The organism is Luteimonas sp. AC640a (genome assembly GCF_979256585.1).
In genome coordinates this window covers 543914-659256 of sequence record NZ_CEEDOV010000007.1, presented here as the reverse complement: position 1 = coordinate 659256, position 115343 = coordinate 543914, and the positions used below count along the sequence as shown (strand labels likewise).

At 67.4% G+C, this 115343-nt stretch carries 106 protein-coding genes, 2 tRNA genes and 2 pseudogenes (2 of these 110 running past the window's edge); 88 read left to right on the top strand and 22 right to left on the bottom strand.

The window, feature by feature from the left end:
- The 3 genes in view from ACZ9YD_RS07260 to ACZ9YD_RS07250 are tightly spaced (at most 3 nt apart) and all read right to left on the bottom strand, a layout consistent with a single transcriptional unit that may run on beyond the window.
- Positions 1–577, bottom strand: partial view of a dihydrolipoamide acetyltransferase family protein gene (locus ACZ9YD_RS07260; protein WP_465074448.1) — the 5' end (the start) only. Its footprint begins 770 nt before the window's first position; 577 of the gene's 1347 nt are visible here — the first part of the coding sequence; the start codon lies at positions 575–577; its stop codon lies off the left edge, out of view.
- A 3-nt stretch (positions 578–580) separates the two neighbouring features.
- The gene (locus ACZ9YD_RS07255; RefSeq protein WP_465074447.1) at positions 581–1618 is read right to left on the bottom strand and encodes an alpha-ketoacid dehydrogenase subunit beta; all 1038 of its coding nucleotides are present in this window, start codon (positions 1616–1618) and stop codon (positions 581–583) included.
- Positions 1619–1620: 2 nt separating this feature from the next.
- The gene (locus ACZ9YD_RS07250) at positions 1621–2871 is read right to left on the bottom strand and encodes a thiamine pyrophosphate-dependent enzyme (protein WP_465074446.1); all 1251 of its coding nucleotides are present in this window, start codon (positions 2869–2871) and stop codon (positions 1621–1623) included.
- Positions 2872–3219: 348 nt separating this feature from the next.
- Between ACZ9YD_RS07250 and ACZ9YD_RS07245 the strand changes: the two genes are divergently transcribed.
- The 5 genes from ACZ9YD_RS07245 (at position 3220) to tadA (ending at position 7135) form a co-directional block, all read left to right on the top strand.
- Positions 3220–4131 (top strand): LysR family transcriptional regulator, encoded by a 912-nt coding sequence (locus tag ACZ9YD_RS07245; RefSeq protein ID WP_232135165.1) that lies wholly within the window; start codon positions 3220–3222, stop codon positions 4129–4131.
- Positions 4132–4255: 124 nt separating this feature from the next.
- Complete coding sequence (locus ACZ9YD_RS07240; RefSeq protein ID WP_465074445.1) at positions 4256–4450, top strand: DUF2256 domain-containing protein; 195 nt, start codon at positions 4256–4258, stop codon at positions 4448–4450.
- Positions 4443–5990: a cryptochrome/photolyase family protein gene (locus ACZ9YD_RS07235; protein WP_465074444.1), complete on the top strand. Its 1548-nt coding sequence runs from the start codon at positions 4443–4445 to the stop codon at positions 5988–5990. The genes ACZ9YD_RS07240 and ACZ9YD_RS07235 overlap by 8 nt, the downstream gene beginning before the upstream one ends.
- Positions 5991–6072: 82 nt before the next feature.
- On the top strand, positions 6073–6630 hold the full coding sequence (locus ACZ9YD_RS07230) for an NADPH-dependent FMN reductase (protein WP_465074443.1): 558 nt from the start codon (positions 6073–6075) through the stop codon (positions 6628–6630).
- 7 nt (positions 6631–6637) lie between these two features.
- Complete coding sequence (gene tadA / locus ACZ9YD_RS07225; protein WP_465074442.1) at positions 6638–7135, top strand: tRNA adenosine(34) deaminase TadA; 498 nt, start codon at positions 6638–6640, stop codon at positions 7133–7135.
- Positions 7136–7344: 209 nt separating this feature from the next.
- Here tadA and ACZ9YD_RS07220 read toward each other — a convergent pair whose 3' ends face one another.
- The gene (locus ACZ9YD_RS07220; RefSeq protein ID WP_465074441.1) at positions 7345–7845 is read right to left on the bottom strand and encodes a DUF2721 domain-containing protein; all 501 of its coding nucleotides are present in this window, start codon (positions 7843–7845) and stop codon (positions 7345–7347) included.
- Between the two features lie 65 nt (positions 7846–7910).
- Here ACZ9YD_RS07220 and orn point away from each other — a divergent pair, with 65 nt between their 5' ends.
- Positions 7911–8474 carry an oligoribonuclease gene (gene orn, locus ACZ9YD_RS07215; protein ID WP_465074439.1) on the top strand — a complete coding sequence of 188 codons (564 nt, stop codon included), beginning with the start codon at positions 7911–7913 and terminating at the stop codon, positions 8472–8474.
- Between the two features lie 178 nt (positions 8475–8652).
- On the opposite strand, the gene ACZ9YD_RS07210 is transcribed toward orn, so the two are convergent.
- Both ACZ9YD_RS07210 and ppsA read right to left on the bottom strand, forming a co-directional pair.
- Positions 8653–9549, bottom strand: a complete 897-nt coding sequence (locus tag ACZ9YD_RS07210; RefSeq protein ID WP_465074437.1) for a mechanosensitive ion channel family protein — start codon at positions 9547–9549, stop codon at positions 8653–8655.
- A 98-nt stretch (positions 9550–9647) separates the two neighbouring features.
- Positions 9648–12020 carry a phosphoenolpyruvate synthase gene (gene ppsA, locus ACZ9YD_RS07205; protein ID WP_465074436.1) on the bottom strand — a complete coding sequence of 791 codons (2373 nt, stop codon included), beginning with the start codon at positions 12018–12020 and terminating at the stop codon, positions 9648–9650.
- Between the two features lie 113 nt (positions 12021–12133).
- Between ppsA and ppsR the strand changes: the two genes are divergently transcribed.
- The 9 genes from ppsR to ACZ9YD_RS07160 all read left to right on the top strand — a co-directional run bounded on the left by ppsR (position 12134) and on the right by ACZ9YD_RS07160 (position 20227).
- Positions 12134–12955 carry a posphoenolpyruvate synthetase regulatory kinase/phosphorylase PpsR gene (gene ppsR, locus ACZ9YD_RS07200; protein WP_159681783.1) on the top strand — a complete coding sequence of 274 codons (822 nt, stop codon included), beginning with the start codon at positions 12134–12136 and terminating at the stop codon, positions 12953–12955.
- Positions 12956–13055: 100 nt separating this feature from the next.
- Positions 13056–13565 (top strand): DUF1249 domain-containing protein, encoded by a 510-nt coding sequence (locus ACZ9YD_RS07195; RefSeq protein WP_465074435.1) that lies wholly within the window; start codon positions 13056–13058, stop codon positions 13563–13565.
- A 95-nt stretch (positions 13566–13660) separates the two neighbouring features.
- Positions 13661–13736: transfer RNA gene (locus tag ACZ9YD_RS07190), tRNA-Ala, on the top strand.
- 51 nt (positions 13737–13787) lie between these two features.
- A tRNA-Glu gene (locus tag ACZ9YD_RS07185) sits at positions 13788–13863 on the top strand.
- A gap of 108 nt (positions 13864–13971) precedes the next feature.
- A complete protein-coding gene (locus tag ACZ9YD_RS07180; RefSeq protein ID WP_465074434.1) occupies positions 13972–14355 on the top strand; it encodes a CopL family metal-binding regulatory protein in 384 nt (127 codons plus the stop codon).
- Between the two features lie 69 nt (positions 14356–14424).
- Positions 14425–16278, top strand: a complete 1854-nt coding sequence (locus tag ACZ9YD_RS07175) for a copper resistance system multicopper oxidase (RefSeq protein ID WP_465074432.1) — start codon at positions 14425–14427, stop codon at positions 16276–16278.
- A 305-nt stretch (positions 16279–16583) separates the two neighbouring features.
- The gene (locus tag ACZ9YD_RS07170) at positions 16584–17504 is read left to right on the top strand and encodes a copper resistance protein B (protein WP_465074431.1); all 921 of its coding nucleotides are present in this window, start codon (positions 16584–16586) and stop codon (positions 17502–17504) included.
- A 498-nt stretch (positions 17505–18002) separates the two neighbouring features.
- Positions 18003–18815: a DMT family transporter gene (locus ACZ9YD_RS07165; protein ID WP_465074429.1), complete on the top strand. Its 813-nt coding sequence runs from the start codon at positions 18003–18005 to the stop codon at positions 18813–18815.
- Between the two features lie 167 nt (positions 18816–18982).
- Positions 18983–20227 carry an MFS transporter gene (locus ACZ9YD_RS07160; protein ID WP_465074428.1) on the top strand — a complete coding sequence of 415 codons (1245 nt, stop codon included), beginning with the start codon at positions 18983–18985 and terminating at the stop codon, positions 20225–20227.
- Between the two features lie 48 nt (positions 20228–20275).
- Here the strand turns inward: ACZ9YD_RS07160 and ACZ9YD_RS07155 are convergent, their stop codons facing one another.
- From ACZ9YD_RS07155 to lexA, 4 genes are read right to left on the bottom strand one after another with little or no spacing between them, the layout of a single operon-like run.
- Positions 20276–23524 (bottom strand): error-prone DNA polymerase, encoded by a 3249-nt coding sequence (locus tag ACZ9YD_RS07155; protein WP_465074427.1) that lies wholly within the window; start codon positions 23522–23524, stop codon positions 20276–20278.
- Entirely contained in the window at positions 23521–24942 is a 1422-nt protein-coding gene (locus ACZ9YD_RS07150; RefSeq protein WP_465074426.1) for a Y-family DNA polymerase, read from the bottom strand. Before ACZ9YD_RS07150 ends, ACZ9YD_RS07155 begins: the two co-directional genes overlap by 4 nt.
- Positions 24943–24953: 11 nt before the next feature.
- Positions 24954–25571, bottom strand: a complete 618-nt coding sequence (imuA, locus tag ACZ9YD_RS07145; protein WP_332077258.1) for a translesion DNA synthesis-associated protein ImuA — start codon at positions 25569–25571, stop codon at positions 24954–24956.
- Position 25572: 1 nt separating this feature from the next.
- Positions 25573–26172, bottom strand: a complete 600-nt coding sequence (gene lexA / locus ACZ9YD_RS07140; protein WP_465074425.1) for a transcriptional repressor LexA — start codon at positions 26170–26172, stop codon at positions 25573–25575.
- A 249-nt stretch (positions 26173–26421) separates the two neighbouring features.
- Between lexA and ACZ9YD_RS07135 the strand changes: the two genes are divergently transcribed.
- Positions 26422–26775 carry a hypothetical protein gene (locus ACZ9YD_RS07135; RefSeq protein WP_465074424.1) on the top strand — a complete coding sequence of 118 codons (354 nt, stop codon included), beginning with the start codon at positions 26422–26424 and terminating at the stop codon, positions 26773–26775.
- Positions 26776–26787: 12 nt separating this feature from the next.
- Here the strand turns inward: ACZ9YD_RS07135 and ACZ9YD_RS07130 are convergent, their stop codons facing one another.
- Positions 26788–27198 carry a DUF4124 domain-containing protein gene (locus ACZ9YD_RS07130; RefSeq protein ID WP_465074422.1) on the bottom strand — a complete coding sequence of 137 codons (411 nt, stop codon included), beginning with the start codon at positions 27196–27198 and terminating at the stop codon, positions 26788–26790.
- Between the two features lie 124 nt (positions 27199–27322).
- Positions 27323–28630 carry a replication-associated recombination protein A gene (locus ACZ9YD_RS07125; protein ID WP_465074704.1) on the bottom strand — a complete coding sequence of 436 codons (1308 nt, stop codon included), beginning with the start codon at positions 28628–28630 and terminating at the stop codon, positions 27323–27325.
- Between the two features lie 280 nt (positions 28631–28910).
- On the opposite strand from ACZ9YD_RS07125, the gene ACZ9YD_RS07120 reads away from it, so the two are divergent.
- Positions 28911–29594 (top strand): hypothetical protein, encoded by a 684-nt coding sequence (locus ACZ9YD_RS07120; RefSeq protein ID WP_465074420.1) that lies wholly within the window; start codon positions 28911–28913, stop codon positions 29592–29594.
- Between the two features lie 101 nt (positions 29595–29695).
- Here the strand turns inward: ACZ9YD_RS07120 and lolA are convergent, their stop codons facing one another.
- The 3 genes from lolA to ACZ9YD_RS07105 form a co-directional block, all read right to left on the bottom strand.
- Entirely contained in the window at positions 29696–30337 is a 642-nt protein-coding gene (lolA, locus tag ACZ9YD_RS07115; protein WP_465074419.1) for an outer membrane lipoprotein periplasmic chaperone LolA, read from the bottom strand.
- Between the two features lie 135 nt (positions 30338–30472).
- Positions 30473–32752 carry a DNA translocase FtsK gene (locus ACZ9YD_RS07110; RefSeq protein WP_465074703.1) on the bottom strand — a complete coding sequence of 760 codons (2280 nt, stop codon included), beginning with the start codon at positions 32750–32752 and terminating at the stop codon, positions 30473–30475.
- A 151-nt stretch (positions 32753–32903) separates the two neighbouring features.
- Positions 32904–33971, bottom strand: coding sequence for an alanine dehydrogenase (locus ACZ9YD_RS07105; RefSeq protein WP_465074417.1), 1068 nt, complete (start codon positions 33969–33971; stop codon positions 32904–32906).
- A gap of 154 nt (positions 33972–34125) precedes the next feature.
- Here ACZ9YD_RS07105 and trxB point away from each other — a divergent pair, with 154 nt between their 5' ends.
- The 6 genes from trxB (at position 34126) to ACZ9YD_RS07075 (ending at position 40637) form a co-directional block, all read left to right on the top strand.
- Positions 34126–35091 (top strand): thioredoxin-disulfide reductase, encoded by a 966-nt coding sequence (gene trxB, locus ACZ9YD_RS07100; protein WP_465074416.1) that lies wholly within the window; start codon positions 34126–34128, stop codon positions 35089–35091.
- Between the two features lie 49 nt (positions 35092–35140).
- Positions 35141–36418 carry a DUF2254 domain-containing protein gene (locus ACZ9YD_RS07095; RefSeq protein WP_465074415.1) on the top strand — a complete coding sequence of 426 codons (1278 nt, stop codon included), beginning with the start codon at positions 35141–35143 and terminating at the stop codon, positions 36416–36418.
- Entirely contained in the window at positions 36415–37542 is a 1128-nt protein-coding gene (locus ACZ9YD_RS07090) for a GNAT family N-acetyltransferase (RefSeq protein WP_465074414.1), read from the top strand. Before ACZ9YD_RS07095 ends, ACZ9YD_RS07090 begins: the two co-directional genes overlap by 4 nt.
- Positions 37539–38282 (top strand): leucyl/phenylalanyl-tRNA--protein transferase, encoded by a 744-nt coding sequence (gene aat / locus ACZ9YD_RS07085; protein ID WP_465074413.1) that lies wholly within the window; start codon positions 37539–37541, stop codon positions 38280–38282. Before ACZ9YD_RS07090 ends, aat begins: the two co-directional genes overlap by 4 nt.
- A gap of 122 nt (positions 38283–38404) precedes the next feature.
- Complete coding sequence (gene infA / locus ACZ9YD_RS07080; RefSeq protein WP_055248081.1) at positions 38405–38623, top strand: translation initiation factor IF-1; 219 nt, start codon at positions 38405–38407, stop codon at positions 38621–38623.
- A 148-nt stretch (positions 38624–38771) separates the two neighbouring features.
- Positions 38772–40637 (top strand): DUF885 domain-containing protein, encoded by a 1866-nt coding sequence (locus ACZ9YD_RS07075; protein ID WP_465074412.1) that lies wholly within the window; start codon positions 38772–38774, stop codon positions 40635–40637.
- Positions 40638–40710: 73 nt separating this feature from the next.
- On the opposite strand, the gene clpA is transcribed toward ACZ9YD_RS07075, so the two are convergent.
- Both clpA and clpS read right to left on the bottom strand, forming a co-directional pair.
- Positions 40711–42996 (bottom strand): ATP-dependent Clp protease ATP-binding subunit ClpA, encoded by a 2286-nt coding sequence (gene clpA, locus ACZ9YD_RS07070; protein ID WP_465074411.1) that lies wholly within the window; start codon positions 42994–42996, stop codon positions 40711–40713.
- 78 nt (positions 42997–43074) lie between these two features.
- A complete protein-coding gene (clpS, locus tag ACZ9YD_RS07065) occupies positions 43075–43395 on the bottom strand; it encodes an ATP-dependent Clp protease adapter ClpS (RefSeq protein WP_232135322.1) in 321 nt (106 codons plus the stop codon).
- Between the two features lie 85 nt (positions 43396–43480).
- Here clpS and ACZ9YD_RS07060 point away from each other — a divergent pair, with 85 nt between their 5' ends.
- From ACZ9YD_RS07060 to ACZ9YD_RS07035, 6 genes are all read left to right on the top strand, one after another.
- The gene (locus ACZ9YD_RS07060; RefSeq protein WP_465074410.1) at positions 43481–44020 is read left to right on the top strand and encodes a hypothetical protein; all 540 of its coding nucleotides are present in this window, start codon (positions 43481–43483) and stop codon (positions 44018–44020) included.
- Positions 44020–44502 carry an NUDIX hydrolase gene (locus tag ACZ9YD_RS07055; protein ID WP_465074409.1) on the top strand — a complete coding sequence of 161 codons (483 nt, stop codon included), beginning with the start codon at positions 44020–44022 and terminating at the stop codon, positions 44500–44502. The genes ACZ9YD_RS07060 and ACZ9YD_RS07055 overlap by 1 nt, the downstream gene beginning before the upstream one ends.
- Positions 44499–45620, top strand: coding sequence for a tRNA 2-thiouridine(34) synthase MnmA (gene mnmA / locus ACZ9YD_RS07050; protein ID WP_465074408.1), 1122 nt, complete (start codon positions 44499–44501; stop codon positions 45618–45620). Before ACZ9YD_RS07055 ends, mnmA begins: the two co-directional genes overlap by 4 nt.
- Complete coding sequence (gene hflD / locus ACZ9YD_RS07045) at positions 45617–46204, top strand: high frequency lysogenization protein HflD (RefSeq protein ID WP_465074407.1); 588 nt, start codon at positions 45617–45619, stop codon at positions 46202–46204. Before mnmA ends, hflD begins: the two co-directional genes overlap by 4 nt.
- Positions 46205–46501: 297 nt before the next feature.
- Positions 46502–47695, top strand: a complete 1194-nt coding sequence (locus tag ACZ9YD_RS07040) for a methyl-accepting chemotaxis protein (protein ID WP_465074406.1) — start codon at positions 46502–46504, stop codon at positions 47693–47695.
- Between the two features lie 75 nt (positions 47696–47770).
- Positions 47771–47959, top strand: coding sequence for a hypothetical protein (locus ACZ9YD_RS07035; RefSeq protein ID WP_465074405.1), 189 nt, complete (start codon positions 47771–47773; stop codon positions 47957–47959).
- A gap of 379 nt (positions 47960–48338) precedes the next feature.
- On the opposite strand, the gene ACZ9YD_RS07030 is transcribed toward ACZ9YD_RS07035, so the two are convergent.
- A complete protein-coding gene (locus tag ACZ9YD_RS07030) occupies positions 48339–51095 on the bottom strand; it encodes an EAL domain-containing protein (RefSeq protein ID WP_465074404.1) in 2757 nt (918 codons plus the stop codon).
- Positions 51096–51112: 17 nt separating this feature from the next.
- Here ACZ9YD_RS07030 and ACZ9YD_RS07025 point away from each other — a divergent pair, with 17 nt between their 5' ends.
- Both ACZ9YD_RS07025 and ACZ9YD_RS07020 read left to right on the top strand, forming a co-directional pair.
- Positions 51113–52591: a sensor histidine kinase gene (locus ACZ9YD_RS07025; protein WP_465074403.1), complete on the top strand. Its 1479-nt coding sequence runs from the start codon at positions 51113–51115 to the stop codon at positions 52589–52591.
- A 15-nt stretch (positions 52592–52606) separates the two neighbouring features.
- Positions 52607–54325: an EAL domain-containing protein gene (locus ACZ9YD_RS07020; protein WP_465074402.1), complete on the top strand. Its 1719-nt coding sequence runs from the start codon at positions 52607–52609 to the stop codon at positions 54323–54325.
- Between the two features lies 1 nt (position 54326).
- Here ACZ9YD_RS07020 and ACZ9YD_RS07015 read toward each other — a convergent pair whose 3' ends face one another.
- From ACZ9YD_RS07015 to flgA, 4 genes are all read right to left on the bottom strand, one after another.
- Positions 54327–55544: an ATP-binding protein gene (locus ACZ9YD_RS07015; protein ID WP_465074401.1), complete on the bottom strand. Its 1218-nt coding sequence runs from the start codon at positions 55542–55544 to the stop codon at positions 54327–54329.
- Between the two features lie 60 nt (positions 55545–55604).
- Complete coding sequence (locus ACZ9YD_RS07010; RefSeq protein ID WP_465074400.1) at positions 55605–55940, bottom strand: flagellar protein FlgN; 336 nt, start codon at positions 55938–55940, stop codon at positions 55605–55607.
- A complete protein-coding gene (flgM, locus tag ACZ9YD_RS07005; RefSeq protein WP_465074399.1) occupies positions 55940–56251 on the bottom strand; it encodes a flagellar biosynthesis anti-sigma factor FlgM in 312 nt (103 codons plus the stop codon). The genes ACZ9YD_RS07010 and flgM overlap by 1 nt, the downstream gene beginning before the upstream one ends.
- A gap of 90 nt (positions 56252–56341) precedes the next feature.
- Positions 56342–56938: a flagellar basal body P-ring formation chaperone FlgA gene (flgA, locus tag ACZ9YD_RS07000; RefSeq protein ID WP_465074398.1), complete on the bottom strand. Its 597-nt coding sequence runs from the start codon at positions 56936–56938 to the stop codon at positions 56342–56344.
- Positions 56939–57159: 221 nt separating this feature from the next.
- Here flgA and ACZ9YD_RS06995 point away from each other — a divergent pair, with 221 nt between their 5' ends.
- The 57 genes and pseudogenes from ACZ9YD_RS06995 to ACZ9YD_RS06715 form a co-directional block, all read left to right on the top strand.
- Positions 57160–58116: a chemotaxis protein gene (locus ACZ9YD_RS06995; protein WP_465074702.1), complete on the top strand. Its 957-nt coding sequence runs from the start codon at positions 57160–57162 to the stop codon at positions 58114–58116.
- Between the two features lie 499 nt (positions 58117–58615).
- Complete coding sequence (flgB, locus tag ACZ9YD_RS06990) at positions 58616–59023, top strand: flagellar basal body rod protein FlgB (RefSeq protein WP_465074397.1); 408 nt, start codon at positions 58616–58618, stop codon at positions 59021–59023.
- Positions 59024–59027: 4 nt separating this feature from the next.
- On the top strand, positions 59028–59435 hold the full coding sequence (flgC, locus tag ACZ9YD_RS06985) for a flagellar basal body rod protein FlgC (RefSeq protein ID WP_465074396.1): 408 nt from the start codon (positions 59028–59030) through the stop codon (positions 59433–59435).
- A 209-nt stretch (positions 59436–59644) separates the two neighbouring features.
- On the top strand, positions 59645–60316 hold the full coding sequence (locus ACZ9YD_RS06980; RefSeq protein WP_465074395.1) for a flagellar hook capping FlgD N-terminal domain-containing protein: 672 nt from the start codon (positions 59645–59647) through the stop codon (positions 60314–60316).
- A gap of 49 nt (positions 60317–60365) precedes the next feature.
- A complete protein-coding gene (flgE, locus tag ACZ9YD_RS06975) occupies positions 60366–61589 on the top strand; it encodes a flagellar hook protein FlgE (RefSeq protein ID WP_465074394.1) in 1224 nt (407 codons plus the stop codon).
- Between the two features lie 161 nt (positions 61590–61750).
- On the top strand, positions 61751–62500 hold the full coding sequence (locus tag ACZ9YD_RS06970; protein WP_465074393.1) for a flagellar basal body rod protein FlgF: 750 nt from the start codon (positions 61751–61753) through the stop codon (positions 62498–62500).
- Between the two features lie 310 nt (positions 62501–62810).
- Entirely contained in the window at positions 62811–63596 is a 786-nt protein-coding gene (gene flgG, locus ACZ9YD_RS06965) for a flagellar basal-body rod protein FlgG (protein WP_465074392.1), read from the top strand.
- 8 nt (positions 63597–63604) lie between these two features.
- Entirely contained in the window at positions 63605–64300 is a 696-nt protein-coding gene (gene flgH / locus ACZ9YD_RS06960) for a flagellar basal body L-ring protein FlgH (protein WP_465074391.1), read from the top strand.
- A gap of 47 nt (positions 64301–64347) precedes the next feature.
- Positions 64348–65442, top strand: coding sequence for a flagellar basal body P-ring protein FlgI (locus ACZ9YD_RS06955; RefSeq protein WP_465074700.1), 1095 nt, complete (start codon positions 64348–64350; stop codon positions 65440–65442).
- Position 65443: 1 nt separating this feature from the next.
- Positions 65444–66634, top strand: a complete 1191-nt coding sequence (flgJ, locus tag ACZ9YD_RS06950) for a flagellar assembly peptidoglycan hydrolase FlgJ (protein WP_465074390.1) — start codon at positions 65444–65446, stop codon at positions 66632–66634.
- 8 nt (positions 66635–66642) lie between these two features.
- A complete protein-coding gene (gene flgK, locus ACZ9YD_RS06945; protein ID WP_465074389.1) occupies positions 66643–68520 on the top strand; it encodes a flagellar hook-associated protein FlgK in 1878 nt (625 codons plus the stop codon).
- Positions 68517–69716: a flagellar hook-associated protein FlgL gene (gene flgL / locus ACZ9YD_RS06940; protein WP_465074388.1), complete on the top strand. Its 1200-nt coding sequence runs from the start codon at positions 68517–68519 to the stop codon at positions 69714–69716. Before flgK ends, flgL begins: the two co-directional genes overlap by 4 nt.
- A gap of 666 nt (positions 69717–70382) precedes the next feature.
- Positions 70383–71549 carry a flagellin gene (locus ACZ9YD_RS06935; RefSeq protein WP_465074699.1) on the top strand — a complete coding sequence of 389 codons (1167 nt, stop codon included), beginning with the start codon at positions 70383–70385 and terminating at the stop codon, positions 71547–71549.
- 373 nt (positions 71550–71922) lie between these two features.
- Positions 71923–73323 carry a flagellar filament capping protein FliD gene (gene fliD / locus ACZ9YD_RS06930; protein ID WP_465074387.1) on the top strand — a complete coding sequence of 467 codons (1401 nt, stop codon included), beginning with the start codon at positions 71923–71925 and terminating at the stop codon, positions 73321–73323.
- Between the two features lie 18 nt (positions 73324–73341).
- Positions 73342–73758, top strand: a complete 417-nt coding sequence (fliS, locus tag ACZ9YD_RS06925) for a flagellar export chaperone FliS (RefSeq protein WP_465074386.1) — start codon at positions 73342–73344, stop codon at positions 73756–73758.
- Positions 73755–74057, top strand: coding sequence for a hypothetical protein (locus ACZ9YD_RS06920; RefSeq protein WP_465074385.1), 303 nt, complete (start codon positions 73755–73757; stop codon positions 74055–74057). Before fliS ends, ACZ9YD_RS06920 begins: the two co-directional genes overlap by 4 nt.
- Positions 74054–74623: a PilZ domain-containing protein gene (locus tag ACZ9YD_RS06915; RefSeq protein ID WP_465074384.1), complete on the top strand. Its 570-nt coding sequence runs from the start codon at positions 74054–74056 to the stop codon at positions 74621–74623. The genes ACZ9YD_RS06920 and ACZ9YD_RS06915 overlap by 4 nt, the downstream gene beginning before the upstream one ends.
- A 65-nt stretch (positions 74624–74688) precedes the next feature.
- Positions 74689–75321: a response regulator gene (locus tag ACZ9YD_RS06910; protein WP_465074383.1), complete on the top strand. Its 633-nt coding sequence runs from the start codon at positions 74689–74691 to the stop codon at positions 75319–75321.
- Between the two features lie 194 nt (positions 75322–75515).
- Positions 75516–76922 (top strand): RNA polymerase factor sigma-54, encoded by a 1407-nt coding sequence (gene rpoN / locus ACZ9YD_RS06905; protein ID WP_465074381.1) that lies wholly within the window; start codon positions 75516–75518, stop codon positions 76920–76922.
- Between the two features lie 10 nt (positions 76923–76932).
- Entirely contained in the window at positions 76933–77328 is a 396-nt protein-coding gene (locus ACZ9YD_RS06900; protein WP_465074380.1) for a response regulator, read from the top strand.
- Entirely contained in the window at positions 77325–78788 is a 1464-nt protein-coding gene (locus tag ACZ9YD_RS06895; RefSeq protein ID WP_465074378.1) for a sigma-54 dependent transcriptional regulator, read from the top strand. Before ACZ9YD_RS06900 ends, ACZ9YD_RS06895 begins: the two co-directional genes overlap by 4 nt.
- A gap of 323 nt (positions 78789–79111) precedes the next feature.
- Positions 79112–79501 (top strand): flagellar hook-basal body complex protein FliE, encoded by a 390-nt coding sequence (fliE, locus tag ACZ9YD_RS06890; protein WP_465074376.1) that lies wholly within the window; start codon positions 79112–79114, stop codon positions 79499–79501.
- Between the two features lie 29 nt (positions 79502–79530).
- Positions 79531–81222, top strand: coding sequence for a flagellar basal-body MS-ring/collar protein FliF (fliF, locus tag ACZ9YD_RS06885; RefSeq protein WP_465074375.1), 1692 nt, complete (start codon positions 79531–79533; stop codon positions 81220–81222).
- On the top strand, positions 81206–82222 hold the full coding sequence (gene fliG, locus ACZ9YD_RS06880) for a flagellar motor switch protein FliG (protein ID WP_465074373.1): 1017 nt from the start codon (positions 81206–81208) through the stop codon (positions 82220–82222). The genes fliF and fliG overlap by 17 nt, the downstream gene beginning before the upstream one ends.
- Entirely contained in the window at positions 82219–82833 is a 615-nt protein-coding gene (locus ACZ9YD_RS06875) for a FliH/SctL family protein (RefSeq protein ID WP_465074372.1), read from the top strand. Before fliG ends, ACZ9YD_RS06875 begins: the two co-directional genes overlap by 4 nt.
- Positions 82830–84221, top strand: coding sequence for a FliI/YscN family ATPase (locus tag ACZ9YD_RS06870; RefSeq protein ID WP_465074371.1), 1392 nt, complete (start codon positions 82830–82832; stop codon positions 84219–84221). The genes ACZ9YD_RS06875 and ACZ9YD_RS06870 overlap by 4 nt, the downstream gene beginning before the upstream one ends.
- Positions 84218–84670: a flagellar export protein FliJ gene (fliJ, locus tag ACZ9YD_RS06865; RefSeq protein ID WP_465074370.1), complete on the top strand. Its 453-nt coding sequence runs from the start codon at positions 84218–84220 to the stop codon at positions 84668–84670. Before ACZ9YD_RS06870 ends, fliJ begins: the two co-directional genes overlap by 4 nt.
- The gene (locus tag ACZ9YD_RS06860; protein ID WP_465074369.1) at positions 84667–85728 is read left to right on the top strand and encodes a flagellar hook-length control protein FliK; all 1062 of its coding nucleotides are present in this window, start codon (positions 84667–84669) and stop codon (positions 85726–85728) included. Before fliJ ends, ACZ9YD_RS06860 begins: the two co-directional genes overlap by 4 nt.
- 367 nt (positions 85729–86095) lie before the next feature.
- Positions 86096–86515 carry a flagellar basal body-associated FliL family protein gene (locus ACZ9YD_RS06855; protein ID WP_465074368.1) on the top strand — a complete coding sequence of 140 codons (420 nt, stop codon included), beginning with the start codon at positions 86096–86098 and terminating at the stop codon, positions 86513–86515.
- A 10-nt stretch (positions 86516–86525) separates the two neighbouring features.
- Entirely contained in the window at positions 86526–87536 is a 1011-nt protein-coding gene (fliM, locus tag ACZ9YD_RS06850; RefSeq protein ID WP_465074367.1) for a flagellar motor switch protein FliM, read from the top strand.
- Entirely contained in the window at positions 87533–87880 is a 348-nt protein-coding gene (gene fliN / locus ACZ9YD_RS06845; protein WP_465074366.1) for a flagellar motor switch protein FliN, read from the top strand. Before fliM ends, fliN begins: the two co-directional genes overlap by 4 nt.
- Positions 87881–88134: 254 nt before the next feature.
- Positions 88135–88518, top strand: coding sequence for a flagellar biosynthetic protein FliO (gene fliO, locus ACZ9YD_RS06840; protein ID WP_465074698.1), 384 nt, complete (start codon positions 88135–88137; stop codon positions 88516–88518).
- A gap of 62 nt (positions 88519–88580) precedes the next feature.
- On the top strand, positions 88581–89300 hold the full coding sequence (gene fliP / locus ACZ9YD_RS06835) for a flagellar type III secretion system pore protein FliP (RefSeq protein ID WP_465074697.1): 720 nt from the start codon (positions 88581–88583) through the stop codon (positions 89298–89300).
- A gap of 269 nt (positions 89301–89569) precedes the next feature.
- On the top strand, positions 89570–89839 hold the full coding sequence (locus tag ACZ9YD_RS06830; RefSeq protein WP_465074365.1) for a flagellar biosynthetic protein FliQ: 270 nt from the start codon (positions 89570–89572) through the stop codon (positions 89837–89839).
- 28 nt (positions 89840–89867) lie between these two features.
- Entirely contained in the window at positions 89868–90665 is a 798-nt protein-coding gene (fliR, locus tag ACZ9YD_RS06825; protein ID WP_465074364.1) for a flagellar biosynthetic protein FliR, read from the top strand.
- A gap of 230 nt (positions 90666–90895) precedes the next feature.
- A complete protein-coding gene (flhB, locus tag ACZ9YD_RS06820) occupies positions 90896–92032 on the top strand; it encodes a flagellar biosynthesis protein FlhB (RefSeq protein ID WP_465074362.1) in 1137 nt (378 codons plus the stop codon).
- An 8-nt stretch (positions 92033–92040) separates the two neighbouring features.
- Complete coding sequence (flhA, locus tag ACZ9YD_RS06815; RefSeq protein ID WP_465074696.1) at positions 92041–94113, top strand: flagellar biosynthesis protein FlhA; 2073 nt, start codon at positions 92041–92043, stop codon at positions 94111–94113.
- A 166-nt stretch (positions 94114–94279) separates the two neighbouring features.
- On the top strand, positions 94280–95770 hold the full coding sequence (gene flhF / locus ACZ9YD_RS06810; protein WP_465074361.1) for a flagellar biosynthesis protein FlhF: 1491 nt from the start codon (positions 94280–94282) through the stop codon (positions 95768–95770).
- A complete protein-coding gene (locus tag ACZ9YD_RS06805; RefSeq protein WP_465074360.1) occupies positions 95757–96614 on the top strand; it encodes a P-loop NTPase in 858 nt (285 codons plus the stop codon). The genes flhF and ACZ9YD_RS06805 overlap by 14 nt, the downstream gene beginning before the upstream one ends.
- Positions 96611–97366, top strand: coding sequence for an RNA polymerase sigma factor FliA (locus ACZ9YD_RS06800; protein ID WP_465074359.1), 756 nt, complete (start codon positions 96611–96613; stop codon positions 97364–97366). Before ACZ9YD_RS06805 ends, ACZ9YD_RS06800 begins: the two co-directional genes overlap by 4 nt.
- A 63-nt stretch (positions 97367–97429) precedes the next feature.
- Entirely contained in the window at positions 97430–97822 is a 393-nt protein-coding gene (locus ACZ9YD_RS06795; protein WP_465074358.1) for a chemotaxis response regulator CheY, read from the top strand.
- Entirely contained in the window at positions 97819–98421 is a 603-nt protein-coding gene (locus tag ACZ9YD_RS06790) for a protein phosphatase CheZ (protein ID WP_465074357.1), read from the top strand. The genes ACZ9YD_RS06795 and ACZ9YD_RS06790 overlap by 4 nt, the downstream gene beginning before the upstream one ends.
- A gap of 214 nt (positions 98422–98635) precedes the next feature.
- Positions 98636–100576 (top strand): chemotaxis protein CheA, encoded by a 1941-nt coding sequence (locus tag ACZ9YD_RS06785; RefSeq protein WP_465074356.1) that lies wholly within the window; start codon positions 98636–98638, stop codon positions 100574–100576.
- A gap of 85 nt (positions 100577–100661) precedes the next feature.
- Positions 100662–101402 (top strand): flagellar motor protein, encoded by a 741-nt coding sequence (locus ACZ9YD_RS06780; protein WP_465074354.1) that lies wholly within the window; start codon positions 100662–100664, stop codon positions 101400–101402.
- A 7-nt stretch (positions 101403–101409) separates the two neighbouring features.
- Positions 101410–102387 (top strand): flagellar motor protein MotD, encoded by a 978-nt coding sequence (gene motD / locus ACZ9YD_RS06775; protein ID WP_465074353.1) that lies wholly within the window; start codon positions 101410–101412, stop codon positions 102385–102387.
- Entirely contained in the window at positions 102387–103166 is a 780-nt protein-coding gene (locus tag ACZ9YD_RS06770; RefSeq protein ID WP_465074352.1) for a ParA family protein, read from the top strand. The genes motD and ACZ9YD_RS06770 overlap by 1 nt, the downstream gene beginning before the upstream one ends.
- Positions 103163–103954, top strand: a complete 792-nt coding sequence (locus tag ACZ9YD_RS06765) for a chemotaxis protein CheW (protein ID WP_465074351.1) — start codon at positions 103163–103165, stop codon at positions 103952–103954. The genes ACZ9YD_RS06770 and ACZ9YD_RS06765 overlap by 4 nt, the downstream gene beginning before the upstream one ends.
- A gap of 79 nt (positions 103955–104033) precedes the next feature.
- The gene (locus tag ACZ9YD_RS06760; protein ID WP_465074350.1) at positions 104034–104360 is read left to right on the top strand and encodes an STAS domain-containing protein; all 327 of its coding nucleotides are present in this window, start codon (positions 104034–104036) and stop codon (positions 104358–104360) included.
- Positions 104357–104722 (top strand): response regulator, encoded by a 366-nt coding sequence (locus ACZ9YD_RS06755; protein ID WP_465074348.1) that lies wholly within the window; start codon positions 104357–104359, stop codon positions 104720–104722. The genes ACZ9YD_RS06760 and ACZ9YD_RS06755 overlap by 4 nt, the downstream gene beginning before the upstream one ends.
- Positions 104723–104765: 43 nt before the next feature.
- Positions 104766–105468: pseudogene (locus ACZ9YD_RS06750) on the top strand (Hpt domain-containing protein); the annotation flags it as partial.
- 65 nt (positions 105469–105533) lie between these two features.
- Positions 105534–106742, top strand: a pseudogene (locus tag ACZ9YD_RS06745) (chemotaxis protein CheA); the annotation flags it as partial.
- A gap of 293 nt (positions 106743–107035) precedes the next feature.
- Entirely contained in the window at positions 107036–109198 is a 2163-nt protein-coding gene (locus ACZ9YD_RS06740) for a methyl-accepting chemotaxis protein (protein ID WP_465074347.1), read from the top strand.
- Positions 109199–109475: 277 nt separating this feature from the next.
- Complete coding sequence (locus tag ACZ9YD_RS06735) at positions 109476–111635, top strand: methyl-accepting chemotaxis protein (RefSeq protein ID WP_465074346.1); 2160 nt, start codon at positions 109476–109478, stop codon at positions 111633–111635.
- 79 nt (positions 111636–111714) lie between these two features.
- Entirely contained in the window at positions 111715–112485 is a 771-nt protein-coding gene (locus ACZ9YD_RS06730; protein WP_465074344.1) for a flagellar brake protein, read from the top strand.
- Between the two features lie 87 nt (positions 112486–112572).
- Entirely contained in the window at positions 112573–113052 is a 480-nt protein-coding gene (locus tag ACZ9YD_RS06725) for a chemotaxis protein CheW (RefSeq protein ID WP_465074343.1), read from the top strand.
- 102 nt (positions 113053–113154) lie between these two features.
- Positions 113155–113538, top strand: a complete 384-nt coding sequence (locus tag ACZ9YD_RS06720) for a hypothetical protein (RefSeq protein ID WP_465074342.1) — start codon at positions 113155–113157, stop codon at positions 113536–113538.
- Positions 113539–113604: 66 nt separating this feature from the next.
- Positions 113605–115343: the 5' portion of a methyl-accepting chemotaxis protein gene (locus ACZ9YD_RS06715; RefSeq protein WP_465074341.1), read on the top strand. It continues 619 nt past the right edge of the window; the window shows 1739 of its 2358 coding nt (coding positions 1–1739); the start codon lies at positions 113605–113607; its stop codon lies off the right edge, out of view.

The following is a 115343-nucleotide window of genomic DNA, read 5'->3' as shown; positions in this document are numbered from 1 at the left end:
CGTCGAGATCGGCGTGCAGGATGCGGCCACCCGGACCGGTCGCCGGCACGTAGCGCAGCTCGATGCCCAGATCCCAGGCGCGGCGACGCACGGCAGGCGAGGCCAGCGGCTGTTCGCCGGCCGCGAGCACGCTGTTGGTGACCGCGCTGCGCGCGTCCGACTTTGCAGCCGGTGCAGGTGCCGCGGCCTTTGCAGGCGCCGCAGCAGGCTTGGCTTCCGCGGCCGGTTCGGGCTTGGCGTCCGCAGCCGGCTTCGGCGCTTCGGCCTTGGGCGCGGCAGCGGCGTCTGCGGGCTTCGCCGCGGCGGGCGCACCGGCGGACGCGGCATTGCCGGCGCCCTCGACTTCGAGGCGGATCAGCTCGCTGCCGACGGCCATCATCTCGCCGGGCTTGCCGCCCAGCGAGACCACGGTACCCGCGACGGGCGAGGGGATCTCGACCATGGCCTTGTCGGTCATGACCTCGGCCACGATCTCGTCCTCGGCGACCTGGCCGCCGACTTCGACCTTCCAGGCGATCACTTCGACTTCGGCGATGCCTTCGCCGATGTCCGGCATCTTGATGACGTGATGTCCCATGGCTCAGTCCTCCAGCACGCGCTGCAACGCTTCGATGACCCGGGCCGGGCCCGGGAAGTAGTCCCATTCCTGCGCATGCGGGTAGGGGGTGTCCCAGCCTGTGACGCGTTCGACCGGTGCCTGCAGGTGATAGAAGCAGTGCTCCTGCACCAGCGCGACCAGCTCGGCGCCGAAGCCGCAGGTACGCGTGGCCTCGTGCAGCACGATGCAGCGGCCGGTCTTCTTGACCGACTCGGTGATCGCATCGAGATCCAGCGGCCACAGGCTGCGCAGGTCGATGACCTCGGCGTCGACGCCGGCGTCTTCGGCCGCGGCCTGCGCCACCCACACGGTGGTCCCGTAGGTCAGGATCGTGACCGCCTTGCCTTCGCGGACGATGGCGGCCTTGTCCAGCGGCACGCTGTAGTAGCCCTCGGGCACGAGGTTGTCGGCGTGCTTGGACCAGGCGACGACCGGGCGGTCGTGGTGGCCGTCGAACGGGCCGTTGTAGAGGCGCTTGGGCTCCAGGAAGATCACCGGATCGTCGTTCTCGATCGAGGCGATCAGCAGGCCCTTGGCGTCATACGGGTTGGACGGCATCACCGTACGCAGGCCGGCCACGTGGGCGAAAATCGCCTCCGGGCTCTGGCTGTGGGTCTGGCCACCGTAGATGCCGCCGCCGCAGGGCGTGCGGAACACCAGTGGCGAGGTGAACATGCCGTTTGATCGATAGCGCAGGCGCGCGGCCTCGGACACGATCTGGTCGTAGGCCGGATAGATGTAGTCGGCGAACTGGATCTCGGCGACCGGACGCAGGCCGTAGGCGGCCATGCCGATCGCCGCACCGGCGATGCCGCTCTCGGAAATCGGTGCGTCGAAGACGCGCTGCTTGCCGTACTTGGCCTGCAGGCCGTCGGTGCAGCGGAACACGCCGCCGAAGTAGCCGACGTCCTCGCCGAACACGACGACGTTGTCGTCGCGCTCGAGCATCACGTCCATCGCCGAACGCAGCGCCTGGATCATCGTCATCGGCGAGCCGCCGGTGGTCTGGGTCTCACTCATCTTCAAACTCCCAACTGCTGGCGCTGGCGACGAAGGTGTTCGGGCAGCTCTTTGTAGACGTCGTTGAACATGTCGGCGGCACCGGGACGGTTGTCGCTGCCGAGCAGGCCGTGGGTTTCTGCTTCCTTCAACGCACGCGAGACTTCCGCGTCGAGTTCGGCGCGCACTGTCTCGTGCTGCTCGTCGCTCCACAGGCCGCGCTTGACGAGGTGCTGCTTCAGACGATCGATCGGATCGCCGAGCGGGAAGTGCTGGGCGTCGTCGGCCGGGCGGTACTTGGACGGATCGTCCGAGGTCGAGTGCGGACCGGCGCGGTAGGTCACCCACTCGATCATCGTCGAGCCGAGATTGCTGCGCGCACGCTCGGCAGCCCAGCGCGAGGCGGCGTAGACGGCGAGCAGATCGTTGCCGTCCACACGCAGCGACGGAATGCCGTAGGCGGCGCCGCGCGCGGCGAAGGTGGTGTTCTCGCCGCCGGCGATCGCCTGGAAGGTCGAGATCGCCCACTGGTTGTTGACCACGTTGAGGATCACCGGCGCGCGGTAGACATGCGCGAACACGAGCGCGGCATGGAAATCGCCTTCGGCCGTCGCGCCGTCGCCGACCCATGCGGTTGCGATCTTGGTGTCACCCTTGATCGCCGAGGCCATTGCCCAGCCCACGGCCTGGATGTACTGGGTGGTCAGGTTGCCGGAGATCGAGAAGAAGCCGGCGTCCTTGTACGAGTACATGATCGGCAGCTGGCGGCCCTTCAGCGGGTCGGCGGCGTTCGACAGGATCTGGCACATCATGCTGACCAGCGGTACTTCCCTGGTGATCAGGATGCCCTGCTGGCGATAGGTCGGGAACTGCATGTCGCCGTCGCGCAGCGCCAGTGTCTGGCCGACTGCGATGGCTTCCTCGCCCGTGCATTGGATGTAGAACGAGGTCTTCTTCTGGCGCTGCGCGATCAGCATGCGAGCGTCGAACGCGCGGGTCTTGAGCATCGCGTGCATCGCGCGCAGCAGCACCGCGTCGTCGATGTCGGCGGCCCACGGGCCGACGGCGTCGCCGTTGTCGTCGAGCACGCGGATCAGCTGGCTGGTCAGCGGCGCGGTCTGGCTCGCCGGCACATCCAGCGCAGGCTTGGCGACGCTGCCGGCCGGGCTGAGCTGCAGATAGGAGAAGTCGGTGGCCTGGCCCGGGCGGGCACTCGGCTCGGGCACGTGCAACCGCAAGGGTTCGGTCGCGGCCGGATTCTGGGATGTGGGCATGTCAGGGGCCTCGCTGGGCATGGGTCATGGAGCTGCAGGCATGCCGGCGGCGGGGGGCGGCGGCAATGAAGAGGGCGGTACGGTCGCTGGACGCGCGGTCGGGCGGCGGCAGAGCTGGTGACGCGGCGGCACACGCTGCATGCGCGTGCGGGGGCGGACTGGACGGGGCACGGTGCAAGAACGCTTCTCCCGGTCGGACGGGCGTCGGCCCGCGGCTTTCAAGGCGGCGTGGAGCGTGACGCAGTCCGCCAGACGTGAAGTCTAAAGGCGAGAGTGAATATCGTAAATTTGTTTAATTGACTATGAGGTATCGTTTATTCAGATACCATCGCCCCGTTGGAGCGTTGCATGCAGATCCCCGCCAACATGTCGCTGCGGCAACTGCGCTATTTCGCCGAGGCCGCCGAGCTGGGCCAGTTCTCGCAGGCCGCGCGCAAGCTGCATGTCTCGCAATCGGTGATCACCACGGCGGTCGCCCAGTTGGAAACCCTGCTTGGGCTGCGCCTGTTCGACCGGATGCCGCACGGCGTCGCGCTGACCGCCGAAGGGCATCGCTTCCACCAGCATGTACGGCACATCCTCGACACCCTGCAGGACGCGCTCAGCGAACCGATGTTCCTGGCCAACACCCTGGCGGGGACGGTGCGGGTGGGCGCGTCGTACACGGTGCTCGGCTATTTCCTGCCCAGCCTACTGGCGCGGTTCAAGCGCTCGTATCCGCTGGTCGAGATCGACCTGATCGACATGGACCGGGTCGAGATCGAACGCGGCGTGGCCGAGGGCGCGCTCGACTTCGGGCTTTGCATCATCTCCAACATGGTCGAGCCCTACACGCTGAAGCGGCAGCTGCTGATCCGTTCGCGCCGGCAACTGTGGCTGGCCGAGTCGCATCCGCTGGCACAGCAACCGGTGATCGGGCTGGCCGACGTGGCCGCGTATCCCTACATCATGTTGAAGGTGGACGAGGGCGAAGCCTCGGCGCTGCGCTACTGGCAGTCGGTGCAGCGCGAGCCCAACGTCGCCTTCCGCACGTCATCACTGGAAGCGTTGCGGGGACTGGTGGCCTACGGATTCGGGGTGAGCATCCTGTCCGACATGGTGTACCGGCCGTGGTCGCTGGAAGGCCGGCGGATCGACGTGCGCACGCTCGACGATGCGGTGCCGCCGATGGAAGTCGGCCTGGTCTGGCGGCCCGATGAAGCACTGTCGGCACCCGCGAATGCGCTGCACCAGTTTCTCGTATTCGCGTGCAGCGCTTGAGCGTTCGCAGCCCGGCCACTCGCGGCGGCGTCGCGGAGATCGGGCGTTTGCTACCAGACCGATCGCATGCCCTGCGACGCACATCCGGATCATCGCGGCGTTGCACGGACAGGACAGAGTAGCGATGCCACGCAAGCGCGACGGCGAGTTTGCCGGCAACAAGTCCTATCTGCCCAGCAAACCCTGCGCGGTCTGCGGACGCACGATGACCTGGTGCCGTGCATGGGCGAAGACCTGGGACGAGGTGCGCTATTGCTCGGAGCGCTGTCGTCGCAACAAGCGCGCTGCGGCCGCGCCCGATACGTCACGTGATGAATGATCCGATCCGCCATCTCATTATCGTGCTGGGCGACCAGCTCGATCCGACCGCGGCGGTCTTCGATGGCTGCGATCCGACGCATGATGTCGTGTGGATGGCGGAAGTCGCCGAAGAGTCCACGCACGTGTGGTCCACGAAGATGCGGACCGCGCTGTTCCTGAGCGCGATGCGGCACTTCGCGCAGGACCGATGTCACGAAGGCTGGACGGTCGACTACCGGCTGCTCGATGACCCGGACAATCGCGGCACGCTTGGTGCCGAACTGGCGTCAGCTGTCGAACGCCTGCGCCCGCAGTCCGTCAGGATGACCGCCCCGGGCGACTGGCGCGTGCTGCAGGCAATCCGCGATGCGACCTCGGCCGCAGGTGTCGAACTGGTGATCGAGCCGGACCCGCACTTCTACTGCGACGTGCGCGTATTCGCTGCATGGGCGCGGGGTCAGCCGGAACTGCGGCTCGAAACCTTCTACCGCCACATGCGCCGCAAGCATCGCGTGCTGATGGATGGCGACACGCCCGTCGGCGGCCGCTGGAACTTTGATGCGGAGAACCGCGCGCCGTTCGACGCGCAGGGCCCGGGCGTGGTGCCGGCGCCACCGCCCGTCGTACCCGATGCGATCACGCGCGAAGTGCTCGACCTCGTACGCGTGCGCTTCGCCGATCACCCCGGTGAACTGGATCGCTTCGCCTGGCCGGTCACCCGCGCGCAGGCCTTGCATGCACTCGAGCACTTCATCGAAGCACGCCTGCCGGCCTTCGGCCGCTGGCAGGACGCACTGTGGCCGGATGCGCCATGGCTTTGGCATTCGCAGATCGCGTCCGCGCTGAATCTCAAGCTGCTCAACCCGCGCGAAGTGGTCGACGCGGTGGAGGCCGCGTGGCGCGCGGGCAGAGCGCCACTGGCGGCGGCAGAGGGTTATATCCGCCAGATCCTCGGCTGGCGCGAGTACGTGCGCGGTGTGTACTGGACGCAGATGCCGCGCTACGCGGACAGCAACGCGCTGCAGGCGACCGGCGATCTGCCCGGCTTCTACTGGACAGGCGATGCGCCGATGCCGTGCCTGGCCGACGCACTCAGGCAGACGCTGACACTCGGCTACGCCCACCACATCCAGCGTTTGATGGTCATCGGCCTGTACGCACAACTGCTCGGCGTCGAGCCGGTGCAGGTGCACCGCTGGTTTCTCGCCGTCTACGTCGACGCCGTGGAATGGGTGGAGATGCCGAACGTGCTCGGCATGAGCCAGTTCGCCGACGGCGGCTTGATGTCGAGCAAGCCCTACATCGCCAGCGGCCGCTATATCGAGCGCATGAGCGCCGGCAGTTATTGCCGCCGGTGCCGGTTCGATCCGGGCCAGCGCACCGGCCCGCAGGCCTGCCCGTACACGCGCCTGTACTGGGATTTCATGCTGCGCCACGAAGCGCTGCTGGCCGACAATCCGCGCACCGCGCAGCAGGTGCGCAGCCTGGAACGACTCGATGCGACCGAGCGTGCACGCATCCGCGAGGAAGCAGCGCAGTGGCGGCTCAACGCGCATTGAGCCGCCACCCGCCATCGCGCGCCTGCGGTAAAGTCGCCGCCGAACTGCGGCGCGGTGCCGCCAGCCTCCGGCGGATTGCGACATGGTCAGACTTCTCGGCATTTCCGGCAGCCTGCGTGCGGCCTCGTACAACACCGGCCTGCTGCGCGCCGCTCAGGCGTTCGCGTCCGACGCGCTGGCGATCGATGCGGCCACGCTGCACGGCATTCCGTTGTACGACGGCGACGTCGAGGCACGCGATGGCATTCCGGCCGCAGTCGAGGCGCTGAAGGCACAGATCCTGGCGGCCGATGGCCTGCTGCTGGTCACGCCCGAATACAACAACGGCATCCCCGGCGTGTTCAAGAATGCGATCGACTGGCTGTCGCGTCCGGGCAGCGGGATTCCCGCACTGTTCGGCGACCGGCACGTGGCCGTCATGGGCGCATCGCTTGGTGGCTTCGGCACGATCCTGTCGCAGACCGCGTGGCTGCCGGTGCTGCGCACGCTCGGCTGCCGACAGTGGGCCGGCGGTCGCCTGCTGGTCTCGCGTGCCGGCCAGGCCTTCAGTGAGGACGGCGCGCTGCAGGACGACAAGGTGCGCGCGCAGCTCGGCGTATTCGTGCAGGATTTCGCCGCGCATATCCGACAGGCGCGCTGAGACTTCGATGTCGTCGATCCACACGCCGACTGCCACAGACACCGACGCCGTCTGGATGACGCGCGCGTTGGCGCTCGCCGAACGTGCAATGCGCGAAGACGACGAGATTCCGGTGGGCGCATTGGTGGTCGACGCTGCGGGCCATGCGATCGGCGAAGGCTGGAACCGCAACATCGCCGAACACGATCCCAGCGCGCATGCCGAGATCGTCGCGATGCGGCGCGCGGGTGGGGCGCTCGGCAATCACCGGCTCATCGGCTGCACGCTGTACGTGACACTCGAGCCGTGCGCGATGTGCGCGATGGCAATGGTCCATGCGCGCGTCGCGCGCGTGGTGTTCGGCGCGTTCGATCCCAAAACGGGTGCGGCGGGCAGCGTGTTCGATGTCCTCGGCGATGCGCGCCACAACCATCGCATCGAAGTCACCGGCGGCGTATGCGCCGATGTCGCCGGGCCGATGCTGACGAACTACTTCCGCCGCAAGCGCGGTCTGCCGCCGCGCTGATCACGCCGGCCGGGACAGGACGCGTTCTCTTCGGGTCGCGGCGAATCAGCACCTCTCCCTTCGGGAGAGAGCCTGCCCCGGACTGGATCCGGGGTCGACGCGCACAGCGCGTCGGGTGAGCCAATGCCTGAAGAACGCCCTCATCCGCCCGTCGGGCACCGTCTATCCCGGAGGACACGTCGTCCCAGAGGGAGCAGGACAACACAAGCTCAGATCAACGGACTGCGCCGATTGGCCTTGCGGTGCGCATCGTCCATTTCCTCGTTGACCGCGTGCACGGCCATCGAGGCCTCGCGCGCCAGCAGCAGACTGGCGGCGAACATCGCCAGCACCCCGAGCGCTGCCAGCAGCGTCGGCGCCTGGCCGAAGCGATGATCGAGGAAGGAGTCGCCGGCAACGGACAGGCTGGTGCCGACGAAGCAGCTGATCGCCACGTACAGCAGCTGGCTGCCGCGCAGGATGATGCGGCTGCGGCGACGCTGCAGGTCGATGCGCGTCTCGAGAATCCGGCGGTCTTCGGGATCGTTGCCCTCGTCCTCGGCCAGGTCACGCAGCAGCGAGCGGGTGCGGTCGATGACGCGTGCGAGCCGCGCGTTCGCGGAGCCAAGCAGCGAGGCGGTGGCGGTCAGGAAGAACGCCGGGGCGAGCATCGCGGTGAGAATGGCGTAGTGCGTCAAGGCGGGATTGGCCAACATCTGGGAAGGAAACACGCGGTCAGTTCGTCCGGGCGGCTGCGATATCATGCGCCGTCACTCCGCGTAAGGCGAATGCACGCATGAATGCCGACAAGGCCATCGAGGGCCGGCTGATCTGGATCGACCTGGAAATGACCGGTCTGGATACGGACCACGACCAGATCCTCGAGATCGCAACGATCGTCACCGATGCCGAGCTCAACGTGCTCGCCGAGGGTCCGGAACTGGCGATCGTGCAACCGCTCGACGTGCTGGAGTCGATGGACGACTGGAACCGCAGCCAGCATCGCCGCTCGGGCCTGTGGCAACGTTCACTGGAGCAGGGCGTCGGTCTCGCCGAAGCGCAGGCGCGCACGCTGGAATTCCTGCAGCTGTGGGCCGTGTCGGGCAAGTCGCCGATGTGCGGCAACTCGATTTGCCAGGACCGTCGCTTCCTGCACCGGCAGATGCCGGCGCTGGAGACGTTCTTCCACTACCGCAATCTCGACGTCAGCACGATCAAGGAACTCGCGCGTCGCTGGGCGCCGCAGGTGCTGGCCGGTTTCACCAAGCATTCGGCGCACACCGCGCTCAGCGACGTGCGCGATTCGATCGACGAACTGCGCCATTACCGCAGGTCAATGGGTCCGCTGTCGGGGCTGTGACGCCTGCGCCCGCGGCAGTTTGCGGCTGCAGACGCCTCCAGAAATCCGCGCGCCGAAGCGGTCCAATGCGATGGCGTGCGTGCCGTTTGCGATTCCGCACGTCAGTCTCTGCAACCCGGCTCCCGAGCCACTCGACCCGGACGTGTGCAGGGGTCGAGAGAGCTCGGTCAGCGCTGTCTCAAGCGCGGGTCTGATCGGGCGCGGGCAGGGTGCTTTCGCTCTGCTCAAGACCGGGTAAAACCGGATCGCGCCGGTCGTGATGATAGAGATGCACGTCGCGCTGCGGATAGGGAATGCCGATACCGGCCGCGTCGAAGCCCTTCTTGATGCGCTCGGTCAACGCGCACTTCGTCGCAAAGAAATCGCCATTCGAGGCATGGCAACGGATGCCCAGGTTCACGCTGTTGTCGCCCAGCGAATACACCAGCACATCCGGCGCAGGTTCGGCGAGCAGCCTCGGCTCCTCGGCCATGATGCCCATCGCGATGGCGCGCGCCGCATCGATATCGTCGTCATAACCGATGCCGATCACGAGCTCGATGCGACGTCGTGTATCCGGCGTCAGATTGATGATCGAATCGCTGGTGATCAGGCTGTTGGGCAGCACGATCAACTGATTGTCTGCGCCGCGGACCTTGGTCTGGAAGATGCTGACGTCCTCGACCGTACCGGTCACACCGTTGATCGTCACCAGGTTGCCCACGCGGAACGGCTTCAGCGTCACCAGCATCACACCGGACGCGATATTGGACAGCGAATCCTTCAATGCCAGACCGATGGCGAGGCCCGCGGCACCCAGCACCGCGATCATCGACGTCATCGGTACGCCGATCACCTGCAGCGACGCGAGCACCAGCACCACCATCAGGATGACGTAGGCCACCTTGCGCAGGAAATGCGTCGCCGTGGGCTCGACGTTGGCGCGGGTGAGGCCGCGCTCGGCCAGTCCTGCGACCCACTTGGCGATGCGCATGCCGATCGCGAAGACCAGCAGAGCACCTGCCACGCGTAATCCGACGGCAATCGCCATCTCGGCCCAGGCAAGGTCCCGCATCCCGCTCAACATGGGTTCCATCAATCGTCTCCAGCGCGGCAGCCGCGTCAAATGTCATAAAAAAAGCCCCGCATGTGCGGGGCTTTGATCAGACTACATGCCGAAACGTGATGTGACGGTTAAGCCTTGCGCGACTTGGCCAGTCGAAGCCAGGTGTCGACGACCGTGTCCGGATTGAGCGATACCGACTCGATGCCTTCGTCCATCAACCACTGCGCAAGATCGGGATGATCGCTCGGACCCTGGCCGCAGATGCCGATGTACTTGCCCTTGGCGCGCGCAGACTTGATCGCCATCGACAGCAACTTCTTGACCGCCGGATCACGTTCGTCGAACAGGTGCGCGACGATCGACGAATCCCGGTCCAGGCCCAGGGTGAGCTGGGTCAGATCGTTGGAACCGATCGAGAAGCCGTCGAAGATGTCGAGGAACTCGTCGGCCATCAGCGCGTTCGAGGGCAGCTCGCACATCATGATGATCTTCAGGCCGTTCTCGCCGCGCTTGAGGCCGTTCTTCTCCAGCACCTCGATGACACGACGCCCTTCGTCGAGCGTGCGCACGAACGGGATCATCACCCAGAGATTCTCCAGGCCCATCTCGTTGCGGACCTTGAGCACCGCGCGGCATTCCAGCGAGAACGCTTCGGTGAACGACGGATCGACATAGCGGCTGGCGCCGCGGAAGCCGATCATCGGGTTCTCTTCTTCCGGCTCGTAGCGCTTGCCGCCGATCAGGTTCGCGTACTCGTTGGACTTGAAGTCCGACAGGCGCACGATCACCGGATTCGGCGCCACCGACGCGGTCAGCGTGGCAATGCCTTCAGCCAGACGGTTGACGTAGAAGTCGACCGGGCTGCCGTAACCGATGGTCTTGGCGTCGATCTTCTTCTTGGTCTCGGCATCCTGCTTGTCGTACTCGAGCAGGGCGTTGGGATGCACCCCGATGTGCGCGGCGATGATCATTTCCAGACGCGCCAGGCCAATACCGGCGTTGGGCAGCTGGCCGAAATCGAATGCGCGCTCGGGGTTGGCGACGTTCATCATGATCTTCAGCGGCGCCTCGGGCATCGAGGTCAGATCGGTGGTGATGCGCTCGAACGGCAGAATGCCGCTGTAGATGAAGCCGGTGTCGCCCTCGGCGCAGCTGATCGTGACCTCCTGGCCGTCTTCGATCGTGTCCAGCGCATTGCCGGTGCCCACAACCGCAGGCACACCGAGCTCGCGGGCGATGATCGCCGCATGGCAGGTGCGGCCACCGCGGTTGGTGACGATCGCAGCGGCGCGCTTCATCACCGGCTCCCAGTCGGGGTCGGTCATGTCGGCGACGAGCACGTCACCGGGCTGCACGCGGGCCATGTCGTCGAGCGAACGCACCACGCGCGCGACGCCGGCGCCGATCTTCTGGCCGATCGCGCGGCCTTCGCAGACCACTTCGCCACGCTGCTCGAGCGAGAAGCGCTCGATCTGGGTGCTCTTGGCGCGCGATTTCACCGTCTCCGGTCGCGCCTGCACGATGAACAGCTTGCCGCTGGCGCCGTCCTTCGCCCATTCGATGTCCATCGGGCGCTCGTAGTGCTCTTCGATGATCAGCGCCTGGCGCGAGAGTTCCTGCACGTCCTCATCCGAGATCGAGAAGGTGTCGCGCAGATCGGCCGGCGTGTCCTCGACGCGCACGCGCTCGCCCGGCACATCGGAATAGACCATGCGCAGCTGCTTGCTGCCGATGCCGCGACGCAGGATCGCCGGCTTGCCGGCGCGCAGCGTGGGCTTGTAGACGTAGAACTCGTCCGGGTTCACCGCGCCCTGGACGACCATCTCGCCGAGACCGAAGCTGGAGGTCACGAACACCACGTCGCGGAAGCCGGATTCGGTGTCGAGCGTGAACAGCACGCCGGAGGCGCCGATGTCCGAACGCACCATCAGCTGCACGCCCGACGACAGGAACACGTCCTCGTGCTTGAAGCCGTGGTGCACGCGGTAGGCGATCGCGCGGTCGTTGTAGAGCGAGGCGAAGACTTCCTTGACCTTGACCACCACGTCGTCGGCGCCGGTGACGTTGAGGAACGTCTCCTGCTGGCCGGCGAACGAGGCATCGGGCAGATCTTCGGCAGTCGCCGACGAACGCACGGCCACGGCGATGTCACCGCCACCGTTCTCGGAAGCGAGCTTGTCGTAGGCGGCGCGGATGTCCGCATCGAGATCGGGCTGCAGCGGCGCGTCGATGACCCAGCCGCGGATCTCCTTGCCGGCCGCGGTCAGCGCAGCGACGTCTTCGACGTCCAGCGGCGCCAGGCGATCGAAAATGCGCTGGTGTAGATCGTTGTGGGCGATGAACGCCTTGAATGCATCCGCCGTGGTGGCGAAACCGCCGGGCACCGAAACGCCGAGCTTGGCGAGGTTGCCGATCATCTCGCCGAGGGACGAGTTCTTGCCGCCGACCTGGGCGAGGTCGGACAGGCGCAGGTCATGCAGCCACAGGATGTTGGCGCTCAAGGTGAGACTCCGTGTCGCGTTGATCGAGAAGGAGGTCGGGCAAGCCCGGCATCGAACGGCTATTTTAGCCCTCCCGGGCGCCGCGGCGCTCATCCGTGACTTCCGGAGTCCGCATGTCCAGTCCCCGCCCGGTGTTCTACGTGTCCGACGGCACGGGCATCACCGCCGAAACCATCGGCCACAGCCTGCTCACCCAGTTCAGCGGCACCCAGTTCAGCACCAACCGGATCCCCTTCGTCGACAACGAGGCGCGCGCGCGCGAAGTCGCGGGATTGATCCGCGCCCGCGGCGAGGCGATGGGCGTGCGTCCGATCGTCATCAGCTCCTGCGTCGACACCGGCCTGGCGCTGGTGCTCGGGGAGAGCGGGGCGCTGGTGCTCGATGTGTTCGCGCCGTTCATCGAGCCACTGGAGCGCGAACTGCTGGAGACGCGTGAATCACGCGTCGGCCGGGCGCACGGCATGGTCGATTTCGAGACCTACCACCGCCGCATCAACGCGATGAACTTCGCGCTGACCCACGACGATGGTATGGCGACCAACTACGACGAGGCCGACGTGATCCTGGTCGCGGTGTCGCGTGCGGGCAAGACGCCGACCTGCGTGTATCTGGCACTGCATCACGGCGTGCGCGCGGCGAACTATCCGCTGACCGAGGAAGACCTCGAACACGATCGCCTGCCGCCGCGGCTGCGCGCGCATCGCGCCAAGCTGTTCGGGCTGACGATCGATCCGGTGCGTCTGGCGCAGATCCGCCAGGAACGCCGACCCAATTCGCGCTACGCGAAGCTGGAAACCTGCAAACACGAAGTGGGCGCGGCCGAGGCCCTGTTCCGCGCCGAGCGCATGCCCTCTCTGAGCACCACGCACACCTCGATCGAGGAGATCTCCAGCAAGGTGCTGTCGACCCTGGGCATCGAGCGCGTCATGTACTGAGGACGTCGTTCCGGAGATGGGGATGGCGGACCCGGAACCCCATCCCGCACGCCGTCGTTCGATCCTGACGGATTCATCGCCGCGGATGTAGCATCGATCCATGGAAAAAGTCCTGACCCGCCGCCGCCCGCGCGTGCCCTCGATGGGGCGCTTCGGCTGGCTGATGGCGCTGTACGCGGAGAACCATGAGCGCCTGGTGCGCCTGTTCGATCCCGCGAGTCTCGCACCCGGCCGCTACCGCTCCGATGTGCCCGGCGCGCTAGCGGTGCTGCTGGATGTCGTCGAGCAGCATCCCTACACGACGGAGCTGCGCCTGAGCTACGCGATGCTCGATCCGGTGACCGGCCAACCGGACCCATCCGCGCATCTGCGCCTGTATCGCGATGCGGGGCAGGTCGAGGCCACGCATTGCTATGTCGGCCGCCGCTGGCAGGACGTCATCGGCATGTTTCCACCGCCGGACGAAGTGGTGGATCACCGCCTGCGCATGAACACATTTCTCGGCAAGTGGCTGCAGTATCTCGACGATCAGGGACATGGGCTTGCAACTCTGGGTCCAAATCCGGATGATGCGCGGCTCGATCGCAGCAAGGCCGGCGCCACCGGCTGAGACGTTCTCCGGAACGAATCGAAGCGAACGAAGGAAGTGCGAAATTCTGTTGACGTTGCCGATACGGAACACTACAATTTCGCGCTCCCAAACGTGGGGCCATAGCTCAGCTGGGAGAGCGCCTGCATGGCATGCAGGAGGTCGGCGGTTCGATCCCGCCTGGCTCCACCACAATTTGTCTGTCGATCAAAGGCCGATCGATAGAATGATGCAGGTTTCTGCGTCCCCATCGTCTAGAGGCCTAGGACACCACCCTTTCACGGTGGACACCGGGGTTCGAATCCCCGTGGGGACGCCACTTTACAAACAGGCGGGCAGCTCGCGAGAGCTGCCCGTTCTGCTATGTGCGATCGGTGCGTCGGCTCGCGCAATGCGGCGCATCTGCGCGTCGACGTATACTCGCGGCATGCGTTCTTCCGCGCTCGTGCTGTTGCATCTACTGCTCGCCGTCCTGCTGGCATTCGACGGCGTTGGCGCTGCGTTCGCAGCTGCGGGGCCTGCGCCAGCGATGTCGCACGCTGCACATTCGGCCTCCGGGACGCCGCCGCCGTGTCATTCGATGGCCTCCGACGCCGTCGAAGGTGACGCGCACGATCAGAACTCCCCGGCACCCGACAGCTGTTGCGACGGTGGCGACTGTCTGTGTCTGCACGGCTGCGGCAGCGTGTTGCCGGTGGTACCGCGTGTCGGCGCTTCCAGTGGCAGCACGGTCGTCGTCGCGCATGTGCCCGAAGATCGCGCCGCGCCGCATCTCGACGATCCCGTTCGACCTCCGATTCTTCGCGCCTGATCGCATCGCTGCCTCGACAGGGGCAGGGCATGGGTCGCCTCGCGACCCGGTTTCCGATCTGGAGCAGACATGACATTCCGAATTTCCACGGGCGATGGCGTCGCGCCGTCGCGCCGCCGTTTCGTGCAGGGCCTCGCGCTGGGCGGCATCGCCGCCGCCGGTGCGGGCCTGTGGCCACGCGCCAGCTGGGCGCTGCAATCGCCGACGAGCCGTGTGCTCGCGGGCACCGATTTCGACCTTGTCGTTGGCGAGACCCTCGTCAACTTCACCGGCCGCACGCGACCCGCAGCCACGATCAACGGATCGCTGCCGGCACCGATCCTGCGCTGGCGCGAAGGCACGACCGTCGACCTGCGCGTGCGCAACGCGCTGCCCGCCGGTTCGATCTACGGCGACATGACCTCGATCCACTGGCACGGCATCCTGCTGCCGTCGAACATGGACGGTGTGCCCGGCCTGAGCTTCGACGGCATCCACCGCGGCGAGACGTTTCGGTACCGCTTCGACGTGCGCCAAGGCGGCACCTACTGGTACCACAGCCATTCCGGCTTCCAGGAACAGGCCGGCATGTACGGCGCGCTGATCATCGATCCGATCGAACCGGAGCCGTTCGCATTCGATCGCGACTACGTGGTGCTGCTGACCGACTGGACCGATCTGCCGCCGCAGGCGCTGTTCGCGCGGCTGAAAAAGATGGCCGAGCACGACAACTACTACAAGCGCACGCTCGGCGACTTCATCCGCGACGCGCGCGAGGATGGCCTGCGGGCCACGATGGCCGAGCGCCGCGGTTGGGGCCAGATGCGGATGACGCCGACCGACATCTCCGACGTCAACGCGCACACCTACACCTATCTGATGAACGGCACGACCTCGCCGGGCAACTGGACCGCGCTGTTCCGCAGCGGCGAGAAGATCCGCCTGCGTTTCATCAACGGCTCGGCGATGACGTATTTCGACGTGCGCATTCCGGGCTTGAAGATGACGGTCGTGGCGGCCGACGGCCAGTACGTGCATCCGGTCAGCGTCGACGAGTTCCGCATCGCGGTGGCCGAAACCTTCGACGTGATCGTCGAGCCGTCGGGGCAGGACGCCTACACGATCTTCGCCCAGGACATGGGCCGCACCGGTTTCGTCAGCGGCACGCTTGGCGTCCGCGAAGGCCTGCGCGCACCGGTACCCGATGTAGATGCGAGACCGATCCTGACGATGGACGATATGGGCCACGGCGGCATGCACGGTGGTGGTCATGCCGGGCACGGCGCGGGGCAGGGGGGTGCAACCGATCACGCGGCGATGGGACATGCCGTGGATCACGCCGCAATGGACCACGCCTCGATGGATCATGCGTCGATGGGGCACGCCTCAATGGAGCAGAGCGATCACGGCGCCAGCGCAATGCAGACGCATCCCGACAGCGAACGTAACAATCCGCTGGTCGACATGCAGACGATGGCGCCGACGCACCGGCTCGACGATCCGGGCATCGGTCTGCGCGACAACGGTCGCACCGTGCTGACCTACGGAATGATGCGCAGCCTGTTCGACGATCCCGACGGCCGCGCGCCCGGGCGCGAGATCGAGCTGCATCTGACCGGCCATATGGAAAAGTTCGCGTGGTCGTTCGACGGCATCAAGTTCGCCGATGCCGAGCCGCTGCGGCTCAATTACGGCGAGCGGCTGCGCGTGGTGCTGGTCAACGACACGATGATGACGCACCCGATCCATCTGCACGGCATGTGGAGCGACCTCGAAGACGCGCAGGGCAACTTCCAGCTGCGCAAGCACACCGTGGACATGCCACCCGGCTCGAAACGCAGCTACCGCGTGCGCGCCGACGCGCTCGGGCGCTGGGCCTATCACTGCCATCTGCTGTACCACATGGAAGCGGGCATGTTCCGCGAAGTGCAGGTGGTCGAATGAACGTCTCATCGACACTCGCACGCACCGGTGTGCTGGCCGCCGCATTGTGTGCCGCGATCGGTAGTGCCCACGCGCAGGACAGCGCACACGGGCATCATCCGCCGGCCACGAAGCCTGCTGCAGCGAAGCCGACGCCGCGCGCGACGCAGCAGCGACCACGTGCGTCGAAACCCGCAGCGCCACTGGTTACAGATCCCCACGCGCATCACCGCACGCCGGCAGAACCCGCGGCGACACCTGGCACCCATGCAGTCCCTGCGGCCGCGCATCAGGCGCATGGAGGCGGGCACACGGAACCTGCAGCCGTGCACAACAGGGGTGCAGATGATCCGCATTCGCTGCATCGGGGCCGTGCCGAATCCGACACCGCGCAGGATCACTCGGCGCACGCAGGTCACGCGGGATATCCGGAATCCAGCAAGCCGGAGATACCACCTGCAACAGATGACGCGCATGCGCATCATCGAAGTGGACCTGCACAACCAGCCGGCGATCTACCGGCCGACCATCCGCCACGCGAACCGCTGCCACCGATCACCGATGCCGATCGCGCCGCCGCGTTTCCGGAGCATCTGCGTGGTCACGAAATGCACGGCGATGCGATCCGCAGCTTCGTGCGCATCGACCGCCTGGAAGCCTTCGATGGCGACCACGGCAGCGGCCAGGCTTGGGAAGCGGATGCATGGATCGGCGGCGACACCGACCGACTGTGGTTGAAGGCCAGCGGCGAACGCAGTGCAGGGCGCACACATGCCGCGGATCTCGACGTGCTCTATGGGCGCAGCATTTCGCCGTGGTGGGATGTCGTGGCCGGCGCCCGCCAATCGTTTCGACCGGGCCCATCGCAGACCTTCGCGGCGGTGGGCGTCCAGGGCCTCGCGCCGTACATGTTCGAAGTCTCGGCCATGGCGTACGCCGGTGAAGGCGGTCAGGTCATCGGCGAACTCGAACTCGAGTACGAACTGCTGCTGACGAACCGTCTGATCCTGCAGCCCGTGGTCGAACTCGAACTGGCGCGCCGCGACGATCCAGCACGCGGCATCGGCAGCGGGCTCACCAAGGCGGAGGCCGGCCTGCGCCTCCGCTACGAGTTCACCCGCAAGTTCGCCCCGTACATTGGCGTCGTACACGAACGCGCGTACGGCGATACCCGGGATCTGAGGGAAGCCACCGGAGTCGAACCCGACGACACGAAGATCGTGATCGGGCTGCGGACCTGGTTCTGAGTGGTGGCTGGGGAAGGTTGCGTCCAGCGATGGCCGCCACTTGCAGCACGAGGCAAATCGGAATCTTACATAATGTACATTATGCGAAGTCCATGGTGAGGCGTTTACGGCTGGTTGTGCGGTTCCCTCAACGTCGCTGACCGCCCACCCGCGTTCGCTCGGGCCATCGCTGCTTCGATCCCGCTGCTCCGGCAATGCACTTCGAACGCGAAGTGCCGGCCAATCCGGTGCGATAGGATCGGTCACCCGGTGCGGATCATCGCCCATCCTGGAGCAGACGTTTGGCGTCCCCGTGCTTGAGGAATCTACTGGAGCCGCCTGTCGAGTCAGCTCGCCGCGCTGAGTCCGCAGAGTCACCAATCCGGATGGCGGATCTGGCGTTCCCGATGGTCTCCGCGATGCAGAGCCGGTACTAGCACGGTGGCGAAACTGTTTCCGCACCGAGACGCCGCAGGATGGCGCGCGTTCTGCTGCCTGCCGGCGCTGACCGCGTTGACGATGATGGCGTTCGCCGCCAATTCGCTGCTGACACGGTTCGCCTTGCAGCGCACCTCGATCGACCCGGCGAGCTTCACGCTGACGCGCATCGTCGCCGGCGCGGTCACGTTGGGCCTCGTGGTGCTGGCGACACGTCGAGCGACGCCGGTGTCCCGCACGGGACTGGCGTCGGCAGCGCTGCTGTTCGTGTACGTCACCGGGTTTTCCTATGCGTACCGGCACATGGACACCGCCGCCGGCGCGCTGGTGTTGTTTGCGTGTGCGCAGCTGCTGATGATCGGAGCGGGTCTGCTGCGCGGCGAACGGACCAGCGCGTTGGGCATTTTGTTGGCGCTCGTTGGGCTCGTGGTGTTTCTCGCACCGTCGCCCACTGCGCCGCCCATGGCGTCTGCCGTAGCGATGATGCTGGCGGGCCTGGCCTGGGGCGCATTCTCGCTGCTGGGGCGCAGCGGCCACGATCCGCTTGCGGGGACTGCAAGCGCGTTCTTCTGGTCTGTGCCGTTTGCGATTGCACTGCTGGCGTTGCGCTGGCGCGAGGTGCAAATCGATGGACTGGGCCTGGTCTATGCCGTGATCTCGGGCGCCATCACATCGGCACTCGGCTACGTGCTCTGGTACTGGGTGCGGGTGCGCATGGCCGCCATCACGGCGGGCACGGTGCAATTGTCGGTACCGGTCATCAGCGCGCTGATGGGCATGCTGGTGCTGGGCGAACAGCTGACCATTCGGGGCGCGGTGGCCGGCGCGGTCGTATTGGCCGGTATTGCGTTGACAGGTTTCAGCACCCGGCGCCCCGCTCAGCCGTCGCGCTGACGCGATCGATAGTGGAATGCGACAGACCGTGTCGCTGCGCTGTGGGACGAATTCTAGATCAGGCTCTAAGCTGCAGCCCCCCATGACGCCCCGCGCATCCGGCGCAGCGCTTGAACAGGTGTCGATCGATGCCTGCGGCTGCGCGATGCTGGAACTCGAATTCTCCGATGTCCGATCCTGCCCCTGCCCCTGTGCCCGTCACCGATCCCGCGACCCCGCGCCCGGCCGACCTTGCTACCCCGCCCCAGGGTTTCGCGATCCGCGTCGTCGGTGCTGCAGCGTTCGCGCATCTGCTCAACGATCTGATCCAGGCCATGCTGCCGGCGATCTTCCCGATGCTGAAGGGCGATTTCGACCTGGACTTCGGCCAGATCGGGGTGATCGCGCTGGTCTACCAGATCACCGCGTCGCTGCTGCAGCCGTGGATCGGTCTGTACACCGACAAGCGTCCCCTGCCCTGGCTGCTGCCGGCCGGCATGGCGGTGACGTTCGTGGGCATCGGCGTGCTGGCGATGGCGCACAGTTATTCGATGCTGCTCGTCGCTGCGGCGATCGTCGGTGTGGGCTCGGCGACCTTCCACCCCGAAGCCTCGCGCGTGGCGCGGATGGGCTCGGGCGGACGCTTCGGCACGGCGCAGTCGACGTTCCAGGTCGGCGGCAATACCGGCTCGGCGATCGGTCCCTTGCTGGCCGCGGCGATCGTGATTCCGCACGGCCAGTCCGCCATCGCGTGGTTCCTGCTGGTCGCCGCGCTCGCGGTCTTCGTGCTGCTGCGGCTCACGAAATGGACGGTGCTGCATGGCCAGGCACGGTTGACGCGTCTGGCGGTCACCCGTGGCACGGGACTGCCTCGCGGCAAGATCGTGCAGGCGATCGCGGTGGTGTCGGTGCTGATGTTCGCGAAATTCGTCTACATCGCCTCGTTCACCAACTACTTCACCTTTTATCTGATCCAGCGCTTCGGCGTGAGCGTGCAGCAGAGTCAGGTCTATCTATTCCTGTTCCTGGGCGCGATCGCGCTGGGCACGTTCGCCGGTGGTCCGATCGGCGATCGCATTGGCCGCAAGGCGGTGATCTGGATTTCCTTCCTCGGCGTCGCGCCCTTCGCGCTCGCCCTGCCCCACGTCGGCCTGGCGATGACGGCCGTGCTCGCGGTGCTCATCGGTCTGGTGATGTCGTCGGCCTTCGCCGCGCTGGTCGTGTACGCGCAGGAAGCCGTGCCCGGCCGTGTCGGCATGGTGTCGGGATTGATGTTCGGTCTGATGTTCGGCATCGGTGGCATCGGCGCCGCCGCACTCGGCCAGCTCGCCGATGCGCGCGGCATCGTGTGGGTCTATCAGGTCACCGCGTTCCTGCCGCTGCTGGGTGTCGCGACCGCACTGTTGCCGCTGACCACGCAACGTCGCCGCTGAATCGCAACTTCGGCACGTTTATCTGCCAGTGAGCGCAATGCAGGGCGCTCAATGGAAATCCCGCGACGGCAGCTGCATGCCGCCGAGCATGCCGCTGAGGTCCTGCAGATCACCGGCAATCAGATGGGCGACGCCATCGACGCGCTCCCAGCGGCCGCGCACCGCGAGCAGGCGTGATTCCAGCAATGCGCGACGCCGCCGCAACGCCAGGTGCGGCCAGACGATCACGTTGATCATTCCCGTCTCGTCCTCAAGCGTGACGAAGATCGTGCCCTTGGCCGTCGCCGGTCGCTGGCGTTGGGTCACGAGGCCCGCGACGTGCACCCCACTACCGTGCCGACGCTGTTGCAGATCGCGCAGGCCGATGATCCGGCGCTCGGCCATCTGCGCGCGCAGCAAGGCCATCGGATGCTGACCCAGCGTCAGGCCGGTGCTGCGGTAGTCGGACAGGATCTCCTCGCCCGCACGCGGCATCGGCAGTTCGACCGTGTCTTCATCGGGACTGCCCGGCAGCAGCGGCCGTTGCCGCTCGATGCCCGAGACCGCCCAACGCGCCGCGTTGCGATGGCCGGCCAGCGATGCCAGCGCACCGGATTCGGCGAGCACGCTGCGCGCCTTCTCATCGAGACCGGCGCGCAGGCACAAATCCTGGACGCTGGAAAACGGACGGCACGCGCGCGCGGCGACGATCGCCTCGGCCATGTCTTTCGACAGTCCAGCCACCAGACGCAGGCCCAGTCGGATGTCGGGCTGCGTGCCAGGATTGGCGTCGCTGCGCCACGCACGTCCGCCGACCAGCGTGCAATCGCGATCGCTGACCATCACGTCGACCGGCAGCACCTCCACCGCCGCGCGATGCGGACTGCCGCGACGTGCGTCCTGCACGATCTGGCTCGGCGAATAGAAGCCCATCGGCTGCGCATTGAGCAGGCCGCAGGCGAAGGCCGCCGGCTCGTGACGCTTGAGCCAGCAGCTGGCGTAGACCAGCTTCGCGAACGACGCGGCGTGACTTTGCGGGAATCCGTAGGAGCCGAAGCCCTTGATCTGTTCGAAGATCTGGTCGATGAACTCCGACGCGTAGCCCTTGGCTTCCATCAGCCCGCGGATACGCAGGCGATGCGGTTCCATGTCGCCGCCGCGACGCCAGGCCGCCATCGAACGACGCAGACCATCGGCCTCGTCGGCGTTGTAGCCGGCGTGGATGACCAGCTCCATGACCTGCTCCTGGAACAGCGGCACGCCGAGCGTCGGCCCGAGGATTTCGCGCACGCCTTCGGACGGATACGTCACCAGCTCATGTCCCTGCCGGCGTCGCAGATACGGATGCACCATGTCGCCCTGGATCGGACCGGGCCGCACGATCGCGACTTCGACCACGAGGTCGTAGAACACTTTGGGCTTGAGCCGCGGCAGCATCGCCATCTGCGCGCGGGATTCGATCTGGAACACGCCGACGGTGTCGGCGATCTGGATCATCTCGTAGGTCTGCGCATCCTCGCGCGGCAGGGTCGCGATCTCGAAATCGCGTCCGCGCTGGCCGCGCACCAGATCCAGCGCCTTGCGGATGCAGGTCAACATACCGAGCGCGAGGCAATCGACCTTCAACAACTGCATGGTTTCCAGATCGTCCTTGTCCCACTGGATGATGGTGCGGTTGTCCATCGCCGCGTTTTCCACCGGTACCAGATGCGACAGCGGTTCGTTGGAGATCACGAAACCGCCGACATGCTGCGACAGATGCCGCGGGTGGTCGCGCAACATCTCGGTGATCACGAGAATTTTGCCGATCAGCGGATTGTCGAGATCGAACCCGGCCTCGCTGATGCGCTGTTCCATCGGCGTCTCGCCGTTGCCCCAGCCGTAGCAATTGGCGAGCAATGCGATCTGGTCCGGCGGCAGACCAAAGGCCTTGGCGACATCGCGCACCGCGCTCTTGCCGCGATAGGCGATGACCGTCGCCGCAAGCGCGGCGCGTTCGCGGCCGTATTTGGCATAGACGTACTGGATGACCTCCTCGCGGCGTTCGTGCTCGAAGTCGACGTCGATGTCGGGCGGCTCGTTGCGCTTCTCAGACAGGAAGCGCGCCATCAGCAGGCGGGTGTCATCCGGATTCACCGCGGTGATGGCGAGCGCGTAACAGACCGCCGAATTCGCCGACGAGCCGCGGCCTTGGCACAGGATGCCCTCGCCTCTGGCGAAACGCACGATGTCGGCGACGGTCAGGAAAAACGCTTCGTATTTCAGCTTCGCGATCAGCGCGAGCTCGAAATCGATCAGCTCGCGCACTTTCGGTTGCGGGCCATCGGGCCAGCGCACGCGGATCCCCTCTTCCGTCAGATGACGCAACCACGTCGTTGGCGTATGTCCTTCGGGCACCAGCTCGACCGGATAGTCGTAATGCAGCTCGCGCATCCCGAAGCTGCACCGCGCCGCGAGATCGACAGCGGCCTGCATCAGATCGGCACCGTAGATATTGCCCAGTGCACGCCGCGAACGCAGATGCCGTTCGCCGTTGCGGAACAGATGCTCGCCGCAGTCGGCGATCGGTGTGGTGTGGCGGATCGCCGTCAGCGTGTCCTGCAGGATGCGCTCGCGCCGCGTCGCCATGTGCACGTCGCCACTGGCGACAGCAGGGATGCCGAGCGTGCGCGACAGCGCCAGCAACGTGGCCAGGCGCTGGGCATCGTCGCATTCGCGGTGCAGTTCCACGGCCAGATGGGTCCGCTCTGGAAACACGTCGCGCAGCCAGGCGCCCTGCCCCGCTTCGGGCATCGCACCGGGCAGCCACACGGCGAACACACCGGGTGTTTTCCCACGGCATTCGGCTTCGACATCCGCGCGCGAGAGCCGGTACTGGCCCTTGGTGCCGGCGCGACGGCCGCAGGTGATCAGCGCACACAACTGCGCGTAACCCGCGCGGGTTTCGACCAGCAGCACGAAACGCGTGTCGTCCAGCAGCCGGAACTCGCTGCCGACGATCAGCTTGAGTCCGGTTTCCTCCGACGCCTCCAGCCCGCGCACGATGCCGGCGAGCGAGCATTCGTCGGTGATCGCGAGCGCGCTGTAGCCGCAGTGCACGGCGCGCGCGAACAGTTGCTCCGCGCTGGACGCGCCGCGCAGGAAACTGAAGTCCGACAGGCAATGCAGCTCTGCGTACGCAGGCAGATCGTCGCGGGTGTCGGGGGCGACGTCGTCGTTCGCGGCCGCGCGCAGGCGCCCGGCAACGCGCAGTGCACGCGGCACATGACTACCCGGCGTGTCGCGGTCCACGCCGTCGATCGCATCGTCCCAGCTCATGCGAACCAGCCGTGCAGCATCCAGCCGTCGAAGCGGCCCGGGGGCACGAAGGCCCAGCCGCGCTGGCCCTCGCGGGTTTCGACGACGTAGTAATCGCGGCGCGCTTCGGCGTCGTCCCACCAGCCGCTTTCCAGACGCTCCGGCCCGGACACGATGCGCAGGCCGGCGTCGTGCAGCGGCACCGGTTGCGGCAGCAGCCAGGCCGGACGCGGCGGACGCGCGGGTGCATCCGGAATCGCACCGCCGCCATCGCCGATGCGGCGCGACCATGCGCGTTCGGGGCGCGGATCGCCGGCTGGTGTCACGCGATAGACGGAATCGTCACCGAGCCGCGCACGCAGACGTTCGCGCAGATGTGGCCAGTCGAGCGCCTGTTGCGGACGGGTATCGAACAGATCGCGCGCGGCCGGCACGAACGGTGGCAGCTCGCGTGCGAGCAGGCGCATCGCGACGACGGGTCTAGCGATCTCGGTGCGTTCGAGCCGGTTGCGCGCGAGTTCGAACAGCATCGTCGCCGTGCGCTCGGGCGCGAGCAGGCCGACCTCGACATCGGTACTGCCCTCCTCGTGTTCCAGCCCGATCACGAAACGCTGCACGCCACCATCGCGCGCAGAGAGATACGTGCACAGATCGTTGATCAGGCGTCGCAACGGAAACAGCAGCGGCGGATGCGCCTCCACTTCGTAACCCAGCTCGACGCGCATGTCGAACCGGTCCGGCGGCGTGTAGCAGGCGACCGGATCGTCGCTCTCGCCATACAGCCTGCGCACGTGCGCCAGCACATCCGCGCCGAACCGGCGTTGCACGCCTGCACCGGGCAATTCACGTAGTGCACCGAGCGTGCGTACGCCCATGCGGTACAGACGTTCGCCAGCATCACCCGGTAATGCGGCGCGGCGCACCGGCGTGCGATCCAGCAGCGCCGACAGTTCCGCCGCGCCGGTCACCGCGAAGCCATCGCGCAGACCGACCAGCACGCGCGCGGCGGTCGGCGACGGCGCGAGCGCGATGCGATGTGCGAAACCCAGCGCCGACAGTTCTTCGCGCAATGTACGTTCGAACTGCGACCACGGCCCGAACAGACGGAAGCTCGCCTGCACTTCGAGCACGATCGCGCGCGACCATTGCTGACTCACCAGCGAGCTGTGGCGATACGCCCAGGCGGCCAGAAAACGATGCGCCGTCGATTCGGCCAGTGGATCGTGCGGTTGCGTGCGCACATCGGCCAGCAGCGCATGCGCGGCCGACAAGCGCATGCCGGCCTTCAGTCCGTGCGCGCCGGCCGCGGCGTTGACGCTGTGCAGCGTGCGCAGCTGCGCAGGTCCTTCGACCAGCGCGAACGGTGCGTCGGGATCCGGCAGACGACGGAGAACGGCGTCGAGCGCCAGTTGCGGCAGGAGAAGACAGGCCCAGAGCATCGCAGGATCATTCAGCTCGCCAATCGCAGCGGTTGCGACGGCACCTGCCCGCCCCGGCATTTGCGCACCTGCCAGGCCTGCACCTCGGGCAGATATTCCAGCCGCAGTGCGGCCGGTGATGCATTCGCCGCATGGCGTCGATCGCGCAATGCGAAGGCATGGCAATCACCGCTGTCGGCCGCGACCTGCAGGCGCCGCATCAACCGCGCATCGCCGGTATCCGGCCAGCCCAGCACCGCCGCGCAGGCACCGCTGCGCAGGCATTGCTCGAACGCCCACAGCGCATCGGCAGGCGACGCCTCGACGACATCCAATGCATCCAGCCGCACGCCCGCCGCCTGCCAGGCCGGTGCATACGGAATGCATGGCGGCGCGACCAGCACCACGCGTCCACCGGCGGCGGTGATGCGTGACAGCGCGGGGAACAGCAACGAGATTTCGCCGACGCCATCGGCCGGCAGCAGCAGTTCGGTCAATGCACGCGGCGGCCAGCCACCGCCCGGCAACGCGGCATCGAGCGCGGCATGTCCGGTCGGCTGGCCGATGTCGGCGCAGCGAGTGCCGCGCCCGGCCGACCACACCGTGCGCGCGGCCAGCAAGGCATCCAGCGACTGGAGTGCAGGCGCCATGTCAGCCCTGCCGTACCAGGCCGCAGTACAGGCCTTCGATCGCGAAGTCGGCATCGGCAGCGACCACGATCGGCGCATGCGCGGGATTGCGCGGCAGCAGGCGCACGCCGCCTTCGCGGTGCTCGAGCCGCTTGATGGTGATGGCATCGTCCAGCCGCGCGACGACGGTCTGGCCGTCGCGCGCATCGCGGCTGCGGTGCACGCCGACGAGATCGCCTTCGAGGATGCCGTCGTCGATCATCGAATCGCCCTCGACCCGCAGCAGGTAATCCGGGCGCAGCGAGAAAAGACTACGGTCCAGCCACAGCACACGATCGCTGCCGGTGTCCGGACCGATCGGCACGCCCGCGGCCACGCGCCCGAGCACCGGCAACGCCGCCATGCGTTCGCCCTGCCCCGGCAGCCGCAGCCCGCGCTTCTGACCGGCCTGCAATTCCACGAGTCCGGCCGACACCAGCGCCTGCACGTGCTTCTGCGCGGCATTGCGCGAGGCGAAACCGAAGGCCGCAGCGATCTCGGCCAGGCTCGGCGGCGCACCGGCGGCGATGCGCTCGCGCAGGAATTCGAGGACGGCGGCACGCTGGGGGGACAGATCGGTCATGGTGTACATTTGTACACCCTCGAAACGCGATGCGCCATCGGTCCCAGGACTCGCCCACTGCCGCGGCTTCCCGGGATCCCGATGACAGCCGCACTGCGCCTGACCGGTTCATGCAGATGCCCATTGCCGCGCGCGCCATGGATCACCGACGGATGCGCGCAAGAACGTTTACAGGGTTGTCCCCAGTGGTCGCGCCCATCGTCGGGCACCTAGCATCGGATCCAGTCTGTCTGGACTCCGGAGCGCATCGTGGACCGGCAACGCAAGGTGTTCCTGTTCCCCACCCGCTGGCGGCGTTCGACCTGGCAGATCACGGCCACCGTACTGCTGGCATTGCTGGTCGCGTCCAATGCGGCGTGGTTGCACGCCAGCCGCAGCGATGGCGATCCGACCGCCGCTTTCGCGCAACCCGGCCACCTCCCCTCACCCCAGCGCGTGATCTACGAATACCCGAAGCCGGCGGCCATCGCGGCCACGGCACCGGAACAGGTGGTGGCTTACCGTTCGACACCGCTGGCCGCGGGTGAGCGCTGCGCCGGCGGCCAGGTCATCCGCCGCCTGCCCAACGGCTGGGAAGGCACCAACCGGCCCTTCAATCCCTGATCGCCTGACGGCTCACCCGCGTCCGCGATGGTTGCAGACCGCCGATACCCGGTCGTTGAGGCGTTGCAGGTCGTCGTAGCGGCGCTGCATGCCGAGCCTGCGCAAGGCGTTGTCCTGGTTCGCGCGAGCGGCCAGACAGCGCGCATGCTGATCGTCTCGCCTGGGGGTGGACGCACGGGGTGCCCGGCCCTGCCGGACCGGAGCGGATCCACGTCGCGGCGTCGACGGTGTCGTCGGCGGACGTTGTGTGATCTTCGCCGGAGACGTCTCCTGCACCTCGATCGCCCATGTCCGGACGGCTTCGCCATCGGCGCAGGGCTGCGACTGGTAGCTGTGGCCACCTCCGCCATCGACGCATTTGTGGACGGACTGCGCGGCCGCCGGCCACGCGACGGACAGCAGCAGGCACAGGCAGATCCGCATCGGCATTTCCTTCGGGGAAGAACCGTCTACGACCCTGCGCGCGGGCGTCTGCCTGCACCATCGTGCAAATACCTGCAGCACTTCGGCCGCATGCCGGACCGGCCGTCGGGAAATCCGCAGGCGATCAGTCGTCGCCGGCCTCACGGGCCTTGCGGATTGCTTCCGCGCGTGCGGCACGCAGGACGTCGAGCTTGTCCTTGAGCTTGATCTCCATGCCGCGCGCGACCGGCTGGTAATACACCCGCTCGCCCATCGCATCCGGAAACGCGGTCTGGTCGAGCGCGATACCGTCTTCGGTGTCGTGGTCGTACTGGTAGCCGGTGCCGTAACCGAGTTCCTTCATCAGCTTGGTCGGCGCGTTGCGGAAATGCATCGGCACGTCCTGCGTGCCGTATTCGCGCACGTCGCGCTTGGCCTGGTTGAAGGCCATGTAGCCGGCGTTGGATTTCGCGGTGCTGGCCAGATAGATCACCAGCTGCGCGAGCGCGAGTTCGCCCTCGGGACTGCCGAGACGGTCATACGTATCCCAGGCATCGATGGACATCTGCAGCGCACGCGGATCGGCCAGGCCGACGTCTTCCACCGCCATGCGCGTCATGCGCCGGGCGAGATATCCGGGATCACAACCGCCGTCGAGCATGCGCGTCAGCCAGTACAGCGCGGCATCTGGATTCGAACTGCGCACGCATTTGTGCAGTGCCGAAATTTGGTCATAGAACTGCTCGCCGCCTTTGTCGAACCGGCGCGTGCGATCGGCCAGCACCTGATCGATCGTACTGCCGGTGACTTCACCGCCCTCGCCCGCCAGTTCGGCCGCGATTTCCAGGAGCGTCAGTGCGCGTCTTACGTCGCCATCGGCGGCCACCGCGATCAGCCGCAGCAGATCCTCGGCGATCCGCAGCCCGCGATCGCCCAGTCCGCGCTCAGCATCGGCCAGCGCACGGTGCAGCGATCCGAGGATGTCGTCGGGCGACACCGATTCCATCACGTGCACGCGGCAGCGCGACAGCAATGCGGAATTGAGTTCGAACGACGGGTTTTCGGTGGTCGCGCCGACGAACACGATCGTGCCGCGTTCGATGTGCGGCAGGAACGCGTCCTGCTGGGTCTTGTTGAAGCGGTGTACCTCGTCGACGAACAGCACCGTGCGGCGTCCGCCGTCGAAGCGGTGCGCGGCCTCGGCCAATACCTGGCGCACTTCCGGCAAGCCCGACAGCACCGCCGAGATCGCCTTGAACTCCGCGTCCGCATAATGCGCCAGCAGCAGCGCCAGCGTGGTCTTGCCGCAGCCCGGCGGCCCCCACAGCACCATCGAATGGATCTTGCCGGCCTCGACCGCCGTCCGCAGCGCGGTGCCTTCGGCGACCAGACGGCGCTGGCCGACCATCTCGTCGAGCCTGGCCGGCCGCATACGTTCGGCCAGCGGACGCATGGCGCTGCGATCGACTTGCAACAGGTCGCCGCCATCGGCGCGGGTTGGGTGGGAACGGGGCACGCGATTAACCTGAGACCTGGATCTGCAACGGAGTGCCGGGATGACGATATTGCGACACAGGGACGTGATCACAACCGCAACACGCCAACTGACGCGGCTTGCCAGCGCTCTTCTGCTGCTTGCCGCTTCGACGACGGCCGCAGCCGACTGGCGCAGCGATGCGGTGGACACGCTGGTTCGCGAAAGCGACGCGCATCGACTCGTGGTGCTGGGCGAAATGCACGGCACGCGCGAGATCCCACTGCTGGCGGGCGATCTGGTCGAACACTGGAGCAAGGCCGGATCGGTCCTGCTCGCGCTGGAGATTCCCGTACGTGAGCACTCCGCGCTGCGAGACGTTGTCACCGGTGGCGGCACCGACGCGCTGATCGATGGCTTGCGGCAACGGTCGTGGTGGGCGCTTTCACCCGAGCAGAGCGACGGCCGACGCAGCGAAGACGTGCTGTCGCTGGTCCAGCGCGTCGGCACGCTGCGCAGCGCAGGACGCGATGTCGCGATCCTGCCGTTCGATCCACGAAGCAAGACCTGTTACCTGCTCGGCAACTGCGAGGCGGCGATGGCCAAGGTGCTCCGACGTGCCTACGATGCGTTGCCTGCAGGCCGTATCGTCGTCGTGACCGGCAATCTGCACGCCATGCGGCAAGGTCCGACCGATCCGAACAGTGCGTTCGCCGGCAAAACGCCGATGACGGCATATCTCCATGACCTGGATCCCGTCACGATCGACATCGCCGCCGAGCGCGGGCAGTTCTGGGCCTGCCAGGAGGTCGACGCTTGCGGGGTGGTGACCATCAGCCGTGCGCGCCCCGGCGGCCGTCAGCCTGATGACGCCCCTTACGACTATCGAATCGTGCTGCCGGCATTCACACCGATCCGGCAGGTGGGCGACACGGATCGATAGACGCTTCGGCGATCATTACTTGCGAGAGCGGAAACAGAAACGGCCACCCGAAGGTGGCCGCTCGATGTGTATGCCCATCGCAGTGTGCCGGGCGCGCGTGCTTATTCCTCGCCCACCACATCCACACCCGCCGGCGGCGTGTAGCGGAACGTGTCGGCGGCGAACGTGGGATTGCGCTTCCAGTCGCTGAAACCGATCGTCGTGCGCTGCCCCAATGTGTCGTGGATTTCCATGCGCGACAGGCTACCGTCGCTACCGAAGCCCAGACGCGCGCGTTCGAACGCGGCGTTCTCGGCGCGCTTGGGGCGCAGCTCGAGCCAATTCAGACCCCCGGCGCTGCCGGCCTCGGCGACGCTGAAGTCGCGGTCGAGCTTCGACGGGTCGATCAACGCGGCCAGCGGGCTGTCCTGTTCCTCGGTGCCTTGCGAGCGGCGTGTGACCTGCTGCAGGTCAGGGTCGTAGACCCACACCGTGCGGCCATCGGCGACGATCAGCTGCGGATACGGCTTCACGTATTCCCAGCGGAACAGACGCGGCGCCGAGAGCGCCAGCGTGCCGCTCGAACTTTCCTTGACCCGGCCGTTGCCGTCGGCAACCTGCTGGGTGAACTGGGCTTCGAGGCCCTTGAGCCCGCGTGTGAACTGCTCGAGCTGCGGGCGCGCATCGGCAGCCTGCGCGATGCCGGCCACCATCAGCACAGCAGCGGCGGCGAACCAGCGGGAATGACGGATCATCGAGCGCATGCGTGGAACCTCTGGATACGGTGTGACGTTGGATCGGAGTGTGCGAATTCTTGGCTGAATGCGGCAATGACGACGCAGTTTCGCGCCGATGCCGTGCATCGACGATTCATCGCGTGTCGCAAACCTGCGAATCGATCAGCGCGGCGGTGGCGGCGGTGCGAGCACGCTGCGGTCGCCGTTGTGCTCGGGCGGCGTCACCACACCAGCCGCTTCCATCGCCTCGACCAGACGCGCAGCGCGGTTGTAGCCGATCTTAAGCCGGCGCTGCACGCCGGAGATCGAGGCGCGGCGGGTTTCGGTGACGATCTTCACCGCTTCGTCGTAGAGCGGATCGCTCTCGTCGCCACCACTGCTGCTGGATTCGGGCAGGCCACTTGCGCCGACCACCACGCCGTCGCCCATCGTCTGCACTTCGTCGAGCACGCCGGTGATGTACTCGGCCTGGCCGCTCTGCTTGAGGTGCTCGACGACGCGGTGCACTTCCTCGTCCGACACGAACGCGCCATGCACGCGCTCGGGCATCGCCGTGCCCGGCGGCAGATACAGCATGTCGCCATTGCCCAGCAACGTCTCTGCGCCGGACTGGTCGAGGATGGTGCGCGAGTCGATCTTGGAGCTGACCTGAAACGCGATGCGGGTCGGGATGTTGGCCTTGATCAGACCGGTGATCACGTCGACCGACGGACGCTGCGTGGCGAGGATCAGATGGATACCGGCCGCACGCGCCTTCTGCGCCAGACGCGCGATGAGTTCTTCGACCTTCTTGCCGACGATCATCATCATGTCGGCGAATTCGTCGATGAAGATGACGATGTAAGGCAGCGGCTCGAGCAGTTCGGCAACGTCGCTCGATTCGGGATTCGGCCGGAACAGCGGATCGGACATCGGCTGCCCGGCGTCCTGCGCGTCCTTCACCTTTTTGTTGAAGCCGGCGAGGTTGCGCACGCCGACCGCGCTCATCAGTTTGTAGCGGCGTTCCATCTCCGCCACGCACCAGCGCAGGCCGTTCGCGGCCTCCTTCATGTCGGTGACCACCGGCGCCAGCAGATGCGGAATGCCTTCGTAGACGCTGAGCTCCAGCATCTTCGGGTCGATCATCAACATGCGCAGGTCTTTCGGGGAGGCCTTGAACAGCAGGCTCAACACCATCGAGTTGACCGCGACCGACTTGCCCGAACCGGTGGTACCGGCGACCAGCAGATGCGGCATGCGCGCCAGATCGGCGACCACCGACTGGCCGCTGATGCCCTTGCCCAGCGCCAGCGTGAGCGGACTCTGCGACTTGTCGTATTCCTTGGAGCGCAGCAGTTCGGAGAGATAGATCATCTCCCGGCGGACGTTGGGGATTTCCAGGCCGATCACCGACTTGCCCGGAATCACATCGACCACGCGCACCGATTTCACCGACAGGCCGCGGGCGATGTCCTTGTCCAGCGAGCTGATCTGGCTGACCTTGACGCCCGGCGCAGGCTCCATCTCGAAGCGCGTGATCACCGGGCCCGGCTGCGCTTCCTTGACCTCCACATCGATTCGGAAGTCCTTGAGCTTGAACTCGATCTGCCGCGACAGGGTCTCCAGCGTCTCCTCGTCATAGCCCTTGGGCTGGGGCTTGGGATCGTCGAGCAGCGACAGCGGCGGCAGGTCCGATCCGTTGGCATTGACGCCATGGAACATCGGAATCTGCTGCTCGCGCTTGGCGCGTTCGCTCTTCTCGACCACCGGTGGTGTCGGCGGGACTTCGATCTTGACCGGCGTGCGCTTGGCGCGCAGCTCGGAGTCGACCTTACGCGCTTCGGTACGCTCTTCGCGATGCTCGCGGGCTTCCTTCCAGTCGGTCGCCTGCTTGCTGCTGCGGCGGAACAGCGCGGGCAGCTGCATGACCCAGCCGCCGATGCGATCCATCACGGCGAACCACGACAACCCGGTGGCGAGCGTCACCGACACCAGGAACAGCGCGAGCAGCAGCAGGTTGCCGCCAAACGCGCCCAGCCCGGCCTTCAACGTGTTCCCGATCAGCCTGCCGAGGATGCCGCCACCGCCGGCCGGATAGTTCAGCAGATTCTCGAAACGCAGCGCGAGCAGGCCGGCACCTGTGATCAGGAACCCCACGATGCCGGCCAGACGCAGGGCCGGCCCGAAGTCCGCACGGCCATCGCCGTCCCGGTCCATCCCGAACAGCGCGATCCATGCGATCGCGCCGAGGATCAACGGCAACGGATAGGCCATGAAACCGAACAGCTGCAGCAGCACGTCCGCGATCCACGCGCCGACCGGGCCGCCGACGTTGCTGATCTCGCTCGGCAGCACGCCGGTCTGCGACGACCAACTGGGATCGGTATGCGAATGCGTGACCAGACAGGCCAGCAGATACAGCAACAGCGGCGCGATCAGGATCAGCGCGATGTCGCGGACCAGCCGCTGGCGACGCGGATTCGGCGCCGCCTTGGCGGACGCCGCGGGTGCGGCGTCCTTGGCTGCGCTACGCGTGCGCTTGGAGCGGTCTGAAAGCGGTCGTGCCACCGTGCGTCTTTACCTGAGAAAGTCAGTACAGGCCTTTGATCTTACGTCAAAGTTTCATGCCCTGCAGCGCAGGATGCACGAGCTTGCCGCCTTCGACATTGATGCCACGGACGAGCGCCTGGTTGTCGCGCCACTGGCCCGAGGCCAACTTGTTGACCCACGGCAGGATCGCCGCGCAGATCGCCTGCGACGAGGTCTGCGGCACGGCGCCGGGCATGTTGGTCACACAGAAGTGGGTCACGCCTTCTTCCACGTAGATCGGCTCTTTCCAGGTCGTGCCACGCGAGGTCTCGAAGCAGCCGCCCTGATCGATCGAGATGTCGACGAGCACGCTGCCGTCCTCCATCGACTTGATCATGTCGCGCGTGACGACGTGCGGCGCGACCGCGCCGGTCACCAGCACGGCGCCGATCACCAGGTCCGCCGAGGCGACCTCGCGCGCGACCACGTCGTCGTAGGGATACAGCGCGGTGACGTTGTTGCCCAGACGCATCATCTGTTCCATGCGGTCCTGGCGCTTTTCGAACACCACGACGTTGGCACCGCCCGCCGCGGCCAGCGCCGCCGACGCGCCGCCTGCCACGCCGGCGCCGAACACCACGACCTTGCCGCGCTCGGTCGACGGCAGGCCGCCGAGCAGCTTGCCCTTGCCGCCGAGCGGCTGATGCAGGTAATGCGTGCCGACCTGCACCGCGATCTTGCCGGCGATCACCGACATCGGCGCCAGCAGCGGCAGCTCACCGTTGTCGAGCTCGACGGTCTCGAACGCGACGCCGGTCAGGCCGATGTCGAGCAGTCGTTTGGTCAGCTCGGGCAGCGGCGCCAGATGCAGATAGCAGAACAGCAGATGGTCCTTGCGCAGCAGCGCGAGGTCGCCTTCGATCGGCTCCTTGACCTTGACGATCAGTTCGCCCTTCTCGTACAGCGCGGCCGCGTCCGGCGCGATATTCACGCCCAGACGCGTGTAGGCCTCGTCGCTGAAGCCCGACTTCAGGCCCGCGCCCTGCTGCACCCACACCTCATGACCACGGTTGACCAGATCGCCTGCCGCTTCCGGCACCAGGGCCACGCGGCCTTCGAGGGTCTTGGTCTCACTCGGAATACCGATACGCATGTCGCCGACTCCTGCACAAAAAAACGCCGCTTTCGGCGGCGTGTCGCGGATGGATTGTTCCGGTCGGCTGACGTTGCCGAACCTTGTTTTGCGGGGGGCGCACCGCCAAGCTATGGACCACGTCAGGCCGCAGTGCCGAAGCCCGCGAGTATACATGAGCGTTCCGAATTCCAGCCCCCGTCACCTCCGCCTGCTGATCCTCGGATCCGGCCCCGCCGGCTGGACCGCCGCCGTCTATGCGGCGCGCGCCAACCTCAAGCCGGTCGTCATCACCGGCATGCAGATGGGCGGCCAGCTGATGACGACCACCGAGGTCGACAACTGGCCGGGCGACGCGCACGGGCTGATGGGTCCGGACCTGATGGCGCGCATGCAGGCGCATGCCGAGCGTTTCGACACCGAGACGATCTTCGATCACATCCACACCGCGGATCTCTCGCAGCGCCCGTTTCGCCTCAAGGGCGACAGCGGCGAGTACACGGCCGACGCGATCATCATCGCCACCGGCGCGACCGCCAAGTATCTCGGTCTCCCGTCGGAAGAGGCGTTCAAGGGCCGCGGCGTGTCCGCCTGCGCCACCTGCGACGGATTCTTCTACAAGGACCAGGACGTGGCCGTGGTCGGCGGCGGCAATACCGCGGTCGAGGAAGCGCTGTACCTGTCGAACATCGCCAAGACCGTCTACCTGGTCCATCGCCGCGACACGCTGCGCGCCGAGAAGATCATGCAGGACAAGCTCAACGCGAAGATCCAGGCCGGCAAGATCGTGCCGATGTGGCACCACACCGTCGACGAGGTGCTCGGCAACGACGCCGGCGTGACCGGCCTGCGCCTGAAGTCGGTGCGGGACGACAGCACCCGCGAGATCGCTGTGCACGGTTTCTTCGTCGCGATCGGCCATACGCCCAACACCACGCTGTTCGAAGGCCAGCTGGCGATGAACAACGGCTACCTCGAGATCCGTTCGGGCATCGACGGCAATGCCACGGCGACCAACGTCGCTGGCGTGTTCGCAGCCGGCGACGTGACCGACCAGCACTACCGCCAGGCGATCACCTCGGCCGGCTTCGGCTGCATGGCCGCGCTCGACGCCGAGCGCTTCCTCGACCAGCAGAGCTGAGTCCGATGCCAGGCGCCTGCGTCACGGTCCCGCGCGCGGGGCATCGCGCATGACCCTGGCGCAACTGCAGCTGTTCCTGCGCCGGGAGTCCCGGCGCATGTGGGTGCGCGCGACGATCTATTGCGGGCTGGCGATCGTCACCGCGCTCGTCGGCGCGCTGGTCAAAACCTGGATTCCCGAATCACTGGCCGGGCGCATCGGCGCCGACTCGGTCGGCAATCTGCTCGGGATCCTCGCGACATCGATGCTGGCGGTCACCACGTTCTCGCTGTCGACGATGGTCTCGGCCTACAGCTCGGCGTCCACCAGCGCCACGCCGCGCGCGACACGCCTGCTGATCGCCGACAGTTCCGCGCAGGGCGCGCTGGCGACCTTCATCGGCGCGTTCCTGTTCTCGGTGGTCGGGCTGATCGCACTGAGCACCGGTATCTACGGTGACAGCGGCCGGGTGGTGCTGTTCGCGGCGACCGTGCTGGTCATCATGCTGATCACCCTGACCCTGCTGCGCTGGATCGAGCAGCTGTCGAGTTTCGGCCGGCTGGGCGAGACGATCAATCTGGTCGAGGGTGTCACCGGGCGCGCAGTGCAGCGCTATGCCGAAGATCCCTATCTCGGCGCCGCCCCCTCCCCCGGTGCGCCGGCGGATGCGACGCTGTTCGAATCGCAGGCCATCGGGTATGTCGAACACATCGACATCGCACTGCTGGCGACAATCGCGGCCGAACACCACGGTGAGATCCACGTGCTCTCGTTGCCGGGGGCGTTCGCCTCGCCGGGTCGCGCGCTCCTGGCATCGCGCGGGCTGCCCGATACCGAGGACATCGCCGAGCGGCTATGCGAGGCCTTCACCATCAGCGACCAGCGCAGCTTCGATCAGGATCCGCGCTACGGCTTCGTCGTGCTGGCCGAGATCGGCAGTCGCGCGCTGTCGGCCAGCATCAACGATGCCGGTACCGCGATCGACATCCTCGGCACCGCGACACGGCTGATGTGCGAGTGGGCACGGCGCGCGCCGCTGGCTGAAGCGATCGAGATCCGCCACGCACGGGTCTTCGTGCCGCTGGTCGACATTGCGGATGTGTTCGGCGACCTCTATCCCGCACTGGCGCGCGACGGCGCGGGCCTGGTGGAAATCGGCATCCGCCTGCAGAAGGGGTTGGCGGCGATCGCGGCCTCCGGCAACCCGGTCTTCGCGGCGGCGGCTCGCCACCACGCCGGTCTGGCGATGGCGCGCGCGATGGCGGCGCTGCAGTTCGAGCCCGATCGCGAGCTGCTGCGACGCACGATCATCGAGGCGGGTGACAGCGTCGACGGTCGCGGCGGATGACGGACGTCCGCGTGCTCTCGCAGGTGTCGGACGTGCCGTCAGCCGCCTGGGACGCACTGCATGACGGCAACCCCTTCGTCAGCCACGCGTTTCTCTCTGGGCTCGAGCAGCACGGCTGTCTGCGCGCCGAATGGGGCTGGACGCCGCAACATCTGACGTTGTGGGACGACGACACGCTGATCGCCGCGGCGCCGGCCTACCGGAAGACCAATTCGCACGGCGAGTTCGTCTTCGATCACGCCTGGGCGCATGCCTACGCGCGCTATGGGCACGAATACTTCCCGAAGCTGCTGGTCGCCTCGCCCTATTCCCCGGTGAGCGGCCCTCGCCTGCTGGCGCGCGACGCCACCGCGCGCGTCGCACTTCGCGTCGCCCTCGAGCGCGCGACAGGCGATGCGGGCTGGTCGTCCGCCCACGTCAATTTCCACACCGAATCCGACGCGGATGCATTCGACACCGACTGGCTGCCGCGCATCGACGTGCAGTACCACTGGCGCAACCCGGGCGACTGGTCGACGTTCGACGATTACCTCGCCGCGATGGACCACAAGCACCGCAAGAACATCCGCCAGGAACGCGCCAAGGTCGCGCGCGCCGGCGTGACCTTCCGCGTGCTGCACGGCGACGAGGCCAGTGACGACGATCTCGCGACGATGTACCGCTTCTACCTGCAGACCTTCGCCGAGTACGGCAACTCGCCCGCGCTGACGCTGGATTTTCTGCGCCATCTCGCCGCGACGATACCGCGCCAGCTGGTGCTGGTGCTGGCCGACCTCGGCGACACGCCGGTCGCCGGGGCCCTGTGCCTGCGTGGTGGCGACACGCTGTATGGCCGCTACTGGGGCGCGATCGCCACCCTGCCCGGCCTGCATTTCGAGACCTGCTACTACCAGGGCATCGACTACTGCCTGCGGATGGGTCTGCGCCACTTCGAACCCGGCGCGCAGGGCGAACACAAGCTCGCCCGCGGTTTCCTGCCGACGCTGGTGCACAGCCGCCACTGGATCGCCGACCCCGAATTCCGGCGCGCGTTGCGCGAGTGGTGCGCACAGGAGGCGCAGTCGATCCGCGGTTATGCCGCGACACTCGCTGTCAGCAGCCCGTTCAAGCCCGCGGCACCGTGAGCCTGCATCTGCCGCGCCTCGGCGCCGAACCGGACGCGCCATTTCCGCCCGTCGACAGCGCGCTGCGCCGCCCGGACGGCCTGCTCGCGTTCGGTGGCGACCTGTCGGTGACGCGCCTGCGCAATGCCTACCGCCATGGCGTGTTCCCGTGGTTCTCCGAAGGCCAGCCGATCCTGTGGTGGTCGCCGGATCCGCGCACGGTCTTCGAGACCGCGCATCTGCGCCCCAACCGGCGCTTCGCGCGCACCCTGCGCGGCAGCGCCTGGACGCTGCGCGCCGATACCGCCTTCGCCGACGTCGTCAACGCCTGCGCGCAGGCGCCGCGGCCTGGCCAGGACGGCACCTGGATCACCGACGACATGCGCCACGCCTACACCGCGCTGCACGCGGAAGGAAGCGCCCACAGCGTCGAAGTGTTCGAAGGCGCCGACTTGATCGGCGGCATCTATGGCGTGTCGATTGGCCGGATGTTCTTCGGCGAAAGCATGTTCAGCGCCCGCACCGGTGCATCGAAAGCCGCCCTGCTCGGACTTGCCCGGCAGATGCGTCGGTGGAACATGCCGCTGATCGATGCCCAGGTCGGCAACCCGCACCTTGCACTGCTGGGCGCGGACAGCTGGCCGCGTGAACGGTTCATCGCGTCGGTCAATGGGCTCGTCGAAGCGTCGGCTCCGGTGGTCGGCCCGTGGACCGATGCATTCGGGGGAATGCGCGCCGCTGCGCTCGGTGCGCCGGACTGAGTTCCAGATCGACCTGTTTTGCATCGCCCGCAGCCGCGTGCGACAATACCCCGCTTTGTTGGCGCGAGCTCGAAATCATTCGGGCCGCGCGCCGCATCCCTAACGACGGATATTCCAGACGAATGGCGAAAGACGACGTCATCGAGTTCGAAGGCGCGGTCTCCGAGACCCTCCCGAACACCATGTTCCGGGTGAAGCTCGAGAACGGCCACGAAATCATTGCGCACATCTCCGGACGGATGCGCAAGAACTACATCCGCATCCTGACCGGTGACCGGGTCAAGGTGGAAATGACGCCCTACGATCTGACCAAGGGCCGCATCACCTACCGCATGAAGTAATCGCGGGAGCGCACCACACTTCTGAAGGCGGCCATGGGTCGCCTTCGTCGTTTCGGGCATCTGTTCCGCGCCCGCATCCGGACGATCGAATGCCGGTACGGCATTCCGCGCGGTAGGCTCGGTCCACACGACCGAACGGATGCCTCCGATGCCCAGACTGCCCGCCGTGACCGCGCTCGCCTTTGCGCTCGCGTTCGCCCTGCCCGCCCATGCGCAGACCGCGCCTGCTACGGCCGCTGCGCCTACCGCGATGACCCAGGCGCCCCCCGCGGCCGAGACCGCGCGCCTCAATGCCTGGCTCGATCAGCAGTACGAAACCTCGCTGCGCTTCAGCCCGATTGGACTGACGTTCCTCGGCCGGAAGGAGCTGTACGACCAGCTCGACGATGTGTCCGACGCCGCCATGGAGAAGCAGCTGGCCTGGCAGCGCGCGAGCGTCGCCGAGATGGAGCGCAGTTTCGACGCCGACGCGCTCGATCTCGAAGGGAAACTGTCCTACGAGCTGTGGGCGCAGCAGGCGCGCGAGGCGGCCGAGCAGTTCGAGTACCGCCGCAATGGTTACGCCTTCACCCAGATGATGGGACCGCAGGCGATGCTGCCGACGCTGCTGATCAACTTTCACAAGGTCGACAGCGAAGCCGATTACCTCGCCTACATCGCGCGCCTGCGCGCGCTGCCGACGATGTTCGACACATTGCTCGAACACGCCGAGGCCAGCGCGGACGCCGGCATGCGCGCGCCGAAGTTCGCCTACACCGGCGTCATCACCCAGTCGCGCAACGTGATCACCGGCGCGCCGTTCAACGAAGGCGACGACACCGCGCTGTGGGCCGACCTGGTCAAGAAGGCAGACGCACTGCGAGAGGCCGGCACGATCGACGCGGCACGGGCCGATGCGCTCAAGACGCAGGCGCGCGCGGCGCTGCTGGAAGCAGTCGGCCCGGCCTATCAACGCGTGATCGCATGGCACGAGCGCGACATCGGCAATGCGCTGGAGAACCCCGCCGGCGTCGGCACCACGCAGTCCAACGGCAAGGCCTATTACGCCTCGCAGCTGCGCCGCAACACCAGCACCGACCTGACGCCCGAGCAGGTACACAACATCGGCCTGCAGGACGTGGCGCGCATCCACAAGGATCTGGAGACGATCAAGGCCGAAGTCGGTTTCGATGGCGACCTGCAGGCGTTCTTCCGCTTCATCGCCACCGATCCGCAGTTCAAGTTCCCCAACACCGATGCGGGCCGCCAGGCGTACCTCGACGAATCCACGCGCCTGCTCGACAACATCAAGCAGCAGCTGCCGCAGTTCTACGGCCTGCTGCCGAAAGCCGATCTGGTCGTACGCCGGGTCGAGTCGTTCCGCGAAGAACCCGGCGCCGCGCAGCATTATTTTCCGAGCAGCCCCGACGGCACACGACCCGGCATCTACTACGCGCATCTGTCCGACATGAACGCGATGCCGAAGCCGGAACTCGAAGTCATCGCGTATCACGAGGGCCTGCCCGGCCACCACATGCAGATCGCGATCGCGCAGGAACTCACCGGCCTGCCGCAGTTCCGCACCCAGTACCAGACCACCGCGTACTCGGAAGGCTGGGGCCTGTATTCGGAATGGCAGGCGAAGGAAATCCCTGGCACTTACGCCGATCCCTATTCGCGCTACGGCCAGCTGAGTTCCGAGCTGTGGCGCGCGATCCGGCTGGTCGTCGACACCGGCATGCACGCCAAGGGCTGGACCGAGCAACAGGCGGTCGATTACTTCAACGACAACAGCGGATTCCCCGAAGCGACGATCCGCTCGGAAGTGCAGCGCTATCTGTCGTGGCCCGGCCAGGCGACGGCCTACAAGATCGGCATGATCCGCATCCAGGAACTGCGCAGCAAGGCCGAAGAACGCCTCGGCGATCGCTTCGACGTGCGCGGTTTCCACGATGCGGTGCTCGGCGGCGGCGCGCTGCCGCTGGATCTGCTCGAGCGTCGGGTCGATGCGTGGGTGGAGGCATCCGCGCGCTGATCGACGCCCGTATCGGCCACAAAAAAGAAGGCGCCCTTGGGCGCCTTCTTCGTGACACGGTCCGCGACGTCGATCAGTCGACCGTCGCGGTCAGCAGACGCTCCGGCTCCGCCCAAGTTTCGACGGTGAGTTCGCCGTCCTGCACGTCGATCGACACCCGGCCGCCGTTGGCCAGCTTGCCGAACAGCAGTTCGTCGGCCAGACGACGCTTGACCTTGTCCTGGATGACGCGCGACATCGGACGCGCACCCATCTGCGGATCGAAGCCGTGCTGCGCGAGCCAGTCGCGCGCCGCCGGCGTGGCCGACAGCGAGACGTTCTTCTCGTGCAGCTGCGACTCCAGCTCGATCATGAACTTGTCGACCACGCGCAGGATGTGCTCGAAACCCAGCGACTGGAACTGCACCACCGCATCGAGACGGTTGCGGAATTCCGGCGTGAAGCTCTTGCGGATCACTTCCATCGCATCGCTGCTGTGGTCCTGGCGCATGAAGCCGATCGAACGGCGGGACGCCTGGGTGGCACCCGCGTTGGTCGTCATCACCAGGATCACGTTGCGGAAGTTCGCCTCGCGACCGTTGGTGTCGGTCAGCACGCCGCGATCCATGACCTGCAGCAGGATGTTGAAGATGTCCGGATGCGCCTTCTCCACCTCGTCGAGCAGCAGCACGCAGTGCGGCGTCTTGACGATCTTCTCGGTCAGCAGACCGCCCTGGTCGAAACCGACGTAACCCGGCGGCGCACCGATCAGGCGGCTCACCGAATGCGATTCCATGTACTCGGACATGTCGAAGCGCACCAGCTCGATACCGAGCTGCAGCGCCAGCTGGCGCGTGACCTCGGTCTTGCCGACACCTGTGGGACCGGCGAACAGGAAGTTGCCGATCGGCTTGTCCGGGCTGCCGAGGCCCGAGCGCGACAGCTTGATCGCCGAGGTCAACATCTCGATCGCCGGATCCTGCCCGAAGATCACCATCTTGAGGTTGCGCTCCAGATGCTCGAGCACATCCTTGTCGGTCGCGCTGACCTGCTTGGCCGGAATGCGCGCCATCTTGGCGACGATGGTCTCGACTTCCTCGACGTCGATCAGCGCCTTGCGCACGCCTTCGGGCAGCAGGCGCTGACGCGCACCCGCTTCGTCGATGACATCGATGGCCTTGTCGGGCAGCAGACGGTCGGCGATGTGCTTGACCGACAGGTCCACCGCGGCCTGCAGCGCCTCGTCGGCGTAGGTCACGTCGTGGTGCGCCTCATAGCGCGGCTTGAGGCCCTGCAGGATCTGATAGGTCTCGCTGACGGTCGGCTCGACGATGTCGATCTTCTGGAAGCGGCGCGCCAGTGCGCGGTCCTTCTCGAAGATGCCGCGGTATTCCTGGAACGTGGTCGAGCCGATGCAACGCAGCTCGCCCGACGCCAGCGCCGGCTTGATCAGGTTCGACGCGTCCATCGTGCCGCCCGACGCCGAACCGGCGCCGATGATGGTGTGGATCTCGTCGATGAAGAGGATCGCGCCGGGATGTTTCTTGATCGCGGTGAGCACGGCCTTCAGCCGCTTCTCGAAATCACCGCGGTACTTGGTGCCTGCGACCAGCGCGCCGAGATCGAGCGAATAGATCGTCGCGTCGGCCAGCACTTCGGGCACCTCGCCATCGACGATGCGCTTGGCCAGGCCTTCGGCAATCGCGGTCTTGCCCACGCCGGCTTCGCCGACGTAGAGCGGATTGTTCTTGCGGCGGCGGCACAGCACCTGGATCGTGCGCTCCACTTCTTCGGCGCGGCCGACCAGCGGGTCGATGCGGCCTTCCTGCGCGGCCACATTGAGATCGCTGGCGAACTCGGCCAGCGCATCGCCCTTGCCCTCGCCTTCTGCCCCTTCGGTCCGGGCCTGGGCCGGATCCTCGTGCGCGCCGTCGGGCTCCTCGCCACCGCTCTTGGCGATGCCGTGGGAGAGGTAGTTGACGACATCCAGCCGGGTCACGTCCTGCTGGTTGAGGTAGTAGACCGCGTGCGAATCCTTCTCGCCGAAGATCGCCACCAGCACGTTCGCGCCGGTGACTTCCTTCTTGCCCGAGGACTGGACGTGATAGACGGCGCGCTGCAGCACGCGCTGGAACCCGAGCGTGGGCTGGGTGTCACGCGTGTCGTCTTCGGCCAGTTTGGTGACCGAGGTCAGGATGGCCTGCTCGAGGTCGCCACGCAGGCGCTCGAAATCCGCGCCGGTGGCCTTGAGCACGGCCTCCGCGGACGGGTTCTCGAGCAGCGACAACAGCAGGTGTTCGACCGTCATGTACTCGTCGCGGGCCTCGCGGGCGCGCTTGTAGCACTGGCCGATCGTGAACTCGAGATCTTTGCTGAACATGGGGCGGTCGCCTCCGGCTTCACTGACACCCTAGATGGGGCCCGATTCCGGCAAACAAACCCTGCCCCCGTGGGCTTATTAGGCCTTTTCCATCGTGCAGAGCAAGGGGTGCAGATTGAGCCGTGCGTATTCGTTCACCTGCGCGACCTTCGACTCCGCGACTTCGCGGCTGTAGATGCCGCACACGCCCCGGCCGCGCGTGTGCACGTGGAGCATCACCTGGGTCGCGCGCTCGAGATCCAGCGCGAAGAACCGCACCAGGATCTCCACCACGAAGTCCATCGGCGTGTAGTCGTCATTGAGCAGCAGCACCGAGTACAGCGGCGGTGGCGCGACTTCCGGGCGGCCGGGGGCCACCGCGGTGCCGTGATCATGTTCGTGTTCGTGTCTGCGACTCATCCGCCGATTATACCGCCGCGCCGTGGATGGACGCCCCGGACCCCGGTCGTCAGAATGACCGGCATTCCCCCAACCCGGTGCCTCGATGCATCACTGCCGCCGCTTGTTCCGGGCATCCCGCCTGTTGCCGCTCGCCTGCCTGCTCGCCCTGTCGCCGATCGTCGCGGCCGGACAAGGCGCGGCCGAACGGCAACCGCCCGCGGCCGACATCGTTCCCAGCGCCGAAGACACGCTCGCGCAGCGGCTCGACGCCCACGGCGTGCGCTACGAGCGCCATGAGGACGGCGATTACCGCGTCGTCTTCGCGTGGCAGCAGGAGAACCGCAGCCAGCTCGCGTTCGTCGCCGGCAGCGCCCACGTGCTCGGCGACAGCGCGGTCCGCGAGGTGTTCTCACCCGCCGCGCCGGTGCCCGCGGGCGGCTTCAGCGCCGAGCAGGCCGACATGCTGCTGCGCGACAGCCAGCGCAATATTCTCGGTGGCTGGGAGATCGCCGGCGACACACTGTTCTATGTGATCAAGCTCCACGACGACGCCGACGGCGCGCGTTTCGAACAGGCGCTCGAAATCGCCGCCCAGCTGGCCGACGACATGGAGCTGCAGCTCACCGGCGAGGACACGCTTTGATGGCGGTGTCCGCCGATCCGCGCTTCTGGCAGCCCGATGTGACCGTCGCCACCGTGGTCATGGATGGCGGCCGCGTGCTCTGCATCGAAGAGCGTGTCGACGGGCGCTTGGTGATCAACCAGCCGGCTGGCCATCTAGAACCGGACGAATCGCTGCTGCACGCGGCCGTGCGCGAGACACTCGAGGAATCGGGCTGGACGGTCGAGCTGACCGGCTTCATCGGCAGTTATCTGTGGAAGTCCGCGCCGCGCCCGGGCGAGGCCGATGGCCGGCATTTCCTGCGCTTCGCCTTTGCCGCGCGCCCGCTGTCGCACGATCCGGCGCGCGCGCTCGATGAAGGCATCGAGAAAGCCACCTGGTTCACCCCCGCCGAACTGCAAGTCGAAGCGGCGCGACATCGCAGCCCGCTGGTCTGGCAGGTCGTCGCCGATTGCCTCGCCGGCCAGCGCTTCCCGTTGTCGGCCGTGCGCCAGATCCCGTGAGCGCGCCGGAGGTCATCGTCGGCATGTCCGGCGGCGTGGATTCGTCGGTCGCTGCACTGCTGCTCCGCGATGCGGGCACGCCGCTGGCCGGACTGTTCATGCAGAACTGGGCCGAGGACGGCAGCGGCGACTGCCGGGCCGAGGACGATCGCCGCGACGCGGTGGCCGTCTCCGGCCGGCTCGGGTTGTCGATCCACTTCCGCGATTTCTCCGGCGAATACTGGGCCGGTGTGTTCGAGCACTTCATTGCCGAATACGCGGCCGGCCGTACACCGAACCCCGACGTGCTGTGCAATCGCGAGATCAAGTTCAAGCATTTCCTCGATGCGGCGCGTGATCTGGGCGCGGCGAAGATCGCGACCGGGCATTACGCGCGCGTCGATTTCGAGGGCGGCCGCTGGCGCCTGCTGCGCGCGCGCGATCGCAACAAGGACCAGAGCTACTTCCTGCACCAGCTCGGCCAGTCGCAACTCGCCGCCACCCTGTTCCCGCTCGGCGAACTGCCCAAGACCGATGTCCGTGATCTCGCCCGCGCCGCCGGCCTGCCGACCGCGGAGAAGAAGGATTCGACCGGCATCTGCTTCATCGGCGAACGCGACTTCCGCACGTTCCTCGGCCAGTACCTGCCCGCACGCCAGGGCGAGATGCGCACGCCCGACGGACATCGCGTCGGCATGCATCCCGGCGTCTTCTATTTCACCCTCGGTCAGCGCGAAGGCCTGCAGATCGGGGGTGTGCGCGGCTTCGACGCGGCGCCCTGGTATGTGGTCGGCAAGGATGTGGGCGACAATGTGCTCTTCGTCGCCCAGGGCGCCGACACGCCGTACCTGCTGTCGTCGCATCTGACGAGCGAACCCGCACACTGGATCGCCGGCGATCCGCCGGCGCAGCGCTTCCGCTGCACCGCCCAGACCCGTTACCGGCAACACGAGGAATCCTGCGAAGTGACCATCGACGCGAACACCGGCCAGCTCGACGTGCGGTTCGACCGCCCCCAGCGTGCGGTCACGCCCGGACAGTCCGTGGTGCTCTACGACGGCGATGTCTGCCTCGGCGGCGCGGTCATCGCGCGCACCGACGCGCCGCTGGAACTGCGCGCACGCGGGGTGGCGGCATGATAGAGCAACGTGTCCTCGCCCTCGCCGGCATGGCGCAGGCGCTCAAGCAGGTCCGCCGCATCGCCGAGACGGGCCAGGCCGACGCTGCGGTGCTGTCGACCGCGCTCGACAGCGTGTTCCGCATCGACGCCACCTCGCCCGCCGACGTCTACGGCGGCCGCGATGCGGTCGTGCCCGGCCTGATGCTGCTGCGCGACTACTTCGGCAACCAGGGCAGCGATCCGCTGCTGCCCAAGCTCGGCCTCGCGGTCGTGCAGCTGGAGCGCCGCTTCATCCAGGACAGCGCCGTCAGCAGCGAAGTCCATCACGGCATCCTCGAGATCAAGCCCAAGGCCGAAGAACTCGGGCACACCCATCCGGAAGTGCTGGCCGCACTCGGCGCGCTATACGCCGACACCGTCAGCCATCTTCGCCCGAAGGTGATGGTCCAGGGCAATCCGCATTACCTCGGCCAGGCCAACGTCGTCGCCGAAATCCGCGCGGTGCTGCTGGCCTCGCTGCGTTCGGCGGTGTTGTGGCGGCAGATGGGCGGCAGCCTGTGGGATTTCCTGCTGCGCCGCCAGCAGATGCTCAAGGCGATCTGAATCCCCGTCTGTCGCGATCACGTCATACCGATCCTTTCCCGTCGGGAGAAAGATCGTGTTTCGACCGGTGAACGCTCGCATCGGCGCGCGCGAATGGCGGGCTTCGTTCAACCGGGCGATCGTCTCCGTGAGTTCACGCGCGCCACCGTGCATGGGTGACCTGCGAGATCTCGATGGCAGAGGAACTCGGCGCGGCCGGGCAGACCCATATCCTCTACCCGTGGGCGGGCGTAACGGGCTAAAGCCGGGCTGTAGGCTGCCGATACAGGGGGCGTGAGAAATCCCCTGAGAGCGCCCATGTACGCACGCATTCTGATCCGCCTCGCCGCGCCGCTGGCGCTGACCCTGCTGCTGCCGCTGGCTTTTGTCCTCGGCTGGGCCGCGCCAGTGCGATGGGCGATCCTGATCACCCTGACCGCGAGCTGGATCGTGACCGCACTCCTGCTGGTCCGTCGCGACACACACCCGAAGCCCGAGCATACCCGCGCGATGAAGGAGCAGGACGAACTGCTCACCGAACTGCGTCAGTTCGTCGGCTCCGAGATCGAGGGGTCGCGGATGGAAGTCGAGCGTGCCCGCGAGTTGATCCGCCAGGCGGTCAGTGGCCTGGGCAGCAGCTTCGACGCGATGAACCGCAAGTCGCGCCAGCAGTCCCAGGCCATGAGCCGGCTGCTCGACCGCACCGGCGACCAGGACGGCATGGGCGGCGCCGATGTCGCACGCTTCGCCCAGCACGCCAGCAGCCGGATGGAACAGTTGGTCGAAGCGCTGGAACAGGTCAGCGGTCAAAGCGTGACCACAGTGGCCCACATCGATGAGATGGCCGGCCATCTCGACGGCATTTTTGCTCTGCTCGAAGACGTGAAGTCGATTGCCGACCAGACCAACCTGCTGGCCCTCAACGCTGCGATCGAGGCTGCGCGCGCCGGCGAGGCCGGCCGAGGGTTCGCAGTGGTTGCCGACGAAGTCCGCAACCTGTCGGAACGCTCGACCGCGTTCAACGAGCAGATCCGCAAGCTCGCGCACTCGTCGAAGGAATCGATCGCCAAGGTGCGCGACACGGTGTCGGGTATGGCATCGCGCGATCTCGACCGCTCCCGCGAAGCGCGTTCCGAGGCGGCCGGCATGCTGGAACAGGTGGCGACGATCAACCGTTCGCTTGGCGACGGCATGCGTGAGATCTCGGACTGCGGTCGCGCGATCGATGCCAGCGTCACCGACGCGGTGCGCGCCCTCCAGTTCGAGGACATCGCGACCCAGGCGCTGGGCGGCGTGCATTCGCACCTCGAGCGCCTCAACGCGATCAATCGCGAGGCGATCGATCTGCAGGATCTCCTGCGTCGAAACGGCGGTGTCTTCGACGAAGAACTGATGCGCGCACTGCAGCGCATCGGCCAGCGCCTGCGCGAGATGCGCGGCGCCTGGGAACGCCCGCCGCACAAGCCGGTGACCCAGGAATCGATGGGTGCCGGTACCGTCGAACTCTTCTGACGCGGCAGCGCCTTGGATCGAGCATCTCCAAGCCTTCCCCACGCGCATGCCCCGGCCGAGTCCGGGGCGTGCGCGTTGACGGCTGCGGAATCGCACCCTATCCGTCGAATCGGCGGAAACCTGCTCGATCGCATCGAACAGGCAGCTTTTCAGGAACTCGTGCCGCTGCTCGCCGCGGCTGAAGAATCCGGTGCGCCAGGCGGTACGATTTCCGTCGATGCCGTCGAGTCGTTCATCGCCTGGGATATCGCCGCCGGATTCTGAAGGCGGGCAGCCGATTTCAGCGCAAGGCACGCCCCGCCCTCACCGCTCTGCGCGCAGCACTTTGCCTGGACACCCCGCAGCCTTCGAACGAGCGCAGACATTTTCGCTGCCGCCAAGCGGCCCCTCAGATGAACCCGGGCAGATTGAGAAGTGTCCGGCACAGGGAGCCGCGTCGAAACGGACGCCGCCGTCCAATGACCTTGCTGCGGTCGCGAGCCTCGTATCCGGCTTCTTCCCAGCCGGCCAGTGCCGTCGCAACGCACCGTGCGCGCTGCAGAGTTACCCGCATCTCTAGCCTTCTCAACGACGCATCACGCGTCGGCGACGTCGTGATCGACGACCCGCGCGGTGTACGCAACGCGGGGCCGATGCTTTCTGATCAGGGCAGCGCGAGCTTGGGCTGAAGGTCTTCCTGACGAACCAGGAGCCAGCGCTGCATCTCGCGTGGTGGCAACGGTCTCGAGTACAGATAGCCTTGAACCTCGTCGCACCCGTAATCGCGTAACAACTGTTCGTCAGCCAAGGATTCGACGCCCTCGGCGAGCACTTGCATGCGCAGGGTCTTTCCAAGCTGGATGATGGCGCGGGTCACTGCGACGGCTCGCCCCGCACCATCGGAAGCAGCCAGATCGGCAATGAAGCTGCGATCAATCTTGAGACGGCCCACCGGAAACCGGCTGAGATAGCTGAGGCTGGAGAACCCGGTGCCGAAATCGTCGACCGCAAGTGCCACACCCGCGCTCTGAAGCGCGGCGAAGCAGGACCAAAGGGGCTCGGTGTCGAGCAGAAGTGCCGACTCCGTGAGTTCGAGTTCAAGACGCGATGCAGGCCAACCGGCGTCGTCGCACGCGGCGCGCACACGCTTGGCGAACCCGGGATCGCGCAACTGCACCGCCGAGACATTGACCGACATGCGCCCGAACCCGAGGCCCGCCGCATCCCACGCTGCTGCCTGTCGACAGGCCTCACGCAGCACCCATTCACCGATCGCCACGATGTCGCCAGTGGCTTCTGCGATCTCGATAAACTCGTCCGGACTGCAGGTTCCAAGATCGGGGTGATGCCAGCGCAATAGCGCTTCCACACCGGAGACGCAGCCGCGCGTCAGGTCCACCAGCGGCTGATACGCCAATGAGAACTGCTCGTGCTCCAGCGCAGCGCGCAACGCGTGTTCAATATCCAGACGGCGCCGCGCGCGGCGCCAGGCGTCGGGACTGTAGAACTGGATGTGCTCCTTGTGCCCGCCCTGCCGTGTGCCCTGCAACGCGACGCCCGCGGCACGCAGCAGTTCGTCGAAACCAACGCCAGGCGGGCGCACAGCGATACCCGCGCTGACCCCGTAGCGCAACATCTCGCCGGCTGCGGGCACGGGCTCCGATAGCGCGTTCACGATCCTCTCTGCGGTGATCGCGACGTCCTGCCTGCAACGCCCCTGCTGCAACAGCACGACAAATTCGTCCGCTCCGATGCGGCCGAACAGATCGCCTGCATCGACCAGCATGTGCAGCCGCGCGGCAATGGTTTTGAGCACCAGGTCGCCGGCCGCGTGGCCATGGGCCTCATTGATGCCACTGAAACCCGCGATGTCGAGCAGAAGCAGTGCCTGATACAGGGCACCTCCGGAGGACAGGGCTTCCTCGATCTCCTGGCGCAGTCGACTCCGGTTGGGCAATCCAGTCAATGCGTCGTAATGCGCAAGGCGCTCGATGCGTTCACTGGCCGCACGCTCTCCGGAAATATCGCGGAACAGCACGAGATAGCGCGGCGACAGACCTGCATCATGCGAGAAATCCACGACAGCCTGAGTCCAGACCTGCTCGCCGTCCGGCCGGTAGAAGCACAGCTCAAGCGTTTCAGCCGATGCGCCGGCCGCAACCCGGCTCATTGCCGCTTCCAGCGCATCGCGCGATTCAGTGGTGTAGTGCCGGATCAGCTCTTCGAGCGATAGCGATTCGCCTTCGCGGCCGTGCAGACCCGCGCATTCACCGGTCCAGTGCAGCGTGCGGGTTTCAGCGTCAATCTCGCAGCCCCCGATTCGGCCAAGTTCCGCAACGCGTCGAAGCAGCGCACTGCGGCGCCGTGCTTCGGCATCCATCCGGCGCTGGGCCGTCACATCCTGGATCTGGGCGAGCACGCCCTTCGGCCTGCCAGCGCGATCGAGCTGGGGCGATGCCCAGACCTGCAGGTACACGGGGCCGTCGATGCCATCGACGACGAGTTCGAAATGCGCCGGCTCAACCCGGCAGCGCAGGTCGCGCCAAGCCCGCTTGAGCACCGGCGCCTGATCGACCCGGCATCGCCCCAACCACATCCGCACGCTCGCATCGTCCTCGAGCCCCAGGAGTTCACGCAATCCGGTTGCGCACCGCACCGTGCCGCTGGCGTGATCCCAATGCCAACTGGTCATTCCAGCCAGACGCTGCGTGTCTTCCACGAGGCTGCGCTGCTCGCGCAGGGTCTGCTCGAGTCGCTTCTGGTCATCGATACACGTCAGCGTGCCAGCGATTTTCAGAGCACGCCCTTGCGCGTCCCGCGCGGTCACGCGTCCGCTATCGCGCACCCAGCGCCATGTGCCATCGGCCCGGCCGCAACGGTACTCGCACAGATACGCCGGCGTCCGTCCGTCCAGATACGCGCGCAGCGTCTCGGCCACTGTCGTACGGTCCTGTGGATGGATCCGCTGCTCGATCGTCTGGAACGGTAAGGGCGTGTCGAGGCCCGGCACGCCGATCCATTCGATCCACGCGCCCGACCCTCGCATCTGGTCGTGGCGCAGATCCCAGACCCAGAGTGCATGTCCGCCGGATTCCGCAGCCTCGAGCCAGTCGTCGAGATCTTCGGAGAGTCGGATGCTCAACGAAAACGCGACCGCGCCCTCGCCTTCAATCTCTACGGTGCGCAGCAATCCGCGCAAGGGCCGACCCGCGTCCGGCAGCTCGCACGGCATCTCGCGCTCACCCTCCAGCAAACGGGCATAGAGGCCCGCCAGCGACGCGGCGTGGCGTTCCACCAGACGGTCGAGGCCTCTTCGTTGCGCTGCCGGGTTGGCGAGCAAACAGCGGCCACCCCGATCAAGCAGCAGCAGGCCATCTGAGACCGGGTGCTCGAGAAGGCTGGAGAGGGGGCCGGAATCCATCGTGTTGCATTCGCTCCGTGGTGCGCGTCCGGAACATCCGGCACAGGCTCCCTACCGTTAGCGGCGTGGTGAACATGAAATTGAGTCCGAAGGTAGACTGCGATGACGCGTATAGGGAGGGCACTCGCCGAATGGCGTCTGGACAGCACACCATCGACGTGACAGGTCGGCAGGGCACGCGTTCAAACCGCTTGGGGAAATTGCTGTGGCAGCTCCCGTTGCTGCACCTCACGCTCGGACTGGCCTGGATCGTGGTGGTGGCCATCGTGTTCGACCGCGCGAGTGCCGCGCTCCCAGCCGGTATATGGCTGGTGCTTGTCGCCGCCCTGCTGGCAACGACCGGAGTCGTCGCGGCATGGAGCCATTGGCGTGTTGCGCGTGTCGATATGTCGCTTGCGCATCGCACAGCGGGTGACTCGACCTTGCCCGCCCCGCCACCCGCTGGCACCCATGGGCGCGCGTTACGCGAACTCATGCGACTGCTGCCCGACGGCGTACTGCTGGTGGTCGAGGACCGTGTGACGTATGCGAACCCTGCCAGCGAGGCGATGTTCGGGTGTACGCCGGGCGCACTGGAAGGACTGACTGCAGGGGCGCTGATCGATCAAGATGATCGCGTCGGGTTCGACGCCTGGCTCCTGGCACCGGTCACGGACATGGAGGCGCCACCTGCCTCGCTGCGCATGCAGCGTCGCGATCGTTCGGTCTTTCGCGCGTCGCTGACAGCGGCGCAAACCGAGCATGAGGGCCGGCCCTGTACGTTGCTGGTCGTTCGAGACCTGACCGGCGCCGAACGCATGCGTGACGATCTTGCGGCGAGTAATCGGGAGCTGCAGGCGTTGGCTGCACGTGTCTTCACGTTGCAGGAAGACGAACGTCGGGCGATCTCCCGCGAGCTGCACGACGATATCGGTCAGTCGGTGACCGCGATGAAGATGGCCGCCGTGTCCGCGCTCGACGAATCCGACGTCCAGCGTCGACGTGACGATATCGAAGACATCCTCGTGCTTGCGGACGCAACGCTGGAGCGGTTACGCGACATCTCGATCCTCTTGCGTCCCCCGCAACTCGATGCATTGGGCCTGGAGGCGGCACTGCGCTGGCACGCCGAACGGATGCTGCGCAACGCCGGCATCACGTCGGAACTGGATATCGATGCGCTGCCCCAACGCCCGGATGCAGCGGTCGAACAGGCATGTTTCCGGATTGCCCAGGAAGCATTGACGAATGCGATGCGACATGCGGGCGCGGCACGCGTCGAATTACGGTTGCGTGACGAGGGCAGCGGGCTGCGGCTTCGCGTCCTCGACGACGGTCGTGGATTCTCGCCGACAGCCGCACGTGGTCTGGGTCTGGTGATCATGCGCGAGCGTGCGCACGGTGCGGGAGGCCGGGTCGACGTGGCATCCAGCCCCGGCGCCGGCACGCGTGTTGATGCATGGCTGCCCTATGCCGCGCTTGCCGCAGACGCACCTGTTGCCGTGCCCGGCGGCTAGAATCCGTCAATGCACATGCCGGTTCCCGTTCCGCCCGCCTCGCTCCCGCGCCTCGGCGCCGCGCATCCCCGGCTCCAGGCGATGATCCGGGACGCGACGTCCGGCGGAACGCCGCTGGTGCTGCTGCACATCGACATCGACCACTTCGCGTCAGTCAACCAGAACATGGGCGTGGATGTCGGCGATGCAGCGCTCGAGGCGGTGGGCCTGCGTCTGCGCGAGCGTCTGCACAAACGCGGTCGCGTCTGGCGGCACGGCAGCGACGAATTCATCGCCGCGATCCTGTTGCCCGGTGGCGATGTCCAGGCGGCGCAGGCATTGGCCGAAGAACTGATCGCAGAAGTCGAGCGTCCGCTCGAAGTGCTCCCCTACACGCTCTTCCTCGAAGCCAAGATCGGCATCAGTCTCTGCCCCGACCATGGCGACGATCCCTCGCAGTTGCTGCAACTGGCTGAGAGCGCGGTTCGGCGTGCGGCTCACGGGCCGCACGAGCCGGTGCAGTTGCACACCACCGAGGTGGCGGACAGCATGCACAGCGAGAGCGCGATCGCACGCCAGATCGTCGACGCGTTGCCCAATGGCGAGCTCCGCTTGCGTTACCAGCCCAAGATCAGCGCGCGGGACGGACGCGTGATCGGCATGGAGGCGCTCGTGCGATGGCAGTCTCCGTCGCTGGGGCTGCTGCTGCCGGAGCGCTTTCTGCCGACCGCCGAGCGTATCGGCGTCATTCTGCAGATCGGCGACTGGATGCTCGAGCGCGTGATCGCACAGGTCAAGATCTGGCGTGAACAGGGTTTCGACGACTTCTTCGTCGGCGTCAATGTCACCACCCAGCAACTGCTTCAGTTCGATTTCGTCGATCGGCTCCTCGGCCGCATGCAGAAGGCCGGCCTGCCGATGTCGTCGATCGTGCTCGAGCTCAACGAGCGCGCGCTCACGCACAACAGCACCGACGCGGTCTACCGCGCGGTATCCACACTGCGCCACGAAGGCATCTTCGTCACCCTCGACAATTTCGGTACCGGCGATGCCAGCCTTGGCGCGCTGGTGCGCTATCCGGCCGACATTCTCAAGATCGACCGCAGCTTCATCAATGCCTCGCCGGCTGGCAGTCGCGAGACCGCGATCGTGCGCGCCCTGATCGCGATGGGCCACCAGTTGGGCATGAAGGTCATCGCCAACGGTGTCGAGACCGAGGCCCAGCTCGGCTTTCTGCGACGCGCAGACTGTGACTACTTCCAGGGCTATCTGTTCGGTGAGCCGATGAGCGCCGAAGCGGCTGGTCAGGCATTGCGTCGGCGCTACCTGCGGCCCGAGCTGTTCACGGCGACCAAGTCGGACCGCACGCTGTTGCTGGTCGACGATGAGCAGAATGTCCTGCGCTCGCTGGTGCGGCTGTTCCGCCGTGACGGCTACCGCATCCTCGCCGCCGGCAATGTGCGCGATGCCTTCGGGCTGCTCGCGACCAACGAAGTGCAGGTCATCCTGTCAGACCAGCGCATGTCGGAAATGGACGGCACTGAATTTCTCGGTCGGGTGAAGATGCTGTATCCCGACACCATCCGGCTGGTGTTGTCTGGCTACACCGACCTCGCCACGGTCACCGAGGCGATCAACCGCGGCGCGATCTATCGCTTCCTGACCAAACCCTGGGACGACAACAAGCTGCGCGAACACATCCGCCAGGCATTCCAGACCTACGACAGCCAGCGCGGGCGCGAAGCGCAGCCGTGAGTCAGCCGGTCACATCGGGCTGCGGCTGCCGCACCGGCAGGATGACGCGGAACCGGCTGCCCGCCTTCGGCGCACTCTCGACTTCGATGCGCCCATGGTGCTTGGCGACAATGCCGTAGGAGATCGAAAGACCCAAGCCCGTGCCCTTGCCCACCGCCTTGGTGGTGAAGAACGGATCGAAGATCCGCTGCAGGACCTCCGGCGCGATGCCATCACCCGTATCGCCGATCTCCACCCAGACCTGCCCGGGCTCGTGACCGGTACGCACGGTGATCGTGCCCTGCTCGTCGATTGCCTGGCCTGCGTTGAGCAACAGGTTCATGAAGACCTGATTCAATTCGGACTGCAGACACTCGATCATCGGGAGCGTGCCGTAGTCCTTCTCCATCGTCGCCTTGTAGCGCAACTCGTTCCAGACGATGTTGATCGTCGAATCGAGTCCGGCGTGCAGGTCGGCGAGACGCCAGGCGTGCTCGCGGTCCGAGCGGGAGAAGTCGCGCAGATCGCGGACGATCCGGGTCACGCGCTCGATGCCCTGGCGCGATTCGGTCAGTAGTTGCGGCAGGTCGCGGCTGATGAAATCGACATCGAGCCGCTCGCGGGTGTCGTCGATCTCGGAGCGCATCGCATGCGGATCGTGTGCGCGCATCGCGCGTTCGTAGACATCGATCAGCGCGAACAGATTGCCGACGTATTCCTGCAGGCTGCCGAGATTGGAATGTACGTAGCCGATCGGGTTGTTGATCTCGTGCGCGACGCCCGCGGCCAGCTGGCCGATCGAGGCGAGCTTCTCAGATTGCAGCAACTGCTCCTGCGCGGCGTTGAAGCGGACGTTGAGTTCCTCGTGGCGCTGTTGCAGTGCATGGTCGTCGTCGCTGCGAGACGGCGTGGCGCCTTTCAGCAGCAGCAGAAACCGCGCGGTGTCGTCACCCATCCAGTGCAGATGCGCCTTCAACGGATGCCCCGGCGCAAATGCCAGCGGCTCGCACCAGCTGCCATGCAGGCGTGCGCGCTCCATTGCCTGGGGCGGCAGTACGCGATCCAGGCGCCCGGACGCCACCAGCCAGTGGGGCTGCAGGCGCAGCAGTGCCTCGGCGGCGGGGTTGGCGTAGATCAGGCGACCGTCGGCCTCGTGCAGGCTGACGCCTTCATCGAGCCTGGACAGCGCGGTGGCGGCCAACGGCGCCGGCGGTGCGGCAAGTGGGGAAAGCGAGGTCACGAAGACTGATCCTATGCGAGGACCTTGGAGTCTAAATCGTGCGGACGGCGCAGATGCGCCTCATGCAACCGCGAGATCCCGCCGACTGCTATTCACTTCGACACGCCCCAAGGCGTCGTAAGCCGGCGCGCTTTCCGTGCGCCCCATGTGGCGGAGCGCCCAGTTGACCTCTCGGCGGCGGCGCGCCAGCAGCGCGCCGTTGGCGCGGTTGAGTTCGGCAAGCTCGGACAGCGGGCCGGACAATGTGCCGTCGGAGGCGGTCTCCAACTCGCGAAGCGCGACGATCTTGTCGCGCGTGGAGCGCATCAGCGCATCCACGTCGTGACCGATCAGCGCCTCGCGCTCATCGGCAAGCGCGGTGGCAAGACGCTCCAGGCTGGCCTGCGCGTCGGACATCAGCCGGCCAGCCGGGCATCCAGATCGAGCATGCGCGAGGCGATGGCCTCGGCGTCGATCTTGTAGCTGCCGGAGGCGATCGACGCGCGCAGCGCCTCCACGCGCGCGTCGTCGAACGCCGGGCGGGCGGCGACGTCGCGCTGCACCGCCTGCAGATTGGCGGCCTCGCCGGTCAGGCGCAGGCTGTCGCCGCCGGCGGCGGCTTGGATGGCCTTGTCGCGCGGATCACCGGCGCGGGCGACCTGGGGGCTGGCGACCGGGCTGATGGCACGGGCGACCGGAGCGGAGGGTCCTTCGATCTTCTGGGTCATGTCGGGGGTCCTGACACGCGGAATTGGATGGGAGTCATGGCCGGTATCGGCCGGTGGACGCCAAGCTTTAGGGTGGATGTCATCCAGATGTCAGCGGCCAACGAGCACGTTGCCGTCCGCGTCCACCGTGCCCTGCACCACCCGGCGCGACGACAGGTTCTCGACGCTGACCCGTTCGCTGGCACCCGCATCGCCCAGCGCCTTGCCAGCCATCCGGACTTCGATGCCGGACTGGCGCGACACCAGGGCGATGGTATCGCCCCGGCGCACCAGACGGGGTGACACCAGGTCGTTGGCGGTCAGCACGCTGCCCGCCACCAGCACCCGGCGGGCACTGCGACCAACCGCCTCGGCCGGGTTGGCGATGGCCGCACCTGCGATGCGGCTGGCGTCGCGCTGCTCGGCAGTAAAGACATCGGCCGTAATCGTCTCACCTGAAGCAACGCTGCGGGACAGCACCAGTACGGTCTGGCTGCGGCGCACGCGGACGGGCACGAACAGGCGCCAGCCGGACGGACAGGACACCTCGACCGTCGCGGCTGCGGTGCGGCGCGCTTCCAATGGCTGCGCGCACTGCGGCATGCGCAGCGCCGGATCGAGGTTGGCTTCGGCATCATCGCCCTCGCCGGCGACGGACACTGCCGCGGCACGGATCGACTCGACCGGTTGGAAGGTCGATGCCGCCATCGACGCAGCCATACACATTGCCAGCAGCACCAGCAAAGCAGATCGCAGCGCGCGTGGGCGCCGAAGCGGATGAGCGCGGGACAGTGGGGGCATGGCGACTTCCGGCAACGGGATCGCTGACCGCGATGCAAATCGCGTGCCGCAAGGCCGGCGAAGCGGGCCAAACCGTGATCCGCGGTCCGGCGCCTCAAGTCCCAAGCAGGACCGCCGATACCGGCACCATGTCGCAAGATCTGCTCGACCGCATCGACCAGCGCACCCGCCTCGCCGGCCACAACCGGCTGGCGCTGCTGCTGTTCCGTCTCGGGGGACGCCAGGTTTTTGGCGTCAATGTCTTCAAGGTGCAGGAAGTACTGCGCCGGCCGCACCTGTTCCGTGTGCCGGGCCTGCCCGCGCAATTTGCCGGCGTGGCCGACGTGCGCGGACGCAGCGTGCCGGTCCTGGACCTGGGCCTTGCGATCGGTCACCCCGAGCGCAGCGAAGAGGACTTGCCTGGCTATCTGGTGGTGACGGAATTCAACCGCTCGGTCCAGGGCTTTCTGGTCAGCGAGGTCGAGCGGATCGTCAACATCGCCGTCACCGACATCCAGCCGCCCCCCGACCTCGGCGCGGATGGCAGCTATCTGACCGCGGTCACGCGTTTCCAGGGCGAACTGATCCAGGTCATCGATGTGGAAAGCGTGCTGGCCGACATCTCACAGGCGCGCATGGACGCAGAGCTGTCGCCCGAATACGCCCTGCCTGAAGGCGCGCCGCCGATGCAGGTTCTGGTGGTCGACGACTCGCGCGTAGCCCGCCAGCAGATCCGTAGCGTGCTGGACCAGTTGGGCGTCGGCGTGACCCTGCTGTCGGACGGCCGCCAGGCACTGGATCATCTGCTCCAGCTGCATGCCGCCGGCGAACCACCGTCGCAGCGTTACGCCCTGGTGGTCTCGGACATCGAGATGCCGGCGATGGACGGCTACACCCTGACGACGGAAATCCGTCGCCACCCGGGCCTCGCCGACCTCTTCGTGCTGCTGCACACCTCGTTGTCGGGCGTGTTCAACACATCGATGGTGCAGAGCGTGGGCGCGGATGCATTCGTCGCCAAGTACAGCCCGCACGATCTCGCAGACGAGGTGCTCAAGCGCCTGCATGAAGTCGCCGAAGCCGCCGGCGGGCAACTGGTCGGCTGACGCCAAGCCTGCGCGGCACCCGGTTCCGCCGTATGTGCCGGCGCGTGCTTGCGCGCGATGGGCGTTCGAGCGGGGTGCCCTCTGGCGCCGGGCGCTCTCGCCGAAAAGTGCTTCCGCGGCACCGAGCCGATGCGCCGAGGTGGCTGACGGCGCACTGACGATCGTTCCCATGCCCGTCACCCAGACCGCGGCCCAGGCGTGGAAACGCTGAAGCCGGGGGACATTCGCCGCGTAAGTCCCTCGCGCGCAAGCGCGCGCCTACGGGCGGTTCTCGCCAGTCAGGGAAGCTGTCGGCCCAGGACGGACGGCCCCGGCAGCCGTCGATCGAGAGTTGCAGCATCAAACAGGGCGACGCGCTCTCGCGCTTGAGAGCACTGCTCGCACCCGCAGCGAACGCCAAGGCCCGCCGTCAGGGCCAGCGAAGCCGCCCCGCCGCGCCCCGCCCCGCTCTGGCACGCCGCTTGCAACCTCCCCGGCACAGGTCCGCCGGAGGCGTGCGATGTCCAATCCGATTTCGTCTTATATGGGCTTCCAGCTCGATGCGCTGCCGTTGCGCGAGCAGCGCATGAAGCTCATCGCCAGCAACCTGGCGAATGCGGACACGCCCGGCTACCAGGCCCGCGACCTGGACTTCAACGCCGCCCTGGCCAACGCCGCGCGCGTGCGCGAAGCCGGCCCGGCGCCGATGCGCGAGGTCGCGTCGAACCACATTCCACTGTCCGGCGACGACGGGCTGAATCCATTCTCCGTGGCTCGTATAGCCGCGCAGGCCAGCCTCGACGGCAACAGCGTCGACCCCGACGCCGAACGTGCCGCCTACGGCCGCGCCGCGCTTGAGTACCGCGCCTCGTTGAGTTTCCTCGAGTCGAAGGTGCGCACCCTTCTGACCGCCATCACGGGACAGTAATGCCATGAGCAACCTGCCGATCTTCGATGTTGCCGGCTCTGCCCTCCAGGCACAGTCCGTGCGCCTGAGCGCGCTGGCCAGCAATCTGGCCAACGCAGATTCGGTCGCCGGCTCGCCGGACCAGGTCTACAAGCCGCTCGAACCGGTGTTCCGCGCGACGGCGCACGGCAGCGATCCGGCGCTCACCAACGTGCAGGTCGCCGGCATCGTCGAACGCGACACGCCGCCGATCCAGCGCTACGAACCCGGCCATCCCCTTGCCGACGAGCAGGGCTACGTCTACGCGCCTGACGTCGACCCGGTCTCGCAGATGGTCAACATGATTTCCGCCTCGCGCAGCTACCAGGCCGGCGTGGAAATGCTCAACACCGCCAAGGAACTGGCGGTCGCCACCCTCAGCATGGGCCGCTAGGCGCGTGAACGGTAGACATGTTCGAAGCGAGAAGTTGACTGTGCGAGATCAGATTCGCGTCGATTCGACGACCTGGGTGGTGCTGCAGGTCAAGAGTCGGCGGGGAGATGGACCACGCAGACGGCTTTGCAGCCCGGACGATGTCTACCGCCGACGCTCCCGGGTCTGCGCGCAGCCCACTCGAGCCCCGAACCGATGAGCATCCTTCGATGAGCACCATCGCCAACGACGTCTACAGCAGCCTGGGCCTGGGCGGCACGACGAAAACCGCAGCCGGCAAGAACGCCGAATCGCTGGGCCAGGCGGATTTCCTGCGCCTGATGACCGAACAACTCAAGCACCAGGATCCGCTGAAACCGATGGAGAACAGCGCGTTCCTCGGTCAGCTGGCGCAGTTCTCCACCGTGCAGGGCATCCAGAGCCTCAACGCATCGGTCGATGGCTTCGCCGGCTCGATGGCCAGCGACCAGTTGCTGCGCGGGGCGACGATGGTCGGTCGCGAAGTGCTGCTGCCCTCGGCCAAGGTGGCGTTGCCGGCCGAAGGCGGCACCAGCGGCATCGTCGCCGCGCCGGCGCCGGGCCTGGTGACCATCGAAATCACCGACGCCAATGGCCAGGCGGTGCGCCAGTTCACCGTGCCTGCCGCCGCTGCGGGTGAAGTGCCATTCGCCTGGGACGGCACCAATGCGTCAGGACAGCGTCTGCCCGAAGGCGCCTACGGCATCACCGCCAAGCACGTCACCGAAGCCGGCGCCACGACCAGCCTGAGCACCTACGTGCGTGGCAAGGTCGAAAGCGTGTCGGTGGGCAGCGACGGACTCTATCTCGACATCGAAGGCCTCGGCACCGCGCCGCTCGGCCATGTGCTGCGCGTCGGCTGACGCGTTCCTCCCTTTCCGTTTTCCCGCGCACGACCTCACGGAGTCCGCCATGAGCTTCAACACCTCGCTTTCCGGTATCAACGCGGCCAACGCCAATCTCAACGTCACCGCGAACAACATCGCCAACGTCAATACGACCGGCTTCAAGGAGTCGCGCGCCGAGTTCGCCGACTTGTTCTCCAACAGCGCTTACGGCCTGTCGCGCAATGCGATCGGCTCGGGCGTGAAGCTGAGCAACGTCGCCCAACAGTTCTCGCAGGGCAACATCGATCCCACCGGGCGCAGCCTGGACATGGCGATCGACGGCGAGGGCTTCTTCACCCTCAGCAAGAATGGCGCCCGCACCTTCAGCCGCGCCGGCAACTTCCAGACCGATGCCCAGGGCTTCGTCGGCACGCCAGACGGCGCGCGCCTGCAGGTCTATCCGCCGCGCACCAATGCGGAAGGCTTCGATGTCGGCCGCGTGACCGACCTGCAGCTGCTGACCACCGACAGCCCGCCACAGCCGAGCAGCCGGGTCAACCTGATGTTCACCCTGCCGGGCAATGCGTCGCCGCCGACGATGGCGACCTTCGATCCGACCGAACCCAACAGCTACAGCCATTCCACCGGCGGCATCACGGTGTTCGATTCGCTCGGCGTGGGTCACGTGCAGACCTCCTACCTGGTCAAGACGGCGAATCCGAACGAGTGGCAGGCACACAGCTATGTCGACGGTGAAAGCGTCGGCGCACCCGTGACGCTGCAGTTCTCCGACAGCGGCGCCCTGCTCTCGCCGACCGACGGCCGCATCGCGCTGGACCCGTTCACCCCGTCCAATGGCGCAGGCGTGCTGGAACTGGATCTCGATCTCAGTGGATCCACCCAGTACGGCGAGCGCTTCCAGCTGCGTGACACCCGCCAGGACGGCTACGCAGCCGGCAAGCTCAACGAGGTCAGCATCTCAGCCGAGGGCGTGGTGTTCGCGCGTTATTCCAACGGCGCCGACCAGCCGCTGGGGCAGATCGCACTGACCACGTTCGTCAATCCGCAGGGCCTCCAGCCGCAGGGCAACAACATGTGGGCCGAGACTTACGGCTCGGGCGCAGGCCGTACCGGTGCGCCGGACAGCTCGGACTTCGGCCAGGTCCAGGCCGGCGCGCTGGAATCGTCGACGGTCGACCTCACCGAGCAGCTGGTCAACATGATCGTCGCGCAGCGCAACTTCCAGGCCAACGCGCAGATGATCTCGACCCAGGACCAGGTCACGCAGACGGTCATCAACATTCGTTGATGAGGTCATGACCGGACATGCGTCCGTTAAAAGCGGTGAATCGTGATGGGTGACTGGACAACGCGGCCACTGCATGGTGGCTGCCGTCCGGTATCCGTCCGGCTGCCCGCCATGCCGCTCTCACGAATCACCCCTCACGAATCACGAATTCCGGCCCCCCAATGGACAAAGCCCTCTACGTCGCGATGACCGGCGCCCGCGCCACGCTGCAGGCGCAAGGCACGGTGTCGCACAACCTCGCCAACGCCGACACCGCGGGCTTCAAGGCGGCACTGGCCAACACCCAGGCCCACCGGGTGCCGGGCGGCACCCATGCATCGCGTATCGACGCGATGCACGTCGACCAGGGATTCAATAGCCGCATGGGTGCCCAGCGCGTCACCGGTAATCCGCTCGATGTCTCGCTGCGGCCCGATCGCTGGCTGGCGGTGCAATCGCCGGATGGCGGTGAGGCCTATACCCGCGCCGGAAACCTGTCACTGACGCCGAACGGCCAGCTGGTCACCGGCGGCGGACATCCATTGGTCGACGACAACGGCATGCCGTTCGCGCTGCCACCGCATCAGGCCCTGGACATCGGCCATGACGGTACGGTGTCGATCATCCCGCTGGGCGAAGGCCCGCAGACGATGGCCGTGCTCGGCCGGCTGCGCGTGGTCGACGCCACACCCGACCGGCTGGCGCGGGGCCTCGATGGCCTGATGCGCAATACCGATCCGCAGCGTCCGCTGGCCCAGGCACCCGGTGAAGTCATGACCACCGGCGCGCTGGAAACCAGCAATGTCGACGCGGCCGGCGCACTCGTGCAGATGATCCAGCTGCAGCGCCAGTTCGAGATGCAGGTCAAGCTGATCCAGCGTGGCGACGATAACGCCCAGGCCGCCAACAGCCTGCTGCGTCTGGGCGGCTGATCCCGCCTCGTTGACGGAAGACGGTAAACCGGCGCCGCGCCGTCCACCAACCCCACTACGCCCCGTCATGCCCGCGAAGGCGGGAGATGCTTTTCAACAGCCGAATGGCGGGTCGTCCATGGACGTTGCGTGTCTCTCCAGCAGAGATGCAAAGGCGAAGTCCTTCGATTCTTGCTGTTTCGGGAGTGACGCGTCGGACGGATGAGACGGTTCCACGGAGCCGTCGTGCAGCCCAGCAGGCCGCTTCTGGCACGCCGATTGCATCACCCCTGCCGACGGCGCAGCTTGCGCCCGGACCGAGGACCAACCGATGAACCAGGCTCTGTGGGTGGCGAAGACCGGACTCGATGCGCAGCAGACGCGCATGGCGGTCGTGTCCAATAACCTCGCCAACACCAATACCACCGGTTTCAAGCGCGACCGGGCCAATTTCGAAGACCTGCTGTACCAGCAGGTGCGTCAGCCGGGTGGTGCAAGTTCCGCGCAGACCCAACTGCCGACCGGTCTGCAACTGGGCACCGGCGTGCGCGTGGTCTCGACGTCGAAGGATTTCCAGCAAGGCAACCCGCAGCAGACCGGCCGCTCTCTCGACGTCATGGTCAACGGCCGCGGCTTCTTCGAAGTGCTGATGCCCGACGGCACGCCGGCCTACACCCGCGACGGCAGCTTCCAGATCAACGCCCAGGGCGAACTGGTCACCAGCAGCGGCTTTCCCGTGCAGCCTGGCATCCAGGTGCCCGAAGGCGCGCAGTCGATGACCATCGGCAAGGACGGCACGATCAGCGTGCAGATGGCGGGTGAAGGCCAGGGCCTGGAAATCGGCTCGCTCACCGTCACCGACTTCATCAATCCCGCGGGCCTGCAGGCGCGCGGCGAGAACCTGTACATCGAGACCACGGCGTCGGGTCCGGCGCAGAACGGCACGCCCGGTCTCAACGGCCTGGGCATGATCGAGCAAGGTGCGCTGGAAGGCAGCAACGTCAACGTGGTCGAAGAACTGGTCAGCATGATCGAGACCCAGCGCGCCTACGAGATGAACGCCAAGGCGATCTCGACCACCGACTCGATGCTCGGCTACCTCAACAACAACGTCTGAGCCTCGCGATGATCCTTGCCCACTCCGTCCGCCGCGTCGCCGTGCTGATCCTGCCCGCCCTGCTGGCAGGCTGCGTTGTCGCCGGCGACGTGCGTCCCTACCCGCCGATGGCGCCGATCCAGCCGGTCATCGCCGCGCCCGCCTACGCATCGCCCGGTGCGATCTATCAGGCCGGCGGCGGCAGCGGCCTGTCGCTGTTCGCCGACAAGCGCGCGCGCGACGTCGGCGACCTGCTGACGATCCAGCTGATCGAGAACACCACCGCGCAGACCAACGCCAGCACCCAGGTCGGCAAGGAAAGCAGTCTCGACATCGCGGCGCCGAGCATCTTCGGTGCACCGGTCACGCTCAATGGCCGCGATGTGCTCAGCGCATCGGCCAGCGGAACCCGCGATTTCGATGCCAGCGGCCGTAGCGCCCAGAGCAACCGGCTGCAGGGCAACGTGACCGTGACCGTCGTCCAGCGCCTGCCCAACGGCAACCTGGTCATCGAAGGCAGCAAGAACATTCGCCTCAACCAGGGCAATGAGCTGGTGCAGGTGCAAGGCATCGTGCGCCCGGCCGACATCGGCCCGGACAACAGTGTGCTGTCGAGCCGCGTGGGCGATGCGCGCATCGTCTACGGCGGCCGTGGCGCGATCGCGCAATCCAACGCGATGGGCTGGCTTGGCCGGTTCTTCCATTCGCGCCTTTATCCCTACTGAGTTCCCACCGGGCCACCGCCATGTTGCGTACCACCCTGCTCCGCCTGATGCCGCTCGCCCTGCTGGCCTTCGCTACGCTGGCCGTGCCCGTGCACGCGCAGGAGCGCATCAAGGATCTCGCCACCGTCGGCGGCGTGCGCGGCAACGCGCTGGTCGGCTATGGATTGGTGGTCGGCCTGGACGGCAGCGGCGACCGCACCAGCCAATCGCCCTTTACCGTGCAGAGCCTGCGCAACATGCTCAACGAGCTGGGCGTCACCGTACCGGCCAACGTCAATCCGCAGCTCAAGAATGTGGCGGCCGTGGCGATCCACGCCGAGCTGCCGCCCTTCGCCAAGCCCGGGCAGACGATCGACATCACCGTGTCATCGATCGCCAATGCGGTGTCGCTGCGCGGCGGCACGTTGCTGATGGCGCCGCTCAAGGGCGCCGACGGCCAGGTCTACGCGATCGGCCAGGGCAGCCTGGTGGTCGGCGGATTCGGCGCGCAGGGCAAGGACGGCTCACGCGTGTCGGTGAACGTGCCGAGCGTCGGTCGCATTCCCAACGGCGCGATGGTCGAACGCGCGGTCGACGGCGGTTTCGGCGATGGCGGCGAGCTGACGCTCAACCTCAACCGCGGTGACTTCAGCACGATCTCCAACATGGTGGCCGCGCTCGACGCGCGCTTCGGTCCCGGCACCGCACGTGCGGTCGACGGCGTGACCGTGGCGGTGCGCGCGCCGTTCGATCCCGGCGCGCGCATCGGCTTCCTTGCACAGGTTGAGAATGTGCAGCTTTCGCCCGGCGCCGCGCCGGCCAAGGTCATCATCAATTCGCGCACCGGCACGGTGGTGATGGGCGCGCTGGTCAAGGTGATGCCCGCGGCCATCGCGCACGGCTCGCTCAGCGTGACGATCACCGAAAGTCTGGACGTCAGCCAGCCCGAGTCCTTCGGTCGCGGCAATACCGTGATCACTCCACGGTCGGACGTTTCGGTGAACCAGGATGGCAGCCGCATGTTCAAGTTCGCCGGCGGCACCTCGCTGGACGAAATCGTGCGCGCGGTGAACGCCGTCGGCGCAGCGCCTGGCGATCTGATCGCGATCCTCGAAGCGCTCAAGCAGGCCGGTGCGCTGCGCGCGGAGCTCGAGGTGATCTGACATGCGCATCGCGTCCACGCCCATCGAACTCAATCCCGCTCAACGCCCCGATGCCACGCGCATCGACAAGGCCGCGCGCGAGTTCGAAGGCGTGTTCGCGCAGATGCTGATCAAGAGCATGCGCGACGCCAGCATGGGCGATTCGCTGTTTCCTGGCGAAAACCAGCTCTATCGCGATCTCTACGACCAGCGGCTCGCCAAGTCGATGACCGAAGGCAATGGTCTCGGTCTGGCCAAGGTGATCGCGCGCCAGCTCGGTGGCGGCGATGCCGATGCGCCAGCGCTGGATACGCGCCTCGCCGGCGATCCTGCCGCGAAGGCGCTCGCCCTGCAGGGCCATGCCCGCATCGGCGCCCTGCCCGAGGCGCTCGGTGCACAGACGCTGGATCTCATCGCGGGGCGCCCGATCGGCAGTGCCAGTGCGTCCTCATCCGAAACGCAGTCGCCGATGGACGGGTTCATCGACCAGTTGATGGCACGTACGCGCCCGGTCGTCGATGCCGTCACCGACGCAGCCAGCCGGGTCGGCGCCGTCGTCACTCAGGTCCCGGCCGCGCTGGAGCAAGCGTCGCGCGCTGCGGCCGAATCTTTCGCACCACGCTCGCCCGAGCGCTTCGTGGCCTCGATCTGGTCGCATGCCCAGCAGGCCGCGCGCGAGCTCGGGGTCGATGCACGCGCCCTGGTTGCGCAGGCTGCGCTGGAGACCGGCTGGGGCCGGCGCACGATCCAGCGCGGCGACGGCGGCACCGCGCACAACCTGTTCGGCATCAAGGCGACCGGCTGGAAGGGCGACCGCGCCGCGGCGACCACACACGAATACAGCAACGGCGTGCGCCATACCGAGCGCGCCGAGTTCCGCGCGTATGACTCGCCGGCAGAGAGCTTCGCCGACTACGTACGCCTGCTGAAGCAGAATCCGCGCTACCGCCAGGCACTGGAATCGGGCGGCGACGTGCGCCGCTTCGCCAGCGCGTTGCAACAGGCCGGCTACGCCACCGACCCGCGCTACGCCGACAAACTCAGTGCGATCGCCAACGGCCCCACGCTCGACCGCGCGCTGTCGACGATCTCGCAGTTCGCGCGCGCATCGACCGGCGCGGTGCAGGCGTCGAACGCCTCGCCGCCCGCCAGCGCCCTCAACCCTGTCGCCGAGGCCGCCGAACGCGCGGCCCAGGCCCTCCTGCGTCGCTGAGTCCGCCCATGGCCAACATCCTCTCCACCGGCACCAGCGCCCTGCTCGCTTTCCAACGGGCGCTGTCGACGGTCAGCCACAACGTCGCCAACATCAACACCCCCGGCTACAGCCGGCAGCAGGTGGATTTCGAGGCGCGATCGCCGCAATTCATCGGCACCGGCTATGTCGGCCGTGGCACGCAGATTAGCGATGTGCGCCGGGTGGCGGACGATCTCGCCAATTCGCGCCTGATCGACAGCGGTGGTGAGCTCGCCCGGCTGGAACAACTGGCGTCGTTGTCCGGCCGCGTCGACAGCCTGATGTCCGAATCGACGACAGGCGTGGCCGGACTGTGGTCGAACTTCTTCGATTCGGTCAGCGCACTGTCGTCCAGTGCCTCGGCGCCCGCGGAACGCCAGAACATGCTCGGCCAGGCCAATGCGCTGACGACGCGTTTCCAGCAGTTGCAGGGGCAATTCGACCGCCTGTCGACGGAAGTCGACAGCGGACTCGCCGCCAGCGCCGGCGAGGTCAACCGGCTGACCAGCGAGATTGCACAACTCAACGGCCGCATCGGCAGTGCGCAGACCGCATCGCCCGACCTGCTCGATCGCCGCGACCAGATGATCCGCGATCTCGTCTCACTGACGGGCGGCACCGCCGTACAGCAGGACGGCGGCGCGATGAACGTGTTCTCGGCCGGCGGCCAGGCGCTGGTGGTCGGCGTGCAGGCCTCGAAGCTGACCACGGTCGCCGATCCGTATCGCCCGGAGCGCCAGCAGCTTGCGCTGGAAACCCAGGGCCAGACCATTCGTCTCGACGAACGCGTGATGGGCGGCAAAATCGGTGGTCTGCTTGAATTCCGCTCGCAGGTGCTCGACCCCACGCAGGCCGAACTGGGGCGCATCGCGCTTGCGTTCGGAACCACCTTCAATGCAGGCCATGCGGCGGGTGTCGATCAGTACGGCGATATGGGCGGTGCGTTCTTCAACGTGCCCGCGCCGGCCGTCAGTGGCCACTCGGCCAATGGCGGGACTGCGCGCCTGAGCGCCAGCGTCGGTGATCTCTCTGCCGTTGACGGCCGCAACCTGGTGCTGCAGTTCCAGGGCGGCGCGTGGACTGCAACGGATGCGCTGACCGGCGCCAGTGTCGCGATGACCGGTTCCGGCGCGGCCGGCGATCCCTTGCAGGTGGGCGGCATCACACTCGCACTCGATGGCGCCGCGCAGGACGGCGACCGGTTCCTGCTGCAGCCGACCGCGCAGGCGGCCCGCGGCCTGTCGGTGGCGATCACCGATCCGGGTCGCATCGCCGCGGCGTCGCCGGTGCAGGTGCAAGGCGCGCTGGGCAATCTCGGCACCGCAAAGCCCGGGACGGTGCGCATCGGCGATCCATCCGATCCGGCGCTGCGGACGCCGTCCAGCGTCGAGTTCCTCGACGCCAACCAGTACATGATCGATGGCGACGGGCCCTTCGCCTATACGCCCGGCGACACGATCACCGCCAACGGCTGGTCGTTCGTGCTCGACGGCATTCCGGCAGCCGGCGACACCTTCACCATGGCGCCCACGGCGCCGGGGTCCAGCAACAACGGCAATGCGGCACTGCTGGCCGGCTTCGATGACGCCAAGGCGCTCAACGGCGCCTCGTTGAGCCTCAACGGCGCAATCTCGGGCCTGACCACCGCGGTCGGCTCCGCCGCGCGCCATGCGGGTTATGCCGCCGAAGCGCAGGCCACGTTGCACGAGCAGGCGTATGCCGCGCGCGAGAGCATCTCAGGCGTCAACCTCGATGAAGAGGCCGCCAACATGCTCCGCCTGCAACAGGCTTACCAGGCCGCCGCGCAGATCATCTCCACCGCCGACACCCTGTTCCAGTCCCTGCTTGGAGCCGTCCGCCGATGACCCGTATCTCCACCGGGATGCTGTACCAGCAGTCGCTCACGAACCTGCAGTCCAAGCAAGCGTCCCTGGCGCGCATCCAGAACGAACTGACCACCGGCAAGAAGCTGCTGACCGCGAAGGACGATCCGGTCGGTGCCGGCGCGGCGGTCGCACTCGATCGTTCGAACGCCGAGCTCGAGCGCTTCGGCAAGAATGCCGATGCGGTCGGCCATCGGCTCGGCATGCAGGAAGCGGCACTCACGCAGGCCGGGAATGTCATGGGCCGCATCAGCGAACTGACCGTGCGGGCCAACAGCGCGTCGCTGTCGGACGAGGACCGCAAGGCGATTGCCACCGAAGTCACCAGTCTGCGCGCCAGTCTGCTCGATATCGCCAACAGTCCGGATGGCGCCGGGCGCTATCTGTTTGGCGGCACCCAGGACGGCTCGCCGCCGTTTGCCAAGGTCGGTGGCGGTGTCGCCTACGCCGGCGACCAGACGCGTCGCCAGGTCGAGATCGCGCCGCAGATGTTCGTCGACGACACCATGCCAGGCAGCGAGGTCTTCCTGCGCGTACGCACCGGCGACGGCCGCATTGATGTCGGCGCCGATGCCGCGAACACCGGCACCGGCCAGGTCGGCAGTTTCGGGCTGACCGACTCGGGGCAATGGGACGGTGGCAGCTATCGCATCACGTTTGGCGAAGACGGTGCCTACGATGTCAGCAATGCGGCCGGCGATGTCATCGCCAGCGGCGTGCATGCAACCGGCGAGGCGATCACGGTCGCCGGCGCGCGCGTGGTCGTCGGCGGCGCGCCGGCCGATGGCGATGCGTTCTCGCTCGGGCCTGCCGGCACGCGCGATGTATTCGCCACGATCGACAACCTGCTTGGCGCGTTGACGATGGCGCCGACCACGGATGCGCAACGCGCCGCGCAGCAGAATGCCTTGCAGGGGTCGATGCGCGACATCGCCACTGCGACGGACCACATCATCGACGTCCGCGCGAACGGCGGCGCGCAGCTCGCGGCAATCGACAACGCCGCATCGCTGCGCGATGCGCACACATTGACCATCGAAACCACGCTGTCGGGCCTGCGCGATCTCGATTACGCCGAGGCGATCAGCCGCTTCAATCTCGAGAAGGTCGCGCTTGAAGCCGCCCAGCTGAGTTTCGTGCAGATACAGCGCTCTTCGCTGTTCGATCTGCTGCGCTGAAATCACAAGCCTGATCTTCCGACAGGAGCGCGCTTGCGCGCGAAACGCCTCCCCGGGAGAGCGTCATCGCGCGCAAGCGCGTTCCTACAGCGTCAATCGCGGGTCTGTCGCCCATCACCGCGTGGACGCAACGTCCGCGCCCGCGGCCTCTATTGCCACGTCTGTGCGCGCGCCATCATTCGTGGCCCTCGGTCTGCACGCCTTCCTATGCGCGTCATTCCTGCGCAGGCACACATCCCGCGTCACAGAGCTCGAAACAGTGAAGTCACTGCATGAGCGGAGATTCCGCGGTTGAAAAGTACGCTCAGCCCGAACAGCCCTTCGGTTGTGAGTGCCGCAGGGATGAAGGCGCCCATTCGAACCGTCCTCGTATCGGATCCACTCGAACTCGGCGGGCCATTGCGTCGTCCGGCGCCTCGCCCTCCGCGGCCCGGCACGTCCCGCCTGCAGCCTCCGCACCCAAGCTCAATCTCCCGGGCGACCAGCCGTTAATGGGAACGGCCCGGAAGCGGGCTGCGAATCGCCGGCAAAACAGCATTAAAGCTTGACGACGAGACGCCGTTATTGGTTACAGCAGAGGACAGGGCCGACACACCGGCAACCCCCTGCGGAGCCACCGGCCAGGCCCTGTTCCCGTGCCGGATTCCCCAATACCAGGAGACCTGCATCATGTCCGTCATCAACACCAACACCATCTCGCTCAACGCCCAGCGCAACTTGGCCACCAACTCGGCCAGCCTGTCGACCTCCATCCAGCGCCTGTCGTCGGGCCAGCGCATCAACAGCGCCAAGGACGACGCCGCCGGCCTCGCGATCTCCGAGCGTTTCACCACCCAGATCCGCGGCATGAACCAGGCTGCGCGCAACGCGAACGACGGCATCTCGCTGGCGCAGACCGCCGAAGGCGCGCTGGGCGAGATCAGCAACAACCTGCAGCGCATCCGTGAGCTGGCCGTGCAGTCGCGCAACGCCACCAACTCCGACACCGACCGCGCCGCGCTGAACGCCGAAGTCACGCAGCTCAAGGCCGAAATCGGCCGCGTCTCCGAGCAGACCTCGTTCAACGACAAGAAGCTGCTCGACGGCTCGTTCACCGCCCAGGCCTTCCAGGTCGGTGCGAACCAGGGCCAGACCATCGAGATCGCTTCGATCGCCAATGCCAGCACCGATCAGCTGGGCAGCTGGACGTCGCCGAGCACCACCACCTACGAGCAGACCACCGCCGCCGCCACCGCCACCGCGGCCGCCACTGGCGTGTCGATGGACATCAATGGCGTCACCGTGGCCACGGCCGACGGCGCTGCCGACGCTGCTGCAGCGGCAACGGCTCTGGTCGCCGCGTTCGACGCCGCAAAGGCCGCGCCGGGCGGTGCCGCGCTGGCCAACGTCACGATGGCAGCGGACGGCTCGATCACCTCGACCGACCAGAACCTGACCATTGCGAATCTCACCAACGTCAGCGGCGTGACCGCAGGCACGACGGCCGGTACGGCGACCGTGACCGCCGGCACCGCCTCGACCGGTTTCGCGGACGAAACGGTCCTCACCGCCGACGCGGCCGACCGCATGATCCTGGCCATGGACGGTGCGCTGGAAGCCGTCAACACCTCGCGCGCCGATCTCGGTGCGGTCCAGAACCGCTTCAGCTCGGTCGTCGCCAACCTGCAGACCTCTTCGGAGAATCTGTCGGCCTCGCGCAGCCGCATCATGGATACCGACTTCGCCAAGGAAACGGCCGAACTGTCGCGCACCCAGGTGCTGCAGCAGGCCGGTACGGCGATGTTGGCCCAGGCCAACCAGCTGCCGCAGAACGTGCTCAGCCTGCTGCGCTGAGTTCGACGTGACCGCAGGAGGCCGGCGACGGTCTCTTGCGTGCTCGAAGACCTCCGGTTCCGGCCGGGGGTCTTTTTTTTGAGCGCCGGCGGCGATGCAGATGCGCACGCAACGACGCCTCCGTACCGGTGTCCCAACCAGGCGGTCAGACCGTCGCGGGTACGGCGCTTGTGGAAGCGCGCCCGCGCGCGATGTGGTCGCGACGCCGAAATGCCTCGCGCGCAAGCGCGCTCCCACACAAGCAGAACGTCTGCGCCGCAAGCCCTGCCCAGGCACGCATCTTGCATTCCTCAAGAAGCGCGGCATCGGGCCGTTACCACAGTAAGCCGCCTGGTGCGGCGCGTCCGGGACACGCCCGGCCAGGAGACAGAGCATGGCGGATTACTCATTCGGTTACGGCGGCATCGGTTCCGGACTCGATATCAGCGGGATCGTCAACCAGTTGGTCGCGGCCGACCGCGCGCCGCAGAACGCCCGGCTCAATACGCTCGAATCGGCGACCAAGTTCAAGCTCTCCGGCATCGGCACCGTGAAGTCCGCGTTCGACGCGCTGAAGACCTCGCTCGATGGCCTGCAGAAGGTCGACGCGCTCGGCGCCCGCACCGTCAGCTCGACGATGCTGTCATTGGCATCTGGCGCCACGACCAATGCGACAACCGATGCGGTGCTCACGCCGACCGCGGGTCGCAACACGCCCGTCGGCAGTTACCAGGTCGAGGTGCAGTCGCTGGCCACCGCGCACAAGCTGCTGGGTGCGGGCACAGACATCGAAACCAAATTCGGCGCGGGCACCCTGCGCGTGGCGATCGGCGAAAACGCCGTCGACGTCGCGATCAAGGAGAACGCGACGCTGGCGGACGTGCGCAGCGCGATCAACGATGCCGCCGGCAAATACGGCGTGCAGGCCGCACTCCTGACGTCCGACCAGGGCCATCACCTGTCGCTGGGCAGCGCCAAGACCGGCGCAGCGAATGCGATCTCGATCGAGGTGGTCGGCGGCGGCGACGGTTTGCAGGCACTGGTCTCAGGTCTGGCCGAGCAGGCACCGGCGGCCGACGCGCGGGTGTCGATCGACGGTCTCGTCACCACCTCCGCCAGCAACACGATCACCGATGCAGTTCCGGGCATGAGCCTGGTCATCAAGCAGCCGGGCACCAGCCGCGTCGACGTCAGTGCCGATCCGGCCGGCAGCCGCGCGGCGGTCGACGGCTTCGTCAAGGCCTACAACGCTGCGCTCAAGGCGATCGGCACTGCGACCACCTACAACGCCGAAACCAAGACGCCGTCGTCGCTGACCGGTGACGCGCAGATGCGCGGCGCCGCGTCGCAGCTGCGCAACGTCATGAACGACCTGCTCGGCAGCCTCGCCGAGCAGGGCCTGGACGCGAAGGCTCTCGGCCTGCAAACGCAGGGCTATCCGAATCCCGATGGCACTCTCGTGCTGGACGCGACCAAGTTCAACGCCGCAATGGCCGCCAATTCTGCCCAGGTCATCGCCGCGTTCACCGGCGAAAGCGGTCTGGCCGCGAAACTCAACGAAGTCGTCAAGGGCTACGTCGGTACCGAGGGCGCGTTCACGCTCCGCGACAAAGGCCTCAACAACCAGCTCAAGGACGTGACGCGGCAGCGCGAGGCGCTGGACGTCCGGATGGAAGCGGCCGCGAAACGCTATCAGACCCAGTTCGTCGCGCTCGACTCCCTGATGGCGCAAATGACCAGCACCAGCAGCGCGCTGAGCCAACAACTCGCCACCCTGTCGGCACAGACGAAGTAAGCGAAAAGGACTTGACCGATGATGCAGCGCCACTACGCCCAGCAATACCGCCAGAGCCAACTCGAGGGCGCCGTGATGGACGCCGACCCGCACAAGCTGGTCGCACTGTTGCTGGCTGGAGCCTGCGAGCGCGTCCGCCTGGCGGAGGCCTGCATGGAACGCGGCGACCCCGCACGCAAGGGCAAGGCGATTGGTGAGGCCTGCGCGATCGTGGGCCATCTCAGCGGTTCGCTCGATCATGAGGCCGGCGGCGAGATCGCCGCCAACCTCTCCTCGCTCTACGACTACGTGCTGCGCCGGTTGACCGAGGCCAACCTCAATAACGACCCGGACGCGCTGCGCGAATGCCTGGAGTTGCTAGGTGAAATCGATGCGGCCTGGACCGCGATCCGACCGGGCGCCGCGGCCGTCGGCAGCGCCGGAGCACACGCGTGAACCCGATGCGCCAGCAGACCCTGTACGACCAGCTCGACGCGCTCGGCGTCGCGGTCGATGCAGGCGAGGTGGAAATCGCGGCGCAATGCATGACCGATTACGACGCGGCGCTGCACCGCTATATCCAGACCACCGCACCGGACACGCCACTGGGCGTGCTGCAGGAACTGCTTGCGATCCAGAACGGGCTGCTGCAGCGCATGCGTGAGCGCAAAGCACAGATCGGCGCGACGATGCTCCAGGCGCACCGTCAGGACAGCGCCTCGCGCGCCTATGCCGCAGTCGAGGTCGCACCGTGAACGAACTCGACGCCCCACTCGAGACGCCCGCCGATCAGAGACTCTTCGGTGAACACCTCGACTGCACGCTGCAGCTGCCGGTCACGGTCACCGTGTCCTCCGGCCCCGGTCGCCAGTCGCAGGCGATCACCCTGCTGCACGGACTCTCCCAGATTGAAGACCTGCGCAAGGAAGACGGTGGCGAAGAACACGGCGACCTCCCGCTGCTGGCGCAGCGTATGGACGCCAAGCTCGACCTGATCCTGGCCCTCGTCGGCCGCCTGGCGATGCACGCCGACGGCCTGCCCGAGCGCCCGCTGCGCTGGTCCAGCCTGGGCCTGCGCGTGGATCTGGAGACCGCCGACGGACTGGTCCCGGACACCGCCGTCCTCGTACGCCTGCAGCCAGCGGAATGGCTGCCGGACCATCTCGAACTGCCTGCGCGCGTGGTTGCCCGCGAGGCGCTCGACACCGGTGTACGCGTCTGGCTCGCATTTGCAGACCTGCTGCCGGGCCTGGTCGAAGCGCTCGACCGGCATCTGTTCCGTCTCCACCGCCGCCAGGTCGCCGAACAGCGCCGCCGGTAAGGCCGCGCGGTCTGGCGTATCCTGCGGACTCCGGGGTGGCCCGGCGGTAGGGGAGCAACCGGCTGGTGCGAGTACTGATCGTCGACGACCACACCCTCGTGCGCGCGGGCCTGGCCCGTCTGCTGCAGGGGTTCGGCGGGGTCGATGTCTGCGCCGAAGCCAGCCGCGCCGACGAGGCGCTGGATCTGGCCCTGATCCACCGCCCCGATGTGGTCCTGATGGATTTGTCCCTGCCCGGCCGCAGTGGCATCGAGGCGATGGGTGCGATCCATGCCGAACTGCCGACCACCCGCGTGCTGATCATGTCGATGCACGACGACGCCCAGCATGTGCGTAGCGCACTGGAGCGTGGCGCGGCCGGTTTTGTGGTCAAGGACGCTGCCCCGCTCGAACTCGAACTGGCCCTGCGCACCGCGGTCGCCGGCGAGGTGTTTCTCAGTCCGCGCCTGTCCTCGCGGATGATGGCGCCCCTGCTCGGCCGGCCGAAGGCGGCGGGCGTCGATTCGCTGTCCAACCGCCAGCGGCAGATCCTCGACATGATCGGCAGCGGCCTGAGCAGCAAGGAAATCGCGGGCGAGCTGAACATCAGCGTCAAGACCGTCGAAACCCACCGCGCCCGCATGATGGAAGCGCTGGGCTGTCGCCGCGCGAACGAGCTGGTGCTGCTGGCCGCACGCCGCAGCCGCGACACCGACTGATCGCCTGTCCGGTCGCGGGCCTGCGCCCCGACGGAAATCCGACGCCGCGCCGACCACCCCGCTGTCGGGGAAACCCCGACACGCGTGGGGCGAACCCCGCCCGCTGTCGGAAACGCCCCGATACCGGAACCGTCGCGACGGCTTCACGATGCTTTCACGGGCGCGGGGAGCGCCGCGACGGGAATCCGGCGACGATGAAAGCGAGTGCCACGACCACGATGCAGTTGGGCCAGGGGCTGCACATGACGCCCCAGCTGCTGCAGTCGATCCGCCTGCTGCAGCTCGATGGCCTGCAGCTCGATCTCGAGATCCGCCGCGTGCTTGAGCAGAACCCGCTGCTCGAGCTCGACGAGGAGCCCGTTGCAAATCCGGTGCCGGAACGCAGCGAAGTGGCGAGCGAAGTCGCGGCCTTCGACGAACTCCCGGAATCCTCGATGTGGGATGTGCGCGGCGCAGGCTGGAGTGGCGACGACGAGGACGGCCTGCAGCGCATCGCCGCTGGCGAATCGAGCGATCCGCACCTGCGCATCCTGCAGCGCCTGGCGTCGGAACTTGACGCCGACGATCTCGTGATCGCCGCGTTCTGGCTTGAGCATTGCGACGACGCCGGTTATCTCGCTGCACCACACTGCGATCTGCTGCGCGACGCCGCCGAGCGCTTCGAGCGCGCCCCGACCCACATCGAAGTCGTGCGCCAGCAACTGCTGGCCGGCGATCCGGCCGGCGTCGCCGCGCGTGACCTGCGCGAATGCCTGCTGGCCCAGCTGGCCGCGCTTCCCGGCCGCGTTGCCGGACGCGCCCTCGCCCGTCGCCTGATCGACACCGCGCTCGACCTGCTGGCCGGTCACGACATCACGGCACTGGCGCAGCATCTGCAGCGCGACGAAGCCGACGTGCACGAGGCCGTGCGCGTGGTGCTGTCGCTGGATCCGCGGCCCGCGCAGGCCGGTGCCCCGGTCGAAGCCACAGCCGTGGTGCCCGATGTTGTCGTCTGGCACGCCGATGCCGGCTGGCGCGTCGCCCTGAACCCCGCCGCCGCGCCGCGCGTGTCCATCAACGCCGGTTACGAACGTGCACTGGCCAACGGCGAAGGCAGCGTGCCGATGCGCGACATGCTGCAGGAGGCCCGCTGGTTCACCCGCGGGCTGTCGATGCGCTACGACACGTTGCTGCGCACCGCGCGCGTGATCGTCGAGCGCCAGGCCGCGTTTCTGGAACGCGGCGAGGAATCCATGGCACCGCTGACGCTCAAGGACGTGGCCGATGCGATCGGCATGCACGAATCCACCGTCTCGCGCATCACCACTGGAAAGTTCCTGCAGACGCCGCGCGGCACGATCGAGATGAAGCGGTTCTTCGCGGTGCGCCTCGACGGTGCCAACGTCTCCGGGGCTGCAGTCAAGGCGATGGTACGTCGCCTCATCGACGCCGAACCGGCGCAGCGCCCGCTCGCCGACGAAGCCATTGCTGCGCTGCTGGCGCGTCAGGGCGTGCATATCGCGCGCCGCACCGTCGCCAAATACCGCGAACAGCTGGACATCGCCCCGGCGCGGACGCGACGTCGCGGTACGCGCCCCACCCTGCTCGCCCGTGCGAGCTGAGGACATCGGAATGCAGATCATCCAGGTACTCCTCGTCGACGACCACGAAGGCTTCATCAACGCGGCGCAACGACACTTCCGCAAGTTCGACTGGCTGAAAGTCGTCGGCACGGCCGCCAACGGCCTCGAGGCGATCGCCCAGTCCGAGGCATTGCGCCCGGACGTGGTGCTGATGGACCTGGCGATGCCGGAGATGGGCGGCCTGCAGGCCACGCGCCTGATCAAGGCTCAGGACGCGCCACCCTACGTGGTGATCGCCAGCCATTTCGACGATGCCGAGCACCGCGAGCACGCCACGCGCGCCGGCGCCGACAACTTCGTCAGCAAACTGTCCTATATCCAGGACGTCATGCAGATCCTGGAGTCCCTGCATGCGGCCGGTCCGCATGATGGAGCCGTGTCATGAGCGAACCCCGCATCCTGGTCATCGACAGCAACGGCGAGCGCGCCGAGCGCCTGTGCACGCTGCTGGAATTCATGGACCTGCGTCCGCGCTGGGTGTCCGAGCCGGGCGAAGTCTCGGCCGCGCACAACCGCCCCAGCGACTGGATGGCGGTGCTGGTCGGCAGCCTCGACGACGCGGTCGCCGCGCGCAGTTTCTTCACCTGGCTGGGCCAGGCCGGCATTGCACCGCCGGTGATGCTGCTCGACGACGAGCCGTCCGTCTTTGCCGCTGCACACGCCCTGCACGAGGCGGGTGTCTGGGCGCTGGAATCGCCGCTGCGGCACGCACAGCTGGAGAATCTGCTGCGCATGGCCAGCCTCAAGCGCATCGATGCCGACACGCAGGCCACGGCCGACCAGGGTGGCGGACCCACCGGCACCAGCGAATCCGTGCAGACGCTGCGCCGGATGATCGACCAGGTCGCCCCGTTCGACACCACCGTGCTGGTGCTGGGCGAATCGGGCACCGGCAAGGAAGTCGCTGCGCGTGCGATCCACCAGCGCTCTGGCCGTCGGGATGGGCCGTTCGTGGCGATCAACTGCGGCGCGATCCCGGCAGAGCTGCTGGAAAGCGAACTGTTCGGCCACGAAAAAGGCGCGTTCACCGGTGCGCTGTCGGCGCGCAAGGGCCGCTTCGAGATGGCAGATGGCGGCACCCTGCTGCTCGACGAGATCGGCGACATGAGCCTGCCGATGCAGGTCAAGCTGCTGCGCGTGCTGCAGGAACGCTGCTTCGAGCGTGTCGGCGGCAACCAGAGCATCAAGTGCGACGTCCGCGTGATCGCCGCGACCCATCGCGACCTGGAAGCACGTATCGGCGACGGCCAGTTCCGCGAGGACCTGTTCTACCGACTCAACGTGTTTCCGATCGAAATGCCTTCGCTGCGTGAGCGACGCGACGATCTGGCCGAGCTGGTGCGCACCCTCGCCGGCCAGCTGGCCCGCAACGGCCGTGGCGAGATCCGCTTCGCTGCCGACACCCTCGATGCGCTGGCCGGCTACGCCTGGCCGGGTAACGTGCGTGAACTGAGCAATCTCGTCGAACGTCTGGCCGTGCTGAATCCGGGCGGTCTGGTGCGGGTGCAGGATCTGCCGCTGCGCTACCGCGAACATCTGTTCGACGTGGCGCCGTTGGCGATCGCCACGCCGGCCCCCACCACGCCTGCGGCGACCGTGCCGATGCCTGCGGCGGCTGCAGACATCACGCTGGCCGCAGGGGTCGAGGACGAGTCCGCGCACCTGCCTGAAGACGGCATGGACCTGCGCGACCACATGGCCCGCATTGAACTGGGCCTGATCCGCGAAGCGCTGGACCGCAGCGACGGCGTGGTCGCCCACGCCGCGCAGCTGCTCGGACTGCGCCGCACCACCCTGGCGGAGAAGCTGCGCAAGTACGGCATCGAGCGCGATCTGGCGGCCTGAAGAATTCTCCGAGACGGTGGGAGCGACGTCTGGTGAGGTGGGCGGCTCCTGTGGTATTCACCGGCGCCTGTAGGAGCGCGCTTGCGCGCGATCGGCTGTATCGGGAATGCGCCCTCGCGCGCAAGCGCGCTCCCACCACGTCCGCCAGCCCCCACGCATCAGAACCTCATCCCTGCCTGCACGGGCTTGCCGACTCCGAGGAGTGCGGTGGGCCGAACAGAGTTGCCCCCGTCACAGCCCGCCGCCGGATTTCCGACATCCCACCCCGCCGCTCCGGCACGCGCCTTGCATGAGACGGGACAGCTTCCTCCTCGATCGTTCCCATGACGCATTCGGTCAACTCGATCCTCACGCAGATCCGCAGCTACCAGGGCCAGGTGGGCCAGGCGCGGCAGATGACCGCGGCCGATGTCCCACGCAGTGACGCGATCGCGGTCCAGGGAGGAATCGGTGGATTGCAGGGTGTTGGCGGCACGACTGGTGTCGCGGCGCCGAGTTTCGGAGCCACGCTGCGCAATGCGATCGAGGGTGTCAATGGCGCCCAGCAGCGCTCAGGCGAACTGGTCCGTGCGTTCGAACTCGGCGAGCCCGGCGCGGATCTCGCAAAGGTGATGGTCGCGGCCCAGCAGTCGCAGGTCGCGTTCCGGGCCACGGTAGAAGTGCGCAATCGACTGGTACAGGCGTACCAGGACGTCATGAACATGCCGCTGTGACGCGGCCCGGCCAGGAATAACCCAGCACCATGGCGATCTCGCTGTCCAAGGACGCACTCAATACCGAAGCGGCCAGCCGCAAGGCGGTCGATGTGCTCGACCGTCTGGAAAAGATGCAGCTGGTCGGGCGCTTGGCCAAGATGGCCCTGCTCGCCGTCGCCATCGCGGCCGGGCTGATGATCTTCTTCTGGGCGCAGAAGCCCGGTTACGTGCCGCTCTACGCGGGGCTCGACGCCAAGGCTACGGCCGAGGCGAGCGACCTGCTGCGTGCGGCGCAGATCCCGTTCAAGATTGACCAGGCGTCCGGTGCGATCTCGGTGCCTGAAGCGAGCATCCACGATGCGCGCCTGAAGCTCGCCGGCTCCGGCCTAGGCGAATCCGGTCGCATCGGCTTCGAGCTGATGGAGCGCGATCCGGGCTTCGGTGTCAGTCAGTTCGTCGAGAACGCGCGTTACCAGCACGCGCTGGAAACCGAGCTGGTCCGCACCATCGCCGCGCTGCGCCCGGTGCGCGACGCACGCGTGCATCTGGCGATTCCCAAGCCGTCGGCGTTTACCCGGCAACGCGAAGCCGCCAGCGCATCGGTCGTACTCGAACTCCGCGGTGGCGCAACGCTGGAGCGTGGTCAGGTCGATGCCATCGTGCATCTGGTCGCCTCGAGCATTCCCGACCTGGCGCCCGACCGGGTGACCGTGGTCGACCAGAACGGGCGCCTGCTCAGCAACGATGCGCAGGACCCGGCCGCGGCGCTCAGCGCGATCCAGTTCGAGCAGGTCCGCCGCCAGGAAACCTCGTTCAACCAGCGCATCCGCGAGCTGCTCGAGCCGATGGCCGGCTCCGGCCGGGTCAACGCCGAAGTCACCGTCGACATGGACTTCTCGGAAAGCGAGGAAGCACGCGAGCTGTACAACGCCGAGCCGCCGAAGCTGCGCAGCGAGCAGATGAGTGAATCCGCATCGAGCGACAGCGGCCCGCAGGGCATTCCCGGCGCGACCAGCAATCTGCCCGACACCGCGGTCAACCCGGAACCGGTCGATGCCCAGGTCGCGGCCGCCGCCAACGGCGCCGCAGGCGATTCCTCGCGCAGTTCCACCCGCAACTACGAACTCGACCGGACGCTCAGCCATACGCGCCAACCGCCGGGTCGGATCCGTCGGGTCAGCGCCGCAGTACTGGTCGATCACGTACCGCGCGCCGGTGCCGATGGCGCCACGTCGACGCAGCCGCTGACCGCTGCGGAACTGCAGCGCGTCGAGGCACTGGTGCGCCAGGCGGTAGGCTTCGACGAGGCCCGGGGCGACACCGTGTCGGTGATGAATACCCCGTTCGTGCGCGAGCAGTCCGAAGGCTTCGACGCGCCGCCCTGGTGGCAGCAGCCGATGCTGCGCGACATCGCGCGTTTGTTGCTCGGTGCGCTGGTGGTGCTGGCGCTGCTGTTCGGTGTGGTGCGCCCCGCGGTGCGCCAGATTGCAGGTCCGTCAAAGTTGCCCGCGCCCAAGACGCCCGCCACGGCCGAGGTGACGCTGCTCAACGAGCCGCTGCCGGAACTGGCCGAGGACACGGCACGCATCACCGCGTTGAGCGAAACGCGCGCACCGATCGCATTGCCGTCGGATGCCTACGAAGACCGCCTGCGCACTGCACGCGAGGCGGTGAAAACGGATTCCAAGCGCGTGGCGCAAGTCGTCAAGGGATGGTTGGACGATGAAGCGGCCGCCTGATCTCAACGCACTCAACGGCGTCCAGCGCGCCGCCGTGCTGCTGCTCTCGCTCGGCGAGGCCGACGCGGCCGAAGTGCTCAAGCACATGGACGCCAAGGAAGTGCAGAAGCTCGGCCTGGCGATGGCGACGATGGGCGCGGTCAGCCGCGAACAGGTGGCCACGGTGATGGACGACTTCTCCGGTGCACTCGATCGCCAGACCTCGCTCGGTGTCGGCGCAGACGACTACATCCGCGCAGTGCTGGTGCAGGCGCTGGGCGCGGACAAGGCCGGCAGCCTGATCGACCGCATCCTGCTGGGTCGCAACACCACCGGCCTCGACACGCTGAAATGGATGGACCCGCGTGCGATTTCCGATCTGGTGCGCCACGAGCACCCGCAGATCATCGCGATCGTGCTGTCGCACCTCGACGCCGACCAGGCTGCGGACACCCTGAAGCTGTTGCCCGAACGCACACGCGCCGACGTGCTGCTGCGTATCGCCACGCTCGACGGTATTCCGCCCAACGCACTCAACGAACTCAACGAGATCATGGAACGCCAGTTCGCCGGCAACCAGAACCTCAAGTCTTCGGCTGTGGGCGGCATCAAGGTCGCGGCCAACATCCTCAACTTCATGGACACCGGCCAGGACCAGAGCCTGCTGGGCGCGATCCGCAAGGTCGACGAGCAGCTGGGACAGCGCATCCAGGATCTGATGTTCGTGTTCGACGATCTGATCGAACTCGACGATCGCGAACTGCAGGCGGTGCTGCGCGAAGTGTCCGGCGACCGCCTCGGCGTGGCGCTGCGCGGCGCCGATCCGAAGGTGCGGGACAAGATCACCCGCAACATGTCGCAGCGTGCGGCCGAGATCCTGCTCGAGGACATGGAAGCCCGCGGTCCGGTGCGCCTGTCCGACGTGGAGACCGCACAGAAGGAAATCCTCACCCTGGTCCGGCGCCTCGCCGATGAGGGCGCGATCACCCTGGGCGGCGGCAACGCCGAGGAACTCGTATGAACGAGGCCGTGCGCTGGTACGCCCCATCGATCGGCGACACACCGCGCGCCGTGGTCCAGGACGAACCTGTCGAGATGCCGCGTCCGCCTTCGCTGGAGCAGATCCAGCAGATTCGCGACGACGCGCAGCGCGAGGGCTACGAAGAGGGACTCGCCCAGGGCCGCACGGAAGGCATGGCCGCAGGCCAGAGCGAGATCCGCCGCCTGACCGCGCAGATCGAAGGCATCCTCGACAACTTCTCCCGTCCCCTCGCCCGTCTCGAGAACGAGGTCGTGGCCTCACTGGGCGAACTGGCCGTGCGCATCGCCGGCGGTCTGGTCGGACGCGCCTATCAGTCCGAACCCGCGCTGTTGGCCGAACTGGTCGACGAAGCGGTGATCGCGGTCGGCGGCGCCGCGCGCGAGGTCGAGGTGCGCCTGCATCCTGACGACATCGCCGCGCTGACCCCGTTGCTGTCACTGGGCGATGCCACGCGCCTGGTCGCTGATCCGGCGCTCGCGCGCGGCGACTTGCGCGTGCATGCCGAAAGCGTCCGCATCGATGGCAGCCTCGACGCCCGACTGCGCGGCGCGCTGGACGTGGTGCTGCGCCGCGCGGGTGCACGCGCATGAGCGCTGTGCAGCTGCCCAGCGCCGATCCGGCCGAATGGATGACCGCGCGCAACCTCCGCCTGGCCACGCGCCTCGATGCGACCGGCCCGGACCCGGCCGCCGGCCGCGGCCTGATCCGCGAAGGCATCCTGCGCCGCGCGATCGGCCTGACCGTCGAAGCGGTCGGCTGCGAAGCCCCGATGGGCGCGACCTGCAAGGTCGAAGTGGACGGTGGCTGGGTCGAAGCCGAAGTCGTCGGCTTTTCCGGCGACCGCACCTCGCTGATGCCCAGCGCCGAATTGCACGGCTTGCTGCCGAATGCACGCGTGGTGCCCTTGCACCGCCGCGGCGGCGTCGAGATCGGCGAAGGCCTGCTCGGCCGCGTCATCGACTCCGACGGCGTGCCGCTGGACGGCAAGGGCCCCATCCGCGCCGAAGGCAGCGTGGGCATGGCCGGCGTGTCGATCAATCCGCTGGCGCGCGAGCCCATCATCCAGCCACTGGACGTGGGCGTGCGTGCGATCAACGCGCTGCTGCCGATCGGCCGCGGTCAGCGCGTGGGTCTGTTCGCGGGCTCGGGCGTCGGCAAGTCGACGCTGCTGGGCATGATGACCCGCTTCACCGAAGCCGACGTCATCGTGGTCGGCCTGATCGGCGAGCGTGGCCGCGAAGTGCGCGACTTCGTCGAGAGCACGCTCGGCGAGGAAGGCCTGCGCCGCGCGGTCGTCGTGGCTGCACCTGCCGACCGCCCGCCGCTGGCGCGGTTGCATGGCGCCTACCGCGCCACGGCGATCGCCGAATGGTTCCGCGACCAGGGCCTCAACGTTCTGCTGCTGATGGATTCGTTGACCCGCTTCGCCCAGGCGCAGCGCGAGATCGGCCTGTCGGTCGGCGAGCCGCCGACCACCCGCGGCTATCCGCCGTCGGTGTTCGCCAAGCTGCCGGCGCTCGTGGAGCGCGCGGGCAACGGCGCTGCAGGACGCGGGTCGATTACCGCGTTCTATACCGTGCTGACCGAAGGAGACGATCCGCAGGATCCGATCGCCGACGCTGCGCGCGCGATCCTCGACGGCCACATCCTGCTGTCGCGGCGCATCGCCGACGCAGGCCTGTATCCCGCGATCGACGTCGAATCCTCGGTCAGCCGCGTGGTGACCGAGATCGCCGACGACACCTGGCGCGAGCGCATCCGGTCGCTGAAGCGGCTCATTTCGGCCTACAACGCCAACCGCGATCTGATCGCCATCGGCGCGTACCAGCGCGGCGCCGATCCAGCAGTCGACGAGGCGCTGGCGCGCTGGCCGGAGATCGTCGCGTTCCTGGGCCAGGACATCGCCCGCGCCGCCGACCTGCACCACAGCCGCGAGGCGCTTGAGCGCCTGCTGCATCCCGAGGAAGCGTCCGCATGAAGCAGTCCCGCCGCATCGATCCCTTGCTCAACCGCGCCCAGGAGACCGAGGACGCGGCGGCGCGCGTGCTGGCTGACCGGCAGAGCACGCTGGCACAGCACGAGGCGCAGCTGGTCGAACTGCGTCGTTACGCCGACGAATACGGCAACAGCCAGCTGTCCGCCACCAGCCCCGCGCAGCTGGCCAACCGCCGCGCATTTCTCGACCGGCTGCAATCCGCGGTCGAGCAGCAATCGCGTGCGGTCGACAACAGCCGGCAGACGGTCGAGGTCGAACGCGGCCGGTTGCTGCTGGCCAGCCGCGACAAGCAGGTGCTCGAACAGCTGGCCGCCAGTTATCGCGCGCAGGAACGCGTGGTCGATGAGCGCCGTTCACAGCGCGAACTCGACGATCTGGGCGCACGTCGCGCGCGGCTTAACGCGCTCGCCGCCGACGGAGCCGATGCATGACGCCGTTGGCCGCCACGTCCTCGGCTTCGCCCGCGCCCGCACCGGGCGCACGCAGCGACAAGACCGCATCCACCGACGGTGAAGGCAACGCGTTCGCGCAGGCACTGGAACGCCGCCAGGGCCCGCGCGCCAGCGCCGATTCCGCGCGCGCGCGCACCTCTGACGAGACCGCCGCCGATACGACCACGCCGGATGCCGCACCGGAATCGGGCGCACTGCCCGGCGCGGGCGATCGTGCTGATCAGGACACGGTCGAATCGCCGGCAACGCCCATCGTCGACGTGCAGCAACCGGCGCCGGTGTGGCCGCCAGCCGGTCTGGCAGCCCTGCTCGGCTTTCCCGCCGAGACCACGCCTGCCACGCCACCCGCACTGGAAGGCCCCGAGGCCGATCTGCGACCGCTGCTGCTCGGCGGCGCCGTGTCGTCCGCAACCACACCGGTGTCGACCGCAGTGCCTGCGGCGGCGATCACATTGCCCGAAGCCGCCCTGCCGGATGCCGATCCCGCGCTGGCACTGGCCGCGCTCGCAACCGACACGGCCGCGCCGGTCGAAGGGAGCGAGCCTGCACCGGTCGCGTTCGCGCTGCCCGCGACCGCGCCCCTGCGCGAGGCGGCACCGATCCTCGCAGCACCGCTGCCGGCGCCCGAGGTCGGCGCGGAGGACTTCGAAGCCCGGTTCGGCGCCCAGCTCCAGTGGATGGCCGAACAGAAGATCGGGCATGCACGCATCCGCGTGACCCCGCATGACCTGGGGCCGGTCGAGGTGCGCCTGCACATGGACGGCGACCGGATCCGCGCCGAATTCGTCGCGCCGCAGGCCGAGACCCGGCAGGCGCTCGAACAGGGCCTGCCACGCCTGCGCGATCTGCTCGGCGAACATGGCTTCCAGCTGGCGCATGCCGGCGTCGGCAGCGGCCACACCAGTGCGCGCGACGGAGATCCGTCGTCGGCGCCGTCCACCAGTGGCGCGTCCGCGGATACGCAGGACGGGGGACTGAACACCCAAGACCTCGCGCGCCGGCGCACGACACTGGGTCTGCTCGACGCCTACGCCTGATCCGGCGCCCAGGCCGCGCCAAAGGATCGGCGCGCATCGAGACATCATCCCTGCCTGCCCGCGTCGCTGACGTCTCGCGCACGACGCCCGGCATTCCCGATTCGCGCCGCTGCGCGCTTGTGCGCTGGACCCGCAGGACATGCCCCCATCTGCGGGGCGACTCCGACGGGCAGCCGACCCGCATCGCGCAGGTGCACCCCTTGACGGTGTCGTACGGACACCAGGCCTGTCTCGACGGACCTGACGGAATCCCGACGCGCGAACGGCACGGCGATTGCATCTCCCTGCATGGATTCACACAGGTACCTGTCACGTGGCCGCTGTCGCCCAATCGCCCCGCTCTCCGTCCACCTCCAAACGCCGCCTGTTGACGGTTGGTGTCGCACTGATCGTCCTGATGGGCGCTGGAGGTGCCGGCTGGTACCTCTTCAACCGGAAGGCCGCACCGGTGTCGACGCTGCCGGCGCCGGCGCAATACCTGCCGATGTCCCCGGCGTTCGTGGTCAACCTCGACGAAACGCCGATGGGGCCGCGATACCTGCAGGTGGAAGTGCAGCTGGTCACGCGTGATCCGCTGGCGATCACCCAGTTGCAGCAGCACGAGCCCGCACTGCGCGCGCGCCTGCTCATGCTGTTCGCCCAGCAGACCTACGACGGCGTCGCCACCCGAGAGGGCAAGGAAGCGTTGCAGGCGCAAGCGCTGGAGGAAGTGCGCACGCTGATGGTGGAGGAGACCGGCAAGCCGATCGCCGAAGCCCTGCTGTTCACCAGTTTCGTGACCCAGTGAGCATGCGTCGATGAGCAACGACCTGCTCTCCCAGGACGAGATCGACGCGCTGCTGCACGGCGTCGACTCCGGCGCGGTGGATACCGAGCCGGCGCCCGATCCCGGCGTCGCCCGCACGTACGACTTCGCCAGCCAGGACCGCATCATCCGCGGCCGCATGCCGACGCTGGAGATGGTCAACGAGCGTTTCGTGCGCCTGTGGCGCATCGGCCTGTTCAACCTGATCCGGCGTTCGGCCGATCTGTCGGTGCGTGGCATCGACCTGATCAAGTTCGGCGACTACCTGCACCAGCTCTACGTGCCGACCAATCTCAACCTGATCAAGTTCAAGCCGCTGCGCGGCACCGGGCTGATCGTGTTCGAACCGAAGCTGGTGTTCGCGGTCGTCGACAACTTTTTCGGCGGCGACGGCCGCTATCCCACGCGCATCGAGGGCCGCGAGTTCACGGCCACCGAGATGCGCGTGATCCAGCTGATGCTCAAGCAGACGTTCGCCGACCTTTCGGAAGCGTGGGCACCCGTGCTGGACGTGGAGTGCGAGTACATCAACTCCGAGATCAACCCACACTTCGCCAACATCGTCACGCCGCGCGAGTACGTGGTGGTCAGCCGCTTCCACGTCGAACTCGAAGGTGGCGGCGGCGAGATCCACGTCACCCTGCCGTACTCGATGCTCGAACCGATCCGCGAACTGCTCGACGCCGGCATCCAGAGCGACCGCGTGGACCGCGACGAAAGCTGGAACGTGTCGATGCGCGAACAGCTGATGTCGGCCGAGGTCACCGTGTCGAGCATCCTCGCCAAGCGCAGCATCGACCTGCGCCAGCTCACGCGACTGAAGGTCGGCGACATCCTGCCGATCGACCTGCCCGCCGAAGTGCCGGTCTGCGTGGAGAACATCCCCGTGTTCACCGGCCGCTTCGGCACCGCCGACGGCTGCAACGTCGTGAAGATCACCGAGACCCGGCCGCCCGGCATGCCGGCGCCGCGCCGCCCAGACCCCCAGGATCCGCCCGCATGACCACCCAGGACCACACCTTCCAGGACGCTGTCGCGCCTGCCAAGTTCGACGACCTGCGCGCCGACGGCCCGCTGGAGTCGACCGACCTCAACCTCGACGTCATCCTCGATGTCCCGGTGGCGTTGTCGCTGGAGGTGGGACGCACGCGTATGCCGATCCGCAGCCTGCTGCAGCTCAACCGCGGCTCGGTGATCGAACTCGAACGCGGCGCAGGCGAACCACTGGACGTCTACGTCAACGGCACGCTGATCGCGCATGGCGAGGTCGTGGTCATCAACGACCGGTTCGGCGTGCGCCTCACCGATGTGGTCAGCCCCAGCGAACGGATCCGGAGACTCCGGTGATCGTGACGAGTGCCCTGCCGGTGGCCACGGCCGCCGCGCCTGTGGCTGCGCGCGAGGTCGACGGCCAGGCCGGTGATGCGCGCGGCAGCGGTGACGCCGCGGTTGTACCGTCTTCCGACGCTGCAGCTTCGGTGGAAGCACCCGAAGCGGCGCCCGGTGCGATGGAGACCGTGATGGCGGCTGCGGCTGTCGACACCCCCGATTTTTCCGCCGTCGTCGCCACGACCAGCGCGCCTGCGCGCGCGATCCCGCTGATGACCCAGCCGACGACACCGATGCAGATCGGCGCGCACGCGCCGCAAGGGCCGGGCCTGGGCGGCGCATTCCTCGCGCTGGTGCTGGTGCTCGGCTTGATCCTCGGCCTGGCTTGGCTGCTCAAGCGCCTGCCAGGCGGCGGTTTCCGCCAGGCCGACGGCCTGCGCGTGGTCGCCAGCATTTCGCTGGGTGCCAAAGAGCGGGCGGCTGTGGTGCAGGTCGGCGGCGAACAGCTGCTGTTGGGCATCGGCGCCGGCGGGGTACGGACGTTGCATGTGCTGCCGCAGCCACTGCCCGAGGCCACGCCCGCGCAGATGCCCACGCTCAAGAACCTGCCCGATTTCAAACAGCTGCTCGCGCAACGCCTGCGCAAGGACACCTGACGATGCACCGCCGTTTCCGCCCGCAGCGCTGGCTTGCGCTGGCTGTCTTCGCGCTCGGCCTGATGCTGCCGACGCTGGCCCTGGCCGCCGCCGGCGCTCCGCAACTGCCTGCGCTGCCCGACGTCACCGTGGGCCAGATCGGCAATGCGCCGGTCAGTCTGCCGCTGCAGACCCTGCTGCTGATGACGGCGATCACGCTGATCCCGTCGATGCTGCTGGTGCTGACCGCGTTCACCCGGATCATCGTCGTGCTGGCCCTGCTGCGACAGGCGCTGGGCACCGGGCAGACGCCGTCCAACCAGATCCTGGTCGGCCTCGCACTCTTCCTGACCGCGCTGGTGATGACGCCTGTGTGGGAAGCGGCCTGGAACAACGGCTTCGGCCCCTACCTCGATGGACGCATCGACTTCCGCACGGCCTGGGATCTGGGGACCGCACCGTTGCGCGGCTTCATGCTGGCCCAGGTGCGCGAGACCGATCTGATGACTTTCGCCGGCCTCGCGGGACACAGCACCTACGCCGGTCCCGACGACGTGCCGTTCCAGGTACTGGTGGCCTCGTTCGTCACCAGCGAACTCAAGACCGCATTCGAGATCGGATTCCTGATCTTCATCCCCTTCATCATCATCGACCTGGTCGTCGCCAGCGTGCTGATGTCGATGGGCATGATGATGCTGTCGCCGATGCTGGTCTCGGCGCCGTTCAAGATCCTGCTGTTCGTACTGGTCGACGGCTGGGTGCTGACGGTGGGCACATTGGCGGCGAGCTTCAACATGCCGTAGGCGTGTTGGAGCGGAGATTCGGAATTCGAAACAGCAGCCGCGGCGTCATTCCCGCGCAGCAGAAGCCGTCAACCGCCGAATGGCGAGTCATCCAGCGACTTTCGTCCAGGACCAAGACCGCTCCAAAGCACGACGCCCATGGATGACCCGCCGTTCGGCTCTTGAAAGACCCGCGTTCGCGGGAACAACGGCCAGACACGTTTGCAATCCCTTACGCCCCCGTTATCCCGCTCGTTCGAATCACCCACCACCAACCCCGGCCTCCACCCATGTCTCCAGAAACCGCCCTCACCGAACTGCGTCGTGGCCTTGAAGTCGCGCTGTGGGTCGGTGGTCCGCTGCTGGTGACCGTACTGGTGGTCGGCGTTGTCGTCGGCATCGTCCAGGCCGCAACCCAGATCAATGAACCGACGATCGCCTTCGTCGCCAAGGCTGCAGCGCTGACCGCGGCGCTGTTCGCACTTGGCGCGATGCTGCTGTCGTATCTGGTCGACTACACGACCACGCTCTTCCGCAGTATTCCGCACCTGATCGGCTGAGCATGCGCGCGCGCGGAGGCCAACGCTGATGGATGCCGCCACGCAGATGGCACTCGACGGCCAGCAGGCCTTCGGCATGATCGGCACGATGCTGTGGACCGCGCTGCGCGTGGGCGCACTGCTGATGGCGATGCCGCTGATCGGCACGCGCGCCCTGCCCGCGCGCATCCGGGTGATCGCCGCGCTCGCGTTGAGCCTGGCGCTGGCGCCGCTGCTGCCCACGCCGCCGGCTTGGACCGGTTTCGATGCCGCGACCATTCTGTCGATCGCGCGCGAGCTTGCGGTCGGCGTGGCGATGGGATTCATGCTGCGGCTGGTGTTCGAAGCCGGCGCGCTGGCCGGCGAACTGATTTCGCAGGGCTCCGGTCTGTCGTTCGCGCAGATGAGCGACCCGTTGCGCGGCGTGCAGTCCGGCGTGGTCGCCCAGTGGTTCTATCTCGCGTTCGGTTTGCTTTTCTTCGCTGCCAACGGGCATCTGGCAATGGTCGCCCTGCTCGTGCACAGCTATGAAGCGCTGCCGATCGGCACTGCGCTGCCCGATGTCGAAGCGACGCTGCGCGTCGCACCGGAATTCTTCTCGCTGGTACTGCGCGGCGGCGTGACGCTGGCGCTGCCGGTGATGGTCGCGCTGCTGGCGGTGAATCTGGCCTTCGGCGTGCTGTCGCGCGCGGCGCCGGCGCTCAATCCGATCCAGCTCGGCCTGCCGATCTCGGTTCTCGTGGGGCTGTTCCTGATCGCGATGCTGGCCGGCGAGCTTGGCCCACCGGTGCAACGTCTCTACGACGCCGCGTTCGACGCCGCGGGACGGGTCCCGCTGGGGCGCTGAGGCCGATCTGCAGGCGCGCGCACGCACGCGGACGACGTCCTGCTGAAGTCCGTCGCACGCCGCGCTGAACACGACCGCGCCTGTGTGGGATCGCGCGTGCGCGCGATCGCCACCGGGCAGACCCCCAACCGGACTCGGCTGGGCACGCGCGCCTACGTCCCCACCATCCCGCCGTCTGCGGGGGCACGCGCCTTGCAACACCCCCGGCATCTCCCCCAGGTCCTGCGCCAATGGCCGAGAACGAAGACGGTCAGGAAAAGACCGAAGAACCCAGTCAGAAGCGGTTGCAGGACGCGCGCGACAAGGGCGATGTTCCGCGATCGCGCGAACTCGCGACCGTGGCCGTGTTCGGCGCCGGCGTGGCGTCCCTGCTCGTGATGGGGGGTGGGATCACCGCACGTGCCCAGGACTGGATGCGCGGCGCGTTGACGCCGGACGTCGCACTGCTGGAATCGCCGCAGAAGATGTTTGGCCACACCGGCGAACTCATGCTGGGCTTCATGTGGATCCTGGCGCCGCTGCTGTTGGCGACGCTGCTTGCCTGCTTCGTGGCGCCGGCGGTAATGGGCGGCTTCAATTTTTCCAGCAAGGGGCTGGTACCCGACCTCAAGAAGCTCGATCCGATGGCCGGCCTCAAGCGCATCTACGGTCCCGAGGGCCTGGCCGAACTGCTGAAATCCCTGATGCGCGTGCTGCTGGTCGGCGGCGCGGCCACGCTGTTCCTGTGGCCGGCGATGCCGCGGCTGCGCGCGATGATCAACCAGCCGCTGGAACAGGCCGCGGCCGGCGGCCTGAAGTTCGCGCTGTGGATGCTGATGGCGACCGCCGGCGCGCTGTTGCTGCTCGCCCTGCTCGACGCGCCGTACCAGAAGTGGAACTGGCGCCGGAAGTTGAAGATGACGCGCCAGGAACTGCGCGAGGAAATGAAGGAAAGCGAGGGCCGGCCCGAGGTCAAGGGCCGCATCCGCCAGCTGCAGCAGGAGATGTCGCAGCGCCGGATGATGGAGGACGTGCCCACGGCCGACGTGATCGTGGTCAATCCGACCCATTACGCGGTCGCACTGAAATACGACGGCGGCGCGATGCGCGCGCCGCGCGTGATCGCCAAGGGGGTCGACGAACTGGCCCTGCGCATCCGCGAAGTCGCCGCTCAGCACCGGATCACTCTGGTCGAAGCGCCGCCTTTGGCACGCGTCTTGTATCGGGACGCGGACATCGGCCAGGAAATCCCCGTGAAACTCTACGCTGCCGTCGCCCAGGTGCTGTCCTACGTCTATCAGCTGCGCAGCTGGCGGGCGGGCACGCCGCAGCCGCAGCTCGCGGATCTCGAGATTGACGAAGGCGGCACGTCCGGAGGCCGACCGTGAGCGCAGTGATGGCGTCAGGCCCGAAGCGGGTCTTCGATACGCTGCGCAACGGTCTCGGTGCACCGCTGCTGGTGATGGCGCTGCTGGCCATGGTGGTCGTGCCCCTGCCGCCCCTGTTCCTGGACATCCTCTTCAGCTTCAACATCGCGATCTCGCTGGTCGTGCTGCTCGCGGTGATCTACGTCCAGCGCCCGCTGGACTTCAGCATCTTCCCGATCGTGTTGCTGGTCACCACGATGCTGCGTCTGGCGCTCAACGTGGCCTCGACGCGCGTGATCCTGATGCACGGCCAGAACGGCCCGGGCGCGGCCGGCAAGGTGATCGAATCCTTCGGCGAGTTCGTCGTCGGCGGCAACTTCGCGGTCGGCATCGTCGCCTTCGCGATCCTCACCATCATCAACTTCGTGGTGATCACCAAAGGCGCGGGCCGCGTGTCGGAAGTAACCGCGCGCTTCATTCTCGACGCCATGCCGGGCAAGCAGATGGCAATCGACGCCGATCTCAACGCGGGCATGCTCACGCGCGAAGAGGCCAAGAGCCGTCGTGAGGAAGTCCGCCAGGAAGCCGACTTCTACGGTGCGATGGACGGCGCCAACAAGTTCATCCGCGGCGATGCGATCGCCGGCATCCTGATTTTGTTCGTCACCATCTTCGGCGGCCTGGCGATCGGCGTGCTCCAGCACGGCATGGCGATGGGCGATGCCGCAGCGACCTACACCCTGCTCTCGATCGGCGACGGTCTGGTCTCGCAACTGCCGGCGCTGCTGGTGTCCTCGTCGGTCGCCCTGCTGGTCACCCGCGCCTCGCGCAAGCAGGACATGGGCGGTGAGGTCAGCGGCCAGGTGTTCGGCCAGTACAAGGCCCTGACCATCGCCGCGAGCATCCTGCTGGTGGTCGGCCTGGTGCCGGGCATGCCTAACTTCGCCTTTCTCAGCCTGGCGGCGATCGTGGGTTACGCAGCCTGGGCGATGCGCAAGCGCAGCCTCGAGGCCGAGCGCATTGCTGCGGATCCCGATGCGGCCGCCCTGCCTGCGCCGGAGCAGGCCGCCAACGCCGAGCTCGGCTGGGACGACCTGCGTCCGGTCGATCCGCTGGGTCTGGAAGTCGGCTACCGGCTGATCCCGCTGGTCGACAAGGCCCAGGGCGGAGAACTGATGGCGCGCATCAAGGCCGTGCGCCGCAAGCTCACCCAGGATGTCGGCTTCCTCATCCCGCCAGTCCACATCCGCGACAACCTCGAACTGGCGCCCACCGCTTATCGCCTGCTGGTGCACGGCGTGCCAGTAGCGACCGCCGAAGTCCATCCCGACCGTCTGCTCGCACTCGATCCGGGCGGCGCGCTGCACCCGATCGACGGCATCCCCGGCAAGGACCCGGCGTTCGGGCTCGACGCGCTGTGGATCCTGCCGCTGCAACGTGCAAACGCCGAAGCCGCGGGCTACACAGTGGTCGATCCGGCGACCGTGGTCGCCACGCACCTCTCGCACCTGGTGCGCGAGCAGGCCCCTGAACTGCTCGGACACGAGGAAGTGCAGCAACTGCTGGCGACGCTCGCCCGCAGCGCGCCCAAGCTCTCCGAAGACCTCACGCCGAAGGCGCTGCCGCTGGCTGTCGTGGTGCGCGTGTTGCAGAACCTGCTGGTCGAGCGCATTCCGGTACGCCAGCTGCGCCGGATCGCCGAAGCACTGGTCGAGCACGCCGCGCACACCCAGGACCCGGCCCAGTTGACCGCAGCCGTGCGCACCGCACTGGGCCGCTTCATCGTCCAGGAAATCGCCGGTCCATCGGCCGAACTGCCGGTGTACACGCTGGCCCCGACTCTGGAACGCGTCTTGCAAGATTCCGCGCAGGGTGCCGGTGCCGCATTGGAACCGGGCCTGGCGGAACGCTTGCAGCAGAGTCTTGCCGACTGTGCCAGCCAGCAGGAAGCCAGGAACGAGCCGGCAGTCGTCCTGGTACCCGGACAGGTGCGCGCCGCGCTGGCGCGACTGGTCCGCCACAGCGTGCCGGGGCTGTCGGTGCTGTCCTACAACGAGGTACCGGAAGACAAACGTCTGAAGTTGCTGGGCACGATCAATTGATCGCCGGGATTCGGGACCAGGGCGTGAGGATTCGTGAGAGCGGATCCCGCCAACGCGGAGAAAGTGCGATGCCAATGACGAGATCGAACCACACCACACGCGACACACCCCCGACATCGATGTCCGCTGTTCCCAATTCCCACTCCCCAATTCCGAATCCCTGCTCATGAAAATCCGCCGCTTCGTCGCCGCCGACATGCGCAGTGCCTTGCAACTGGTTCGACAGGCACATGGCCCCGATGCCGTGATCCTCTCCAACCGTCGTATCGAAGAAGGTGTGGAGATCGTCGCGGCCAGCAACTACGACGAAGGCTGCGTGCAGCGCGCCATCGAAGATGCACAGCGCGACGCACCGCCCGCCCCCGCGGCGCCGCCCACTGCGTCACGTGGCCCAGCCGTCGACAGCGAGCTGGCACCCTCCGAGCGCTGGTTGCGGGAGCTCAGTCCGCAGGTGCCGCCTGCGGCCTTGCGCCCGGCGACCGCTGCGCGTCTTGTCACCTCTGCCAGCGCCCCACCCACGCAGCTCCCATCGGAGCCGGCGACGTTCCACATCGACGGCCCGACCTTCGCCGAGTTGCTCGCTGCCGGCCATCGTGACGACACGCCGCAGGTCGAAACCGCCACGCACCTCCGGGCCGAATCGAGCGCACGCGACGAAATTCCGTCGCCGCCGGTGCCCGCACAGCCAGTGCCAGCCATCCTGGCCGCCGTGCCGGCCCCACAGGCGCCTGCCAGCGACGGAGAACTGGCGCAGATGCGTGACGAGCTGTCGCAGATGCGCTTGATGATCGAGCGTGAGATGGCCCGCCTCACCGACGAGCGACTGCGTGGCTCGCCTGCGCGTGCCCAGGCAATGGAGCTGATGGAAGACTACGGCTTCGATGCGGGCATCACCCGCGACACCGTGCTGCAGATTCCCGCCGACACCCCGGACGCGCGCGTCCGCGGCCTGATGCTCGCACTGCTGTCCAAGCAGTTGCCGATCTGTCCGATCGACCCGCTGGCCGAAGCGGGCGTCATCGCCCTCGTCGGACCGACCGGCGCCGGCAAAACCACGACCATCGCGAAGCTGGCCGCGCTCTACGCAGCGCTGCACCAGCCGCGTGACGTCGCCCTGGTGACGACCGACACCTCGCGTATCGGTGGCCGCGAACAGTTGCACAGCTACGGACGCCAGCTCGGCATCGCCGTGCACGAGGCCGACAGCGAGGCCGGGCTGATCCAGTTGCTGCAGAAGCTCCAAGATTACCGGCTGGTGCTCGTCGACACCGCCGGCCTGAGCCAGCGTGATCGTGCACTCGCCGGTCAGCTCAACTGGCTGCGTGCTGCGCGCCAGGTGCGCACCCTGCTGGTATTGCCCGCCAACACCCATTTCGCGGATCTAGACGAAGTGGTGCGCCGGTTCGAGAACGCCCGCCCGCAGGGCGTGGTGCTGACCAAGCTCGACGAGACCAGCCGATTGGGCAGCGCGCTGTCCGTGGTGGTCGACCACCAGTTGCCGCTGACCTGGGTGACCGACGGCCAACGCATTCCCGACGACCTGCACCGGGCCCATGCCGCGCATCTGGTGCTTCGCCTTGAAGATCTCCGCCGCGATGCCGATAAGCCGATTGTCCCGGAGCCCGCGTTCCGGAATCACGACCATGCCGTCGCCTGAGCGCCTGCCGATGTCCACCATTCCATTCCAGCCTGTCCGCACCCTCGCCGTCACCGGTGGCAAGGGTGGTGTGGGCAAGACCAACATCTCGGCCAACCTGTCGGTGGCGCTTTCGGGCATGGGCCAGCGCACGTTGCTGCTGGACGCCGATCTGGGCCTGGCCAACGTCGACGTGCTGCTGGGCCTGTCGCCGCAGCGCACGCTGGCCGACCTGGTCGCCGGACGCTGCGAACTCGACGATGTGATCCTCGAAGGTCCGGGCGGTGTGCTGGTCGTGCCCGCCGCATCGGGTCGCCGGCATATGGCCGAACTGCGTCCCGCCGAACACGCGGGCCTGGTCAACGTCTTCAACGACCTGCAGCGTGATCTCGACCTGCTGGTGGTGGACACCGCAGCCGGCATCACCGATTCGGTGCTGACTTTCTGCCAGGCCGCGCACGACGCCTTGGTCGTGGTCTGCGACGAACCGGCCTCGATCACCGACGCGTACGCATTGATCAAGGTGCTGGCGCGCGAGCGTGGCGTCGACCGGGTGCAGGTCGTCGCCAACATGGTCCGCAGCCCGCAGGAAGGCCGCAACCTGCACGACAAGCTCTCGCGCGTCTGCGAACGCTTCATCGGCGGCGTGTCGCTGAACTACCTCGGCGCGGTGCCGCAGTGCGACTGGCTGCGCATGGCAGTGCAGCGCCAGCAGGCTGTGGTGCTGGCCTATCCGGGCAGCCCATCGGCGCGTGCGCTGGTCGAGATCGCCCGCCGCATCTCGCGCTGGCAGGCGCCGACCGCGCCGCGCGGGCATGTCGAGTTCTTTGTCGAGCGCATGCTGCGCCAGGGAGTGACCGCATGAACCTCGCCGCCCGCCAGTACCAGGCGGTGCAACGCACGGCCGCGGTCGACCCGCTGGTCCAGCATGCCGAACTGGTTCGCCGTATCGCCCATCACCTCGCAGCGCGCCTGCCGGCCAGTGTGGAGATCGACGACCTCGTGCAGGCCGGCATGATCGGCCTGCTCGAAGCCTCGCGCAGCTACGACGCCGACCAGGGCGCCTCGTTCGAGACCTACGCGTCGATCCGCATCCGTGGCTCGATGATCGACGAAATCCGCCGTGGCGACTGGGTCCCCCGCTCCGTGCACCGGCGCGCACGTGAAGCTGCGGCGGCGATCCGAGAGATCGAACAGAGCAGCGGACGCGCGGCCAGCGCGCAGGAAGTCGCTGCCAAGCTCGAACTTCCCCTGGGCGAGTACCAGCGCCTGCTGGAGGACGCTGCGCGCGGGCAGGTACTCAGCCTGGATTCGCACGTCGAAGATCACGGCGAGGTGGAGCCGGTCAGCCGGGGCGGCGGGCCCACGCCACAGGAAGCGCTGGTGCGCGGTGAATTCGGCCGTGAGCTCGCCAAGGCGATCGGCCACCTGCCAGAGCGTGAGCAACTGGTGCTGTCGCTGTACTACGAGCAGGAGCTCAACCTGAAAGAGATCGGTGCCGTGCTCGGCGTCAGCGAGTCCCGCGTCTGCCAGATCCACGGGCAGGCGGTGATCCGCCTGCGCGGCCGTCTCACCGCCTTCCAGCTCGCCGATACGGGCTTCGGCCTCGACGACTGACGATCGGGATGCGGCGGCGCATCCCATCCCACACTGTTGCACGCTCTTTTTGAGGAACACGTTTTGAACAAGAACATCCGCATCCTGATCGTCGACGATTTCTCGACGATGCGCCGGATCGTCAAGAACCTGCTGTCCGATCTCGGCTTCAACAATACGGTCGAGGCGGAAGACGGCCACAGCGCGCTGTCCGTGCTGCGCCAGGACGCGGTGGAGCTGGTCATCACCGACTGGAACATGCCGGGCATGACCGGCATCGAGTTGCTGTGCGCGATCCGCGCCGATCCCAAGTTCCGCCCGTTGCCGGTGCTGATGGTGACCGCCGAAGCCAAGCGCGAGCAGATCATCGAAGCTGCCCAGAACGGCGTGAACGGCTACATCATCAAACCCTTCACCGCGCAGACGCTGGAAGAAAAGCTCGGCAAGATCTTCGAGCGCCTCGGGAACGCGGCATGACCACGCCCGACAACGAACGCGCCCGACTGGCGAACATGCTGCACGACGCGCTGGAAGCACTGGAGCGCGGCGACGAGGAAGGTTGGCGCCAACAGGTCGACGCATTGGCGAATGCGCGTGCGCGCAGCCTCGTCACCGGCCTGGGCCGGCTTGCGCGCGAACTGTCGCAGGCCCTCGACACGCTGCCGCCGACGCCCGCAGAAGGCAGCGATCTGGACGATGCCTGCGCGCGCCTCGACCACGTGGTCGCAATGACCGAGCAGGCGACGCACCGCACCCTGGACCTGATCGACGACAGCCGCGCGCTGGTCGCCCGGCTCAAGGAAGGTCCGCTGGACGACGCCCAGATCAGCACGATCGAATCGCTGCGCGAGAACCTGCGCGAGATGGCGCTGGCGCAGAGTCATCAGGATCTCGGCGGCCAGATCATCCGCCGCGTCGCCGGCATCGTCCGCGGGGTGCACGAGGGCTTCGGCGCGCTCGGCCTGCCGCCGAAGGAGGACAACCAGCGCGGCAACGGGCCGTCGGTCGCCGGCCTCGATCGCAATACGGTCGGCCAGAGCGACGCGGACGACCTGCTGTCGCACCTGGGGCTCTGAAGATCGACCCACGCGGTTGGAACAGGCCGCGCCGCGTCTCCGCGCGCGCGGCAGGAACGGGAATGCTGATGTCGAGACACGAACGAGTGATGACGCCGACACGTGCGCGACCCTGTGCAGTCGCACGGGCGGTTGTGCATGAACGGCCTGCCGCCCATGTCTGCGGCATGGCTGCCGGGCGGACCGCCCGCGCCAACGATCCGGGTCGACGCTGATGCAGTCGCCCGACATCGTTGCCGACTTCGTGCTCGAAGCCCGGGAGCTGCTCGACGACCTTGGTGGCCAGCTCGTGGGTCTGGAACAGACGCCTGATGACCGCGAGCGTCTCAACGCGGTCTTCCGCGCGTTCCACACGCTTAAGGGCGGCGCGGGGTTTCTCGGCGCGACGCCGCTGGTCGAGCTGTGCCATGCCGCCGAGGAAACCCTGGGCATGGTGCGCGCCGGTCAGACCCCGCTGCTGCCGCGCCACTTCGACGCGGCGCAGCAGTCGCTGGACTGGCTGCAGGCGATGGTCGATGCGATCGAGACCGACGACACCGTGCCGAGCGCACCAGCCGAGCTGATCGCGGGCTTCGCGCCGGCCGATGCGCCGGTCGCGGCACCGCTTCGCGCGGCCGCTCCAGTGGCCACCGGCGGCGACATGATCTCCGACGACGAATTCGAAGCCCTGCTCGACCAGTTGCACGGCGACGGCGTGCCCGGCACGCAGACGGTCGCCGCGACGGCGGCCATGATCGACGACGACGAATTCGAGGCTCTGCTCGACCAACTGCATGGCGCCGCCGCGCCCGGCGTGGCCGCGCCTGCGGCGACGGCCGCCAAACCCGTTGCCGACATGATCGACGACGACGAATTCGAAGCCCTGCTCGACCAGTTGCACGGAAGCGCCGCACCGGGCACGCAGGCAGCCGCACCCGCTGTCGCCACACCGACGCCTGCGGCCATTCCGCGACCGGCACCACGTAGCGCACCGCCCGCCGCGGCGCCGAAGGCTTCCGCTGCGCCGACCGAACGCGAGCAGACAGTACGCGTCGACACCAAGCGGCTCGACGTCATCGTCGACCTGGTCGGCGAACTCGTGCTGGCCCGCAATCGGCTCAAGACCCTGCGCGCACGGCTGCGCGACGAGGATCTCGACCGCGCCGTCACCACGCTCGACAACGCGACCGCGCGCCTGCAGGGCGCCGTCATGCGCACGCGCATGCAGCCGGTCGGCAAGGTGTTCTCGCGCTTTCCCAAGCTGGCCCGCGATGTCGCCCGCGCGCTGGACAAGGAAGTCGATCTGGAGCTCGTCGGCGCGGAGACCGAACTCGACCGCAACCTGGTCGAGGCCCTGGCCGATCCGCTGATCCACCTGGTGCGCAACGCGATCGACCACGGCATCGAGATGCCCGCACTGCGTGAGGCGACCGGCAAGCCGCGCGCCGGCCGCGTGCGCCTGATCGCGCAGCAGCAGGGCGACTACGTCGGTATCGAAATCCACGACGACGGCGCCGGCATCGATCCGGAACGGCTGCGTGCCAAGGCCCGCGACAAAGGCCTGATCGACGCCGAGTCCGCCGCACGTCTCAACGCCGAGGAATGCCTCAATCTGATCTTCCTGGCCGGGTTTTCCACCCGGGACGAAGTCAGCGACATTTCCGGCCGCGGCGTCGGCATGGACGTCGTGCAATCCCGCATCCGCGAGCTCGGCGGCCAGATCCAGGTGCAGTCCGAACTCGGTCGCGGCAGCCGTTTCTCGCTGCGCGTCCCGCTCACGCTGGCGATCCTGCCGACGCTGCTGGTCCATGCCGCCGACGACTGCTACGCCCTGCCGCTGGCGCGCGTGCAGGAGGTGCTGCACGCGCCGGCGCGCACGGTGAACTGGTTCGACGGGCGCGCCGCGCTCGACCGCCGCTCGCACACCCTGTCGCTGCTGGACCTGCGCCACTGGCTGGGCCAGCCGGCGCAGGACACGACATTGCTGACCATCGTGGTCCTGCAACGCGGCGACAGCCGCTTCGGCCTGGTCGTCGATGAAGTCCGCGGGCGTGAGGAAGTGGTCATCAAACCGCTGCCACGTGCGCTGCGCGGACTGCCCGGCTATGCCGGCGCGACGTTGATCGGTGACGGACGGCTGGCGCTGATCCTCGACGTGGATGCGTTGAAACGGTGAAGGGTGATGACCGGAGATGCGTCCGGTCGTCACCCGCTGCCCCGCTCCCACTCAAGTCCCCTGCCGCCCCGCCGATACCAACGTCATGGATATTTTCAGCATCGCCGGACTCGTCCTCGCCGTCGTCGCCCTGTTGGGCGGCAGCGTGCTCAAGGGCGCGGGTCTCGGCGCGCTGTGGTCACCGGCCGCATTCTTGATCGTCATGGTCGGCACCGTCGCATCGATCCTGCTGCACACGCCCGCGCCGGTGTTCAAGCACGCGATGCGCATCGCCATCTGGGTGATCAAGCCGCCGGTCTCCGATCGCGCTGCGCTGATCGCGCAACTGCTGGAATGGAGCAATGTCTCGCGCAAACAGGGCCTGTTGGGCCTGGAAAGCCACGTCGAGGCGCAGACCGATCCGTTCCTGAAAAAAGGTCTGCAGATGCTGGTCGACGGCGTCGAGCCTGAAGCCATCCGCCACATGCTGGAGATCGACCTGCAGGGCGAGGAACACAACGACCTCGCCGCGGCCAAGGTCTTCGAGGGCATGGGCATCTATGCCCCCACACTTGGCATCGTCGGCGCTGTGCTCGGGCTGATCGCGGTGATGAAGAATCTCGCCGACCCGAGCAAGCTCGGCACCGGCATCGCCGCTGCGTTCACTGCCACGATCTATGGCATCGCGTCGGCCAACATGTTTTTTCTGCCGATGGCGGCCAAGCTCAAGAGCGTCATCAATCGCCGCAGCGGCGAGCGCGAACTCGCGATCGAAGGGCTGATCGCGATCGCCCAGGGCGAGAACCCGCGCAATATCGAGGCGCGGCTCGCCGGCTTCCTGCACTGACCCGCGCATGGCACGTAAAAAACCCCACGAAGATCACGTCAACCACGAAGCCTGGGCCATTCCCTACGGCGACCTGGTGACCCTGCTGCTCGCCTTCTTCGTGGTGATGTACGCGGTGTCCTCGCTCAATGAAGGCAAGTACCGTGCGGTCGCGGCATCGTTGGCGAGCGCGTTCAATGCGCCGCCCCGCGCGATCGAGCCCATCCAGATCGGCGACAACCAGCGCAGTGAAGCCATGGTCGGCCGTCCGACGGCGTCCCCGCGTGGCGCGCATCAAGGGCCCAGCAGGGCACCGCTGCTCGATTCGCCGCTGCAGCCGATGCTCGAATCCAAAATGCGCGCCGACCGGATCGGTGACAGCGGTGCCGATGCGGCATCGATCGCCGCCTCTCGCGAGCAGCTCGCACGAATCGCATTGCAACTCGAAGACACGCTGTCGGAAATGGTGCGCGCGCGCCTGATCACGGTGCGCCGCTCGGACCTCTGGCTGGAGGTCGAGATCAACAGCGACATCCTGTTCCAGAGCGGCTCGGCCGGGCTGGATTTCGGTGCACAGGAGCTGCTGGGGCGTCTGGCCGCGGTGCTGCGCGACCTGCCCAATCCGATCCGGATCGAGGGCTATACGGATGATCGCCCGATCGCGACCGCGCAGTTCCCGTCGAACTGGGAACTCTCGGCCGCGCGCGCAGCAAGCGTGGTGCACCTGTTCGTGCGCGAACGTTTCGCGCCCGAACGTCTGGTGATGGTGGGCTACGGCGAGTATCGCCCCAAGGCGAGGAACGACACCGACGCCGGGCGCAACGCCAACCGCCGCGTCGTGCTGATGGTCTTGGCCACGCCCGATACCGGCGCACCGGTGGGGCCGCGGCAACCGATGGCGGAGCCACCTGCGTCGCATTATCCCGCAGCCCCGGTACCCGCCGTGGCCGGTGTCACCCCACCCCCTTCCCCTGCTTCCACCCCACCCCCGCAAGGAGACAGCTGATGCGCGTCTGGGCGATCGCCAACCAGAAGGGAGGCGTTGGTAAAACCACGACCTCGCTCGCCCTTGGACGCGCGATGGTCGCGCGCGGCCTGCGTGTGTTGCTGGTCGATCTCGACCCGCATGCATCGTTGACGCGTGCGTTCGGCATTCCCAGCGAGCCGCAGCCGCCGGGCGTCATCGACCTGTTCAGCACGCCGCCGCCGACGCTGGCGTCCTTGCTGCGGCCCTCGCCAACCGAAGGCCTCGATTTCGTTTGCGCGCAGACCGCGCTCGCCACGCTGGAACGCCGCAGCGCGACCCAGCCGGGTCTGGGACTCGCACTGTCGCAGGCGATCACCCGGCATGCCGGCGGTCACGACGCGGTGCTGCTGGACTGCCCGCCAACGCTCGGCCTGCTGATGGTCAACGCGCTTGCGGCGGCGGACCGCCTGATCGTGCCGACCCAGTGCGAGCCGCTGGCACTGTACGGACTGGCCGGCATGGTGCGGACCGGCGAGATGGTCGAGCGCTCGCGGCAGCGACCGTTGCCGGTGTCGATCATCCCGACGATGTACGACCGCCGCACACGGATCGGCCGCGACACCCTGAGTCAGCTGCGGGGCGAATATGCGGGCCGCATCTGGGCCGAAGCCGTGCCGGTCGACACCCAACTCAGCAACGCCGATGCGCTGGCCTGCCAGGTGTTCAGCGGCGATCCGCCCGGCCGCGCCATGGCAGCGTATGCCCGTGCGCTGGATTGGGTGCTGGCCGAGGATCACGCCCTGGAGCAAGCGGCATGACACCGGCTGGGGTCGTCGACGACTACCTCGGCATGTTGCTGTCGACGGCGACCGAAGAGGTGCCGGCGCCCGCTGCACGTGCAGCGACGCCGGCACCGACGCGCGTGCCCGAGGCGCCTGCCATCGTTGCGCCGCCTCTTGCGCTGGCTGCAGAAACACCCGAGGCGACCCCGGTCGCATTGGCGCCCGCACCGGTCGTGCGGCCCCAGGCACTGCCCCGTGTTGCACCACCGCCACGGGAAACGCCCTCGCCCCCCAAGATCGCCTTTGCAGCGCCGCCGCGCAACGCCGCCAACGCGCCCGGGCTGGCCGCGGCGGCACCGCTGCAGCACCGCCGCGCCGCGGACCGCACGGCCCGCTGGCTGCGCCTGCGCTGCGGCGTGCAGGCCTATGCGATCGAACTGCTGAAGATCCGAGAGGTGGTGCTGCCATCGCCGCTGCTGGCGCTACGCGGCGCTGCGCCTTGCCTGGCCGGCGTCATGAACCTGCGCGGACAGGTGGTGCCGGTGGTGGACCTCGGCCTGCAGCTGGGCGACGTGGCGGTGGAGGAAACGGCGGCGACGCGGATCATCGTGCTCGAGGATGCCGGCGACGTGCTCGGGCTGCGCGTGTCATCGGTCGAGGACGTGGTGCTGATCGGCGATGCGCAGATCGAGGGCACGCACACCTCGCGCCTGGCGCCGGTCGGCGATCACCGCATCCGCGGCATCGCTCGCCTGGCCGGGGCGATGATGCTGTTGCTCGACGCCAACCGGCTGATGGCCATCCCTTTGTTTCCGCCGCGTTGAGCGTGATCGCGCGGCCGCGCTAAAGAACCGCCGGGAATTGCCGCTATTCCTGTCCGAACCCCCTTTTGTGGAAGACGCGATGGACACCGTGCATCTAGGCGATGACCTCGGCATCGAGACCAGTACCGGCCTGAAGGAACGGCTTGCGCCGTATTTGGAGCAGGCCGAGGCAGTGGTGCTCGACGGCACCGAGGTGCGGCGGGTGCACACCGCCGGCCTGCAGGTGCTGTGCGCGTTCTTCGCCAGCCGCGATGGCACCGGTCACCGTACCGAGCTGCGCGGCTGCAGCGACGCGCTGCGCGATGCCACCCGCTTGCTCGGTCTCAACGCCGCACTCGGTCTCGACGGCGACACTTCCGATCCTTCAAACGCAACACACGCAAGCACAGTGGAGAACGCCGCATGAGCGCACGCATTCTTGTAGTAGACGATTCGGCCTCGATGCGCCAGATGGTGTCCTTCGCCCTGACTTCGGCCGGGTTCGATGTCGACGAGGCCGAAGACGGGCAGGTCGCGCTCGGCCGCGCCCAGGGCCAGCGTTTCAACGCCGTGGTGACCGACGTCAACATGCCGAACATGGATGGCATCTCGCTGATCCGTGCCTTGCGCGGCCTGCCGGACTACAAGTTCACCCCGATGCTGATGCTGACCACCGAGTCGGCGGCCGACAAGAAGGCGGAAGGCAAGGCCGCCGGTGCGACCGGCTGGCTGGTCAAGCCGTTCAACCCGGATCAGCTGGTCGCCACCGTCCAGAAAGTTCTGGGCTGATCTCCTTCAGTCCTTTCGCATCCAGATCGCAGGCCGAGTTCCCATGAGCATGGACATGCAGCGCTTTCACGCCACTTTCTTCGAAGAAAGCCGGGAGGGGCTGGAAGCGATGGAAGCCGGCCTGCTGCAGCTCGAACAGGGCGACCGCGATCCGGAGCTGATCAACTCGATCTTTCGCGCGGCGCATTCCATCAAGGGCGGCGCGGCCACGTTCGGATTCGACGCCGTCGCCGCGCTGACCCACGTGCTGGAAACGCTGCTCGACGAGCTGCGCGCCGGCAAGCGCGCGGTCACCGGCGCATCGATCGACGCGATGCTCGCCTCGGTCGACGTGCTGCGCGCCCTGCTCGGCGAAGCCGAAACCGGCCACCCCGCCGATCCGCAGGCCTCGCAGGCGGTCCAGGCGCGGCTCAACGCCGTCCTGGCCGGCAGCGAGGCGCCGGCGCCGGTTGCCGTAAAGCCTGCGGCGGCCGAGGCCGAACCGGCCGGCTGGCGCATCGGCTTCACGCCGGCGCCGTCGTTGTTCATGAGCGGCAACGATCCGCTGCGCATCATCCGCGAGCTCGATCGTCTCGGTCCGCTCGAGGTCGCCGTGCGTACCGAGCGCCTGCCCGGCTTCGACCAGCTCGATCCGCTGGAAGCCTATCTGGCCTGGGATCTGGGTCTGCTGGGCAGCGTGCCGCGCGCCGCCGTCGACGAAGCCTTCGCCTGGGTCGAGGACGACTGCGAACTCGACGTGCAGCCGATCCTGCCCGAGCCCGTCGAGGTCATCGACGCGATCATCGACACTGTCGTCGAGGGCGGCGTCACGGCCGCCGCGCCGGCCGCGTCCGGTGGCACCGCCGACGCAGCGGAGAGTTCGATCCGGGTCAGCACCGACAAGATCGACGGGCTGATCAATCTGGTCGGCGAACTGGTCATCACCCAGGCGATGCTCAAGCAGGTCAGCAGCAACCTGGATCCGGCGCTGGCCGAACGCCTGTTCGAAGGCCTGGACCTGCTGGAGCGCAATACCCGCGATCTGCAGGAAGCTGTGATCGGCGTGCGCATGCTGCCGGTCGAAGCCGTATTCCGCCGCTTCCCGCGCCTGGTGCGCGATCTGTCCGCGCGTCTCGGCAAGCAGGTCCGCCTGCGCACGCTGGGCGAAGGCACCGAGCTCGACAAGGGCCTGATCGAGAAGATCGCGGACCCGCTGGTGCACCTGGTGCGCAACTCGATCGACCACGGTCTGGAGCTGCCGGACACGCGCGTCGCTGCGGGCAAGGACGGCACCGGCACGATCACCCTCGCCGCCTCGCACCAGGGCGGCCACATCGTCATCGAAGTCGCCGACGACGGCCGCGGTCTCGACCGCGAACGCATCCTCGCCAAGGCGCTGGAACGGGGCCTCCCGGTACCCGAGAAGCCGACCGACGCGCAGGTCTGGGACCTGATCTTCCAGCCCGGTTTCTCCACCGCCGATGCGGTGACCGATCTGTCAGGGCGCGGCGTCGGCATGGACGTGGTGCGGCGCAATATCCAGGCGCTGGGCGGTGAAGTGCAGCTGCAGAGTGCGCTGGGCCGCGGCACACGCGTCATCATCCGGCTGCCGTTGACCCTGGCGATCCTCGACGGCATGACCGTCGCCGTCGGCGACGAAACCCTGATCCTGCCGCTGTCGCACGTGATCGAGGCCCTGCAGCCGCAGGCCGAGGACGTGCGCAGCGTGGCCGGCGACGGCCGCGTGCTGCGGGTGCGCGGCGAATATCTGCCGCTGGTCTCGCTCAACAGCTATTACCGCTACGGCCACACCCGCCGTGACGATGCGCTGGTCGTCGTGGTCGAAGGCGATGGACAGAAGCTGGCGCTGGAGGTCGATGAACTGCTGGGGCAGCAACAGGTCGTGGTCAAGAATCTCGAGAACAACTACCGCCGTGTGGATGGCGTATCCGGCGCCACGATCCTGGGGGATGGCCGTGTCGCATTGATTGTCGACGTGGGCGGCCTGGTGCGCTCGTTGCGGGTGCCGCAGGCCGCGTAACGGGACGTCCCGTCCCGCCAGTTCGCTCCGTCATTGCCCGGTCCGCCACCAGCGGGGTCCGGTTGTGGACGCACGCGCGCATCCGCAGACCACCTCCGCGACACGTCACGTCACGCTACGCGTTCGCCGGCCCTGCCGGGCTCCCCGGCGACTCAAGGATGTCTTCACACGGCCGTTACTGGGGTGCAGACCCGCCACACGCTCCACCACGCGTGCGCATCCCGCACTGGCGACACGGGGCATCCGCCTGTCTGCGGATTGATTGTGCCGTCGCCCGTTTCCGGAGATATCCCATGCAGTGGTTCCAGAATCTCGCCATCGGCCGGAAGCTCGCCGTCGCCTTCACCCTGACCTCGCTGATGACCATCGCGCTGGGCGTCTTCGCCCTGCTGCAGTTGCGCGCGCTCAACACCCAGTTGCAGAACGTCAGCGGACACGACGTCCCCGCCATGCAGTACATGGGCGAAGTGCGGGCGCAGCTCGGCGAGTTCCGCACGTTCGAGATGGCGCAGCTGACCCGGCTGGACGAACCGGACGCGATCCTGGATTACGACAAGCGCATGGCCGACAGCAAGGCCATCGTGCAGGCGCAGCAGGCGCTCTACGAAGCGCTGCCGCTGACGGCCGACGAACGCACGTTGTATGCCGAAGTGACCGCGAAACTGGCCGCCTACTTCGGCGCGCACGACGAAATCGCAGCGGCGCTCGCCGCCGGCGATCCGGTCGCCGCGCAGACCGTGTCCGACGACAAGTCGCGCCCGATGCGGCGCGACCTGTTCGCCTCGCTGAAAGCGCTCGGCGAGCAGACCACGACCAAGCTGCACGGCGAGATCGCCGTCACCGACGCGCTCTACAGCACCAGCAGCCAGGCGATCCTTGCCGGCATCGTCGCCCTGAGCGTGCTCGCCGGGCTGATGGGCTGGTTCATCGCACGTGCCATCGTCGTGCCGGTGCGCGATGCGGTGCGCGTCGCCAACGACGTCTCCGCCGGCAAGCTCGGCGGCGCGATCGACACCACGCGCCGGGACGAGGTCGGCCAGCTGCTGGGCGCGATGCAGGCGATGCAGACACAGGTCCAGGCGGTGATCACCGCGCAGAGCGACATGGCCGCCCGGCACGACGCCGGCGAGATCAGTTACCGCATGGACGACAGCCGCTTCCCCGGCGACTACGGCCGCATGGTGCGCGACACCAACACGCTCGTCGGCGCGCACATCGACATCGAGATGCGCATGGTCGACATCATGCAGCGCTACGCGATCGGCGATCTCACCGTCGACATGGCGGCCCTGCCCGGCGAACAGGCCCGGTTGACCGAGGCCATGGTCACCACCAAGCGCAACCTGCTCGCGATCAACCACGAGATCCGCCATCTGGTCGACGCCGCGGCCGGTGGCGACTTCACGGTGCGCGGCGACGAGGCCGCGTTCCAGCACGATTTCCGCCTGATGGTCGAAGGCCTCAACGGCCTGATGGGCACCACCGATGCCAACCTCGCGGCCGCGTCCGCGCTGCTGCAGGGCATCGCACGCGGCGACCTGACCGTGCGCATGGATGGCGAGTTCCACGGCGTGTTCGCCGCGATGCGGGACGACGCCAACGCGACCGTCTCACAGCTGACCGGCATCGTCGCGCGCATCCAGGGCGCGTCGGATGCAATCGGGACCGCGTCGTCCGAGATCGCCGCCGGCAACGACGATCTGTCGCGCCGCACAGAACAGCAGGCGGCCAACCTCGAGGAAACCGCCGCGTCGATGGAGGAGCTCACCTCCACCGTGCGGCAGAACGCCGACCACGCCCGCGAGGCGAACCAGCTCGCCATCGGTGCCGCATCGGTTGCCTCGCAGGGCGGCGATGTCGTGGGCCAGGTCGTCACCACGATGGCCGACATCGAGAAGTCCTCGCGCAAGATCGGCGACATCATCTCGGTCATCGACGGCATCGCGTTCCAGACCAACATCCTCGCGCTCAACGCGGCGGTCGAGGCGGCGCGCGCCGGCGAGCAGGGTCGCGGTTTTGCGGTCGTCGCCTCGGAGGTCCGCACCCTCGCCCAACGCAGCGCGCAGGCGGCCAAGGAGATCAAGCAGCTGATCGATGACTCCACCGGCAGGGTGTCCGCGGGCGCCGCGCTGGCGGGCCAGGCCGGCAGGACCATGGGCGAGATCGTGTCGTCGGTGCAGCGCGTGACCGACATCATGGCCGAGATCGCCGCGGCGTCGCAGGAACAGGCCGCGGGTATCGAACAGGTCAACCAGACCATCACCCAGATGGACGAGACCACGCAGCAGAACGCCGCGCTGGTCGAGGAAGCCTCGGCTGCTGCGCGCGCCATGGAAGAACAGGCGGCCGGCCTGACCGAAACGGTCTCGGTGTTCCGCATCGACACGACGACGGTGCAACTCGAAACCGTCGCATCGTCGGACCGGAGCGCACCGCCGATGCTGGCCGCCGCCTGAGCCGGGCCACGCGGGCGTGATGTGCCCGCGTCGCCAGCACGTGTTCTGACGAAGCGACACAACTCCAGGGGAATCAATCGGCAGGAAGCCGGATCAGCCACGCAGCGCGCACGATTCACGCCGTCAGCACGTTGCCTTCCGCGACATGAATCACATTGTGCGTTCTACCGGCATCTCATTCAGAGCGCGCTCACCGCGCCGTTATGAGATCCGACCGGTATGCCCGACGGTCAGCAGCGCGGCTGCACGCATCGGGTGCTCACGATGGATGTTCCCCATGCACTTCGCCAACCTCCGGATCGGCCAGCGGCTCGCGGTCGGATTCTCCTGCGTCATCCTGTTGATGGTCGTGCTGACGGCCGTCGGCATCCAGCGGGTCGACCGCATCAGTGACGGCCTGCACACGATCAACGACGTCAACAGCGTCAAGCAGCGTCACGCGATCAATTTCCGCGGCAGCGTGCACGATCGTGCGATCGCCTTGCGCGACGTGGTGCTGGCCGACGGCCCGGAGGCGGTCGTCGCCGCCGAAGCGCAGATCGACACGCTGGCCGGCTTCTATGCCGACGCCGCCGCGCCGCTCGATGCGCTCGTCGCGAGCTCGACCGACCAGCAGGAACGCGTGCTGCTCGACGACATCCGGACGATCGAGGCGGAGGCTTTGCCGCTGATCGCCCGGGTGCGGGGCCTGCGCGCGGTCGGTGACGCCGCTGGCGCGCAGCAGTTGCTGATCGCCGACGCCGCGCCCGCGTTCGTCACCTGGCTGGCGCGCATCAACGCCTTCATCGATCTGCAGGAAGGCAAGAACCAGCAGGAAGCCGCCGCCGCGGTCGCGACGGCCGACGGGTTCGCACTGCTGATGCTGGCCTTGACCGGCGTGGCGCTCGTCGCCGGCGGCACCATCGCCTGGCTGCTGACGCGCGGGATTACCGGTCCATTGCACGCGGCGCTGGCAGCGTCGAACCGCATCAGCCGCGGCGAGCTGGATGCGGACATCGAAGCCGGTCGTCGCGACGAAGTCGGCGACGTCCTGACCGCGATGCAAGGCATGCAGACGCAACTGCGTGCGGTGATCGGCGCACAGCGCGAAATGGCCCGCCAGCACGAGGCCGGCACCATCAGCCACCGCATGGATGCCGCGGCGTTCCCGGGCGACTACGGCGTGATGGTCGCGGGTACCAACGATCTGGTCGCCGCGCATATCGCGGTGAAGATGCGGCTGGTCGAGGTGGTGCAGCGCTATGCGATCGGCGATCTGTCGCAGGACATGGACCGGTTGCCCGGCGAGAAAGCGGTACTCACCGACACCATGGACACCGCGAAGGCCAATCTCACCGCGATCAACGGCGAGATCCGGCGCCTGGTCGCGGCGGCGGCCGAAGGCGACTTCGCCGTGCGCGGCGATGCCGACCGCTTCCAGTACGACTTCCACGACATGGTCGGCGGCCTGAACCGGCTCATGCACACCACTGACAGCAATCTCGCCGACCTGTCGTCGCTGCTGCGTGCGATCGCCCGCGGCGACCTCACCGCGCGCATGGACGGCGAGTTCCAGGGCGTATTCGCCACGATGCGTGACGATGCGAACGCGACCGTGGCCCAACTCACTGCCATCGTCACCCGGATCCAGGCCGCATCCGCTTCGATCGGCGACGCCTCATCGGAGATCGCTGCCGGCAACCATGATCTCTCTCGCCGCACCGAACAGCAGGCGGCGAATCTCGAGGAAACCGCGGCTGCGATGGAGGAGCTGACTGCCACCGTCCGTCAGAACGCCGAGCATGCGCACCAGGCCAATCAGCTTGCCATCGGCGCCGCATCGGTCGCGGCCCAGGGCGGTGATGTGGTCGGCCGGGTGGTGACCACCATGTCGGATATCGAACGATCCTCGCGCCGCATCGGCGACATCATTTCGGTCATCGACGGCATCGCGTTCCAGACCAATATCCTCGCATTGAACGCCGCGGTCGAAGCCGCGCGCGCCGGCGAACAAGGCCGCGGCTTCGCGGTCGTCGCCTCGGAAGTGCGCAGCCTGGCCCAGCGCAGCGCGACAGCGGCCAGGGAGATCAAGCAGTTGATCGACGACTCCACCGGCAAGGTCGCCGACGGCGCCGCGCTGGCCGCCCAGGCGGGCGAGACGATGGGCGAGCTGGTCGCCTCGGTGCAACGGGTGACTGACATCATGGCCGAGATCTCGAGCGCCTCGAAGGAGCAGGCGTCCGGCATTGAACAGGTCCATCACACGGTCAGCCAGATGGACGAAACCACCCAGCAGAACGCTGCACTCGTGGAAGAGGCCTCGGCCGCCGCACGCGCGATGGAGGAACAGGCCACCGTCCTGGCACAGACGGTCTCGGTGTTCCGCGTGGACACCACCACCGCGTGGCTGCAGACGATCGCCGAGGCGACGCACGCGCCAACCTTGGAAGCCGTCTGACGGGCGACAGTGCAACGCGGCTTCATTTCCAGAGCGTGCAGCCGCTAATCACCAGGACCCGACGACTTTCCGCTGGACGATGGCTGCCATCGACGAACCTCTGCAGACACTGGACGATGACGCGCATTCGCCCTACGCGCTGCGTGAGCCGCGCGAGATCGCGCAGGTGCTGCGCGCGCTGGTCGACGCCCGGGCGATGATCACTGCGAGCCTCGTCCCCGGTGGCCACAGCTGCCCGACCGCGCTGCTGGCCGTGCTCGACGACGGCACCCTGGTGCTGGACGGCAACCGGCAGGAGGCCACCAACCGGCGCATGGCGGCCGCCAGCCGCCTGGTCTGCAGCACCCAGATGGATCTGGTGCCCATCCGCTTCCGCCTGCCCACGCCCACGCGCATCACCTGGGAGGGCTATCCCGCGTTCTCCGTGCAGTGGCCGGACTCGCTGCTGCGCCTGCAACGGCGCGAGATGTACCGCCTGCAGGTCTCACCGGCGGCGCCGGTGACGGTGCATGTCGGCAGCGCCAACGCCGCGCCGGATGCCACGCTGGACGGCCTGCGCGCGCTCGACATCAGCGGCGGCGGCATGGCGATCTCGGTGCCCGATGGCCAGGAGAGCCGGTTCACCGTGCATACCCGCCTGCCACCCAGCCTGCTGCGTCTGGCCGATGCCGAACCGGTGCCGGTGACGCTGGAGGTCGCGCATCTCGCGCGCTACGACGTGCGCGGCGTGCCGCACTGGCGTGCAGGCTGCCGATTCGTCGGCCTGTCGACCGCGTGCGAGCAGCGGATCCTGCAGTACATCTTTCAGGTCGAACGTCAGCGCAATGCACGCCAGCGTCTTGGCGGCTGACACCCTCAAGTTCCGGTGGGAACGGCCGATCTCTTGCACGTCACCCTTCGCCGCGCGATCCGCGGCTTTGCAGCAGGAGCGCACCGCATGACCAGTTCCACCCCGAGCGCCGCCGGCGAGTATCTGACCTTTACCCTCGGCGACGAGCACTATGGCGTCGACATCCTCAAGGTCCAGGAGATCCGCGGCTACGACGCGGTGACCCGTCTGCCGGATGCGCCCGACTACATCAAGGGCGTGATCAACTTGCGCGGCACCATCGTGCCCGTGATCGATCTGCGCCTGAAGCTGCGCCTGGCCGAAGCCCGTTACGACGACTTCACCGTGATGATCGTGCTCAACGTCGAGGCCCGCGTCGTCGGCATCGTCGTCGACGGCGTATCGGATGTGGTGCCGCTCGCCGAAGACCAGGTCCGCGCAACGCCCGAGTTCGGCGCTGCGGTGGATACCCGCTTCATCGCGGGCATCGGCACCGTCGACGACAACATGCTGATCCTGCTCGATATCGAGACGCTGCTCGACAGCGCCGATCTCGTCGACGCGCCACTGCTCGAAGTCGCCGCCTGAGATTGTCCGCGCGCGGCCTAAAGTTCGGCCGCGCGTTGCCGCTAGTGGGTCGACGGGCGCATGAAATCAGTGCCCGATGACCCCTCAATGGAGTAGATCGCAATGCCCCCGAAGACCACGACCCGCCTGCTGGCCGCACTGCTGCTGAGCGGCTGCGCGTCCGCCGCACTCGCACAGGACGCCATCCGTCCCGACCAGGCCAGCCGCTTTGTCGGCCAGAACGGCATGGTCTGCGGCAAGGTCGAAAAGACCCGGTATGCCGAAAATTCCGAAGGCTCGCCGACCTTTCTGCACATGGGCGGCGCGTTCCCGCGTCACACGTTCTCGGCGCGCATCCCGCAGGACCAGCGTGACAAGTTCCGTCCCTCGCCGGAAGAACTCGAAGGCCGCGACGTCTGCATAGTGGGCACGATCTCCCGCGACGCCAGCCGCGCCGAAATCGCGGTCCGCTCGCCCAACGACGTCAAGCTCGCCACGATCAAGTGATGTGCCGGCCCGGTCCCGCCCAGCGTGACCGGGCCGTTTTCCATCCTGTCCAAGGGAAGTAGCCCCATGCAGTGGTTCTCGAATCTCAAGCTCGCCCCCAAGCTGATGCTGGCCTTCGGCGTCGTCCTGCTCATCATGCTCATCCAGGGCATCGGCGCCTACATGGGGCTGCGCTCGATGGATCGGGTCACCGGCGAACTCGCGACCGATGTGCTGCCCAGCGTGACCCTGGTCGGCGAGACACGCGCCCTGCTCGGCGAGTTCCGCACGTCGTCCTATCGAGGCCTCGTGCGCGCCAGTGAAGCATCCAAGCAGCAGGCGCGCGAGCGTGCGAGCGCCATCGACGCGCAGCTCACGAAGAATTTCGACGACTACGTCCAGTTCGCCCACACCCCTGAAGAGAAGAGCCGGCTCGAGGAACTCGTCGCCGCCTGGGACAAGGCACGGGCGTCCTACGCCGCGGTCAACGAGATGCTGGACCTCGACCTGCCCGACGATGCCACCGATACCTTCATCGGCGAGACCAGCGATCTGCACAACGCGACGAGCGCTGCGCTGGCGGCGCTGGCGGACGAAGCGAACCGCATTGCCGCCGAATCCAACGTGCAAGCCGAGAGCGCCTACTCTGCATCGACGCTGATGCTGGCCATCCTGTTGCTGGCCGGTATCGGCGGTGGACTGGTGGTGGCCTGGCTGATGGCGCGCAACCTGACCGGCTCGGTGCGCAAGGCGGCAGACGTGGCCCAGGACGTCGCCAACGGCAAGCTCGACAGCCAGATCGACACCAGTCGCGCGGACGAAATCGGCGACCTGCTCAAGTCGATGCAGCGCATGCAGCGCGACCTGCGCGAGCGCATCGAACGCGACCAGGCCATCGCCGGCGAGAACCTGCGCATCCGCACCGCGCTCGACAGCTCCGGCACCAGCGTGATGATCGCCGACCCGTCGCGCACGATCATCTACGCCAACGGCGCAGTGACAGAGCTGCTGCAGCAGTACGACACGCAGATCCACGAAACACTGCCCGACTTCGACATTGCCGGTCTGATCGGCTCCAGTATCGATGCCTACCAGCCGGATCCGGACCGCATGGCCGGCGTGCTCGACCAGTTGCAGGGCGCGCACAGCGACGAACTGACGATGGGCAGTGCGCACTTCGGCCAGACCGTCGCACGCGTTGACGATGCCGACGGCACGCTGCTCGGCTATGTCATCGAATGGCGCGACCGCACGCAGCAGGTCCACGTCGAAGTGGAACTGGCGCGGGTGATCCAGGCCGCCGCCGCGGGCGACCTCTCGCATCGCATCGGCCTCGACGGCAAACAGGGCTTCTATCTGCAGTTGGCCACCCAGCTCAACGGCTTGCTCGACGCGAATGCGACGAGCCTCGACCAGGTCTCGACCGTGCTCACCGCACTGGCCGACGGCGACCTCACCGTGCGCATGGACGGCGATTACCAGGGCGTGTTCGCGACCATGCGCGACAACGCCAATGCCACCGTCGCGCAGCTGACCGGCATCGTCGCGCGTATCCAGGACGCCTCGGGCGCCATCGGCACCGCGTCGTCGGAAATTGCCGCCGGCAACCACGACCTGTCGCGCCGCACCGAGCAGCAGGCCGCGAACCTCGAAGAAACCGCCGCATCGATGGAGGAACTCACCTCCACCGTGCGCCAGAACGCGGATCACGCACGCCAGGCCAACCAGCTGGCGATCGGCGCGGCCGCAGTCGCCTCGCAGGGAGGTGAAGTGGTCGGCCAGGTCGTCACCACGATGGCCGACATCGAGCGCGCCTCGCGCAAGAT

Bases quoted from the DNA above. Each gene is read 5' to 3' on its own strand.
- ACZ9YD_RS06740 (WP_465074347.1), top strand. From the start codon at position 107,036: ATGCAGTGGTTCCAGAATCTCGCCATCGGCCGGAAGCTCGCCGTCGCC.
- fliO (WP_465074698.1), top strand. From the start codon at position 88,135: ATGACCCAGCCGACGACACCGATGCAGATCGGCGCGCACGCGCCGCAA.
- ACZ9YD_RS06725 (WP_465074343.1), top strand. From the start codon at position 112,573: ATGACCAGTTCCACCCCGAGCGCCGCCGGCGAGTATCTGACCTTTACC.
- ACZ9YD_RS07165 (WP_465074429.1), top strand. From the start codon at position 18,003: ATGATGGCGTTCGCCGCCAATTCGCTGCTGACACGGTTCGCCTTGCAG.
- ACZ9YD_RS07180 (WP_465074434.1), top strand. From the start codon at position 13,972: ATGCGTTCTTCCGCGCTCGTGCTGTTGCATCTACTGCTCGCCGTCCTG.
- ACZ9YD_RS06780 (WP_465074354.1), top strand. From the start codon at position 100,662: ATGGATATTTTCAGCATCGCCGGACTCGTCCTCGCCGTCGTCGCCCTG.
- ACZ9YD_RS06980 (WP_465074395.1), top strand. From the start codon at position 59,645: ATGAGCACCATCGCCAACGACGTCTACAGCAGCCTGGGCCTGGGCGGC.
- fliM (WP_465074367.1), top strand. From the start codon at position 86,526: ATGAGCAACGACCTGCTCTCCCAGGACGAGATCGACGCGCTGCTGCAC.
- lexA (WP_465074425.1), bottom strand. From the start codon at position 26,172: ATGACCGATCTGTCCCCCCAGCGTGCCGCCGTCCTCGAATTCCTGCGC.
- ACZ9YD_RS07210 (WP_465074437.1), bottom strand. From the start codon at position 9,549: ATGGAACCCATGTTGAGCGGGATGCGGGACCTTGCCTGGGCCGAGATG.
- flgM (WP_465074399.1), bottom strand. From the start codon at position 56,251: ATGACCCAGAAGATCGAAGGACCCTCCGCTCCGGTCGCCCGTGCCATC.
- ACZ9YD_RS07155 (WP_465074427.1), bottom strand. From the start codon at position 23,524: ATGAGCTGGGACGATGCGATCGACGGCGTGGACCGCGACACGCCGGGT.
- trxB (WP_465074416.1), top strand. From the start codon at position 34,126: ATGAGCGTTCCGAATTCCAGCCCCCGTCACCTCCGCCTGCTGATCCTC.
- ACZ9YD_RS07175 (WP_465074432.1), top strand. From the start codon at position 14,425: ATGACATTCCGAATTTCCACGGGCGATGGCGTCGCGCCGTCGCGCCGC.
- tadA (WP_465074442.1), top strand. From the start codon at position 6,638: ATGTCGTCGATCCACACGCCGACTGCCACAGACACCGACGCCGTCTGG.
- ACZ9YD_RS07230 (WP_465074443.1), top strand. From the start codon at position 6,073: ATGGTCAGACTTCTCGGCATTTCCGGCAGCCTGCGTGCGGCCTCGTAC.
- ACZ9YD_RS06730 (WP_465074344.1), top strand. From the start codon at position 111,715: ATGGCTGCCATCGACGAACCTCTGCAGACACTGGACGATGACGCGCAT.
- ACZ9YD_RS06875 (WP_465074372.1), top strand. From the start codon at position 82,219: ATGAACGAGGCCGTGCGCTGGTACGCCCCATCGATCGGCGACACACCG.
- flgB (WP_465074397.1), top strand. From the start codon at position 58,616: ATGTCCAATCCGATTTCGTCTTATATGGGCTTCCAGCTCGATGCGCTG.
- flhB (WP_465074362.1), top strand. From the start codon at position 90,896: ATGGCCGAGAACGAAGACGGTCAGGAAAAGACCGAAGAACCCAGTCAG.
- ACZ9YD_RS07055 (WP_465074409.1), top strand. From the start codon at position 44,020: ATGGCGGTGTCCGCCGATCCGCGCTTCTGGCAGCCCGATGTGACCGTC.
- motD (WP_465074353.1), top strand. From the start codon at position 101,410: ATGGCACGTAAAAAACCCCACGAAGATCACGTCAACCACGAAGCCTGG.
- ACZ9YD_RS07060 (WP_465074410.1), top strand. From the start codon at position 43,481: ATGCATCACTGCCGCCGCTTGTTCCGGGCATCCCGCCTGTTGCCGCTC.
- ACZ9YD_RS06805 (WP_465074360.1), top strand. From the start codon at position 95,757: ATGCCGTCGCCTGAGCGCCTGCCGATGTCCACCATTCCATTCCAGCCT.
- lolA (WP_465074419.1), bottom strand. From the start codon at position 30,337: ATGCGCTCGATGATCCGTCATTCCCGCTGGTTCGCCGCCGCTGCTGTG.
- hflD (WP_465074407.1), top strand. From the start codon at position 45,617: ATGATAGAGCAACGTGTCCTCGCCCTCGCCGGCATGGCGCAGGCGCTC.
- ACZ9YD_RS07125 (WP_465074704.1), bottom strand. From the start codon at position 28,630: ATGCGTCCGCTGGCCGAACGTATGCGGCCGGCCAGGCTCGACGAGATG.
- fliS (WP_465074386.1), top strand. From the start codon at position 73,342: ATGATGCAGCGCCACTACGCCCAGCAATACCGCCAGAGCCAACTCGAG.
- flgK (WP_465074389.1), top strand. From the start codon at position 66,643: ATGGCCAACATCCTCTCCACCGGCACCAGCGCCCTGCTCGCTTTCCAA.
- clpS (WP_232135322.1), bottom strand. From the start codon at position 43,395: ATGAGTCGCAGACACGAACACGAACATGATCACGGCACCGCGGTGGCC.
- ACZ9YD_RS06790 (WP_465074357.1), top strand. From the start codon at position 97,819: ATGACCACGCCCGACAACGAACGCGCCCGACTGGCGAACATGCTGCAC.
- ACZ9YD_RS07150 (WP_465074426.1), bottom strand. From the start codon at position 24,942: ATGCTCTGGGCCTGTCTTCTCCTGCCGCAACTGGCGCTCGACGCCGTT.
- flgE (WP_465074394.1), top strand. From the start codon at position 60,366: ATGAGCTTCAACACCTCGCTTTCCGGTATCAACGCGGCCAACGCCAAT.
- flhF (WP_465074361.1), top strand. From the start codon at position 94,280: ATGAAAATCCGCCGCTTCGTCGCCGCCGACATGCGCAGTGCCTTGCAA.
- ACZ9YD_RS06900 (WP_465074380.1), top strand. From the start codon at position 76,933: ATGCAGATCATCCAGGTACTCCTCGTCGACGACCACGAAGGCTTCATC.
- ACZ9YD_RS06785 (WP_465074356.1), top strand. From the start codon at position 98,636: ATGCAGTCGCCCGACATCGTTGCCGACTTCGTGCTCGAAGCCCGGGAG.
- ACZ9YD_RS06735 (WP_465074346.1), top strand. From the start codon at position 109,476: ATGCACTTCGCCAACCTCCGGATCGGCCAGCGGCTCGCGGTCGGATTC.
- infA (WP_055248081.1), top strand. From the start codon at position 38,405: ATGGCGAAAGACGACGTCATCGAGTTCGAAGGCGCGGTCTCCGAGACC.
- flgH (WP_465074391.1), top strand. From the start codon at position 63,605: ATGATCCTTGCCCACTCCGTCCGCCGCGTCGCCGTGCTGATCCTGCCC.
- ACZ9YD_RS07020 (WP_465074402.1), top strand. From the start codon at position 52,607: ATGCCGGTTCCCGTTCCGCCCGCCTCGCTCCCGCGCCTCGGCGCCGCG.
- fliP (WP_465074697.1), top strand. From the start codon at position 88,581: ATGCTGCCGACGCTGGCCCTGGCCGCCGCCGGCGCTCCGCAACTGCCT.
- fliE (WP_465074376.1), top strand. From the start codon at position 79,112: ATGACGCATTCGGTCAACTCGATCCTCACGCAGATCCGCAGCTACCAG.
- flgA (WP_465074398.1), bottom strand. From the start codon at position 56,938: ATGGCGGCATCGACCTTCCAACCGGTCGAGTCGATCCGTGCCGCGGCA.
- ACZ9YD_RS07075 (WP_465074412.1), top strand. From the start codon at position 38,772: ATGCCCAGACTGCCCGCCGTGACCGCGCTCGCCTTTGCGCTCGCGTTC.
- ACZ9YD_RS07105 (WP_465074417.1), bottom strand. From the start codon at position 33,971: ATGCGTATCGGTATTCCGAGTGAGACCAAGACCCTCGAAGGCCGCGTG.
- ACZ9YD_RS06830 (WP_465074365.1), top strand. From the start codon at position 89,570: ATGTCTCCAGAAACCGCCCTCACCGAACTGCGTCGTGGCCTTGAAGTC.
- ACZ9YD_RS06760 (WP_465074350.1), top strand. From the start codon at position 104,034: ATGGACACCGTGCATCTAGGCGATGACCTCGGCATCGAGACCAGTACC.
- fliF (WP_465074375.1), top strand. From the start codon at position 79,531: ATGGCGATCTCGCTGTCCAAGGACGCACTCAATACCGAAGCGGCCAGC.
- imuA (WP_332077258.1), bottom strand. From the start codon at position 25,571: ATGGCGCCTGCACTCCAGTCGCTGGATGCCTTGCTGGCCGCGCGCACG.
- clpA (WP_465074411.1), bottom strand. From the start codon at position 42,996: ATGTTCAGCAAAGATCTCGAGTTCACGATCGGCCAGTGCTACAAGCGC.
- ACZ9YD_RS07195 (WP_465074435.1), top strand. From the start codon at position 13,056: ATGGAAAAAGTCCTGACCCGCCGCCGCCCGCGCGTGCCCTCGATGGGG.
- ppsR (WP_159681783.1), top strand. From the start codon at position 12,134: ATGTCCAGTCCCCGCCCGGTGTTCTACGTGTCCGACGGCACGGGCATC.
- ACZ9YD_RS06870 (WP_465074371.1), top strand. From the start codon at position 82,830: ATGAGCGCTGTGCAGCTGCCCAGCGCCGATCCGGCCGAATGGATGACC.
- ACZ9YD_RS06895 (WP_465074378.1), top strand. From the start codon at position 77,325: ATGAGCGAACCCCGCATCCTGGTCATCGACAGCAACGGCGAGCGCGCC.
- ACZ9YD_RS07010 (WP_465074400.1), bottom strand. From the start codon at position 55,940: ATGTCCGACGCGCAGGCCAGCCTGGAGCGTCTTGCCACCGCGCTTGCC.
- flgG (WP_465074392.1), top strand. From the start codon at position 62,811: ATGAACCAGGCTCTGTGGGTGGCGAAGACCGGACTCGATGCGCAGCAG.
- fliJ (WP_465074370.1), top strand. From the start codon at position 84,218: ATGAAGCAGTCCCGCCGCATCGATCCCTTGCTCAACCGCGCCCAGGAG.
- orn (WP_465074439.1), top strand. From the start codon at position 7,911: ATGAATGCCGACAAGGCCATCGAGGGCCGGCTGATCTGGATCGACCTG.
- ACZ9YD_RS07250 (WP_465074446.1), bottom strand. From the start codon at position 2,871: ATGCCCACATCCCAGAATCCGGCCGCGACCGAACCCTTGCGGTTGCAC.
- ACZ9YD_RS06770 (WP_465074352.1), top strand. From the start codon at position 102,387: ATGCGCGTCTGGGCGATCGCCAACCAGAAGGGAGGCGTTGGTAAAACC.
- ACZ9YD_RS06765 (WP_465074351.1), top strand. From the start codon at position 103,163: ATGACACCGGCTGGGGTCGTCGACGACTACCTCGGCATGTTGCTGTCG.
- ACZ9YD_RS06955 (WP_465074700.1), top strand. From the start codon at position 64,348: ATGCCGCTCGCCCTGCTGGCCTTCGCTACGCTGGCCGTGCCCGTGCAC.
- flgC (WP_465074396.1), top strand. From the start codon at position 59,028: ATGAGCAACCTGCCGATCTTCGATGTTGCCGGCTCTGCCCTCCAGGCA.
- ACZ9YD_RS07245 (WP_232135165.1), top strand. From the start codon at position 3,220: ATGCAGATCCCCGCCAACATGTCGCTGCGGCAACTGCGCTATTTCGCC.
- ACZ9YD_RS06860 (WP_465074369.1), top strand. From the start codon at position 84,667: ATGACGCCGTTGGCCGCCACGTCCTCGGCTTCGCCCGCGCCCGCACCG.
- ACZ9YD_RS06755 (WP_465074348.1), top strand. From the start codon at position 104,357: ATGAGCGCACGCATTCTTGTAGTAGACGATTCGGCCTCGATGCGCCAG.
- ACZ9YD_RS07120 (WP_465074420.1), top strand. From the start codon at position 28,911: ATGCACGGCACGCGCGAGATCCCACTGCTGGCGGGCGATCTGGTCGAA.
- fliR (WP_465074364.1), top strand. From the start codon at position 89,868: ATGGATGCCGCCACGCAGATGGCACTCGACGGCCAGCAGGCCTTCGGC.
- ACZ9YD_RS07235 (WP_465074444.1), top strand. From the start codon at position 4,443: ATGAATGATCCGATCCGCCATCTCATTATCGTGCTGGGCGACCAGCTC.
- ACZ9YD_RS06995 (WP_465074702.1), top strand. From the start codon at position 57,160: ATGTCGCAAGATCTGCTCGACCGCATCGACCAGCGCACCCGCCTCGCC.
- flgL (WP_465074388.1), top strand. From the start codon at position 68,517: ATGACCCGTATCTCCACCGGGATGCTGTACCAGCAGTCGCTCACGAAC.
- ACZ9YD_RS07090 (WP_465074414.1), top strand. From the start codon at position 36,415: ATGACGGACGTCCGCGTGCTCTCGCAGGTGTCGGACGTGCCGTCAGCC.
- fliN (WP_465074366.1), top strand. From the start codon at position 87,533: ATGACCACCCAGGACCACACCTTCCAGGACGCTGTCGCGCCTGCCAAG.
- ACZ9YD_RS06720 (WP_465074342.1), top strand. From the start codon at position 113,155: ATGCCCCCGAAGACCACGACCCGCCTGCTGGCCGCACTGCTGCTGAGC.
- ACZ9YD_RS07130 (WP_465074422.1), bottom strand. From the start codon at position 27,198: ATGCGGATCTGCCTGTGCCTGCTGCTGTCCGTCGCGTGGCCGGCGGCC.
- flgJ (WP_465074390.1), top strand. From the start codon at position 65,444: ATGCGCATCGCGTCCACGCCCATCGAACTCAATCCCGCTCAACGCCCC.
- ACZ9YD_RS07255 (WP_465074447.1), bottom strand. From the start codon at position 1,618: ATGAGTGAGACCCAGACCACCGGCGGCTCGCCGATGACGATGATCCAG.
- ACZ9YD_RS07160 (WP_465074428.1), top strand. From the start codon at position 18,983: ATGTCCGATCCTGCCCCTGCCCCTGTGCCCGTCACCGATCCCGCGACC.
- ACZ9YD_RS07040 (WP_465074406.1), top strand. From the start codon at position 46,502: ATGTACGCACGCATTCTGATCCGCCTCGCCGCGCCGCTGGCGCTGACC.
- fliG (WP_465074373.1), top strand. From the start codon at position 81,206: ATGAAGCGGCCGCCTGATCTCAACGCACTCAACGGCGTCCAGCGCGCC.
- rpoN (WP_465074381.1), top strand. From the start codon at position 75,516: ATGAAAGCGAGTGCCACGACCACGATGCAGTTGGGCCAGGGGCTGCAC.
- flhA (WP_465074696.1), top strand. From the start codon at position 92,041: ATGGCGTCAGGCCCGAAGCGGGTCTTCGATACGCTGCGCAACGGTCTC.
- fliD (WP_465074387.1), top strand. From the start codon at position 71,923: ATGGCGGATTACTCATTCGGTTACGGCGGCATCGGTTCCGGACTCGAT.
- ACZ9YD_RS07030 (WP_465074404.1), bottom strand. From the start codon at position 51,095: ATGGATTCCGGCCCCCTCTCCAGCCTTCTCGAGCACCCGGTCTCAGAT.
- ACZ9YD_RS06970 (WP_465074393.1), top strand. From the start codon at position 61,751: ATGGACAAAGCCCTCTACGTCGCGATGACCGGCGCCCGCGCCACGCTG.
- ACZ9YD_RS06800 (WP_465074359.1), top strand. From the start codon at position 96,611: ATGAACCTCGCCGCCCGCCAGTACCAGGCGGTGCAACGCACGGCCGCG.
- ACZ9YD_RS07095 (WP_465074415.1), top strand. From the start codon at position 35,141: ATGACCCTGGCGCAACTGCAGCTGTTCCTGCGCCGGGAGTCCCGGCGC.
- ACZ9YD_RS07240 (WP_465074445.1), top strand. From the start codon at position 4,256: ATGCCACGCAAGCGCGACGGCGAGTTTGCCGGCAACAAGTCCTATCTG.